Below are 85,950 nucleotides of genomic sequence, written 5' to 3'. Positions count from 1 at the left end.
CCGGTACTAATAAGCCGATATCTTGATAATCACCACTCCCATACATGTTGTAAGGCTGGTATGGGGGGAAACATGAATGCTTGCGTCCACTATGTGGTTCTCGATGTACGGTCGAGAATCCGAACAATACACGCTAACGCGTGACTGTTCGATTCACTTTTGATACACATCAACAAGTGTTTCGGCGGCCATAGCGAGAGGGAAACGCCCGGTCACATTCCGAACCCGGAAGCTAAGACTCTCAGCGCCGATGGTACTGCAGGGGAGACCCTGTGGGAGAGTAGGACACCGCCGGACTTAACTCAACGAAAAGGCCACCCACCACCGGTGGCCTTTTCGCATTTAACACCACTGACACGACCGCCCCACCGGGGCGGTCGTTCGTGTTTAACCGGCTGCCGCGATAGGCGGCTGCATCCGTTCGACGCGGTACCTTTGAGGGGTGGATGCCGACGAGAGACCGAACGACGATGGGCTGCTGCCGCGCCTGCGCGTGATCGAGGACCAGCCGCTCGACGAGCGTGCGACGGCCTATGCGCAGCTCCACGACCAGCTGCGCGACCGCCTCGAAGGCGGCGACGTGGCGCGTCCACGCGGTTGATGATGACGGACTCCCGCCTGGACGCCGCACTCGCGGCGCGCGGCCTCGCCCGCTCTCGCACCCACGCCGTCTCGCTCATCACGGCCGGCCTCGTGACCGTCGACGGCAAGCCCGTCGTGAAGGCCGCCGCAAAGGTGCGCGAGAACCAGCTGATCGAGGTCGCCGGCACCGACGACTACGTGAGCCGCGGCGCCCACAAGCTGAACGCGGCGCTGAACGCCTTCGGGATCGCAGTGGAGGGGCGCATCGCGCTCGACGCCGGCACCTCGACCGGTGGCTTCGCACAGGTGCTGCTCGAGCGCGGCGCTGCTCGGGTGATCGGCGTCGACGTCGGGCACGGTCAGCTCTCGCCCCTGCTCGCGACAGAGGAGCGCCTCACCCTCGTCGAGGGCTTCAACGTGCGCGACATGACTCCGTCGTCATTGGCAGGGGCATCCGGGATCTCCGATCGACCCGACCTGGTCGTGGCCGACCTCTCCTTCATCTCCCTGCCCCTGGTACTGTCGGCCCTCGTCGACACGGCCGTCGACGACGCCGATTTCGTGCTGCTGATCAAGCCGCAGTTCGAGGTGGGCAAGAGCGGCATCCGAGAGGGCATCGTCAAGGATGCCGGGCGACGTGCTGATGCCGTCTCGAACGTGCTCTGGGCCGGGTTCGACCTCGGTGTCGGCACGGCAGGGCTCACTCCTTCACCGATCGCCGGGGGAGCCGGAAACCACGAGTATCTGGTCTGGATGAGCAGGAGTCACGGCACCAATCCGACAGAATGGTTGAGTCTGGTTTCTTCGATGACGGGAGTGTGAGAGTCGTGGCTGATGCCCGCCCCATCCTCGTCGTCGCGCACACGGGTCGCGCGGAGTCGTTGTCGGCTGCGCTCGAGGCGTGCCACCAGCTGGTCGCCGCAGGCGCGTTGCCGGTCCTCCCCGGCGATCAGTGGGACGACCTGCACCAGCACGCCCCCGAGCTCGACGGGCAGACCGAACGACTCGGCTCCGGTGTGCGTGTTGAGGATCTGGAGCTCGTGATCGTGCTCGGCGGTGACGGCACGATCCTGCGCGCGGCGGAGCTCGTGCGTGATGCTGCGACGCCCATCCTCGGCGTGAACCTGGGTCACGTCGGCTTCCTCGCTGAAAGCGAGCGCGACGACCTGAGCGAGGCCATCGGCCGCGGACTCGCGCGCGACTACGTCGTCGAGGAACGCATGACGCTCTCGGTTCGGGTGAAGCAGGGCGACGAGATCGTGCACGAGGACTGGGCGCTGAACGAGGCCACTGTCGAGAAGGCCAGCCGCGAGCGCATGCTCGAGGTCGCCATCGAGGTCGACCGCCGTCCCCTCTCGACGTTCGGCTGCGACGGCGTCGTGCTGTCCACCCCGACGGGCTCGACGGCGTACGCGTTCTCCGGTGGCGGTCCTGTGGTGTGGCCGACCCTCGACGCCATGCTCATGGTGCCACTGAGCGCCCACGCCCTCTTCGCTCGCCCCATCGTGGTCGGGCCTGACTCCGCGATGGCCGTCGAGCTGCTGCGGCGAACGCAGGGCTCCGGGGTGCTCTGGTGCGACGGGCGACGGTCCTTCGAGCTGGAGCCGGGTGCCCGCGTCGTCGTGCGCCGCTCGCCCGTACCCGTTCGCCTGGCCCGGCTGCATCCCGGACCGTTCACCGACCGTCTCGTGAACAAGTTCCAATTGCCCGTCACCGGATGGCGAGGACCGGACACCAGTGATTGAGGAACTCGGCATCCGCGACCTCGGTGTCATCGCCGACGCTACCCTGCCCCTCGGGCCCGGCTTCACGGCCGTGACGGGTGAGACCGGCGCTGGAAAGACCATGGTCGTGACGGCGCTCGGGCTCCTGCTCGGCGCACGCTCCGACGCCGGTGCCGTTCGTGCCGGCCAGCGCGAGGCCCGCGTGGACGGCCGCTGGATCGTTCCTGAGGATGGACCCGTGGCAGAGCGCGTGCGTGACGCCGGGGGAGACCTCGACGGGCCGGAACTGCTGATTGGACGTTCGGTGTCGAGCGAGGGGCGTTCGCGCGCCGTCGTCGGAGGCCGGGCTGCGCCCGTCGGCGTGCTCGGCGACCTGGCCGACGAACTCGTCGTGGTGCACGGGCAGTCCGACCAGATCCGTCTGCGCTCCGGCGCCGCCCAGCGCGCCGCCCTCGACCGCTTCGCCGGCGCAGGACTGGCGACGGCTCTCGAGGAGTACACCGAGGTCTTCGCGCGCTGGCGGGCGAACGTCGAGGCGCTCGAGACCCTGCAGAATGATCGAGATCGCCGCGCACGCGAGGCCGAGGCGCTGCGCATCGACCTGGCCGAGATCGAGGAGGCCGACCCGCAGCCCGGGGAGGACGTCGAGCTCGGAGAGAGGGCGGAGCGGCTCGGCAACCTCGAAGAGCTGCGCCTGGCTGCAGCCGGTGCCCGCGAGCGTGTCTCGGCCGAGGAGTCCGACGACGTCGTCGACGCCGTCGGTGCCGTGGACTCCGCCCGACGCCAGCTCGAGCGGGTCGTGGAGCACGACGCCGGCCTCGCCCCCATCCTCGAGTCGCTGACCAACGTCAGCTTCCTCGTCGCCGACATCGCCGCCGAGCTCTCCAGCTATCTCGCCGGGCTCGACGCCGACGGCGCCCGTGAGCTGGAGATCGTTCAGGAGAGGCGGGCCGTGCTGGCCGGGCTGGTGCGCAAGCACGGAGCCGACCTCGATGCCGTGCTGCGGTTCGCGACCGAGGGCGGCATCCGGCTGCTCGACATCGACGAGGACGACGACCGCATCGTGGCACTGACCGACGCCATCGCCGCGGACGCCGCGGCCGTCGAGCAGCTGGCGACCAGGATCAGCGGCATTCGCACGGATGCGGCGGGCCGGCTCGCGGCATCCGTCACCGACGAACTCTCGGCCCTCGCCATGCCCGACGCCACACTCGTGGTCGAGGTGGAACAGCGCGAGGAGTTCACGGCGTCCGGTCGCGACGCCGTCTCGATCCTGCTCACGCCGCACAACGGCGCCGAACCGAGGCCGCTGGCACGCGGTGCCTCCGGCGGCGAGCTCTCGCGCGTGATGCTGGCGATCGAGGTCGTCATAGCGGCGACCGACCCTGTGCCCACCTTCGTGTTCGACGAGGTGGACGCGGGTGTCGGCGGTGCCGCCGCGATCGAGATCGGCCGCAGGCTCGCCCGCCTCGCAGAGTCGTCGCAGGTGATCGTGGTCACGCACCTCGCCCAGGTCGCGGCATTCGCCACCAACCACCTGCGCGTCGCCAAGGACAGCTCGGGTGCCGTCACGGCGTCGAGCGTCGAGAAGCTCTCGGGAGAGGGGCGCATCGCCGAGATGGCCCGGTTGCTCTCCGGCCTGGCCGACTCCGCCAGCGGTCTCGCCCACGCTCGCGAACTCGTGGAGCTCGCGGGCACCGGTGAAGTCTCGAAACGGGATGGTAGGGTAGAAGCCCGTGGCGGACATTAGCGCGGGAATCTCAGACGGCATCACCAAACACATCTTCGTGACCGGTGGTGTCGTTTCTTCATTGGGCAAGGGCCTCACCGCCGCGAGCCTGGGCAACCTTCTGACGGCGCGTGGTCTCCGCGTCGTGATGCAGAAGCTCGACCCCTATCTCAACGTCGATCCGGGAACGATGAACCCGTTCCAGCACGGCGAGGTCTTCGTGACCGACGACGGCGCGGAGACCGACCTCGACATCGGACACTACGAGCGATTCCTCGACATCAACCTGAGCCAGGCGGCGAACGTCACCACCGGCCAGATCTACTCGACGGTCATCGCCAAGGAGCGTCGCGGCGAGTACCTGGGCGACACCGTGCAGGTCATCCCGCACATCACCGACGAGATCAAGCGACGGATGCGCCTTCAGGCCTCCGAGACGCCCCAGCCCGACGTGATCATCACCGAGATCGGTGGAACCGTCGGCGACATCGAGTCGCAGCCGTTCATCGAGTCTGCGCGCCAGGTGCGCCATGAACTCGGTCGCAAGAACGTGTTCTTCGTGCACGTCTCCCTGGTGCCGTTCATGGGCGCATCCGGAGAGCAGAAGACCAAGCCGACGCAGCACTCCGTCGCGACCCTGCGTTCCATCGGAATCCAGCCCGACGCGCTCGTGCTCCGCAGCGATCGCCCCGTCACCGAGTCGAACAAGCGCAAGATCGCGCTCATGTGTGACGTCGACGAGCAGGCCGTCGTGAACGCGGTCGACGTTCCGTCGATCTACGACATCCCGACGATGCTGAACGACCAGGGCCTCGACAGCTACATCATCGACACCCTCGGTCTCACGGCGCACGACGTCGACTGGAGCGGCTGGGCTCCGCTGCTCGACGCCGTGCACGACCCGAAGCACGAGGTCAACATCGGCCTGGTCGGCAAGTACATCGACCTGCCCGACGCCTACCTCTCGGTGACCGAGGCGCTGCGCGCCGGCGGCTTCGCGCACCAGACCAAGGTGAAGATCCACTGGATCCAGTCCGACGAGTGCCAGACCGAGGAGGGTGCTGCGCGCCAGCTGTCGCACCTCGACGCCATCTGCGTTCCCGGCGGCTTCGGCGTGCGCGGCATCGAGGGCAAGCTCGGAGCGCTCAAGTTCGCCCGCGAGAACGGCCTGCCGGCTCTCGGGCTGTGCCTCGGACTGCAGTGCATGGTCATCGAGTACGCCCGCGACGTCGTCGGACTCAGCGACGCCTCGTCGAGCGAGTTCGACCCCGAGACGGCCTTCCCCGTCATCGCGACTATGGAGGAGCAGGTGGAGATCATCGCCGGCGGCGACATGGGCGGAACGATGCGCCTCGGTCTCTACCCCGCTGCTCTGGCCGAGGGTTCCCTCGTCGCCGAGCTGTACGGTGCTCCCGTGATCTCGGAGCGCCACCGTCACCGCTACGAGGTGAACAACGCCTACCGCGAGCAGATCGCCGACGCCGGCCTGTGGTTCTCGGGCACCTCGCCCGACCGTCACCTGGTCGAGTTCGTCGAGCTGCCGCGCGACCAGCACCCGTTCTACGTCGGCACGCAGGCCCACCCCGAGCTGCGGTCGCGTCCGAACGACGCGCACCCGCTGTTCCGCGGGCTCGTCGGCGCAGCCCTCGACCGCCAGCAGGCCAGCCGTCTGTTCGAGGATGCCTGAGCCCCTGTCCGGGTCTGAGGACGGGTCGTCCGCGCTGATCGCGGACGACCCGTTCCACCCCGAGGTCACGGCCACCAGCGCCGCGTTCAGCGGCATGGTGTGGGACGTGCGCCGTGACACCTTCGACTTCACCGGGCAGCAGATCACCCGGGAGTACGTCGATCACACGGGAGCCGTCGGCGTCCTGGCGATCGACGACGAGGACCGCGTGCTGCTGATCCGCCAGTACCGGCATCCGGTGCGTCAGCGTGAATGGGAGATCCCGGCCGGACTCCTCGACATCGACGACGAGGATCCGTTGGTCGGCGCCCAGCGCGAACTCGCCGAGGAGGTCGATCTCGCCGCCACGCAGTGGGCCGTGCTGAGCGACTACCAGACCTCACCGGGCGGCAGCACCGAGGCCATTCGCGTGTACCTCGCGCGCGGCCTCAGCATCGTCTCCCACGACTTCCAACGCGAGGCAGAGGAAGCAGACATGGAGCAGCGCTGGGTGGCGCTCGACGACCTCGTCGACGCCGTGCTGGCCCGGCGCGTGCAGAACTCGCTCCTCGTCGTCGCCGCCCTCACGGCGCACGCCGCCCGTGCCAGGGATTGGTCGACCCTCGCAGCCGCCGACGCACCGTGGCCTCGCCGTCCACGGAAGGGTTCATCCGTCTAGATGAAGCTGCAGCCGGCGATCGACTCCTACCTGCGGCATGTCTCGGTGGAGCGCGGGCTGGCGGCGAACACCATCGCCGCGTACAGGCGTGACCTGGCTCTGTACTCCGCATGGTGCGACGAGCAGGGCATCGAGGATCCGGCATCCGTCGACCAAGCCGCCCTCTCGGCCTTCGTGCAGCATCTGGGCACCCGCGAGGAGTCGGCGTTGACGGCGTCGTCGATCGCGCGCGTGCTCTCCTCGGTGCGCGGCTTCCACCGCTTCCTCGCCGAGGAGGGGGTGACGACGACGGATGTCGCCCGCGAGACCAAGCCGCCGAAACTCGGCACCAGGCTGCCGAAGGCGATCTCGATCGAGGACGTCGAGCGTCTTCTCGCGGCGACGGACGGCGAGAGCCTGCAGCAACTGCGCGACAAGGCGCTGCTGGAGCTGCTCTACGCGACGGGTGCGCGTGTGAGCGAGGCCGTGTCGCTGAACGTCGACGACGTGCTCGAGGACGGCGTCATCAGGCTGCTCGGCAAGGGCGGCAAGCAGCGGATCGTTCCGGTCGGCAGCTTCGCCCGGGCGGCCATCGACGCCTACCTCGTGCGAGCGCGTCCCACGTTGTCGGCACGGGGCGCGGCCACTCCGGCGCTGTTCCTCGGCCTGCGCGGCCAGCGCGTCTCGCGACAGAACGCGTGGCTCATCATCCGGGCGGCCGCAGAGCGTGCCGGCATCACCGCCGAGGTGTCTCCGCACACCCTGAGGCACTCGTTCGCGACCCACCTGCTGGCCGGTGGCGCCGACGTGCGGGTGGTGCAGGAGCTGCTCGGACACTCCTCCGTGGCGACCACGCAGATCTACACGATGGTCACAGCCGACACACTCCGGGATATGTACACCAGCGCCCACCCCCGCGCTCGGTAGAATCGTCACGGGCGCGCGGGATGTGCGGCCTAGTCGAGGAGAGATGCAGTGACCGGTAAGCAGGACGACTCGGTGACACTCACCTTCCCCGACGACGTGGTACTCGGCCCGACAGGCCGCCCCCAGCGCAAGTTCGCCCAGCCGAAGCCGTTGAAGTCGCACGGTCCGGCACGCGTCATCGCGCTCTGCAACCAGAAGGGCGGCGTGGGCAAGACCACGACCACCATCAGCCTGGGAGCGGCGCTCGCCGAAGACGGTCGCCGCGTGCTCGCCATCGACTTCGACCCTCAGGGTGCCCTCTCGGCAGGCCTCGGCGTTCCCACGCACGACGTCACCACCATCTACGACCTGCTGCTGTCGCGCTCGAAGGACCCGCTCGAGGCCATCCAGAAGACCGGCGTTCCCGGGCTCGACGTCATCCCGGCGAACATCGACCTCTCGGCCGCCGAGGTGCACCTCGTCAACGAGGTCGCCCGCGAGCAGATCCTCGCCGGCGTGCTGCGCCGCCTGTCGGCCGATTACGACGTGATCCTCATCGACTGCCAGCCCTCGCTCGGCCTGCTCACGGTGAACGCCCTGACGGCCGCTCACGGCGTGCTGATCCCGCTCGAGTGCGAGTTCTTCGCGCTGCGCGGCGTCGCCCTGCTCATCGAGACCATCGACAAGGTGCGCGACCGCCTGAACCCGGCGATCGAACTCGACGGCATCCTCGCCACAATGTACGACTCCCGCACCCTGCACTCCCGCGAGGTGCTCGAGCGGGTCGTCGACGCCTTCGGCGACAAGGTGCTCGAGACCGTCATCGGTCGCACCGTGAAGTTCCCCGACGCCTCGGTGGCCGGCAGCCCGATCACGCAGTTCGCGCCGGAGCACGCTGCGGCGCACGCCTACCGTCAGCTGGCCAGGGAGCTGGTCTTCCGTGGCGCAGTCGCCTGAGGCCGTCGGGCAGGCTGAGCCGGCCGGCGCACTGGGCGTCGTCGATCCCGCGGATGCCGAGGAGCCCGGCTTCAGGGTGAAGCTGGCGAACTTCGCAGGGCCGTTCGACCTGCTGCTCTCGCTCATCACCAAGCACGAGCTCGACATCACCGACATCGCCTTGAGCGCAGTGACCGACGAGTTCCTGTCGTACCTGCGCGGCCTCGACAGCGTCGAGGAGCTCGATCAGGCGACGGAGTTCCTCGTCGTCGCGGCGACCCTTCTCGACCTGAAGATCGCGGGCCTGCTGCCGCAGGGGGAGCTCGTCGACGCCGAGGACGTGGCCCTGCTCGAGGCCCGCGACCTGTTGTTCGCGCGCCTGCTGCAGTACCGGGCGTTCAAGCAGGCGTCGACCTGGTTCCAGCAGCACCTCGACGCTGAAGGTTCGCGGCACGCCCGCTCGGTGCGCCTCGAGGAGAAGTACCGCCAGCGCACGCCCGAGCTGGTGTGGACGTTGTCTGCCGACGACTTCGCGGCGATCGCGATGCTCGCGCTCGCACCGCGGGAGGTGCCCGTCGTGGGCCTCGACCACCTGCACGCGCCGCTGGTCAGCATCCGGGAGCAGGCGGCCCTGGTCGTGACGATGCTGCGCCGCGGCGAAGTGCTCTCGTTCCGCGAGCTCGTGGCCGACGCTCCGGTGAAGGGCGTCATCATCGCCCGCTTCCTCGCCGTGCTCGAGTTGTACCGCCACGGAGCGCTCTCCTTCGAGCAGCTCGAACCCCTCGGGGAGCTCACAGTGAAATGGACCAGCGAGCACTGGTCGGACGAAAACTTGGCCAACCTGGGAGCCGACTACGATGCGTGAGACCACTGAAGAGGATGTCATGACGGATGCCGTGACCGAGGCGGACACCGACGTCGCCGTGGCGCCGCCGTCGCCGGGTGAACTCGAGCGACGCCTCGAGGCGATCCTCATGGTGACCGACGAGCCGCAGGGCGTAATCCACCTGGCGACAGCCGTCGGCCGGCCCGTCGCCGAGGTGCAGGCCGCGATCGCCACCCTCGTCGCCGATTACGACGGCCTCGACGGGGACGGCGAGCCCACCGGCATCCGTCGCGGATTCGAGCTTCGCGAGGTCGGCGGCGGCTGGCGCATCTACGTGCGTCCAGAGCACGATGCGCTGGTGACGGACTTCGTGCTCACGCAGAACCCGACGCGACTCTCGCAGGCCGCGCTCGAGACGCTCGCCGTGATCGCCTACAAGCAGCCCATCACGCGAGGGGCCATCGCCTCCATCCGCGCCGTCAACGTGGACTCGGTCGTGCGCACGCTCCTCAGCCGCGGTCTGGTGACGGAGCTGTTCGCCGACGCCGAGACCGGCGCCATCAACTACGGAACGACCGAGCTCCTGCTCACCCAGCTCGGAGTGAACAGCCTCGACGAGCTTCCGCACATCTCCCCGCTCCTCGAGGGCGGAAACGAAGGGTTCGACGGTGACATCCGATAATGCAGCAGACGACGGCATCCGATTGCAGAAGGTGCTGGCAAGTGCCGGCGTCGCCTCGCGCCGGGTGTCGGAAGACCTCATCGTGGCGGGTCGGGTGCGGGTGAACGGCACCGTCGTCACCGAACTCGGCCGCCGCATCCACCCCGAGACCGACCTCGTGGCCGTCGACAACGTGGCCGTGCAGCTCGACAACACCAAGCTCTACCTCATGCTGAACAAGCCGGCCGGGGTGTACTCCTCGATGCGCGACGAGCGCGGCCGCACCGACCTCAGCTACTGGGCCGAGCAGTACGAGGAGCGCATCTTCAACGTCGGGCGTCTGGATGCCGAGACCACGGGACTGCTCATCATGACCAACGACGGCGACCTGGCGCACACGCTGGCGCATCCGTCGTTCGGGGTCGCGAAGACCTACATCGCGAAGGTCGAGGGACGCGTGAGCCCCCAGACCATCGCACAGCTCACCCGCGGCATCGACCTCGAGGACGGCCCGATCGCGGCCGACAAGGCACGACTGATGACGAGCGCATCGGACTCCACGTCGAGCCTCGTCGAGATCACCCTGCACTCCGGTCGCAACCGCATCGTGCGACGGATGCTGGACGCCGTCGGGCATCCCGTCATCGACCTCGTGCGCCGCCAGTTCGGGCCGCTGCACCTCGGAACGCTGCAGATCGGACAGATCCGTCCGCTCACCTCGGCCGAGCTCGGCCAGGTACTCACGCTGTCACGGGACGGCGCCGACAGGAACGCCGAGAACAGCGCCGACGAGGATTCCCGGACGGATCCCGCGACGGGCCCCGAGAAGAACGACGGAGGTCGCTGAGTGGTCGTGGAGTCCCGCCTCATCGGACCCGTGCGCGTCGTCGGCGCCGGTCTGCTCGGCACCAGCGTCGGCCTCGGCCTGACCGCACGGGGCATCGACGTGATCCTCGCCGACGCGTCGCCGACCCACGTGAGCATCGCCGTCGACCTCGGCGCGGGTCGCCGAGCCACCGCCGGAGACGCACCGCAGCTCATCGTCGTGGCGACGCCGCCCGACGTGACGGCATCCGTCGTCGCCGCAGAACTCGCCGCGTTCCCCGACGCGATCGTGACCGACGTCGCCAGCGTGAAGCTGGCCGTGCTGGCCGAGCTCGCCGATCTCGGCGCCGACCTCAGCCGCTACATCGGCTCGCACCCGATGGCCGGCCGCGAACGTGGCGGCCCGCTCGGTGGCCGCGCCGATCTCTTCGTGGGTCGCCCGTGGGTGGTCGCCGCTCACGACGCCATCAGCTACCAGCGTGCCGGAGCGATCGACGACCTCATCCTCGACCTCGGCGCGACCCTCGTGGAGATGACGCCCGAGCAGCACGATGCCGGTGTCGCCCTCATCTCGCACGTGCCGCAGGTGATCTCGAGCCTCATGGCGCGGCGATTCATCGACGCGCCGAGTGCGGCCGTCAACCTCGCCGGCCAAGGCGTGCGCGACGTCACCCGCGTGGCCGCGAGCGACCCCGACCTGTGGGTTCAGATCCTCGGGGCGAACGCCGCGCCGGTGCGTGACATCCTCGTGGCCTACCGCGACGACCTCGACCGCTTCATCGGAGCCCTCGACGACCCCGAGGCGCCAGGGGCCCGCCGCCGCGTGGCCGAGGAGCTCGCCGGCGGCAACGTCGGCGTGGCTCGTCTGCCCGGAAAGCACGGCACCGACAAGCGCTTCACCACCCTGACCGTCATGGTCGACGACAGGCCAGGGCAGCTGGCGCGCCTGCTCGCCGAGATCGGCGAGATCGGCGTGAACCTCGAGGACCTCCGCCTCGAGCACGCTCCGGGCATCCAGGTCGGCCTCGCTGAGATCGCCGTGCTGCCCGAGACCGTCGAACACCTCACCACCGAGCTGGCCGCCCGCGGCTGGCGGATTGCCGGATAGCCAGATGACTTCCACCCCCACCGTCTCTCCCGTCGTCGTCGCCATCGACGGACCCGCAGGCAGCGGCAAGTCCAGCGTGAGCAAGGCCGTCGCACGGCGCCTCGGCTACGGCTTCCTCGACACAGGGGCCGCGTACCGCGCCCTCGCGTGGCTCGCGCTCGAGCGCGGCAGCGACACCGAGAGTGCAGCATCCGTCGTCGCACTGCTCGACGACTTCGACTACGCGATCGGAACCGACCCCGACGGCTACAGCGTGCGGGTGGGGGAGAACGACGTCACCGAGGCCATCCGGGAGCCCCGCGTCGCGGCCGTCGTGAGCGCCGTCGCCCGGGTGCCCGAGGTTCGCTCGCACCTCGTGGCGATGTTCCGGAGCATCGCCGCAGCTGTGGATCGGCCCGGAATCGTGATCGAAGGCCGCGACATCACCACGATCGTGGCCCCTGACGCCCCCGTGCGCATTCTTCTCACAGCCGATGAGACCGTTAGAATGGCGAGAAGGTCGGCTGAGCTGACCGATCTCGCCGCGGATTCCGTCGGTCGAGCACTGGCGGAGCGTGACAGGGCGGATGCCCGAGTCGTCGACTTCCTGAACGCCGCTGACGGTGTGACCACCGTCGATTCCACCCATCTGGATTTCAATCGAACTGTCGATGCCGTGATCACGGTCATCGAGGAGGCATCATCATGAGCACCGACGAAAACGACGACTACGAAGACGTCGACGGCGCCCTCGCCTCGCGCCTGGCCGACGTCGACGAGGAGGCGGCAGCCCAGCGCGCCGCAGCCCTCCGTCGCGGGCTCGACGCCTACGACCTCGAGGACGACGACTTCGACGTCCTCGACACCGTCACCGAGGACCCCGACGCCATCCGCTACCTGCCGGCGCTGCCGGTCATCGCGATCGTCGGGCGACCGAACGTGGGCAAGTCCGCGCTCGTGAACCGCATCCTCGGCCGCCGCGAGGCCGTCGTCGAGGACACCCCCGGCGTCACCCGTGACCGCGTGAACTACAAGGGCGAGTGGAACGACCGTCGCTTCACCCTCGTCGACACCGGCGGCTGGGAGCCCGATGCCAAGGGCATCGACGCCTCCGTGGCAGCGCAGGCCGAGGTGGCCATCGACCTCTGCGACATCGTCATGTTCGTCGTCGACGCCACTGTCGGTGCCACCTCGACCGACGAGCAGGTCGTGCGCATGCTGCGCAAGGCCAAGAAGCCCGTCTTCCTCATCGCCAACAAGGTCGACGACGTTCGTCGCGAGCCGGATGCCGCAGCCCTGTGGAACCTCGGACTCGGCGAGCCCTACCCCGTCTCCGCCCTGCACGGCCGCGGCGTGGCCGACCTGCTCGACGAGATCCTCAAGGTGCTCCCGACGGTGTCGGCCGTCGCCAAGGACGAGGTGGGCGGGCCCCGCCGTGTGGCGATCCTCGGCCGCCCGAACGTCGGCAAGTCGAGCCTGCTGAACAAGTCGGCCGGTGAGGAGCGCGTCGTCGTCAACGACCTCGCCGGAACCACCCGCGACCCCGTCGACGAGCAGGTCGAGCTGGGCGGAAAGGTGTGGCGCTTCGTCGACACCGCCGGCATCCGTCGCCGAGTTCACCTCGCCCAGGGTGCCGACTTCTACGCATCGCTGCGCACCAGTGCAGCGCTCGAGAAGGCCGAGGTCGCCGTGGTCATGCTCGACGTCTCGCAGCCCATCAGCGAGCAGGACGTGCGGATCATCGACCTGGTGCTCGAGTCGGGTCGTGCGCTCGTGCTCGCGTTCAACAAGTGGGACCTCCTCGACGACGACCGTCGCCGCTACCTCGAGCGCGAGATCGAGCAGGACCTCGCGCACGTGGCGTGGGCCCCGCGCGTGAACATCTCCGCCCGCACCGGCCGTCACATCGAGAAGCTCGTTCCCGCCCTCGAGCTCGCGCTCGAGTCGTGGGACACCCGCATCCCGACGGGCAAGTTCAACGCCTTCCTCGCCGAGCTCACCGCGGCGCATCCGCACCCCGTGCGTGGTGGAAAGCAGCCGCGCATCCTGTTCGGAACTCAGGCCGCGAGCCGTCCGCCGACATTCGTCGTGTTCACGACCGGCTTCCTCGACCCGGGCTACCGTCGCTACATCCAGCGTCGTCTGCGCGAGATCTACGGCTTCGAGGGAACGCCGATCGTGCTCAACATGCGTGTGAGGGAGAAACGAACGCGTTAGCGTTCGCTTTTCCCGAACGCGAAAGGCGGCAGCCTGGACGCGCCAGCGTCCTACTCAGGAAATCTCGGGAACACGACTGCACCAGCTCAGGGGCCGGCGGTCTCCTCGGCCGGTGCCACGTACTCGAGGTCCTGGGCGCTGGCGCGTGGCATGGCCAGCGCGGCGATGACCGTGAGCACCGCGGCCACAGTGACCGCGAGGAAGACGGCGGTTGCGGCATCCGCCACCGCCGTCTTGTCGGCCTCGGCGTCGGGAGAGGCCGCGATGATGGTGTTCGCTATGGCGCCGAAGACGGCGACGCCGACGGCGCTGCCTGCGGAACGGGCGAACATGTTCGTGCCGGTGATGACGCCGCGCTCGCCCCACGCCACCGACGACTGCGCAGCGATGAGGCTGGGCGCCGCCACCCAGCCGAGCCCGAAGCCGATCACGAAGCATGACGCCGCGATGAGGATGGTGTTCGGATGCGGCGCCACGAGAGTGACGCCGATGGTGCCGACCACGGCGATGGCGATACCGATGAGCACTGTCGAGCGGAAGCCGATGCGCAGGTAGAGGCGCCCGGCGAGCGCCGCCGAGATGGGCCAGCCCAGGGTGAGTGCTGCGACAGCGAGGCCCGAGATGATGGGAACGACCCCGAGCGTGGTCTCGAGGTAGGTGGGCACGTAGGACGTGAGGCCGATGAGGATGGCGCCGACGCCGAGTGAGATGAAGGTCGTCGTGACGATCAGGCGGCGGGTGAAGATGCCGAGCGGGATGATCGGCTCGGCGGCGCGCTGCTCGATGAGGACGAAAGCGACGAGGGCGATCGCTCCGATGCCGAACGCGGCGAAGCTGGGCACCGAGTTCCAGGCCCAGGCCTGCCCGCCCTCGAGCAGGGCCATGATGATCGCCGTCAGGCCGATGGTGAGGGTGACGGCTCCCGCGTAGTCGATGCGGTGTCTGCGGGGCTCGATCTTCTCGTGGAAGGAGCGGATGAGGCGCCAGCCCGCGATGATGCACAGCGGGATGTTCACGAAGAAGATCCAGCGCCACGAGACGAACTGGCTGAACACGCCGCCGAGGGCAGGCCCGACCACGGAGGAGATCGCCCAGACGCTGGCGATGTAGCCCTGCACCTTGGCGCGCTCGGCGAGCGAGTACAGGTCGCCGACGATGGTGATCGAGGTGGGAAGCACCGCTCCGGCGCCGAGGCCCTGCACGGCCCGGAAGGCGATGAGGGCGGGCATGCTCCACGCGAAGCCGCAGAGGATGGAGCCGAGGAGGAAGAGGCCGATGCCGACGAGGATGATCGGCTTGCGGCCGACGGTGTCTGAGAGCTTGGAGTAGATCGGCACCGAGACGGCCTGGGCCAGCAGGTAGATCGAGAACAGCCACGGGAACTGGGTGAAGTCGCCGAGGTCGGCCACCACCGACGGGACGGCCGTGGCGAGGATGGTCGAATCGATCGCGATGAGGCCCGTCGCGAGCATGAGGGCGATGAGGATCGGCCCGCGCTCGGAGCGGAACCCCACCGACAGTGGTGCACTCGTCATTCTGAAGGCAACGTCATCTGCGCTGGATCATTCCCTGCTCATGGCTGAAATGTGGCACGGAAGACCTGGGCGAAGACGGTTCGGCGTCAGGCCACCGCGTCGACGAGGGCGACGTGGCTGGAGGCCACGCGCTGCGGCACGCCGTCGAATGCCGACTCGCGCTCGGGCGAGGCCATGTACGTCGCCTCTGCTGCTGCGAAGCCAGCGGCATCCGTCGGCAGGCTCACGGCCCAACTGAACTTCGACGCCTCACGATCGAGGTAGGCGAAGTCGACGACGAAGCCGTGGGCCGCGCGCGCAGGAACGAGCCGGGAGTTCCACCACTCGATGAAGGCATCGATCTCGGTCGGAACGAGGTCGTACAAGCGCAGTTGGGTCGTCGTCGTCATGGGCGCAATCCTATTGTTCGCTCGTGTCGGAGTTCACGCTGAGGGGCGTCGCGATGTCCTCCAGCGACCTGTTCTCGGCGTCGATGCCGAGGAACACCTCGACGAGTCCTGCGGCGATCATGAGCCCGGCCCCGATGAAGTAGCCGAACGCCACGGCGCCGATGCCGTCCTCGATGAACTGGCCGAACAGGATCGGTCCGATGATGCCACCGAGGCCGGTGCCGACGGCGTAGAAGAAGGCGATGGCCATGGCCCGGGTCTCCATCGGGAAGATCTCGCTCACGGTCAGGTAGGCGGCGCTGGCGCCTGCAGAGGCGAAGAAGAAGACGATCACCCAGCAGACGGTGAGGGTGACGGGATCCAGGATCCCGGCCTGGAACAGGACGCCGGTGACGATGAGCAGCACTCCCGACCCGATGTAGCAGCTCGAGATCATCACACGGCGACCGATGGTGTCGAAGAAGCGGCCGAGCAGCAGCGGGCCGAGGAAGTTGCCGATGGCTATGGGCACGAGCGACCACGGCGCCACCGCGACCGGAACGTCGAACAGTTCGGTGAGGACGAGGGCGTAGGTGAAGAACACCGCGTTGTAGAGGAAGGCCTGGCCGATGAAGAGCGAGAGGCCGAGAATGAAGCGCTTCGGATACTTCGTGACGCCGACGCGCACGATCTCACCGAAGCCCGTGCTCTTGCGCTGCTTGATCTGGAGGTATTCGTCGACCTCCTCGAGTTTCTCGCCCGTCGACTCCGTGACCTGCTTCTCGACATCGTCGACGATCGTCTCGGCGCTCTGGAGATCGCGGTGGATGAACAGCCAGCGCGGCGACTCGGGAACATTGCGACGCACGAACAGGATGCAGAGACCGAGCACGGCGCCCAGGCCGAAGGCGATGCGCCACCCGAGCTCGGGCGGGAAGATTGCCGTGTCGAGCAGGAAGACCGACAGGATGGCGCCGAACGCGGTGCCGAGCCAGTACGAGCCGTTGATGGCGAGGTCGATCTTGCCGCGGTGCCGGGCCGGGATCAGCTCGTCGATGGCGGAGTTGATGGCCGCATACTCGCCACCGATGCCGGCTCCGGTGAAGAAGCGGCAGATGAAGAAGAACAGCGGGTTGAAGGAGAACGCCGTGGCGACTGTAGCGGCCAGGTAGACGCCGAGGGTCATGATGAACAACTTCTTGCGGCCGAACCTGTCGGTGAGGTAGCCGAAGACCAGAGCACCTGTGCACGCGCCTGCCACGTAGATGGCCGCCGCCAGACCGATCTGCGCCGTCGTGAGGCCGAGGCCGCTGTCCTCCTCGGTGAGGCGGCCGGCGATCGAACCGACGATGGTCACCTCGAGGCCGTCGAGGATCCAGACCGTGCCGAGGCCGATGACGACCATCCAGTGCCACCGCGCCCACGGCAGCCGGTCCATGCGGCCGGGGATGTTCGTGCGGATGATCTTCCCGGTGTCGGTGGTCGTCATGGCGCTCTCCCTTGAACCCCTCAACGCTAGGCAGGCGCGGCGAGAGGGTCGACCCCTTGCGCTCCGGCCGGATCAGGAGGAGCATCCGCCCCCGGCATCCGTAGCCCTCCCGTCGCACATCGTCGCCCTGTCGCATCCGTCGCCCCTGCCGCATCGATCGCGGGAATAGGCTGGGGCCCATGATGAGAGACGCCGTCATCGTCGACGTCGTGCGGACTCCGAGCGGGCGTGGCAAGCCCGGCGGGATGCTGTCGCACGTGCACCCGGTCGACCTCCTCGCCGGAGTGCTGCGCGAGCTCGTCGACCGATCGGGGCTCGATCCTGTGCTGATCGACGACGTGATCGGCGGATGCGTCAGCCAGGTGGGGGAGCAGAGCTACAACGTCGTGCGGAACGCCGTGCTCTCGGCCGGGTTCCCGGTGAGCGTTCCCGGCACGACGGTCGACCGCCAGTGCGGCTCGAGCCAGCAGGCCGCCTCCTTCGCGGCGCAGGGCGTGATCGCCGGTGCCTACGACATCGTGATCGCGTGCGGTGTGGAGTCGATGAGCAGAGTCCCGCTCGGGTCGTCGTTGGGCGGCCAGTCCCCGTACGGCACGAGCATGGCCGCGCGCTTCCCCGACGGACTCGTCGGCCAGGGCGTCTCGGCCGAGCTGATCGCCGCCCGCCACGGCTTCGGGCGCGACGAGCTCGATGCGTTCTCGGCCGGGTCGCACGCCAGAGCCGCTGCGGCCGCGGCGCGTGGGGACTTCGAGCGCGAGCTCGTCGCAGTGGGAGGCGTGGAGTCGCTCGCCGATGAGACCGTGCGCGCGGGCACGACGGCATCCGGTCTCTCCGCCCTGAATCCAGCGTTCCGCACCGACGAGCTCGCAGCTCGGTTCCCCGAGATCGACTGGCGCATCACTCCCGGCAACTCGTCGCCGCTGACGGACGGCGCCTCGGCCGCGCTCATCATGAGCAGCGCGCGGGCAGCCGAGCTCGGGCTCACACCGCGCGCCAGGTTCCACGCCTTCGCGGTGACGGGCAGCGATCCGCTGCTGATGCTCACCGGCGTGGTTCCGGCCACGCGGAAGGTTCTCGACAGGGCAGGGCTCACCATCGGCGACATCGCCGTCTCCGAGGTGAACGAGGCGTTCGCACCCGTGCCGCTGCTCTGGCTGCAGGAGCTCTCCGCCGATCCGGCCACTCTCAACCCTCAGGGCGGGGCCATCGCCCTGGGTCATGCCCTCGGATCGTCGGGCACGAGGCTTCTCGCGACCCTCGTCACCTCCCTCGAGCGCGGCGGCGGCCGCTACGGCCTGCAGACAATGTGCGAGGGCGGCGGGATGGCCAACGCGACGATCATCGAGCGCCTGCGCTGACGGACCGACGCACGCAGGACCAGCTGACGGCCCGACGCACACAGGACCATCAGAACAACCAGAAGGATCAGAAGGAGAACAACGGATGCGGATCGACGGACTGTCGGCACTGGTGACCGGAGGGGCTTCCGGCCTCGGCAAGGCGACGGCGACGGCGCTCCACGCGGCTGGCGCGAGCGTGGTGCTCGTCGACCTGCCATCGTCGCCCGGGGCGGCGGTCGCGGCCGAGCTGGGCGAGCGGGCACGGTTCGTCGCAGCCGACGTGACGAACGAGGCCGAGGTGCAGGCTGCCATCGATGCCGCGCAGCAGCTGGCTCCGCTGCGCGTCGTCGTCAACTGCGCGGGCATCGCCACGGCAGGCCGCACCGTCGGACGCGAGGGGCCGCTCGATCTCGGCGTCTTCGAGCGCACCATCATGGTGAATCTCATCGGCACCTTCAACGTCGCGCGCCTGGCCGCCGCAGCCATGGCCGCGAACGAGCCCGTGGCGGCATCCGCTCTTCCGGGAGTGCCCGAGACGGCGGAGCGCGGGGTCATCATCAACACGGCATCCGTCGCAGCATTCGACGGGCAGATCGGTCAGGCCGCCTACTCGGCGTCGAAGGGCGGCGTGGCTGCGATGACGCTGCCGCTGGCGCGCGACCTGTCGAAGCTGCTCATCCGCGTGATGACCATCGCGCCGGGCATCTTCGAGACTCCGATGATGGCCGGGATGCCTGACGAGGTGCGGGCGTCGCTCGAGGCGCAGATCCCGCATCCGTCACGGATGGGGACGCCGGCCGAGTACGCCGCCCTCGCCCGCCATATCGTGGAGAACCCGATGCTGAACGGCGAGACCATCAGACTCGACGGCGCCATCCGGATGCAGCCGAAGTAGGGCGGCGCTCGCCGAGGTCCTTCCGCTCTCAGGACTTCGCAGACAGGCGGGGGTGATGAGCCCTGTAGGCGTTGTAGAACCCGTCGATGACATCCCAGGTCGCTATGAGGACGAGGCTGACCACGACGATGATGCTCGTGATGCGCCATGCCTCATCGAAGTTCTCGTCGGTGTGCCGGGCGACGGCGTCGAGGAACGCAGGGTTGAGAAGACTGCCCATCACCCCGAGACAGACCGCTGGAATGGCGAAGGCGAGGTTGAGCACCACGTTGACGCCGGCGAGCGGGTAGCTCCACCCGCGGAAGTACACGGCGAAGGCGAAGCCGATCTCGGCCACGGTCAGGGCGATGAACCACGGGATCCAGAACGTCCAGAGGTCCTGGTTCAGCACGGGGAGACTTTCGTCGGAGCCGGCCAGGTACGGGTTGAACTGCTGCCACACCAAGGCCACGAGGAAGAGCGCGAGGAACGCGACGCTCGCAATGAGCTGACCGAGTGCCGAGTGCTGCGTCGGTGACGGTACCTCCGGTAGCTGATCGGGAGACCACACCACCATCGGGGCGTCCTTGGTGCTGCGATCCATGATCACGAAGACCACCGTGGTCCAGAACCCGAGGTTGACTGTCACCTGGATCGCGCCGCCGATCATCGATCCGATGATGGCACCGACGGGGGCGCCGGCGACGAACTGCCCGATGCCGATGCCGACGGCGGCGATGGGCACCACGATCGCCAGGAGCAGCTTCAGCAGTCGCAGCCAGATCAGGTAGTACTCCGGGCCGATGAGGGTGAGCGGCCGGTCGGCGTAGCGCGCGGCGAGTGCCAACGGGTCGCCGAGCTCGACGAGGGCGTCGCGCTCCGCTGTCGGCGAGCCGGCCTCGAGACGAGCGTCGATGGCGTCTGCCACCAGCCCGCGCACCTCCTGCTCGAGTTCGGGGCGCTGCTTCTCGGGTGCTGTGCGCACGACGGCCCAGACGTAGCGGTCGGTGAGGGTGGTCATGAGTCTTCTCCTCGGATGAGACGGCGGAGGGAGTCGTCGATTCGACCCCAGTCATCGGTGAGGGCTGATGCCATCTGCTCGCCCTCGGGGCTCGTGCTGTAGAACTTGCGCGGGCGGGACTCGTCGGTGTTCCACTCGCTCGTGAGCAGGCCCTGCTTCTCGAGGCGACGGAGCAACGGGTACAGCGTGTTGGCGTCGACGCTGAAGCCCAGCGTGTCGAGAGTCTCGAGCAGCGCATAACCGTAGTCGGGTGTGCGCAGCCGCAGCAGGCAGGCGAGGACGACGGTTCCGCGGCGCAGCTCCTGGAGGTGTCCGGTGATCAGATCGTCTTCGCCCATGCGTCACACCATACTGTGTGACGCACACTATTGCAATGGGTCACGCCTAGCGGTCGGTCGCGGCGTGCGCCTCCAGGAAGGAGTAGACGGCGGCGTCGTCGACGCCCGGGAAGGTGCCCGACGGCAGGGGAGAGAGGATCTGCGCGTGCAGGCGGGCGCTCGGCCAGGCCTGTCCGGCCCAGCGGTCCGCCAGTTCAGAGGGTGCGCGCCGGCAGCACGACTCGTCGGGGCAGGTCGACACCGCGCGCACCGTCGTCTCGCGCCCGCGGAACCACTTCGCCTCGCTGAACGGGACCCCGAGCGTGATGGAGTACTCGCCGTCGTCCGATCGGCCGGTCTGGGTCGCGCACCAGTACGTACCGGCTGGGGTGTCGGTGTACTGGTAGAACTCCGTGGTGCGGTTCGTGTGGGTGAAGGCGTTGCGAGCGCTCCACTTCTTGCACACCCACTGGCCCTCGATGGAGCCGGTCACATCCGTCGGCAACGGGATGTCGTCGTTCTCGTAGCCCTTCAGCAGGGCGCCGTCGCCGTTCACTCTGAGGAAGTGCATGGTCATGTCGAGGTGAGCGGTGCCGAGGTTGGTGAAGCGCAGGGCCGCGGCCTCGTGGGTCACGCCGAAGGCGTCGCGGAAGTCCTCGATGGCGAGGCGCTTCTCCTTCTTCGCCGCCTGCAGGAAGGCGACGGATGCCTCCTGAGGCATCAGGCAGCAGGCTGCGAAGTAGTTGATCTCGAGGCGCTGCTGCAGGAACTCGGCGTAGCTGCCCGGGCGTTCGTGACCGAGGATGCGGTGGGCCATCGCCTGCAGCGCCATCGACCTCAGTCCATGACCGCCGGGGATGGACGCCGGCGGCAGGTAGATGCGGCCGTTCGCGATGTCCGTGATGGAGCGGGTGGAGTCGGGCAGGTCGTTCACGTAGATGAGCTGGAACCCGAGCTGTTCGGCCATCACGCTGACCTCGCGGTGGGTGAGGGCTCCCACCCTGTGCCCGGCCGCCTTCACGCGGTCCTCGGCGAGCTGCTCGATCTCGGGGAGGTGGTTCTGCCTCTCCCGCATCCGCTCGCGCAGCTCGGTGTTCGCCCGCCGCGCCTCCTCAGGCGTCGCTATGGCCTCCGAGGCCCGGCGTGCGAGCTCGCGGTGCAGGCCGAGCATCGCCTCCAGGGTCTCGTCGGTGGTGCCGCGCGTGGGCTTCACCGTCGGAAGTCCGAGCGACACGTACAGCGGATTGCGCTGAGCCCTGGCGAGCTCGATCTCGAGGGCAGCCCGCGTGTTCGGCGCCTCGGTCGCCAGCAGCGCCGTGAGATCGACGTCGAGTGCGCCCGCGATGGCCTGCAGCGTGCCGACCCTGGCCTCGCGCTTGCCGTTCTCGATGAGAGAGAGCTGGCTGCCGGCGATGCCGACAAGCTCGCCGAGTTGGTCGAGGGTGAGCCCGCGCTGGCCGCGGAAATGGCGGATTCGATGGCCGAGGGTGGTGAGGTCAGAGCCACGTTGCTTCATGACTTGAGAATAGCGAAACTTCCACGATTCTTAACAACAGATTTCTCGCAGCAGGAGGTCAGAAATGCGTGAACCTTAAGTAACCAGCGCCCCACCCTCGCAGGATCAACCGAAAGGCGAGTGCCATGACCATCTCCGACATCGCAACGGGAACGGCATCCGACGGACGCGAGCGAGACGACTCCACGCCCCGTGTCGGCACCACCGATCGGGCCCTGCGTACCTGGGTCGACGAGATCGCCGCGATCACCCTGCCCGATGCGATCGTGTGGTGCGATGGCTCGATGGCGGAGGCCGACAGGCTCACGAAGGAGCTCGTGGCGACTGGGCGACTGATCAGGCTGAACCCGGAATGGCGTCCGAACAGCTACCTGGCGCGTACCGATCCCGAGGACGTCGCCAGGGTCGAGGATCGCACCTTCATCTGCTCCACCTACGAGGAGGACGCAGGGCCGACGAACAACTGGCGCGACCCGCGTGAGATGCGGGAGGAGCTGCAGGGTGTGTTCGCCGGCTCGATGCGCGGCCGCACGATGTACGTCGTCCCGTTCTCGATGGGCCCTCTCGGCGGCCCCATCTCGCAGCTGGGTGTCGAGATCACCGACTCGCCCTACGTCGTGCTCAGCATGGGCATCATGACGCGCATGGGTGACAGGGTCTACCGCATGATCGAGGACGGCGAGCCCTGGGTGCACACCGTGCACAGCGTCGGCTACCCGCTGCGCGACGAGCGCGGCTTCAAGCGCACCGATGCCGACTGGCCGTGCAACCCCGAGAAGTACATCGTGCAGTTCCCCGACACCCGCGAGGTGTGGTCGTTCGGGTCGGGGTACGGCGGCAACGCCCTGCTCGCCAAGAAGTGCTTCGCGCTGCGCATCGCCTCGGTCATGGGCCGAGACGAGGGCTGGCTGGCCGAGCACATGCTGCTCATCAAGATCACCTCACCCGAGGGCAAGGCGTACCACGTGGCCGCTGCGTTCCCGTCAGCCTGCGGCAAGACGAACCTCGCGATGCTGCGTCCGTCGATCCCCGGCTGGACCGTCGAGACCCTCGGCGACGACATCGCGTGGATGCGTCCGGGGGAGGACGGCCGCCTCTGGGCGATCAACCCCGAGGCCGGCTTCTTCGGCGTCGCGCCCGGAACCGGCGAGACCACCAACCCGACGGCCGTGCAGACGCTCTGGGGCAACACGATCTTCACGAACGTCGCCCTCCGCCCCGATGGCGACGTGTGGTGGGAGGGCCTCACGGAGGCAGTTCCCGCTCAGCTCACCGACTGGACCGGGCAGCCGTGGACGCCGGATTCCGGCCGCCCCGCGGCGCATCCGAACTCCCGCTTCACCGTCGCGGCCGCCCAGTGCCCGACGATGGCCGACGACTGGGAGTCGTTCGCCGGGGTCCCCATCGATGCCATCCTGTTCGGCGGCCGCCGTGCGACGAACGTTCCGCTGGTGGCGCAGGCGCGCACCTGGAAGCACGGCGTGTTCATGGGGGCGACGATCTCCTCGGAGAAGACGGCTGCAGCCGAGGGCACAGTCGGCGAGCTCCGCCGCGATCCCTTCGCCATGCTCCCGTTCTGCGGCTACAACATGGCCGACTACTGGGGCCACTGGGTGAAGATGGGCCGCACCCTCGGCACCCGGGCTCCGGCGATCTTCCAGGTCAACTGGTTCCGCAAGGGCAACGACGGCTCGTTCCTCTGGCCCGGATTCGGCGAGAACGCGCGCGTGCTCGAGTGGATCATCCGTCGCCTCGAAGGCACGGCGGATGCCGTCTCGACACCGATCGGCCTGCTGCCTGCCGAGGGCTCCCTCGACGTTGACGGGCTCGACCTGTCGGCCGACGCCCTCGACGCCCTGTTCGACGTGGATGCCGCATCCTGGCTCGCCGAGTGCGACCTCACCGAGGAGTACTTCGACTTGTTCGGCAGTCGGGTGCCGGCGGCGCTGCGCGCCGAGCTGGCCAGCATCCGGTACCACCTGAAGCAGGAGGACTGACGCCCTGCTCGCTCGCTGCTCCGTACCTCGAGTCGCCCACGTTCGTGTCGCCATCCTGCCCGGTTCAGCGTGGCGATGCGACGAACGTGGGCGACTCGAGGTGGGCCGTCAGCGTCGCCAGCCGCGCAGGCTCAGCGCGCGCTCGACCTGCCACTGAACGGATGCCGCATTCATCTTCTCGACGCGGATGCAGATCCACCCCAAGTTCTGAAGCAGGTTGAACCGGTGGATGTCCTTGTTCCACTGCAGCGGGTCGCGGAGGTGGTGCTCGCCCTCGTACTCGACGAGGACCTTGTACTCGGGGAAGGCGAGGTCCACCCGGGCGACGAAGGCGCCATTCGCTGCGGAGATGACGTAGTTGAGTTCGGGTCGAGGCAGGCCGGCGTGATGGAGTCGGAGCCGCACGAGTGATTCGCGCGGCGACTGCGATCGATTCGTCAGCAGGGGGAGTGCGCCGCGTGCTGCTCGGACGCCCCGGGCTCGCGGGTGCGCGAGGACCTGGCCGGCCAGTTCCTCGAGAGAGCACAACGGCTCGGTCCAGCGGAGCAGGCGATCGCCCGCGATGACGAGATGGTCGATGGAGAGACCCGTCGACGCGAGGTCGAGCCAGGTTCGCGCCGCGCCGGTGATGCGCATGCCCTGGCAGTGGATGACCTCGAGGGGCGATGCCTCGATGCTGTGGCCGCGGAGTCCGCTGGCGTGGGGTGCACGAGCCGGCGCAATGACCGACAGGTGCGGCCGTTCGTCGCGCTCCGCTCGCCGGGGGAGGGGGATGCCGTAGGCGATCGCGGCCGTCGTATGGCTGAGGAAGGTGTGGTCCCCGATGCGCGCGCTGAGCAGGCGAGCGCGATCGAGATGGGCGAGCTCCGAGCCTGCCGGAACACGCGTGCCGGCATACGGAGCATCGAGGTCGGCTCTGCGAAGTCGCTCGCGAGAGACACCAGCATCGATGGCTCCACTGACGACGAACTGATGCTCGATCTGGGCGGGAAGCGGCTTCGGTGGTCGGGGCATCCCAGCAGCGTGCGCTCCCGGTCGACCGCGCGGCCGGGAATGTCACGACCAGTGGTTTTCCAACGCCACGATGCGGAGGTGGAGGACTCCCGCCAGCCCCCGAGTCGCCCATCTTCGTCGCCTCCCCCGCCGAATCGAGCAGCTGTGGCGACGAATGTGGGCGACTCGGCGGAGGGTCCGGCGCGGCGGCGCGGGGCGCTAGACCAGCAGCTGGTGCCTCGCCAGGTCGCGGTAGAGCGGCGTCGATGCGACCAGCTCCGAGTGCGTCCCGGTGCCGATGACCCGACCGTGCTCGAGCACCACGATCTGGTCGGAGTCGACCACCGTCGAGAGCCTGTGCGCGATCACGATGAGCGTGCGATCCTCGGCGACGGCGTCGATCGCGTCGCGCATCTTCTGCTCGTTGACGCCGTCGAGGCTCGAGGTCGACTCGTCGAGCAGCAGGATGGGCGACTCCGAGAGCAGGGCCCTGGCGATGGCGAGGCGCTGGCGCTCTCCGCCCGAGAGCATCACGCCGTTCTCGCCGACCTCGGCCGAGAGGCCGGCCGGGTCGCGGTCGAGCACCTCGGACAGGTTCACGGCTGCGAGCACCGAGATGCACTGCTCGTCCGTCGCATCCGGAGCCGACAGCACGAGGTTGTCGCGGATCGACCCCGCGAGCACCGGGGCGTCCTGCTCGACGTAGCCGATCTGGGCCCGCAGATCATGGCGATCGAGCGAACGGATGTCGAGACCACCCAGTCGCACCTCGCCGCCCGTGGGGTCGTAGAACCGCTCGATCAGGGCGAGGATCGTGCTCTTGCCGGCGCCCGACGGCCCGACGAGGGCCGTGCGCTTGCCGCGCGGGGCGGTGAACGAGACGCCGCCGAGTACGGCGGGTCGAGGAACAGCGGGGGCATCGGCTGCGGCATCCGTGGTCGAGGAATCCGTGGCGGCGTCCGGCGAACCCGTCTGCGAGAGTCCGTCGAGCTCGACGAGCGGGTTGAGGCTGGGAGCGGGAGTCTCCGACGGCTCGACGATGACGGATGTCGCCGGGTAGGAGAACCGCACTTCGCGGAATTCGATGGCTGGGGCATCGGGCAGCACGGCGTCGTTCGCGGCACCGATGATGACGGCGAGAGGGGCGAGGTCGCGATCGTTCTGGTCCTCGGTCGGCAGGTCGATGATCTCCTGGATGCGACCGAGGGCTCCGAGCGCCGAGTTCACCGAGGTGAGGGCGCCGAAGGCGGATCCGAGCGGGGCGATGAGCATGAACAGCAGCATGATGAACGCGACCAGGCTGCCGATCTCGATGTCGCCGGCCGCGACCCTGAAACCGCCGAGGCCCAGTACGACGAGGAGGGAGACCTGCAGGGCGATGCCGGCGACGGGAACGACCAGGGCCGAGATCCTGGCGACCTTCACGCCCGCCTCGTAGGCGCCCACGGCGTGATGCTCGACAGTGGCGATCTCGCGGTCGGTGGCGTTCGAAGCGCGCACAGTACGGACGGCGCTGATGGAGCGCTCGACGCCCGACGACAGCTCGCCCACCTTGGCCTGCGTGGCGTGGCTGGCCTCGCGGATGCGGCCGGAGAGCAGCGTCACGACCACGATCGAGACGGCGATCACGAGCGCCGTCGCCCCGAGAAGCACCGGGTCGATGACGAGCATCGCGATGAGAGCGCCGACGAAGAGCAGCACCCCGCCGACACTGTCGACGAGCCCCTGGGTGAGCACAGCGCGCAGCAGCGTGGTGTCGCTGCCGACGCGGGAGACGAGGTCTCCGGTGCGGCGACTGTCGAACTGGGCGATGGGCAGGTGCAGCATCCGTGCGATGAGGCGCTTGCGACTGGCGAGCACGACGGATTCACCCGTGCGCTGCAGCAGGTAGTGCTGGTAGCCGCTGATGAGCGCCGAGATGACGACGAGGGCGATGAGGATCGTCACCAGGTTGCCGAGGTCGTCACCGGCCTGCACCAGGGTGATGAGGTTGCTGACGAGCAGTGGCTGCGCGAGGCTCGCTGCGGCGCCGAGCACGCTCAACACGATGACGGCGACGATCACGCCCTTCTGCTCGAAGATGTAGGGCAGCAACTGGCTGAAGGTGGCGCGCGGGCCGTCCTTCGGGGTGGAACGGCGGCCGAGGCCGCGCGAGCGCGTGGATGTTTCGCTCATGACTTCTCTCTGATTGCTGCGGATGCCGTCTCACGCCTGGCGCGACTGCCGGCATCCACGGGGGAACGGATGCCTCAGCTGCGTCCGTACTTCTTGTGCACCGCCTGCTTGCTCACCTCGAGGGCGAGGGCGATGAGCTGCCAGCTGGCACCGCGGGCGCGGGCGCGCCTCACGGCGACGGTCTCGACCCTGTCGAGTTCGCGCTGCAGACGGTGGATCGCCCGGAGCGATTCGATCGGGTCGTCTCCGCCCGCGCTGGCGGCGAGGGTGTGAATCGTGGTGACGTCCATGTCGTCAACCGTAGTTGACGCACCCGGATTAGTCAATTCAGGTTGACGATTCGGATCGGTGGAGGTCATGCCTCCATTCTCACCCCGTTCACGGGGCGAGTGGTGCCAGGGGTGGTGTGCGCGGGCCGTGCAACGTCGGCGGTCTTCGCTAGGTTGGACGGGTGCCAGCCCCCGTCATCGTCGCCAGTGACCTCGTCAAGAAGTACCAGGACTTCGCCGCCGTCGACGGCATCTCGTTCGAGGTCGCTCCGGGGGAGTCGTTCGGGCTTCTCGGGCCGAACGGTGCGGGCAAGTCGACCACCATGCGCATGGTGGGTGCCGTCTCGACGCGCACGAGCGGCGAGCTGGGCATCCTCGGGCTCGATCCCGACGTGCACGGTCCCGAGATCCGGTCGCAGCTGGGCGTCGTTCCCCAGTCCGACAACCTCGACACCGAGCTGCGCGTGCGCGAGAACCTGCTGGTGTACGGGCGCTACTTCGGTCTTCCGCGCAAGCTCGTCGCACAGCGTGCCGATGAACTGCTGGCCTTCGCGCAGCTCGAGGGCAAGGAGAAGGCGCGCGTCGACGCGCTCTCCGGCGGTATGAAGCGTCGTCTCACCATCGCCCGTGCCCTCATCAACGATCCCCGCATCCTGCTGCTCGACGAACCCACCACAGGACTCGACCCGCAGGCGCGGCACATCCTCTGGGATCGCCTCTTCCGGCTGAAGGAGCAGGGCACGACCCTGCTGCTCACCACGCACTACATGGACGAGGCCGAGCAGCTCTGCGACCGCCTCGTCGTCGTCGACAAGGGCGCGATCATGGCCGAGGGCTCGCCTGCCCAGCTCATCCGCACCCATTCCACCCGGGAGGTGCTCGAGGTGCGGTTCGGCAGCGACCGGAACGCCGAGGTCGGAGCCCAGCTCGCGCGTGCGCAGGGCGTAGACGGCCACCGCGTCGAGGTGCTGCCCGACAGGGTGCTGATCTACAGCGACAACGGCGAGGCCGAGCTCGTGAAGATGACCGAGGCCGGGCTCCGCCCCGTCACGAGCCTGGTGCGCCGATCGAGCCTCGAAGACGTCTTCCTGAGGCTCACCGGGCGGAGTCTCGTCGAATGAGCGTGACCACCGAGCAGTCGACGGATGCCGCCCGCGCCGTGGCGGCCGGTCGACGTTCGCGCCGCTGGGGTGCCTGGTACGTGACCGAGCACAGGCTGCGCATGATGCGCACCTACACGGGCACGGTGGTGATCGCGGGCATCGGCAGCCCGCTGCTCTACCTCTACGCCCTCGGCGTCGGCCTCGCGACGATCGTCGATGCGAACATGGGGCCTGATGCGGTCGACGGCGTGAGCTATCTCGTCTTCGTCGCGCCGGCACTGCTGGCGACAGCCGGCATCACCGTCGCCAGCGAGGAGTTCACCTACCCGATCATGCTCGGGTACAAGTGGAATCCGACCTTCACCGGCGCCGCGGCCTCCCCGATCCGCCCCGTGCAGATCGTCGACGGCGTGGTCTACTCGGTCGTCATCCGCATGCTGGTGAACCTCGTGCTTTTCTATGTGCTGATGCTGGTGTTCGGGGCCTCGCCGTCGCCCGTCGGCTTCCTCGGCATCGTCGCCGGACTCCTCGGCGGGCTCGCCTTCGGCACGGTCATCATGGGCTACACCTCGACGCTGCAGGAGGACACCGGGCAGCTCGCCATGGTGCAGCGCTTCATCGTGCTTCCGATGACCCTGTTCTCCGGCACCTTCTTCCCGCTGGCGACGTTCCCGATCTACCTGCAGTGGATCGGGTGGATCAGCCCGCTCTGGCATGCCACGGAGCTGGCCAGGGTGTTCTCGTACGGCTACGCCGAGCCCATCTGGCTGACTGTCGTGCACCTCGCCTACCTCGTCGCTCTGATCGTGATCGGCTGGGCCTGGTCGCGACGCATCGCCGTGCGGAGGCTGAACTCGTGACCGGGGCGACGGAGCAGGACTTCGCACCGAGCAGCATCCGCCCCCGTCCGGTGCGGTCGCTGTATGCGGGGAACGCCCGCGCGGTGATGCTGCGTGGCTGGCGCGCGACGGCGAGCACGAACTGGCTGGTGGTCGTGAGCGGCCTGTTCGAGCCGATCTTCTACCTCCTCGCGATGGGCATCGGGCTCGGCAGCCTCGTCGGAGCCGTCACTCTGTCGAACGGGCAGGAGGTGAGCTACCCGGCCTACATCGCCCCCGCCCTGCTCGCCGTCGCCGCGATGAACGGCGCGATCTACGACTCCACCTGGAACGTCTTCTTCAAGATGCAGTTCGCGAAGCTCTACGAGGGCATGTTGTCGACCTCGCTCGGGCCGCTCGACGTTGCCCTCGGTGAGATCCTGCTCGCGCTGCTGCGCGGCGCGCTGTACGCCGTCGGCTTCCAGCTGGTGATGCAGGTGCTCGGCCTCAATCTGTCGTGGTGGGCGCTCCTCGCGCTGCCGGCGGTGCTGCTCATAGCGTTCGGCTTCGCGAGCGTGGGCATGGCCATCACGAGCTACATGAAGAGCTTCCAGCAGATGGACTGGATCAACTTCATCATGCTGCCGATGTTCCTGTTCTCGGCCACGTTCTACCCGTTGAGCGTCTACCCGCAGTGGCTGCAGTACGTGATCCAGGCGATGCCGTTGTGGCACGGCGTCGAGCTGGTGCGCGGACTGACCACGGGTGACGTGAACTGGGGACTGCTCTGGCACGTCCTCTACTACACCGTCATGATCGTGCTCGGCCTCGTGGTCACCACGAAGCGGCTGCGAGCGCTCTTCCTGGACTGAACGCGGCCCGCTCGCCGAGACCTGCGCCCAGCGGGCGGTCGAGCGCCGGCGGTGGCGCTTCGACCGCGGACTTCGTCCGGGCCTCAGCGAGCAGGGACCGCAGACTTCGTCCGGGCCACAGCGAGGGGGTACCGCGGCCCGCGCGTGGGTCTCAGCGAGCGGGAGCCTGCTCTACTTCACGTTGTCGGTGTACGCGACGTCGCCGGTGTCCTTGCTGATGATGAGGGCCACCAGCGTGATCGCACCGGCAAGGCTCAGGTAGACACCGACGAACACCGGGCTGCCGTTCGCGCTCTGCCACAGCGCTACGGCGATGAACGGGGCGAGCGCGGCTCCCAGGATCGACGCCACGTTGTAGCTGATCGCCGAGCCCGTGTAGCGCACGTTGGTCGGGAAGAGCTCGGGCAGAACGGCGCCCATCGGGCCGAAGGTGAGCCCCATGAGGGTGAAGCCGACGATGAGCAGCGTCATCACGCCGATGGTGCCACCGGCGAACAGAGGCACGAACAGCAGCCCGAAGACGATGATGCCGATCGTCGTGATGATGAGGGTGCGACGGCGGCCGAAGCGCTCGGCGAGAGGGCCGGACACGAGCGTGAAGATTCCGAAGAAGACCACACCGATGATCAGCATGATGAGGAACGACTCGCGGCTGTAGCCGAGACCGGAGACGGGGGCATCCGTCGCCGTCGTTCCATAGGTGAGGGTGAAGGTCGTCATCAGGTAGAACAACACGTAGGTTGCCAGCATGATGAACGTGCCCAGGATGAGCGGTCGCCAGCTGGTCTTGAAGACGCGCGCCAGCGGAAGCTTGGCGACCTCGCCCTGCTCGACGACCTTGGTGAAGGCCGGGGTCTCGATGAGCTTGAGACGTACGTAGAGGCCGATGATCACGAGCACGGCGCTGGCGATGAACGGAACGCGCCAGCCCCACGCGAGGAAGGCGTCGGCGTCGATCGTCGATGACAGGACGAGGAACACGCCGTTGGCGAGGATGAAGCCGATCGGGGCGCCGAGCTGCGGGAACGTTCCCCAGATGGCGCGCTTGCCGGCCGGGGCGTTCTCCGTGGCCAGGAGGGCCGCACCGCTCCACTCGCCGCCGAGGCCGAGGCCTTGACCGAAGCGCATGACGACGAGCAGGGCCGGTGCGAGGATCTCCCATCCCGGGGTGAGGGCCGTGGGCAGGATGCCGATGATGAAGGTCGCGATGCCCATGGTGAGCAGCGACGCCACGAGGGTTCCCTTGCGTCCGACGCGATCTCCGAAGTGGCCGAACACGATCGACCCGATGGGGCGGGCCACGAAGGCGACGCCGAACACGGCGAAGGACTGCAGCAGCGCGATCGTCGGGTCGGCGTTGACGAAGAACAGCGTCGGGAAGACGAGCACGGCGGCCGTCGCGTAGACGTAGAAGTCGTAGAACTCGATCGAGGTTCCGATGAGGCTGGCGAGGATCACACGGCTGCGCGTGTTCGCTGGGGCTGCGGGTGTCTCGGCGACTGGTGCTGACATGATGGAGCGCTTTCGGTGCAGGGGGCGTCTGCTGCGCCGCGCAGTGCGTCGGTCAGGCGCCATGGCGCGCAGCTGGGATTTCGAAAGTCGCTTGTGGCAACCCTCCAACGCTACGCCCTCGTCCCCCGAGATGCCCAATCGGGGTACGGATGCTGGCCCTCGGGTGACCACGCTTCTAGGCTGGCGACATGAACGAACTCTTCAATGTGCTGCACGTCGTCACGGCGGTGTTCATCGTGGGGCCGCTGGCGATCCTGCCCATGACGGCCCTCCGTGCCCTGCGCTCGGGCAACGGAGCCCAGGTCGCGACCCTCGCCACGTCGACATCGATCTTCGGACGACTGTCGATCCTCGTGGTCCTGCTCGGTTTCGCCGTGATGGGCACGAGCGACCCGAAGTACGGCCTGACGTTCCTCACGCCCTGGATCCTCTGGTCGCTCATCCTCTGGGTCGCCGCTGCCGTCGTGAGCGAGGCGCTCGTGGTGCCGTCGATGCGGAAGGCCGCGGCCGCGCTGGGCTCCACCGCCGGCGGCGCGACTGCATCCGGAGTCGCCGCATCGGACGGCGGAGCGGCGTCGCAGTACTACGGGCGGATCGCCGGAGGCAGCGGTGTGGTTGCGCTGCTGCTCCTCGCGGTCGTGGTGCTCATGGTCTGGAAGCCGTAGCGCGTCAGAGGCGCTTCGACCGCGGACTTCGTCCGGGCCTCAGCGAGCGGGTTTTGCTCGCTGAGGGCCGAGCGAAGCGACCGCCCGAAGCGTCGGGCACTACTCGATCAGCGGGGTCAGCGCTCTCAGCGGTTGGCGCGAAGCGCCTGCAGAACGCGCGCCGTCGAGATCGCCGCCTCGGCAGCCTCGGTCCCCTTGTCCTCCTTGGAGCCCGGGAGGCCGGCGCGGTCGATGCCCTGCTTCTCGTCGTCCAGGGTGAGCAGCCCGAAGCCCACGGGCTTGCCGGTGTCGAGGGCGACGCGGGTCAGCCCATCGGTCGCCGCAGCCGAGACGTACTCGAAGTGCGGGGTGCCGCCTCGGATGATGACTCCCAGTGCGACCACGGCATCGGCTCCGGCATCCAGGGCCGCCTTCGCGACGACCGGCAGCTCGAAGCTTCCGGGAACCCGCACGAGGGTGTGCGATGCTCCGGCGGCATCGAGGGTGCGCACAGCTCCGGCGATGAGGCCGTCGGTGATCTCGGTGTGCCAGTGGCCGGCGACGATGACGACGTTCAGTCCGGTGCCGTCGATGTCGAGGGTGGGGGAGCCTGCTCCGCTCATGATGCGTGTCCTTCCAGGAGGGGTTCTGTGCCGGCGGCGGTGAGTCGCACGCTCTCGGCGAGTTGCTGATCGGCGATGGCGTGACCCATGCGGTCGCGCTTGGTCTCGAGGTACGACTCGTTGAATGCGCCGACGCCGACGACGAGCGGAACCCGCTCGGTCACGGTCACGCCGCGTTCCTCGAGCTGGCGCACCTTCTCGGGGTTGTTGGTGAGGAGCCGCACCGAGGTGATGCCCATCTCGTCGAGGATGGCTGTGGCCGCCCCGTAGTCGCGGGCATCGGCCGGCAGACCGAGGGCGAGGTTGGCGTCGAGCGTGTCGAGGCCGTCCTCCTGGAGCCTGTAGGCGCGCAGCTTGTTGATGAGGCCGATGCCGCGCCCCTCGTGGCCGCGCAGGTAGATGACGATGCCGCCGTCGCGCTGGATGGTCTCGAGCGCCGCGTCGAGCTGCGGGCCGCACTCGCACTTGAGCGAACCGAAGGCCTCTCCGGTGAGGCACTCCGAGTGCACACGAACGAGGGCTCCGGATGCCGCAGGAGTGCCGGCGACGATGGCCACGTGGTCGGCGCCGGTCTGCCGGTCGCGGTAGGCGCGCACCTTGAACGGTCCGTGCGTGGTGGGCACCGTCGTCTCGACCTCGAAGTCGACGCGCGAGCTCTCGGGGATCGGCGTCGCGACGGGAACGTCGGTGTCGCAGTGCCATTCCTGGAGGTAGTCGATGATGGCTGCGACCGTCGTCACCGGAAGGTCCTCGCGGGCGCCGAGCTCGATGAGGCCGGGCAGTCGCATCATCTCGCCGTCATCGGCGACGATCTCACCGATAACGCCGACGGGGGAGAGCCCGGCGAGCTTCATGAGGTCGACGGCGGCCTCGGTGTGGCCGCCGCGCTCGCGCACTCCGCCCTCCTTGGCGCGTAGCGGCAGCACGTGGCCGGGGCGGATGAGGCTGTCGGGCTGCGAGTTCGGGTCGGCAAGCACCCGCAGGGTGTGGGCACGGTCGGCCGCGCTGATGCCCGTGCTGACACGGTCGGAGGCGTCGACGGTGATCGTGTACGCGGTGCCGCGGGCGTCCTGGCTCTGCGTCGTCATGAGCGGCAGCTCGAGACGGTCGGCGTACTCGTCGGGCATCGGGGCGCAGAGGAACCCGGAGGTGTTGCGCACCATCCAGGCGATCCACTCCTGGCTGGCGAGCTCGGCGGCCATGATGGCGTCGCCCTCGTTCTCACGGGCCTCGTCGTCGGCGACGATGACGGGCTTGCCGGCGCGCAGGGCGTCGAGTACTTCCGGGATGGTGGCGAGGCTCATCGTGAGCTCCCAACTGTCGTGGCGGATTCCGGAACCGATGCAGGCGAGGCGGCCGGCGCACTGCCGGGGCCGTCGGTGACCGAGGACGGGAGGGTGTGGTGCAGGCCGAGCGACAGCATCCGCTCGACGTGGCGGGCGAGGATGTCGGTCTCGATGTTCACGCTGTCGCCGACGGCGCGCTCGCCGAGGGTGGTGGCGGTGAGGGTCTCGGGGATGAGCGAGACCTCGAACCAGCCGTCGGTGAGGCCGCCGCCGACGGCGCTGACGGTGAGGGACGTGCCGTCGACCGCGATGGAGCCCTTGTCGACGACGAGCGGCGCGTGCTGCGGGTCGAGGCTGAATCGCACGACCCTCCAGGCGCTGCCGTCTGTGATCGAGAGCACCGTTGCAGTGCCGTCGATGTGGCCCTGCACGATGTGCCCGCCGAGCCTGTCCCCGACGGCGGCGGCGCGCTCGAGATTGACGGCGTGGCCCTCGGCGACCCCGGCGAGGGTCGACATGGCGAGAGTCTGGGCCATGACGTCGGCGGTGAAGGTCTCGGGGGTCGACGCGACGACGGTCAGGCACACGCCGCTCACCGAGATCGAGTCCCCGTGTCGCACATCCGAGACGACGAGGGGTCCGCGCACGGTGATGCGGGCGGCGTCGCCGGTCGTCTCGACGTGCTCGATGCGCCCGATCTCCTCGATGATTCCGGTGAACACTGCTGCCTCCTACGGCTTCTTCTTCAGGGTGGCGACGACCAGCAGGTCGTCGCCGAGTCTCTCGACGTTCTCGATGGAGAGCCTCAACGCATCGTCGATGGTCGTGATTCCGACGTCGCCGATGGCAGTACGCGGTCCACCGAGGATCGCCGGGGCGAGGTAGACGAGCACCTCGTCGGCGAGGCCGGCGGCGATGAAGGCGCTGGCGAGAGTCGGTCCGCCCTCGATGAACAGGGAACGGATGCCGCGGGCGTGGAGCGCGCGCAGCTCGGTCGCGAGATCGTCGCCTGCCGCGAAGAGCGGCTCGTGGGTGCCCCGTCTGACGGCGGCATCCGTCGGTGTCTCGCGCGTTCCGAAGACCACGGGTACGGGCTGTGCCTCATACATGCCACCGTCGGCATATCGCGCGGAGAGGGCGGGATCGTCGGCGAGCACTGTGCCGGTTCCCACTCCGATGGCGTCGGATGCCGCACGACGGGCATGCACGTCGGCCCTGGCCTCCGGCCCGGTGATCCACTGGCTGGTGCCATCGGCTGCTGCTGCTCGTCCGTCGAGGCTGGACGCCCACTTGACCGTGACGACAGGGCGCTTGAGCCTCGCTGCAGGGAGCCAGTCGCCGAGGCGGGCCGTCGTCTCGGCGATGAGAACGCCGCCGACGACGTCGACGCCGGCCTCATGCAGCCGCGCGGCTCCGCCGGAGGAGTGGTCGCCCGGATCACTCACGCCGTAGACGACGCGCGACACCCCGGCGGCGATCAACGCCTCGGAGCACGGTCCGGTGAGACCCGTGTGGTTGCACGGCTCCAGGGTGACGACGGCCGTTGCGCCGTTCGCTTGGCCGTCGGAGAGCTTGGAGAGGGCGTCGACCTCCGCGTGCGGAGTGCCGGCGCCGCGGTGCCAGCCCTCGGCGAGGATGCTGCCCTCGGCCGCCAGGATGACGCAGCCGACCTGCGGGTTGACCCCGCGGGCCGGGCCGTTCGCGGCGATCTCGATGGCGCGCAGCATCGCGCGCTCGATCTCGTCTGCGCTCAGCCGCTGGGCCGTCGTGCTGGTCATCCCGGTCTCAATCCTGTTGAGCTCCGGGGTCTCGGGCATAGCCCAATTCCGCCGTCCGGCGCGAACGCCGAACGACGCGTGCATCCTCCCATCCGGACTTTAACCGTCGGTCCCGGAATTCCACCAGGTCAACCGCCGGTGAGGGCGGGTCGCGGACTATCACCGCCGGTTCGGATTCTCACCGACCCCGGAGCACGTTCTTGTCTTCGATGATAGATCAACGCACAGACGCGCGTCCTATTCCCGTGTCGTCGTGCGACGCGACCAGGAGTCGCGCCGTGCCCTCGTCGACGTACAGGTCCGTGATGAGTCCTGCGGCGATGGCGCCGCGGATGCTCGCCAGACGGGCGGCCCCCGAGACGACGCAGATGCGCCGAGGAGTTCGCCTGAGCACCTCGAAGGCCGGGCCACTTCCCCTGTCGTTGAGGCTGATCCCGTCGGTCGAGCCGTCGATGCGGTAGAAGACCGTCGCGACGTCTCCGACCACGTTCTGCTCCTGCAGGCTCACGACGTCGTTGGGGTCGAGGAAGTTGCTCGAGTACACGTGGCTCGGAACCTCGGCGAACGGAGAGCCGACTCCGAAGAGCGCGACGTCGAGGTGCTCCTGCAGGGCCAGCACCCGCTGCATGCTGCGCTCGCGCCACAGCGCCTGCTTGGTGAGGGGATCATCGAAGAAGGCCGGCACGGGAAACTGCTGCACCTGGGCGTTGTAGGCCTCGCCGAACCTCCGCAGGATCTCGCTCGCGTAGACGATGCCGGTACTGGTGAGGTTGCCCGCCCCGTTCAGCTGCACGATCTGGGTGTCGTGCACGGCCCGGGGGATGAGATGCCGGGAGACCGCACTGACGGTGGCGCCCCAGGCCACGCCGAGAGTGGAGTTCGAGTCCACGTACTCACCGAGCATCCGTGCAGCGGAGAGGGCGACGCGCTCGAGGCGATCGACGTCGCTGGTGTGATCGGGTACCGGCACGACGTGCGCCGTCACGCCGAAGCTCTCGAGGATCTGGCGTTCGATGATGTTCGGCATCTCCCGGGGCGACCGCACCCTGATGTCGACCAGGCCGGTCTCGCGGGCATGGCTGAGCAGCCTGGAGACCGAGGAGCGCGAGGTGCCGAGTTCGTGGGCGATGGCCTCCATCGTGAGGTCCTGCAGGTAGTAGAGCTGCGAAGCCCGGAGTGCGTCGCGCGTCCGGGTCGTGAGGTCGGGGTGATCTGTCGCCATCCGTTCATCTTGCACGTATGTGCAGTTCACTTGCAACAAGGTGCGACCACGCTGAGACTTGACGTGTCGGGACGAATGCGTGCCGACCAGCGAAACAAAGGGATGCACCATGGCGACGTCGTCGACGACTTCCACTTCCTCCTCCGGAGCCGACTCGCTCCGCCCGGCCGTCGAGGCCCTGCGTGCGCGGCCTCACGCCGACGTGCTCGTGATCGGGGCCGGCATCAACGGCATCGCGACGTTCCGCGACCTCGCCCTGCAGGGCGTCGACGTCGTCATCATCGACCGTGACGACTTCGTCTCCGGCGCCTCGGCCGCGTCGTCCCACATGATCCACGGCGGAATCCGGTACCTGGAGAACGGCGAGTTCCGACTCGTGCGCGAGTCGGTCGAGGAGCGCAACGCCCTCGTCAGGATCGCCCCGCATTACGTGCGTCCGCTCAAGACCACTGTGCCGATCTTCTCCACCTTCAGCGGCATCCTCTCGGCACCGCTCCGCTTCCTGACGCACAAGGCCGGCAAGCCGACCGAGCGGGGTGCCGCCCTCATCAAGGTGGGCCTGACCGCCTACGACTCCTTCTCGCGTGACGGAGGAAGCGTTCCCCGCCACGAGTTCCACGGCCGCAAACGCTCCCTCGCCGAGCTCCCGGCGCTGAATCCCGGCATCAAGTACACGGCCACGTACTACGACGCCTCGATGCACGATCCGGAGCGCCTGGCACTCGACGTACTCAACGACGGCCTGGCCGCGGGCCCTCACGCCCGCGCCGCCAACTACGTCGAGGCTGCCGGTGCTGACGGCGATGGGGTCACCCTGCGCGACAGCGTGACCGGCGAGGAGTTCAGCTTCACCGCATCCGTCGTCGTCAACGCGTCGGGGCCGTGGACAGACCTCACCAACGAGGCACTGGGCGGCGCCACCCGATTCATGGGCGGCACCAAGGGTTCGCACATCGTGCTCGACCACCCCGAGCTGCTCGCGGCGACGGACGGACGCGAGATCTTCTTCGAGCACGAGGACGGCCGCATCGTGCTCATCTACCCGCTCAAGGGGCGCGTGCTCGTGGGCACGACCGACCTCGAGCACGACATGCGGAAGCCGATCCGCACCACCGAGGAGGAAGTCGACTACTTCTTCGACCTGATCTCGCACGTCTTCCCCGGCATCACGGTGAACCGCTCGCACATCGTCTACAGGTTCGCCGGAGTGCGCCCGCTTCCTCGGCACGACGAGACCCAGCCCGGCTTCGTCTCCCGCGACTACCGCATCGAGGAGGCCGCTGTGCCCGGCAGTGGCGGAGCGATCCCGTTGCTCAGCCTCGTCGGAGGCAAGTGGACGACCTTCCGCGCCCTCGCCGAACACCTGGGCGACGAGGTGCTCGCCAAGCTCGGTCGCGCTCGCACGACGAGCACGGAGGGCCTCGCCATCGGAGGTGGCCGCGGGTACCCGACGACGGATGCGGCTCGCACGGTGTGGCTCGCCAGCCACGGCGAAGTCCTCGGCCGCACCCGCGCCGCCGAACTGCTCGAGCGCTACGGCACTCGCGCCGAGTCGCTCATCGCCGACCTCGCGAAGAACGGCACCGATGTGCCGCTCGCCTCGGCCCCGACGTACAGCGTCGGAGAGCTCGCCGCGTTGGCCCGCGAGGAGCAGGTGGTGCACCTCATCGACGTGCTGAAGCGCCGCACCAGCCTGGCCTTCGTCGGAGCCGTGACCGCGGACGTGCTCGCCGAGGTCGCCGATGTGGTCGGTGATGCCCTCGACTGGTCCGCTGCCCGTCGGGTCGGCGAGATCGAGCATGCGCGTGCAGAACTGCACGACGTGCACGGCGTCACCATCGAAGAGCGCCGGATCGCTCACGCCTGAGAGGACATGAGCGGAGCGGCCGCGCTTCCGACGGTCGCTTCGCCCGGCGTTTCGGACGGTCGCTTCGCTCCGCGTTTCGGACGGTCGCTTCGCTCGGTCCTCAACGAGCGGGACTCCACATCACCGCGCCTCAGAGAGCTCCCAGCGCCCCCACCAGCTCGTCGAGGCCACTGATCTCAAGCACCCCGAGCTCGCGCGCCTCTGCGGCATCCGTCGCTTCGGGAACGACTCCGGAGCGATTCAGCCATACACCCGTCATACCGGCGGCCGCCGCCCCGATGGCGTCGGTGCGGAGCCTGTCGCCGACGTACACGGCATCGCCGGTCTCGACCCCGAGCTGAGCGCAGGCGTACTCGAAGATGCGCGGGTCGGGCTTGGTGATGCCGAGGGAGCCCGAGGCGACGATGGCGTCGACGAGGCCAGTGAGGCCGACCGTGTCGAGCTTGGACTGCTGGAAGACGGGGTCGCCGTTCGTGATCACGCCGATCCGGATATCGCTGCGGGCGGACCTGAGCGAGGCCAGGGCATCGAGCGCGTCGTCGTGCAGCATCCACGCGGCACGGTAATGCTCGAAGTAGTCGTCGAACCAGGCGCCGGCAGCCGCCTCGGCGAGCACGACGCCGTGAGCTTCGGCGAAGTCACGTGCTCGTGCTCGACGCTGGCCCTGGAAGTCGAGAGTGCCGGCCAGGTAGGAGTGGTAGTGCCGTTCCTCGAGGTCGTGCCACAGGGCGACGTCACCCGCGCGGTCGGGCGACGAGAACCCCACGGCATCCATCTGCACCACGATCGCGCGGGCCACGGCGCCCCGATGCGCGAACAGCGTGTCGTCGAGGTCGAACAGCACGGCGGCGGGGATGCCACTCACAGGCGGGTCTCCTCCGGCCAGCTGGCCCGCGCCTGTCGTGCGTCGTGCGAGCGCAACAGCACACCGTGCCAGCTCGGCACGTGCGAGCCGTCGCGCACGGGGTGTGACGACGGTGCCGTGCCGGTGAAGGCGAAGCCCACGGCGCGCGCGACGGCGGCGGAGTCCCTGTTGCCCGCCATGGCCTCCCACGTGACCGCGTCGGTCTGCGGCACGTCACCGCTCACGAACACCCACTGCACGACGGCCGCCAGGGCCTCGCGCATGTAGCCGTTCCCGCGCTGATCCGCTCCGAGCCAGAACCCGACGTCGCCCCGCAGCGTGCGGTAGCTGATGACGCCGATCAGTGGTCCGTCGTCACGAGTGCGCACGGCCCAGGTCGCCTCGGTGCCCGTCGTCCAGCCGAGAGGCACGAGCGTCGCGACGAAGCCCTCGGCGTGCCGCGGCTCGTACGGCCATGGCGTCGTCAACCAGCGCTCGAACAGCGGATCCCGGCAGTAGTCGACGATGCTCCGGGCATCGGCCTCCGTCGGCTGGTCGAGCACCAGCCGCTCGGTGCGGAGGACGACGGGCTCCATCAGCGGCGCCTGATGAAGCCGATGCGGTCGTAGACCGTGGCCAGGGTCTTCTCGGCCGTGGCCGTCGCCTTGTCGGCGCCGACGGCGAGCAGCCTGTCGAGCTCGGCCGGGTCCTCCAGGAGCTCCAGCGTGCGGGTGCGCACGGGGGAGAGGGTGTCGACGACCACCTCGGCGAGATCCTTCTTGAGGTCTCCGTAGCCGCGACCGTCGTACTCCTGCTCCAGTGCGGTGATCGTGCGACCGCTGAGCGAGGAGTAGATGGAGAGGAGGTTCGAGATGCCCGCCTTGTTCTCGGGATCGAAGCGCACCTCGCGGTCGGCATCCGTCACGGCGCTCTTGATCTTCTTCGCGGTCACCTTGGGGTCGTCCATGATGTTGACGAGTCCGGCTGGGCTGGCCGCCGACTTGCTCATCTTCGCCGTGGGGTTGGCCAGGTCGTAGATCTTGGCCGACTCCTTCGGGATGTGCGCCTCGGGAACGACGAAGGTGTCGCCGAAGCGGCTGTTGAACCGCTGCGCGAGGGTGCGGGTCAGCTCGAGGTGCTGGCGCTGGTCCTCTCCGACGGGCACCTGCTCCGTGCCGTACAGCAGGATGTCGGCCGCCATCAGCACGGGGTACGTGAACAGGCCGACGCTGGTCGCGTCTGAACCCTGCTTGGCCGACTTGTCCTTGAACTGGGTCATGCGCCCGGCCTCGCCGAAGCCGGTGATGCTGCCCAGCACCCACGCGAGCTCGGCGTGCGCCGGCACCTGCGACTGGATGAACAGGGTGCACTGCGACGGATCGATGCCTGCGGCGATGTACTGCGCGGCCGTCTGGCGGGTGTTTGCGCGCAGCTCCTTCGGGTCCTGCGCGACGGTGATCGAGTGCAGGTCGACGACGCAGTAGTAGGCGTCGAAATCGCGCTGCATGGCGACCCAGTTGAGCAGGGCGCCGATGTAGTTGCCCAGGTGCAGCGAGTCGCTCGACGGCTGCATTCCGGAGAACAGAAGGGGACGGGCGTCATTCATGTGTGGAGACCTTCGGGTGTGAAGAGAGAGGAGGGGTTCAGATCGAGTAGTCGACGACGACGGGGGCGTGATCCGACCATCGCTCGGCGTAGCTGGCGGCGCGGTCGACCGTGTACGAGGTGACGGATGCCGCGAGTGCCGGCGTCGCCAGCTGGTAGTCGATGCGCCAGCCGGTGTCGTTGTCGAACGCCTGGCCCCTGGCGGACCACCAGGTGTACGGGCCGTCGATCTCGCCCGCGGCGCGGCGGCCGAGGTCGACCCATCCGAGTCCGGCTCCGGCGTTGTAGTCTGCATCGCCCTCGGCTCCGAGGATCCTGTCGAAGTAGGCGCGCTCCTCGGGCAGGAAGCCTGCGCGCTTCACGTTGCCCTTCCAGTTCTTGATGTCGAGAGTGCGGTGCCCGACGTTGAGGTCGCCCATGACCACGCTCAGCTCGTTGTGCGCGGCCAGCTCGGGCAGGCGCGCCTGCATGGCGTCGAGGAACTTGTACTTCTCGACCTGCTTGGGGGTGCCGGCCTCGCCGGAGTGCACGTAGGCGCTCACCACCGTGACGACGCGCCCGCCCACCTCGAAGTCGGCTTCGAGCCACCGGCCGGCGCTGTCGAAATCAGGGGCTCCGAGCTCGACGCGGTGGATGGTGGCCGCTCCCCGGCTCGCGAGGGCGACGCCGGCGCGGCCCTTGGCCGTCGCGGCGTCGTGGAGCACGCTCCACTCGTCGCCGAGCAGGTCGGTGACGTGCTCGGTCTCGGCGCGCACCTCCTGCAGAGCGAGGATGTCCACGCCGCGCGCATCGAGCCACGCACCCATGCCGTTGCGGTAGGCGGCACGGATGCCGTTGACGTTGACGGATGCGATGCGCAGGGGTGTTGCCATGCCTTCGATCCTATGGGAGGCATCCGACGTCGTCGGGCGTGCAGCGGCCGTCAGCGCAGGGTCGGAGAGGCGGCAGGAGTCGTCGGAGGACGGCCCACGGAATCCTCCGTCGTCGACGCGGCCTGCAGGTCGTCGAGCTCAGCCTGCAGCCGCGCGATCCGGCGTCGGAGGGTGGCGCGGCGGACCCACCCGACCCGTGCGGCCTCCTCTCGGGCCTCCCGCAGCTCGACCTGGGTCGCGAGGATGAGCGCCTCGCGCTCCGCCTGCCGCCGCTCGGCCTCCAGTTGCGCCGGGGTGACCCTGCGCAGCGACTCACTGCGATCACTGGCGGCGACGTAGATCCAGGATGCGGCGACCAGCGTCACGATCGCCGTCAGCCGGAACCACAGGAGGAGTCCGATGAAGACTGTGAACGTCGCGAACAACGGATTGCTCGTGGCGCTGCCGACGAGGTAGCCGGCTCCGATCTGCAGCACGTACATCGCGACACCGCCGAGCACGGATCCGCTCCACAGGCGGCTCCATTTGACGCTGGCGCCGGACAGGAACCGGAACATCGCGAGGAGGACGGCCGTGTTGATCACCAGGACGACGAGGAAGCCGGCGCCTCCGATGGAGGCCTGCACCAGCCAGTTCGCCATGTCCAAGCCGAGCAGCGTGAAGACCCAGGTGGCGGCTGCCGTGCTCGCCACTGACAGCAGGGAACCGACGAGGAGCATGGCACCGAAGGCGAGGGCGGCCAGCAGGTCGCGCGCCTTCAGGAGCACGTACGAGCGCATGTCCTTCGGCAGGCCGAACAGGCTGCGTACGGCCGTTCGCGAGTACGTGATCCACCCGATCGCGGTCCAGATGAATCCCGCGAGGGCGACGGCACCGGTCCACCCGAACAGGCTCGTCGACGAGTCGGCGATGGCCGTCAGCTGGTCCGGCGTGATCGCTCCCCCCTCGGCGATGAGTCCGGGCACGTAGGTGTTGATCAGGTTGATGAGGGCGTCGAGGGTGGCCGGATCACCGCCGAGCCAGATGCCGGTGGCCGCGAAGACGACGTAGACGGCCGCGAACACCGCGAAGATCGCCTGGTAGCTCATGCCCGCCGAGAGCAGGAAGCCGTTCCGGAACAGGAACCAGCGCCAGACCCGCACGGGGAACAGCGCCATGGTCTTCTGCGTGATCGTGGTGACGGTCTGGATCGGCTCCTCGAAGCGCTCGCCGAGCGACTCGACGCGCTCGCGCATCTCGGCGCTCATGCGCTCGCCGCGGGTCGGAGGGTCGAGCGGATCCTCCGCCGGTGTCTCGGCCGGTGCCGTCACTCGAGAGCTCACCCTGCCAGCGTAGGGGAGGAGGTCGGTGTCGATCGGATGCTGAATCCGGACGATGTCCCCGAACATGAGGGAAGGGCCCGGATCGCGAGATCCGAGCCCTTCCCTGGCAGCGTTCGACCGAACCTACGCGTGTCCTCGCATGAGGGCCTGCTTGACCTCGGCGATCGCCTGGGTCACCTGGATGCCGCGGGGGCAGGCGTCGGTGCAGTTGAAGGTCGTGCGGCAGCGCCACACGCCCTCCTTGTCGTTGAGGATGTCGAGGCGCACCTGCGAGGCGTCATCGCGCGAGTCGAAGATGAATCGGTGGGCGTTGACGATGGCTGCGGGGCCGAAGTACTGGCCGTCGGTCCAGAACACGGGGCAGCTCGACGTGCATGCTGCGCACAGGATGCACTTCGTGGTGTCGTCGAAGCGGGCGCGCTCGGCGACGGACTGCACGCGCTCCTTGCCGGGCTCGGGCTTCGAACCGGGGATGAGGAACGGCTGCACTTCGCGGAAGGAAGCGAAGAAGGGGTCCATGTCGACGATGAGGTCCTTCTCCAGCGGCAGGCCCTTGATGGCCTCCACGTAGATGGGCTTCGAGATGTCGAGGTCCTTGATCAGGGTCTTGCAGGCCAGACGGTTGCGTCCGTTGATGCGCATGGCATCCGAGCCGCAGATGCCGTGGGCGCACGAGCGACGGAAGGTCAGTGATCCGTCCTGCTCCCATTTGATCTTGTGCAGTGCGTCGAGCACACGGTCGGTCGCGTACATCTCGACGTCGAAGTCCTGCCAGCGCGGCTCGGTGTCGGTGTCCGGGTCGAACCGTCGGATGATGAAGGTGACGGTGAACGGGATGACCGACGGGTCGGCGTTGCCGGGGCGGTCTGCGGCGATGGTGGCGGTGGTCACCGTCAGTACTTCCTCTCCATGGGCTGGTAACGGGTCATGACGACGGGTTTCCAGTCGAGTCGGATGTGATCTGCCGCGTCGGCGGAATCCGCGTCGCCCGACAGGTAGGCCATGGTGTGCTTCATGTAGTTCTCGTCGTCGCGCTTCGGGAAGTCGTCGCGCATGTGGCCGCCGCGGCTCTCCTTGCGGTTGCGGGCCGAATAGACGACGACCTCGGCGAGATCGAGCAGGAAGCCCAGCTCGACGGCCTCGAGCAGGTCGGTGTTGAACCGCTTGCCCTTGTCCTGCACGGCGACGTTCTTGTAGCGCTCGCGCAGGGTGTGGATGGTCTCGGTGACCTCGGCGAGGGACTCATCGGTGCGGAACACCTGGGCGTTCCGGTCCATGTGGTCCTGCAGCTCCTTGCGGAGCACGGCGACGCGCTCGGTGCCGGTGGAACCCTTGATGTGATCGAGCAGCTCGCGCACGGCCCTGGCCGGGTCGGCGGGCAGAGGCGTGAAGTCGACGTTCTGCACATAGGCGACGGCGTTGTTGCCCGCGCGCTTGCCGAAGACGTTGATGTCGAGCAGCGAGTTGGTGCCCAGACGGTTCGAGCCGTGCACCGACACGCAGGCGCACTCGCCGGCGGCGTAGAGGCCGGGGACGACGGTGTCGTTGTCGCGCAGCACCTCGGCCGACACGTTGGTCGGGATGCCGCCCATGGCGTAGTGCGCCGTCGGCATGACCGGCACCGGCTCCGTCACGGGATCGACGCCCAGGTACGTACGGGCGAACTCGGTGATGTCGGGCAGCTTGGTCTCGAGCACCTCGGCGCCGAGGTGGGTGCAGTCCAGGTAGACGTAGTCCTTGTTGGGCCCGGCTCCACGGCCCTCCGCCACCTCCTGCACCATGCAGCGGGCGACGATGTCGCGCGGGGCGAGGTCCTTGATGGTGGGGGCGTAGCGCTCCATGAAACGCTCGCCGCTGGCGTTACGGAGGATGGCGCCCTCACCGCGGGCACCCTCGGTGAGCAGGATGCCCAGCCCGGCAAGGCCGGTGGGGTGGAACTGGAAGAACTCCATGTCCTCCAGCGGCAGGCCCTTGCGCCAGATGATGCCGACGCCGTCGCCCGTGAGGGTGTGTGCGTTCGAGGTGGTCTTGTAGATCTTGCCGAAGCCGCCCGTGGCGAAGATGATCGCCTTGGCCTGGAAGACGTGCAGCTCGCCCGAAGAGAGGTCGATGGCGACGACGCCCGACGGCTGGTCGACGCCGTCGACGTTCGTCATCACGAGGTCGAGCACGTAGTACTCGTTGAAGAAGTTGATGCCGAGGCGCACGCAGTTCTGGAACAGCGTCTGCAGGATCATGTGGCCGGTGCGGTCGGCGGCGTAGCAGGCGCGACGCACCGGGGCCTTGCCGTGGTCGCGGGTGTGGCCACCGAAGCGACGCTGGTCGATCTTCCCCTCTGGGGTGCGGTTGAACGGCAGGCCCATGTTCTCGAGGTCGATGACAGCGTCGATGGCCTCCTTCGCGAGGATCTCCGCTGCATCCTGGTCGACGAGGTAGTCGCCGCCCTTGATGGTGTCGAAGGTGTGCCACTCCCAGCTGTCCTCCTCGACGTTCGCGAGGGCTGCAGCCATGCCACCCTGAGCTGCACCCGTGTGGGAGCGGGTCGGGTAGAGCTTCGAGATGACGGCGGTCTTCGCGCCGGGGCCGGCCTCGATGGCGGCGCGCATGCCGGCACCGCCGGCTCCCACGATCACGATGTCGAACTGGTGGTAGTGCACGCCGTCGACGACGGTGGACTCGGATTCAGGATTCACAGGTGCCGTACTCATATCTATTTCGTTTATCCGACCGGGCAGAAGGAGGGCAGCAGGTCGGCAGGGGATCCGGCCGGGCACGGCTCGAAGGTGAAGACCACGAGGGTTCCGAGCAGGATGAGTGCTGCGACGGCGACGAAGATGGCGCCCTTCAGGATGCGGCGGGTCGTCGGGAGCGTGGCGTAGTCGTTCACGATCGTGCGCATGCCGTTGCCGCCGTGGATGAGGGCGAGCCAGAGCATCAGCACGTCCCAGACCTGCCAGAACGGGGAGGCGTACTTCCCGCCGACGAAGCCGAAGTCGATGGCGTGCACTCCGTCGCCCACCATGAGGTTGACGAAGAGGTGTCCGAAGATGAGCACGAGCAGGAGCACGCCGGAGACGCGCATGTAGATCCAGCCCCACTTCTCCCAGTTCACGCCGCGCTTGCGGGCGGGACGGGAGGGGGAGCGAGGTGGCTCGATGGCCGGGGCATTGTCGATGGCGGTCACGTCAGTCCCTCCTAGTGTCCGAAGACGTTCATCAGGTGGCGGGGAGTGAAGCCCAGCATCGTGACGACCCACAGTCCGATCACGACGTAGAACATGACCTTCTGGTACCGCACGCCCTTCGACCAGAAGTCGATCAGGATGATGCGGATGCCGTTGAACGCGTGGAAGACGATCGCGCCGACCAGGGCCACCTCGCCGAGGCCCATGATGGGCGTCTGGTAGGTGCTGATGACGGCGTTGTACGCCTCGGGGCTGACGCGGATGAGTGCGGTGTCGAGGACATGCACCAGCAGGAAGAAGAAGATGGCGACGCCGGTGATGCGATGCAGAACCCATGACCACATGCCCTCGCGGCCCCTGTAGAGGGTTCCTCCCGGACGGGATGCGCGCTTGGTGTCTGCTGTCAGGGTTCCTGCCGTGACCTGAGGCATGAACAACCCTCCCTGGCTGTGTCTGACGGCCGAGAGAACCACCGGCCGGAACCGCTCGACGAGCGTGAGCCCAAGTCTATTCCCTTCATTTCGCCCAGTTCCCGTAAGGGGAACCTAAGTATCTCGACGTCGAGAGACCGCTTCCGGGACCGCGACGGATGCCCACCCGCGGCCGCACCGAGGCGGCAGATAGTCTGTGCTGCATGACTGCTATCGAGCGCTTCTACAGCGTCATCCCGGCCGGCGGCATCGGTTCCCGGCTCTGGCCCCTCTCCCGCGCCGATGCGCCCAAGTTCCTCCACGACCTCACCGGGTCCGGGCAGACGCTGCTCCGCGACACCTGGGACAGGCTCGCTCCCATCTCGGGCACCGAGCGCATCATGGTGGTCACCGGCCGTGCCCACCGCGCAGCGGTCGAGGCCCAGCTGCCGGAGCTGGCCGACCACAACGTCGTGCTCGAGAGCGAGCCCCGCGACTCGTCGGCGGCGATCGGCCTGGCCGCTGCGATCCTGGCGTTGCGAGAACCCGACGTCATCATCGGGTCGTTCGCGGCCGACCACGTCATCAAGGGCACGGTTCTGTTCCGGCACGCCGTCCAGGAGGCTGCGGCCCTGGCTGACGCTGGCTACATCGCGACCATCGGCATCCGTCCCACCGAGCCGGCCATCGGATTCGGCTACATCCATACCGGGGGATCCCTCGAGGTCGCCGGAGCACCGTCGGCGAGCATCGTCGACTCCTTCGTGGAGAAGCCCGACCTGGAGACGGCCCAGCGCTACGTCGCCGGCGGCAAGCACCTCTGGAACGCGGGCATGTTCATCGCGCGGGCCGATCGCCTGCTCGAGGAGATCGCCCGCAACAAGCCGGAGCTGCACGCCGGACTCATCGAGCTGGCAGCCGCCTGGGACGATCCGGCCACTCGCGGGCCGGCCGTCGATCGCATCTGGCCGAAGCTCGAGAAGATCGCCATCGACTACTCCGTGGCCGAGCCGGCAGCAGCCGCCGGGCGGCTCGCCGTGGTGCCCGCCCAGTTCGACTGGGACGACGTCGGCGACTTCGCCTCGATCGCCAAGATCCACTCCGGTGGTCGCAAGCGCGACCTCGCCATCCTCGGCGCGGACGCCAGGGTGCTCGCCGATTCGTCGAGCGGCATCGTCGTGAGCCAGGGCGGCCGCACAATCGCCCTCATCGGCGTCGAGGACATCGTGGTGGTCGACACCCCCGACGCCCTCCTCGTCACCACGAGCGCGAACGCCCAGAAGGTCAAGTCCGTCGTCGACGCGCTCCGGCTCTCCGGCCGTGGCGACGTGCTCTGACGCGATCCGTTCCCCCACAGCCCCGAGAGGATCCCCATCATGGGAAACCGACTGCTCACAGCATCCGTCGTCGCCGTCATCTCAGTCGCAGCCCTCGTCGGCTGCGCAGATGCCCCGAGCTCGAACGGCGCATCGAGCGATGCCGCCGGTGACTACTGCGCTCGGATGGTGACGAACTCCGGCGGCCTCGAGGACCGGTCGTTCAACCAGTCCAGCTGGGCGGGCCTGCAGAAGGCGGAGAAGGATGCCGGCATCGAGGTGCAGGCCCTGGTCTCGACCGGGGAGACCGACCTCGCGCCGAACGTGCAGCAGGCCGTCGACTCGGGCTGCCAGTTCGTGCTCACCGTCGGCTACGAGCTGGCGGATGCCACGACCTCGGCAGCCGCCGCGAACCCCGACGTGCACTTCTCCATCGTCGACGAGGTCGTCGACGCACCCAACGTGAAGCCGGTCATCTTCGACACCGCCCAGGCCAGCTACCTCGCCGGGTACCTCGCAGCCGGCGTCTCGAAGACGGGCAAGGTCGCGACATTCGGCGGCGGCAACCAGCCGCCGGTGACCCTGTTCATGGACGGTTTCGTCGACGGCGTCGCTGCCTACAATGCCGCTCACGGCACGCAGGTGGTCGCGCTCGGCTGGGACAAGGTCAAGCAGGACGGCACCTTCACCGGCGACTTCGAGGACATCAACAAGGGCAAGACCCTCACCGAGAGCCTCATCGACCAGGGTGCAGACGTGATCCTGCCCGTCGCCGGCCAGGTCGGAGAGGGGTCGGCAGCCGCCGCGCTGGAGAACCCCGGCGTCTCGGTCATCTGGGTGGACAACGACGGCTTCGACACCCTGCCGGCGAAGTACCACCCCGTGCTCCTGACCAGCGTCCTGAAGAACACCGAGGACGCCGTGGCGCAGATCGTCACCGATGACGCAGCGGGCACCTTCGACCCCGCCCCGTTCATCGGCACCCTCGAGAACGGGGGAGTGGGCCTCGCCCCCTTCCACGACCTCGCCTCCTCGGTTCCGCAGGAACTGTCGGATGAGCTCGACGCGCTGAAGGCGAAGATCGTCGACGGGTCCGTCGTCGTCACGTCGCCGAGCACGCCGGAATAGTACGCCGGAGCCCCGTCTTCACGCAGTTTTGTTGCGAGTTCGTTTCGTCGGATGCGCCCCGGGTCGCAGATTCATAACCATTCGCGCGCGCACCCCTTTTGCTCTTTTGAGCAAGGAAATATTCGGTAACGTGATTGCACATCCCGGCCCATCCATCCCTGTGGGCCTGCAATCTTGGAGGTCATCTTGACGATCACTACCCGCAAGGCCGCCATCGGCGGACTTGCCGCGCTCAGCGCAGCGCTCCTGCTGGCCGGCTGCGCCTCGGCGCCCGAAGAAGGCGGAGAGTCGTCTGGTGGCGCAGCAGCATCCGACTTCGTGCCCTGCATGGTCTCCGACTCCGGTGGATTCGACGACAAGTCGTTCAACCAGCTCGGATCCGAGGGTCTCGAGAAGGCAGCCAAGGAGCTCGGCGTCGAGCCGATCAAGGTGCAGTCCGACGCTGAGACCGACTTCGCTCCCAACCTGACGAACCTCGTCGACCAGGGCTGCAACGTCATCGTCACGGTCGGCTTCGCGCTCTCGGCTGCCACCATCGAGTCGGCCACGGCCAACCCCGAGGTCGACTACACGATCATCGACGACGCGGCTGACGCCGACTTCGACGGCAAGGCAGACGCCGACAACATCAAGCCGATCCTGTTCGACACCGCCCAGGCGGCATTCCTCGCCGGCTATGCAGCAGCCGACTACTCGAAGACCGGCGTCGTCGGCACCTTCGGTGGAATGAACTTCCCGACAGTCTCCATCTTCATGGACGGCTTCAAGCAGGGCGTCGAGTACCACAACACCGAGAAGGGAACCGCAGTCAAGGTTCTCGGCTGGGACGGCACCGACGGCCTCTTCACCGGTGGCTTCGAGGCCAACGACACCGCTCGCCAGACGGCTCAGGGCCTCATCGACCAGAACGTCGACGTGCTCCTGCCCGTCGGTGGACCGATCTACCAGAGCGCTGCGGCCGCCATCAAGGACGCCGGTCGTGACATCGCCATGATCGGTGTCGACGCAGACTTCACCGTCACCGCGCCCGACGTGGCCGACCTCATGCTGACCTCGATCCTCAAGGGCATCGACGTCGGAACGTACGACGCCGTCCTCGCGGCCGGCAACGGCGAGTTCGACCCGACCCCGTTCGTCGGAACACTCGAGAACGAGGGCGTCGGCATCGCGCCGTTCCACTCCTTCGAGGACAAGGTCGCACCGACCCTCCAGGGTGAGCTCGACACGATCAAGGCCGGCATCATCGACGGCTCGATCCCCGTCAAGTCCTACCTCGCAGGCTAAGACAGTCTCCGACGGAAGGGGAGGCCGGCGAGAGCCGACCTCCCCTTCTGCATGCCGCGCTTCTGCGCAGCATCTGCAACATCTGAGCATCCGCCCCGAAGGTCTGCCCACCTTTGCGCACGCAGGGGCGCGGAATCACGTGAATAACTAGGATCGGGAGCATGAAGCTCGAACTTCGCGGCATCACGAAGACATTCGGTGCCCTGGTCGCCAATGACCACATCGATCTCACCGTCGAACCCGGGGAGATCCACTGTCTCCTCGGTGAGAACGGTGCAGGCAAGTCCACCCTCATGAACGTGCTCTACGGCCTGTATCAGGCCGACGGCGGCGAGATCCTCCTCGACGACGCCGTGCAGCACTTCGCGGGTCCAGGCGACGCCATGGCGGCCGGAATCGGCATGGTGCACCAGCACTTCATGCTCATCCCGGTCTTCACGGTGGCTGAGAACGTCATGCTCGGGCACGAGCAGACCCGCGCCGGCGGCCTGCTCGACCTTCCCGCCGCACGCGCCAAGGTGAAGGAGATCTCCGAGCGCTTCGGGTTCGACGTCGATCCCGATGCCCTCGTCGATGAGCTCCCCGTCGGTGTGCAGCAGCGCGTCGAGATCATCAAGGCGCTCTCCCGCGACGCCCGCGTGCTCGTCTTCGACGAGCCGACGGCCGTGCTCACCCCGCAGGAGACCGATGAGCTGATGCAGATCATGCGGCAGCTCCGCGACGCCGGAACCGCCATCGTCTTCATCACCCACAAGCTGCGCGAGGTGCGCGAGGTCGCCGACCGCATCACGGTCATGCGGCTCGGCAAGGTCGTCGGCGAGGCCCAGCCCACGGCGACGAACGCCGAGCTCGCCTCGCTCATGGTCGGCCGCGCCGTCGAGCTGACGGTGCACAAGGAGGAGCCCACCCTCGGCGAGGAGGCCCTCGTCGTCGAGAACCTCACCGTCGTCGACCACATCGGCCAGCTGGTCGTGAACGACGTGAGCTTCTCGGTTCGCCGCGGCGAGATCCTCGCCATCGCCGGCGTGCAGGGCAACGGCCAGACCGAGCTCACGGAGGCTCTCGTCGGGCTGCAGCCGCGCGTCACCGGCCGCATCAGCCTCGACGGTCGAGAGCTGACGGGTGCGAGCGTCAGGAAGATCCTCGACGCCGGTGTCGGGTTCGTTCCCGAGGACCGCAACGAGGACGGCCTGGTCGGTGAGTTCACCATCGCCGAGAACCTCATGCTCGACAGGTCGACGGGTAAGCCCTTCGTCAGGGCCGCGACGTTGCAGCTCGGTTATCGCGCCGATTTCGCCAGGGAGAAGGTCGCCGAGTTCGATGTGCGCACGCCGAGCATCGAGACCAAGGTGGGCCGTCTCTCCGGTGGCAACCAGCAGAAGGTCGTGCTCGCCCGTGAGCTGAGTCGTGACCTCACGCTCTTCGTCGCAGCCCAGCCGACGCGTGGCGTCGACGTCGGATCGATCGAGTTCATCCACAAGCGCATCGTCGAGACGCGCGACTCCGGTGTTCCCGTGATCGTCGTGTCGACCGAGCTCGACGAGGTCGCAGCCCTCGCCGATCGCATCATGGTCATGTACCGCGGCCGCATCGTCGGCATCGTGCCGGGCAACACACCCCGCGATGTCCTCGGCCTCATGATGGCCGGAGAGGCCCCGACCTCAGAAGGAGTCGCCGCATGAGCGACGAGAACCCTCAGAAGCCCGCCGCGCCGGCTCCGGCATCCGTCGCCCCCGACAGGGCCACCACCGAGGCCATCGAGCCGCCGTCGCGCTGGACCGTGGCGCTGCGCGAGATCGCCACGGGCAACGCCATCATCTCGGTGCTCGCCGTGCTGCTCGCCCTGCTCGTGGGCGCCATCATGATCGCCTTCACCGACGAGAACGTGCAGAAGACGGCCGTCTACTTCTTCGCCCGTCCCGGTGACACCGTCGTGGCCGTCTGGCAGTCGGTGTCCGGAGCGTACTCCGCGCTGTTCCAGGGGTCGATCTACAACTTCCGCCGGCCCGGATTCGAGGCCGGCATCAAGCCGCTCACCGAGACGCTCACCTTCGCCACGCCGCTGATCGCAGCCGGCCTCGGCGTCGGTCTCGCGTTCCGGGTCGGCATGTTCAACATCGGCGGGCGTGGCCAGATGCTCATCGCGGCATCCGTCGCCGGCTGGGTCGGCTTCGGCTGGGACCTGCCGTGGGGCATCCACATGATCGTCGCGGTTCTCGCCGGCATGCTCGGCGGCGCCCTGTGGGCCGGTATCGCGGGTCTCCTGAAGGCACGCACCGGAGCCCACGAGGTGATCGTGACGATCATGCTCAACTACATCGCCTACTACCTGGTGTCGTGGATGCTGCGCACCCCCGGCCTGCTGCAGGCTCCGGGCTCGAGCAACCCGAAGACCCCGGCGATCAAGGAGACGGCCGTCTTCATCAAGATCCTCGGACCGCAGTACAACCTGCATTTCGGCTTCCTCCTCGCGATCGTCGCGACGATCATCGTCTGGTGGATCCTCAACCGCTCCAACCTCGGCTTCCAGTTCAAGGCCGTCGGTGAGAACCCGAACGCCGCCCGCGTCGCCGGCATCAACGTGAAGTCGATGTACGTCTACGCGATGCTCATCTCCGGTGCGCTCGTCGGTCTCGCGGGGGTCGCCCAGGTGCTCGGCACGGTCACGACGGGCTTCAGCTCGGGCATCGACGCCGGCATCGGCTTCGACGCGATCACCGTGGCCCTGCTCGGCCGCTCGACCCCGTGGGGCATCTTCGTCGCCGGCATCCTGTTCGGCGCATTCAAGGCCGGTGGATTCTCGATGCAGGCGGCGGAGGGCGTCCCCGTCGAGATCGTGCTCGTCGTGCAGTCGCTCATCGTGCTCTTCATCGCGGCACCGCCGCTGGTGCGTGCGATCTTCCGCCTGCCGTCGCCCGGTTCGCGACAGAAACGAACAGTTCCCAACGTCACGAAGGAGGTGGCGGCGAAGTGAGCACCACCACCGAGAACACCGCACCAGCACCGATGCCGGCTCCGGTCGTCGTGCTCGCCAAGACAGTCATCACCAGCTGGAAGGCGCCGGTCGCGTTCCTCGTCTTCACCCTGGCCATGTTCGCGCTGGCCATCTTCGGCGCCCGTCCCGGTGACACCACGTTCAGGCTGTCGAGCCCGGCGGATGCCATCCAGCTCCCCGAGGTCGTCGTGCCATCGGCTCCCACCGTGTGGGTCGTCGCCATCCTCCTCGCCGTGGTGACCATCGTGAGTGCCGCCATGGTGCGCGCGCAGAGAAGGGTCCCGCTCTGGCTCATCGTGATCTTCGCCGTGCTGTTCATGTTCGGCTTCCTCACCTGGGCCGCCACCGGTTCATCGCTGCCGATGATCGGGCTGCTGTTCGGCTCGCTCAGCCTCGCGGTTCCCCTCATCTACGGCTCCCTGGCCGGTGTCATCGGTGAGCGCGTCGGCGTCGTCAACATCGCCATCGAGAGCCAGCTCCTCGCCGGAGCCTTCACTGCCGCTGTCGTGGCGTCGGTCACCGGTAACCTCTGGCTGGGAGTCATCGCAGCGATGGTCGCCGGTGTGCTGGTGGCCATGGTGCTCGCCGTGTTCGCGATCAGGTACCTCGTCGACCAGGTCATCGTCGGTGTCGTGCTCAACGTGCTCGTCGTCGGCCTCACCAGCTTCTTCTACTCGCAGGTGCTGGTGCCGAACGCCGCCGTGCTGAACGCCCCGCCGCGCTTCGAGCGCCTGCCGATCCCGCTGCTCGGCGACATCCCGATCATCGGACCGGTGCTGTTCAAGCAGACGATCATCGTCTACATCATGTACGTGGCCGTCGCGGCCGTGTACGTCGGGCTGTTCCACACCAAGTGGGGCCTCCGCCTCCGCGCCGTGGGCGAGCACCCCCAGGCCGCAGACACCGTCGGCATCAAGGTCAACAAGACCCGGTTCTGGAACGTCGCGCTGGCCGGTGCCATCGCCGGCCTCGGCGGAACGTTCTTCACCATCGGAACCGGCATCGCCTTCAACAAGGAGATGACGGCCGGAGCCGGCTACATCGCCCTCGCCGCCGTGATCTTCGGCCAGTGGGACCCCATCAAGGCCACACTCGCCGCCCTGCTGTTCGGCTTCGCGTCGAACCTGCAGAACACCCTCAGCGTGATCGGATCGCCGGTTCCGAGCGAGTTCATGCTCATGCTTCCGTACGTCGTCACGATCTTCGCCGTGGCCGGCCTCGTCGGAAAAGTGAGACCGCCGGCGGCATCAGGAAAGCCATACGTGAAATCATGACCGAGCCAACAGCATCCGTTCCCGAGATCGACTGGGCAGCCCTGCGCACCGCCGCGATCGAGGCCATGGGCAAGGCCTACGTGCCCTACTCGGAGTTCCCCGTCGGCGCCGCCGCCCTCGTCGACGACGGCCGCATCGTGTCGGGCTGCAACGTGGAGAACGCCTCATACGGTGTCACGCTGTGCGCCGAGTGCACCCTGGTCTCCGGCCTGTTCATGTCGGGCGGCGGCAGGCTCGTCGCCTTCGCCTGCGTCGACGGCAACGGCGACACCCTCATGCCATGCGGCCGCTGCCGCCAGCTGCTCTACGAGCACTCCACCGAGGGCATGCTGCTCGAGACCGTCTCGGGCATCCGCACCATCGACGAGGTGCTGCCGGATGCCTTCGGCCCGCGCCAGCTCGCCGAGTACCGGGGCTGAGAGCCCCTCCGACGGGAGCCGCACGCCGACGACCGACCTGATGCCGAGCATCACGGCAGGGTGTGCAGCAGCGATTCCACGCAACTGAAAGAAGGACCCCATGGCCGTTGAAGCCTTCGACGTCGTCGACCTCATCCGCACCAAGCGCGACCACGGAACGCTGTCGACAGCTCAGATCGACTGGCTGATCGACGCGTACACCCGCGGCTACGTCGCCGACGAGCAGATGTCGGCCATGACCATGGCCATCTTCCTCAACGGCATGAGCCGCACCGAGATCCGCGACATGACCATGGCCATGATCGCCAGCGGCGAGCGGATGAGCTTCGACGCCCTTCCGATGCCGACGACGGACAAGCACTCCACCGGCGGCGTCGGCGACAAGATCACCCTGCCGCTCATGCCCCTCGTCGCCGTGTTCGGTGTCGCCGTGCCGCAGCTCTCCGGGCGCGGCCTCGGGCACACCGGCGGAACCCTCGACAAGCTCGAGTCGATCCCGGGCTGGCGCGCCAACCTCACCAACGAGGAGATGTTCATCCAGCTGCGCGACCACGGCGGCGTCATCTCCGCTGCCGGCAGCGGCCTCGCCCCTGCCGACGGCAAGCTCTACGCGCTACGCGACATCACCGGCACCGTCGAGGCCATCCCGCTCATCGCATCGTCGATCATGTCGAAGAAGATCGCCGAGGGCACCGGAGCGCTCGTGCTCGACGTGAAGTTCGGCTCAGGTGCGTTCCTCAAGGACATCGAGCGCTCTCGGGAGCTCGCCCGCACCATGGTGGAGCTGGGGGAGGATGCCGGAGTGGCGACATCCGCCCTGCTGACCAACATGAACGTGCCGCTCGGCCTCGCCATCGGCAACGCCAACGAGGTACGCGAGAGCGTCGAGGTGCTCGCCGGCGGCGGGCCGGCCGACATCGTCGAGCTGACAGTGGCCCTGGCCAGGGAGATGCTCGCCCTCGTCGGCCAGACCGACGTCGACGTCGAGGCCGCGCTGCACGACGGCAGGGCCATGGACAAGTGGCGCGACGTGATCCGTGCGCAGGGTGGGGATCCGGATGCCGCCCTGCCCGTCGCCAGAGAGACCCACACCGTCGTCGCCGACCGCGACGGCGTGCTCGTCGAGCAGCAGGCGCTGCCGTTCGGCATCGGCGCCTGGCGTCTGGGCGCCGGACGCGCCCGCAAGCAGGACCCCGTGCAGCACGCCGCCGGAATCGACCTGCACGCCAAGCCCGGCGACGTCGTGACCGCCGGCCAGCCGCTCTTCACGCTGTCGGCCGACGAGCCCGAGCGCTTCGCCCGTGCCCTCGAGGCCGTCGAGGGCGCCTGGCGCATCGGCGACGTCGGTGAGGCCGTGCAGGACGGCGGCCCGCTGATCGCCGAGCGCATCGGGCGCTGAGGCGCTCTCCCGCTCGCTGAGGCCCGCGCAGCGCGCTGTCGAAGCGGACCCGGCCGACGCGCAACAAATCAGCGCCCACGGCTGCCCGGTCGCACCGGTAGATTTGAGGACGTGAACACGATTCCGACGGACTACCTGTTGCCTGGCGGTGGCACGAGCATCAACTCGCTGCCCAAGGTCTCCCTGCACGACCACCTCGACGGCGGACTGCGCCCTCAGACGATCATCGAACTGGCCGATGCCATCGGCCTCGACGTGCCCGAGACCGATTCCGCGGCGCTGGCGACCTGGTTCGCCGACCAGGCCGACTCCGGGTCCCTCGTGGAGTACCTCAAGACATTCGACGTCACGACTGCCGTCATGCAGACCACTGAGGGCCTCGAGAGGGTCGCTCGCGAGTTCGTGCAGGACCTGGCTGCCGACGGCGTCATCTACGGCGAGATCCGCTGGGCTCCCGAGCAGCACCTCGCTCGCGGCCTCACCCTCGATCAGGCCGTCGAAGCCGTGCAGGCCGGCATCGAGGCAGGCATCGACGACGTGGCCTCGGGCACGGGCAACGGCATCCGCATCGGACAGCTCGTCACGGCCATGCGCCACGCGAACCGCGGCCTCGAGATCGCCGAGCTGGCCGTGCGCCACCGCGACCGCGGAGTCGCCGGGTTCGACATCGCCGGGGCGGAGCTGGGCTTCCCGGCCCGCAACCACCTCAGCGCCTTCGATTACCTCGCCAAGGAGTTCCTGCCCGTCACCGTGCACGCCGGCGAAGCCGACGGCATCGACAGCATCCGCGGGGCGCTCTTCGACGGACGAGCGCTGCGCCTCGGCCACGGCGTGCGTCTCGCCGAGGACATCTCGATCGAGCGCGAGGACGACGACAACACCTACGTGACCCTCGGCCCCGTCGCCCAGTGGGTGCGCGACCGTGAGATCGCCCTCGAGCTGTCGCCGTCCTCCAACCTGCAGACCGGCGCCATCGCGGTCTGGGGCGACGAGCTCGTCGACCACCCGTTCGACCTGCTCTACCAGCTCGACTTCCGGGTGACCGTCAACACCGACAACCGCCTCATGAGCAGCACCACCATCAGCCGCGAACTCGCGCTGCTGGCGGATGCATTCTCCTACGACCTCGACGACTTCGAGGTCTTCCAGCTCAATGCCGCCTCCGCCGCGTTCCTCCCCCTCGAGGACCGCGACGAGCTCATCGAGCAGATCAGTGCGGGATTCGACGCGGCCTGACCCGCGACCTCCGCAGTCCCCGAACGACAGAAGGCCCCACCGTGCTGCCCCCACTGCAAGAGAGTGCCATCAGGCTCGGTGCCGCCGCGACGGACTGGCAGGACGCCGTGCGCATCTGCGGCGCTGCGCTCCGTGACTCCGGGGCGACGACGGATGCCTACACCGAGCGCATGATCGGCGTCATCGAGGAGTTCGGCGCCTACGTCGTCATCGCGCCGGGCTTCGCCCTCGCCCATGCCCGACCGGGCAGCGACGTGATGACCGATGGTCTGGCCGTCGTCACCCTCGCCGAGCCCGTGCGCTTCGGGCACCCGCACAACGACCCCGTGAGCGTCATCATCGGGCTCGCGGTGACCACCACGGACGAGCACGTCGGGGCCGTCGCGACGCTGGCGAACGTCTTCAACGACGGCGCGGTCATCCCCGCGCTGGCCGCCGCCGGCGACGACGAGACCGTCCGGAGACTGCTGGGGTACACACCATGAAGATCGTCGCCATCTGCGGTGCCGGAATCGGCACCTCCGCCATCCTCAAGCTCAATGCCGAACGTGCGCTCGAACGGATTGGAGTCGAGGCACAGGTCTCGGCGACCGACGTCGCCAGCGTCGGAGTCGCCGCATCCGATGCCCAGGTGATCCTCACCTCACCCGAGCTCGTCAAGCACATCGGCGCGACCAACGCCGACATCGTGGTGATCGACAACTACTTCGATCTCGACGAGATCACGACGAAGCTCGAGATCGCGGTCGGGTAGCTGCCGCCCTCTAGCCGACCAGCTCCCGCATGCCGGCATCGAGGGCGGCGACCGATGCCGCGGCCGTGGCCGTGCGCTCGGCCACGCCGCCCTCGTCGCTCGAGGAGTCGATGTAGACCTTGAGCTTCGGCTCGGTGCCGCTCGGGCGCACCATGATGCGCGAGCCGTCCGTCAACTGGATGCGCAGCACGTCGCTCGGCGGCAGGCCGCCGAAGCCGTCGGCCAGGTCTTCGATCCGGTCGACACGGATGCCGCCGATCTGCGATGGCGGTTGGTCGCGGAGTCGCTGCATGGTGCTGGCGATGCGCGCGAGATCCGTCACGCGGATGGAGATCTGCGACGAGGCGAAGGCGCCGAAGGTCTCGGTGAATGCCGCGAGGTGGTCGGCGACGGTGCGACCATCGGCCTTCAGCTCGCTCGCGAGCGACAGGAACGCGACCGCTGCCGAGATGCCGTCCTTGTCGCGCACGTCGTCGGGGTTCACGAGGTAGCCGAGTGCCTCCTCGAAGCCGAACACGAGGCCGGGTGCACGGGAGATCCACTTGAAGCCGGTGAGCGTGTTCGAGAAGTGCAGGCCGTAGTGGCGGGCGATGGCGGCGAGTCCGGGGGAGGAGACGATCGAGCAGGCGAGGGTGCCGTCGCCGGGCGCACGGCCGGCAGCATTGCGTTCAGCGGCCCACCAGCCGAGCAGCAGCCCGACCTCGTTGCCGGAGAGACGCCGGTACCCGCCGTCGGCTGCGGCATCCGGGATCGCGATGGCGAGACGGTCGGCGTCGGGATCGTTGGCGATCACGAGCTCCGCCTGCTGTGCTCGGGCCTCGTCTGTCGCCAGGTCCATGGCGCCCGGCTCCTCGGGGTTGGGGAATGCGACCGTCGGGAAGGCGGCGTCTGGTTCGATCTGCGCACGCACGACATGCGGCTCGTCGAATCCGGCGGCCGAGACAGCGCGGGCGAAGGTCTCCCAGCCGACACCGTGCATGGCCGTGTAGACGACGTTCACCTGGGCACGGGGCGCTGGGGCGATCGCCGCTGTGGCGTCGACATAGGCGTCGATGACGGACTCGTCCGCGGTCTCGAACCCGGCGCGGGGCAACTCGAGCACACTCGAGCCGGCAGCGACCAGGAGGATCTCCTCGGCGATCTCGACATCGGCGGGCGAGACGATCTGCGAGCCCCTGTCGCGGCCGCCGAGGTAGACCTTGTAGCCGTTGTCGTTCGGCGGGTTGTGCGAGGCCGTGACCATGACGCCGGCGTCGGCGTGGAGGTGGCGCACGGCGTAGGCCAGCACGGGCGTGGGCAGCAGGCGGGGCAGCAGGATGGCCCGGATGCCGGCACCGGCCATGATCTCGGCGGTGTCGGTGGCGAACACCTGCGAGTTCCTGCGGCCGTCGTAGCCGATGACGACGCTCGGCGCCTCTCCGATGGTCGCGTGGTTCACCAGGAAGCGGGCGAGGCCGGCGGCGGCCTGCGACACCAGTACGCGGTTCATGCGGTTCGAACCGGCGGCGATCTCGCCGCGGAGGCCGGCAGTGCCGAAGGCGAGCCGCACGTCGAAGCGGGCATGGAGCTCGGTGACGGCATCCGTCGACCCGGCTTCCGCCTCGTCGATCAGGGTGCGAAGCTCGGCCCGGGTCTCGGCGTCGGGGTCCTGTGCGAGCCAGGCGCGGGCCTGGTCGAGAACGTGGGCTGCGGCATCCGTCGTCATGGCGTCGTTCACAGGGCGTTCGCGATGCGGGCGAGCAGGGCGCTGATGACGGCCTCGGCGTTCTGACCGGCCTCGATGACCTCGGCGTGACTGAGGGGTGTCTTCTGGATGCCTGCTGCGAGGTTGGTGATCAGGCTCATGCCGAGGATCTCCATGCCGGCCTGGCGGGCGGCGATGGCCTCGAGCGCGGTCGACATGCCCACGATGTGGCCGCCGATGGTCTTGGCCATCTGCACCTCGGCCGGCGTCTCGTAGTGCGGGCCGCGGAACTGGCAGTACACGCCCTCGTCGAGACCCGGGTCGATCGTGCGGGCGAGGTCGCGCAGGCGTCGCGAGTAGAGGTCGGTGAGGTCGATGAAGGTCGCGCCCTCGAGGGGCGAGTCCGCCGTCAGGTTGATGTGGTCGCTGATCAGAACGGGTGTGCCGGGCGTCCAGTGCTCGCGGATGCCGCCGGCACCGTTGGTGAGGATCATCGTGGAGGCGCCGGTCGCCGCAGCTGTGCGCACGCTGTGCACGACCCTGCGCACTCCGTGGCCCTCGTAGTAGTGGGTGCGCGCTCCGATCACGAGGGCGTGCTTGCCGTTCGGCAGCGCGATCGACCGCAGCATGCCGCCGTGGCCCTCGAGGGCCGGCTTGCTGAAGCCGCTGATCTCGTGCGCCGGGATCACGGCCGTGGTCTCGCCGATGAGATCGGCGGCCTTTCCCCATCCGCTGCCGAGGGTGAGGGCGATGTCGTGGCGTTCGACGCCTGTGCGCTCTGCGATCTGCTCCGCGGCCTGCCTGGCGACCTCGAACGGGTCGGTTCCGGGCTCGTCGAGGGGATTCGTCGTCGAAGTCGTCATCCGTCCACTCTAGAGCCGGTGCCCATGCGCGACCCACCCGGTTGACGGCGAGCGGATGCCGTCACTCAGGATGCGGGGAAGCGGCGGCATCCGCTGCTCATCCGCGCGAACGCTCAGCGGATCTTGAGGTTCTCGTGCATCTGCGAGAATGGAAGGCATGGCCCACGAGTTCGAGACCACCCAGCGGATCGCAATCCTCGGTGGAGGGCCCGGCGGTTACGACGCCGCCCTCGCTGCGGCCCAGCTGGGAGCCGAGGTCACCCTCGTCGAGCGCATGGGAGTCGGCGGATCGGCCGTGCTGACCGACGTCGTGCCGTCGAAGTCGCTCATCGCGACGGCGGAGGCGTCGAACGCCATCAAGGAGGCCGCCGATCTCGGCGTGCAGTTCTACGCTCGCGGTGAGTCCGGCAAGCCACTCCGCCCCGAGGTCGCCATCAACCTGGCCGCCGTCAACAAGCGCCTGCTGCGGCTCGCCCGACAGCAGTCGGAGGACATGACCGCCAACCTCGAGAAGGCCGGAGTGCGCCTGGTGCAGGGCGAGGGACGCCTCGACGGAGCCGGAGCCATCATCGTCTCGACGGCCCTCGGCGACGAGGGCACGGACTTCGATCGCATCGAGGCCGACACCATCATCATCTCGGTGGGAGCAACCCCTCGCATCCTCGACTCGGCCGTGCCCGACGGCGAGCGGATCTTCACCTGGACGCAGCTCTACAACCTGAAGAGCGTTCCGGAGCACCTCATCGTGGTCGGCTCCGGTGTCACCGGCGCCGAGTTCGCCTCGGCCTACCGCGCCCTCGGCAGCGAGGTCACGCTCATCTCGAGTCGCGACCAGGTGCTGCCGGGCGAGGACGCCGACGCCGCCCGCGTGCTCGAGAACGCCTTCCGCCGCAACGGCATGACGGTGCTCTCCAAGTCCCGCGCCGACAAGGTCGAGCGCACGGCGACGGGCGTGAAGGCGACGTTGTCCGACGGCCGGGTCGTCGAGGGCTCGCACGCCCTCATGGCCGTCGGCTCGATCCCGAACACGGCGGGCATCGGCCTCGAGGCCGCCGGCGTGCAGATGACGCCGAGCGGGCACATCCGGGTGAACCGGGTGGCGCGCACCTCGGTGCCGAACATCTACGCCGCCGGCGACTGCACCACGTTCACACCGCTCGCCTCCGTCGCCTCGATGCAGGGGCGAACCGCGGTGTTCCACGCCATGGGCGACATCGTCAACCCGCCCGAGGAACGCAACATCACCTCGAACATCTTCACCCAGCCGGAGATCGCCACCGTGGGGTGGACGCAGAAGCAGATCGAGGACGGCATCGCGCAGGGCGAGATCTACAAGCTGCCCCTCGCCACGAACCCCCGCGCCAAGATGATGGGCATCAAGGAGGGCTTCGTGAAGATCTTCGCGCGCACGGGCTCCGGCACCGTCATCGGCGGCGTGATCGTGGCGCCGAAGGCCAGCGAACTCATCCTCCCGGTGGCGCTCGCCGTCGTGCACAGGCTCACGGTCGACCAGGTCTCCGAGGCCTTCCCCGTGTACCCGTCGCTGTCGGGATCCATCTCGGATGCCGCACGCGCGATGCACATCGTCAACAGCTAGGGAGAGATCGCGGTCCGCCGATGCGCTTCGGGCGGTCGCTTCGCTCGGCCCTCGGCGAGCGAGGGTCGGGACGCAGTCCGCTGAGGGCGGGACGAATCCCGCGGTCGAAGCGCGCTGAATGCCGGAACTAGTCCGCGATGCTGAGCAACAGGTGGCCGGACGCGACCGTCGAACCGACGGCGGCGTTCAGGTTCTCGATGCGGCCGTCCTTGTGCGCCGTCAACGGCTGCTCCATCTTCATGGCCTCGAGCACGATGATGAGGTCTCCCTTGACGACCTGATCGCCTTCGGCGACGGCCAGCTTCACGATCGTCGCCTGCATGGGCGCCTTCACGGAGTCGCCTGTCGACGTGCTGACGGAGTGGTGCGTCGCACGGCGGCGCGGCGCGGGTCCACCGGTCTTCTCCGCCGAGGAGCTCGGCAGCAGCCGCACGGGGAGGCTCACCTCGATGCGGCGTCCATCGACCTCGAGGGTCACCGTGTTGCGCTGCTCCGGGGCGGCCGGAGTCTCGGCCTCTCCGCTCCACGCCTCGATGGTGTTCTCGAAATCGGTCTCGATCCAGCGCGTGTAGATGGAGAACGGCTCGCCGTTCTCGGGTGCGAAGGCCGGATCCCGCACGATCGCCCGGTGGAATGGCAGCACCGTCGGCAGGCCGGCGACCTCGAACTCGTCGAGCGCGCGGCGGGCGCGGTCGAGCGCCTCCTCGCGGTCGGAGCCTGTCACGATGAGCTTGGCGAGCAGGGAGTCGAACGATCCGCTGATCACGTCGCCCGCCTGGATTCCGGTGTCGACACGGATGCCGGGGCCGCTCGCGGGGCGGAACACGTGCACGGGTCCCGGAGCCGGCATGAACCCTCGACCGGCGTCCTCGCCGTTGATGCGGAACTCGAAGGAGTGGCCGCGCGGAGCCGGGTCGTCGTAATCGAGGATGCCGCCCTCGGCGATGCGGAACTGCTCGCGCACGAGGTCGATGCCCGTCACCTCTTCCGAGACGGGGTGCTCCACCTGCAGGCGGGTGTTCACCTCGAGGAAGGAGACAGTGCCGTCCTTGCCGATGAGGAACTCGCACGTGCCGGCGCCGAGGTAGCCGACCTCCTTGAGGATGGCCTTCGACGCGCGGTACAGCTCGGTGTTCTGCTCCTCGGTCAGGAACGGCGCCGGTGCCTCCTCGACGAGCTTCTGGTGGCGGCGCTGCAGCGAGCAGTCGCGGGTCGAGACGACGACGACGTTCCCCTCGGCATCCGCGAGGCACTGGGTCTCGACGTGACGGGGCTCGTCGAGGTACTTCTCCACGAAGCACTCTCCGCGACCGAAGGCCGTGATGGCCTCGCGGGTGGCGGAGTCGAAGAGCTCGGGGATCTCCTCGCGGGTGCGGGCGACCTTGAGGCCGCGGCCGCCGCCGCCGTAGGCCGCCTTGATGGCCACGGGCAGTCCGTGCACGTCGACGAAGTCGAGCACCTCGGAGGCGTCGGAGACGGGGTTGAGTGTGCCGGGGGCGAGCGGGGCGCCCACCTTCTCGGCCACGTGACGGGCAGACACCTTGTCGCCGAGACGCTCGATGGCGTCGGGCGACGGGCCGATCCAGACGAGGCCGGCGTCGATGACGGCGCGGGCGAAGTCGGCGTTCTCGGCGAGGAAGCCGTAGCCGGGGTGCACGGCGTCGGCTCCGGACCGGCGGGCGATCGAGAGCAGCTTGTCGATGACGAGGTAGGTGTCGGCGCTCGTGGTTCCGTCGAGCCCGTAGGACTCATCGGCGAGACGGGAGTGCAGGGCGTCGCGGTCCTGGTCGGCGTAGACGGCGACGGAGCTGATGCCGCTGTCGCGGGCAGCCCTGATGACGCGGACGGCGATTTCGCCCCGGTTGGCGATGAGGACCTTGGAGATGCGCGTCATGATTCACCAGCCTATTGCCGTGCCACGCATCCCTTTTAGGCGTCTCCTCCAAAAATGCGGTCCGACCGCTTCGGAAAGGTACAACACAAGGAACGGTCTGTCAGGAGCGGGGGCGGTTCCAGAGGGACGGCCAGCCGACGCCGAGTTCGCGCACGAGGTCGCGCAGAGTCGAGAGCGACAGGCCGATCACCGTGCTCGGGTCGCCATCGACGGAACGGATGAACGGACCCCCGAGGCTGTCGATCGTGAAGGCGCCGGCCACCTCGAGCGGCTCCCCGCTGGCGACGTACGCGTCGATCTCGTGCTCGTCGACCTCGGCGAAGGTGACTCGCGCCGATGCGACGGCGCCGACGGCGGCATCCGCTCGCCCACCGCGGTGGTCGATCAACCAGTGGCCGGAGAACAGCTCGCCGCCGCGCCCGCTCTGTCGCCGCCAGCGTTCCCGGGCGACGTCGGGGCGGTGAGGCTTTCCGTAGATGGATCCGTCGAAGAGGAAGGCGGAGTCGCCGCCGAGGATGAGACCGTCGATCGGCTCCCCGTCGACCAGCGCGCCGACGACGGCCTCGGCCTTCGCCCTGGCGAGGAGCTCGACCATCTCCGCCGCGGGAAGCGTCGCACCCTGCGCCTCCTCGACGGAGGCGACCAACGCCTCCTCGTCGACGTCGGGGGAGATGGTGACGGGCTCGATGCCCGCCGCGCGGAGGGTAGCGAGTCTGGCGGGGGAGGTGGAGGCGAGGTAGAGGCGCATGATGCTTTCGTGCAGAGTCGTGTGGAATGCTCGGACGATGGCCCAGAAGAGAAACCGCACCCCGTCCGCCGAGCTCTCCGGGCGCCGCGACGGGGTCCGGTCATCGGCGGGGCCGAAGGCGGGAACCGGGGCGGGAACCACCGTCGAGCTCGACGTCACCAACGTAGCCCACGGCGGTGTCTTCGTCGCCAGGCATGAGGGGCGCGTGGTCTTCGTGAGCGACACCCTGCCCGGTGAGCGCGTTCTCGCCCACGTGAGCGATGACGCACACGCGAGTTTCTGGCGTGCCGAGACCATCGGCGTCCTCACCGCAGCCCCCGAACGTCGTGACCACGTCTGGCCGGAGTCCTCCGTCGACAGGGCGCCAGGGGAGAGAGCTGGAGGCGCCGAGTTCGGTCACATCGATCAGAGCTTCCAGCGCGAGCTCAAGCGTCGCGTTCTCACGGATGCCTTCGCGCGGATGGCGAAGATCGACACCGACGTCGAGGTCGAGGCCATTCCCACTGCTCCGGATGCCGGCCCCGACGCCGCATCCACAGGAACGGGCTGGCGCACCCGGGTGCGCCTGCAGGTGGCGCCAGACGGCCGCGTCGGCCCGTTCGCCGCACGCTCCCACCACGTCGTGCCCGTGACGTCGCTGCCCCTCGCCACAGCTGCGGTCGAGGCCATCGCGCCGCTCACGCAGCGCTTCCCTGGTGCTGCCCACGTCGACCTCATCGCGCCCAGCGATGCCGTCGCCCGCATCGTGGTCTCCGAGAACGATCGCCGCGGCAGGCCGAAGGCGCCGCCGCACGCCGTCGTGCACGAGATCGTCGGGGAGCGTCGCTTCAGGCTCGAGGCCGGTGGATTCTGGCAGGTGCACGCCCGTGCGGCCGAGACGCTCAGCCGCGCTGTGCAGGAGACCATCGACGGTGACGAGTTCGACCCTCGGGCTGCGAACCTCGACCTCTACGGCGGGGTCGGCCTGCTCGCGGCAGCCGTCGGCGACCGCTTCGGCTCCACCGTGCGCATCACGACGGTCGAGAGCGACGCGCGCGCCACCGACCACGCCGCCGAGAACCTCTCAGAATGGCTGGGCGCCGCGGCCGTCACTTCCCGCGTCGACAGATTCCTGCGGGAGCTCGCCGAGGCTCCGGCAGCGGAGCGACGTCGGCTCGAGGGTGCGACAGTGGTGCTCGATCCTCCGCGGTCGGGTGCCGGGCGCGACGTCGTCGACTCGCTGGTCGACCTGCGGCCGCGTCAGCTCGTCTACGTCGCCTGCGATCCCGTCGCCCTCGCCCGAGATGCCGGCCTGCTCCGTGAGCGCGGCTACGAGCTGCAGGCTCTGCGCGCCTTCGACCTGTTCCCGAACACTCACCATGTCGAAGCCGTGGCGCGCTTCGTGCGCGCGTCCTGACGGCGGGCCGACGCCGTAGTCTGGGATGACGCGGCAGAGGTGTCGCGTCAATGGAGGGAACGCACGTGACGGAGTCGAATGCGGGTGCGGCAGGTGCCATCCAGGTGGCCATCGTCGATGACCACGAGTCGGTGGTCCTCGGACTGAAGGCGGCCTGCGAGGCTGCGGGCTACGACGTCATCTACACGACGGCGCGAGCCCAGGACCTCATCGACAACGTGCTGGGCCGGCCATGCGACGTTGTGGTGCTCGACCTCTCGCTCGGCGACGGGTCGAGCGTGACGGACAACGTGAAGGCCGCTCAGGCGACCGGGGCCGCCGTGCTGGTGCACTCCATCGCCGACCGCGTCGCCAGCGTTCGGGAGGCCCTCGCCGCCGGTGCGGCCGGAGTGATCCCCAAGTCGGCTCCGACGGCCATGGTGCTCGCAGCCATCGCCACGGTGGCGCGGGGCGAGGTGCTCAACAACCTCGAGTGGGCGTCGGCCATCGATGCCGACGCCGACTTCGGCAAGGCCCAGCTGGGACGCCGCGAACGCGACGTGCTGCACCTGTACGCGTCCGGCCTCCCGCTCAAGACCGTCGCCATGCAGCTGGGCATCGCCCACTCGACGGCCAGAGAGTACCTCGACCGCGTGCGGGTGAAGTACGTCGAGGTCGGGCGCCCTGCCCCGACCAAGGTGGACCTGCTGCGCCGGGCCGTCGAGGACGGCATCCTGCCGGGCCTCGAACAGGACTCGGCTGGATGACGACGGTCCCGTCACCTCGCACGACCGAGCGGGGTGAACGCCTGCGCAGTGCTCTGCCTACGACGTCGGAGCCACGTGCGGCGCTGAGCGCCCGCCGCATCAACGTCGCACTCGCGCGGGCGACGGCCTTCTTCGGCCTGGTCTTCGTCGTGCAGACGGTCCCGGTGATGCTGCAGCAGCTGCCCGAGCTCATCGCGCCCTGGTCGTACATCGTCGGTGCCACTGTGTTCGGCTCCCTGATCGCCGTCGCGGTCTCCGCGTGGGTGAACCGCGCCCACCGCCTGGTCTTCGGTCTCTTCGCGATCGTCTACCTGGTGGCCGTGCTGGTCTGGCCCCTCACCGTAGGAGACCCGGCCGACTTCGCCGAGAACACGCCGTGGATCTGGTACCTGGTGACAGTGGCGACGACCAACGCCGCCATAGCCTTCAGGCTGCCCGTCGCCATCCTCTACACGATCCTCACTCCGCTCGCCTACGGCATCATCAGGGTGTCGCCGGCCGGCGGTGACGTCGGATTCACTCGGGCCAGCCTCGACACGGTCTACGCCATCCTGCTCAGCTCGGCCGCCCTGATCATCTTCACCTCCTTGCGGCAGGCCGCAGAGGCCGTCGACGATGCTCAGGCCGGGGCGCTGGCCAAGTATGCGGAGGCCGTCCGCCAACACGCCACCGACGTCGAGCGGGTACAGGTCGATGCCATCGTGCACGACAGCGTGCTCACCACGCTGCTCTCGGCTGCCAACGCAGACAGGCCGGAGCAGAAGGTTCTCGCCGCCCGCATGGCGCGTACGGCGCTCAAGCATCTCGAGGTCGCAGCGGATCCGCCCGTCGACGACGAGCGCGACGTCCCCCTCGATCGGCTGGCCCGCCGCATCCGGTCATCGGCATCGGAGTTCTCGACACCGTTCGTCATCCGCGCGACGCATGTCGCCGGTCGCGGGGTGCCCGTCCAGGCGGCGGAGGCGTTGCACTCGGCATCGGTCCAGGCGATGGTGAACAGCATGCAGCACGCGGGCGGCGCGGCGAGTCTCGTGCGTCGCAGGCTCACCGTCACGGGTCTGACAGACGGATGCCGCATCACGGTCAGCGACACAGGCAGGGGCTTCGACGCCGCAGGCATTCCGCAGGAACGCCTGGGCATCAGGGTGTCGATCATCGAGCGGATGCTGAGCGTCGGCGGCACCGCCAGCATCGAGTCGTCTCCCGGCGCGGGCACCACCGTCACCCTGCAATGGCCGGCGGATGCGGAGACGGATGCGATCTCGGCCGGGACCGACCCTGATCGCGCCTCGGTCGAGCCGACCGGAGCCGGCGCATGATCACCATTCCGCGCGGGCTCATCGTCGGCCTCGCCGCCGTGTTCTCGGCGTACCACGTCGTCTTGGCCATCACCTCGCTCGGGGTGCCGGACTCCCCGGTCGCCCCGATCATCGCGATCTGCCTGTACGTGCTCGCGACGGTCTTCAGCCTGTGGCCGTCCCGTCCTGGTCGGATGCCGCTCTGGGTGGCCGCCTTCGATCTCGCCGCGAGCATCGCCATGCCGCTGCTCGTCTGCTCGACCCTCGATGCGACGGCCGACAACGGCTACGCCACCTGGTACGTCGCGGCCATCGGAACCCTCATGACGATCACGGCCGTGCGCGGCCGGTTGGTCGTCGCCTGGGCCGGCGTGGGCTTCCTCGTGCTCCAGACGCTCGCCTGGGCCGGCCCGGCCGCGCTCGGCTTCATCGGTGTCATCGGCAGCGTGGTCTGGGTGGGTGTCGCCCACTTCGGTGCCCGTGCGCTGTCGAGGGCATCTCGCGAGGCGCGCTCCTACAGCCTCGCCGAGCGGGAGGCCGCCGACTGGCAGGCGGCCCAGGACGCCCACCTGCATGAGCGGCAGGTGCGGCTGGCGACGACGGATCGGATGGCCGCCCCCATGCTGCGCCGCATCGTCGAGACCGACGGCGACCTGAGCGATGCCGAACGCCTCGAGTGCCGCCAGCTGGAGGCGGCCATCCGCGACGAGATCCGCGGGCGGATGCTGCTCGACGACGGAGTGCGCGCGGCGGTGCGCGACGCCAGGCAGCGCGGGGCGAGCGTGACCCTGCTCGACGAGGGCGGCATCGACGACCTCGACGACGACGACCGCAGGCGCACCCTGAGCACCCTCCGAGACGCCATCGTGGGAACCGACGCCGATCGCATCATCGTGCGGACGGTCTCGGATGATGAGGTCGCGGTGACCGTCGTCGGTCTTCGCGGTGGCGACCAGCGCACTGCAGCCCTCGGCGACGGCGGATCCGGTGTCGCTGTCGACGACGATGACGACGGCGAAGAGGTCGATCTCTGGCTCGAGATCCCGCGCTGAGCTCCCAGTCTGGTCGGCGTGCTGGGGGTCCCGGCCTGGCCGGTCTGCTGGGGGTATGACGATGGGGAGCCGGTCCTGTTGGTGACGGCGCATCCCGCTCCCGGCCTGGCCGGTCTGCTGGGGGTATGACGAAGGGGAGCCGGTCCTGTTGGTGACGGCGCATCCGGCTCCCGGCCTGGCCGGTCTGTCGGGGGTATGACGATGGGGAGCCGGTCCTGTTGGCGACGGCGCATCCCGCTCCCGGCCTGGCCGGTCTGCTGGGGGTCCCGGCCTGGCCGGTCTGCTGGGGGTATGACGAAGGGGAGCCGGTCTGAGACCCGCTCCCCTTCGTGTATCCGAGTCGCGGCGATAACCCGAATATCGCCCTGACTCGTCCCTACCGCGGCCTACTGAAACAGCTGGCCTGCGGTGGGCGGTGGCCCCTTGCGGGGCTACCTTCGAGATCTAGTGTGACTCACCGGCAACATCAATAACAGTCATCATTTCGGGGGACACGGATGAGGACCCTCGGTGAAAGCGTCTTCGTGCACGCCGCGAGGCAGCACCAGCCCCCAGAACGGGTGATGGAGGACTGCTGGACGGCAGGGGTACAGCGGCGCCTGTCGGGCTGCTCAGCCGCTGAAGCCGCGCCACTGGCCGGAGCCCGGCGTGAGCGGCTGGCGCAGCGCGCGCTGAGAGCGCTGCCAGGCGTTCTGACCGGCGGACGGAGCCGTCGTGGCCCCGGCCGACTCCTCGGCCAGCATCGCCGACAGCACGGCGGTGACGGCCGCGGCCTCCTCGTCGGTCACCCCCTGGGTGATGAAGGTGATGCCGGTCAGCGCCTGCGCGTCGTCCGGCCGATCGGTTGCAGCGTGCCTGCCCATCAGAGCGGGATGTTCCCGTGCTTCTTGGCCGGGAGACTGGCGCGCTTGGTGCGGAGGGCCCGCAGCGCCTTCGTGACGGAGACGCGGGTGGCAGCAGGCTCGATGATGCCGTCGAGCTCTCCGCGCTCGGCTGCCAGGAACGGGCTGGCCACGTTGTAGGTGTACTCGTTGGCGAGCTTGGTGCGCACGGCCGCCACGTCCTCTCCTGCCTCCTCCGCCCGCTTGATCTCACCTCGGTAGAGGATGTTGACCGCGCCCTGGCCTCCCATGACGGCGATCTCAGCCGTCGGCCACGCGAGGTTGATGTCGGCGCCGAGCTGCTTGGAGCCCATCACGATGTAGGCGCCGCCGTAGGCCTTCCGCAGGATCACCGTGACCAGGGGCACCGTCGCCTCGGCGTAGGCGTAGAGCAGCTTCGCTCCGCGGCGGATGACGCCGGTCCATTCCTGATCGGTTCCCGGCAGGTATCCGGGAACATCGACGAGGGTGACGATCGGGATGGAGAACGCGTCGCAGAACCTCACGAATCGGCTCGCCTTCTCCCCGGCGTCGATGTTGAGGGTTCCGGCCATGGCGTTGGGCTGGTTGGCGATGATGCCGACGGAGCGACCCTCGACCCGGCCGAAGCCGATGACGATGTTGGGCGCGAACAGCGGCTGCACCTCGAGGAAGTCGCCGTTGTCGACGACGCCCTCGATGACGCTCTGCACGTCGTACGGCTGGTTGGGGGAGTCCGGGATGACGGTGTTCAGGCGGCGGTCGGCATCCGTGATCTCCAACTCGGTGTCGCTGTCGTAGACGGGCAGCTCGGCGAGGTTGTTGTCGGGAAGGAAGCCGAGCAGGCTGCGGGCGTAGTCGAGGGCGTCGGACTCGTCGCTGGCCAGGTAGTGGGCGACGCCCGACACCTTGTTGTGGGTGAGCGCGCCGCCGAGCTCCTCCATGCCGACGTCCTCGCCGGTGACGGTCTTGATGACGTCGGGGCCGGTGACGAACATCTGGCTGGACTTGTCGACCATGATGACGAAGTCGGTGAGGGCGGGGGAGTAGACGGCACCGCCAGCAGCCGGGCCGCAGATGATCGAGATCTGCGGGATGACGCCGGAGGCGCGGGTGTTGAGGCGGAAGATCTCGCCGTACTTGCCGAGGGCGACGACGCCCTCCTGAATGCGGGCTCCGCCGGAGTCGAGGATGCCGATGATGGGCACGCCGGTCTTGAGGGCGAGTTCCATCACCTTGATGATCTTCTCGCCAGCCACCTCGCCGAGGGATCCGCCGAAGACTGTGAAGTCCTGCGAGTAGACGGCCACCTGGCGGCCGTGGATGGTGCCGACACCGGTGACCACTGAATCGCCGTACGGCTTCTTCGCGTCCATCCCGAATGCGTGGGTGCGGTGACGAACGTACTCGTCGAGCTCGACGAAGCTGCCGGCGTCGAGGAGCTCGTTGATGCGCTCGCGCGCCGTCATCTTGCCCTTCGCGTGCTGCTTGGCGATGGCGGCCTCGCCGCTCGCCGTCACGGCCTCGTGGAAGCGGTTCTTGAGGTCGGCGAGCTTGCCTGCCGTCGTCGTCATGTCGGGGGCCTGCGCAGCACTGTTCTCGGTCACGCGGTTCAGCCTATCCGGGGCACCTCCCCGCCGCCCGTTGACGGATGCCTACAAAGATGACCCCGAACCATCGTGATGAGCACCAACCGCTACTCTGAACGCGACGAAGGGACGCCCGTCATGGAATTTCCGCGGAGCACGGCGCTGGCCGCCAGGTTCGAGTACCTCGACGAGGCCGGTTCCACGAACGATGAGCTGGTCGACAGGGCCGTGGGCCCGGATGCCTCGGCGTGGCCGGACCTGTCTGTTCTGGTGACGGGCAGCCAGACCAGCGGACGCGGTCGTCTCGGACGGACGTGGACGGCTCCGGCCGGTCGGTCCCTCGCCATCTCCCTGCTCGTGAGGCCCCGCCTCGCCGACGGATCCGCGCTTCCGGCCGGCAGGCTCGGGTGGCTGCCGCTGCTCACTGGCGCAGCCATGACGCGCGCCGTGCGCGCCAGCGTGAGCGATCATGCCGAGAGGCTCGCGCAGACTCCCGACGACGACGGAGCGCCGGGCTCGATCGACGTCTCCCTCAAGTGGCCCAACGACGTTCTGGTCGACGGCTACAAGGTGAGCGGCATCCTGGCCGAACTGCTTCCGCCGGCACCAGGGGAGAACCCGGGCGGCGTCGTGATCGGTGCCGGCCTCAACCTCGCCCTCGACGAGCACGACCTGCCGACGCTCACCTCGACCTCGATCCTGCTCGTCACCGGCGTCGCCCCAGACCCCGACGAGGTGCTGGCGCTCTACCTCGAGGCATTCACTGAGCTGTACAGGGCTCTGCTCGCCGCCGGCGGCGACCCCGACGTCAGCGGGCTCCACGCCGAGGTCACAGGACTCTGCGGGACCCTCGGCCGCGAGGTGCGGGTGGAGCTCCCGGGTGGTGACGTCCTCATCGGAACGGCCGCCGCGATCGATGCCGACGGACGCCTGGTGGTCGATGACCGCGAGTCCGGCGAGAGCCGGGCCGTCTCCGCCGGTGACGTGACGCACCTGCGCTACTGACCATCGAATCCGGTGACCCGCGTCTGTCGCGCCGGGAACGGGCGCGGCTCTGGGGTATCAATGACCTATGAGCATCGCAGGCGAACCGCCGACCGGAACGACGGGCCCCACCGTCCCGGCCGAGCGTATTGTCGCGCGCCTGCGCAGGCACTCGCGGGCTCTGTTCTGGCCGTCGCTGCTCCTCATCGTCGCCTGCGGGGTGGCCGGCTACGGCCTGCCCCGGCTGACTGAGACCTGGGCTCAGATCGCAGCGTGGGGTGCGCTCGCCGTCGTCATCCTGTTCGGCTGGCTGTTCCCGGTGCTCTGGTGGCTCGGCCAGCGCACGACAGTGACGTCGCGTCGGGTCATCGTGCGGAGCGGCTTCTTCGTGCGCGTGCGCCAGGAGGTGCTGTACTCGCGCATCTATGACGTGAGCGTGCGCACCTCGTGGCTGCAGAGCGCCTTCCGCAGCGGCGACGTACTGATCAACACCGGCGCGGATCGTCCCGTGGTGCTGCGGGACGTGCCGGGAGCAGCGCTGGTCCAGCGCTCCCTTCACGATCTGACCGACACCGCCCACGGCAGCGGAACCCGCATGCGCTGGCAGGAGGAGCCGTCAGCGCTCCCCGACCAGTCCGTCGTCTGGGGCGGCCGGTAGCAGCGAGGCGGCCGTGGGCGACGTGCGGTGGGGTGCGAACACCCAGAGGCGATAGGCGACGAAGCGGAACGCGGCGCCGAGGGCGAGGCCGACGACGTTCGAGGAGATGTTGTCGGCGAGCACCGACGTGAAACCGAGTACGTAGTGCGAGAGCCAGAGGCACGCGAGGCCGATGACCATGCCGATGATGCTGACCACGAAGAACTCGACACCCTCACGAGCCGTACTCGTCGAACGCCGATCGGCGAAGGTCCAGTAACGGTTGCCCATCCAGTTCACGAATATGGCCAGCACCGTGGAGATGACCTTCGCGATGAGAGGTCCCGTGTGCACCTCCTCCGGGGAGAGCACCGTGGCACGCAGCAGGTTGAACACGCCGACATCCACGAGGAACCCGACGGCCCCAACGGCGCCGAAGCGGCCCAGCTGCGCAGCGAGCACGCGCCATCCGCCGGTCGTGGTCGTTGTCATGACTGCATCCAAGAGGAAAGGGGATGGGCGAAGATAGACGTGCGCAGGGAAGTCTAACCATCGCGCAGCAAGCCAATCTGAATGCCGGCTGCGGATGTACTCCGTGAGCTGAGAGCCTGGAGAGACGTGACGATGATCGTTGGTGTGATCGGTGCGGGGCAGCTCGCCCGCATGATGATTCCTGCTGCAGTGGAGCTCGGCATCGAGCTGCGCGTGCTCGCCGAGGCCGATGGGATGTCGGCCGGACTCGCCGCCGTCGGCGTCGGGGACTACCGCGACCGCGATGCCGTGCTGGCCTTCGCCGACACCGTCGACGTGCTCACCTTCGACCACGAGCACGTCCCGCAGGAGATCCTGCGGGAGCTCGTCGAACGCGGCGTCGCCGTGCACCCCGGCCCCGACGCCCTGCTCTACGCCCAGGACAAGCTGCTCATGCGCCAGAAGCTCGCGGAGCTCGGCCTGCCCGTCCCCGACTGGGCCCGAGTCGAGAACTCGGAGGAACTCGCGGCCTTCCTGGCCGACCACGGTGGACACGCTGTCGTCAAGACGCCGCGCGGCGGGTACGACGGCAAAGGTGTTCGCGTGGTGCGGGCGCCGCACGAGGCAGACGACTGGTTCGCCGAGCTGGGCGGCGAGGGCGGCGACGCACTGCTGGTCGAGGAACTCGTGGACTTCAGCCGGGAACTCGCCCAACAGGTCGCACGTCGCCCGTCGGGCGAGATCGTGGCGTGGCCGTTGGTCGAGACCGTCCAGACGGATGGTGTGTGCAGCGAGGTCATCGCGCCTGCGCCGCACTCGTCCGGTCGCCTGGCCGACCTGGCCAGGCAGATCGCCGTCACCGTCGCCGAGGGCATCGGCGTCACGGGAGCTCTCGCCGTCGAGCTCTTCCAGACCACCGATGGACGGCTGCTCGTGAACGAGCTCGCGATGCGCCCGCACAACAGCGGCCACTGGTCGATGGACGGTTCGACGACGGGCCAGTTCGAGCAGCACCTGCGCGCCGTGCTCGACCTTCCGCTCGGATCGACGGCGACCCACGAGGAGTGGTCCGTCATGGTGAACATCCTCGGGGGACCGGCGGCGGGCTCGCTCGCCGACCGGTACGCGACCGTGATGTCCCGGCATCCGTCGGTCAAGGTGCACAACTACGGCAAGGCCCCACGCCCCGGCCGCAAGGTCGGCCACGTGACGGCCGTCGGAGACGACCTCGACGACGCGAGCTACCAGGCTCGGGCCGCCGCGGCCTGCTTCCGCGACTGAGCCATGACGACGACTGACATCCCGAGCGCACGCATGCCCTCGGACGGGGCCCGCCCGGCGGCGCTCCGCTGGTACATGTACGTGATGCTCGCCTCCGTGCTCTTCGTCGTCGCTGCCGGAGTGGCGAAGGGGTTCGGATCACCACCGCTGGTGACGGCGGACGAAACGGGCCACCTCGACTACGCCTACCAGCTCTGGCACGGGCATCTTCCCGTCTTCGAGGACGGCGTCGTCATCGCGCCCCCATTCGGAGACAGTCCGCCAGTCCAGTGGGTGGCGCAGCATCCGCCGCTCTTCTACGCGATCATGGCGCCCATCGTCGGTCCGCTGATCGACGGTGGGCACTACTTCGCGGCCGTGATGGCCGGCCGATCCGTGAATGCCGTCATCGCGGGAGCGGTCGTCTTCTGCGTGTGGTGGGCGGCGCGTCGGATGTGGCCGCGGAACCCGGCCGTGGCGGCCGTCTCCTCCATCACCGCCGGAATGATGGGCATGATCGTCCTGGTCGGAGGCGCGATCTACAACGACCTGATCACCGTGGTCTTCGCCGCACTCGCGCTGGGGCTGGCGGCGACAGTGATCCGGGACGGGCTCCGGCCGTGGCTCGTCGCCGGCCTGGCCCTCGTGGCGGCCGGTGGCATGCTCAGTCGACTGTCGTTCGGCGTCTTCGTCGTGGCGATCGTCGCCGCGATCATCGTGGCGCCGTCCACGCATCGCTGGCCCCGGGCGTGGGCTGTCCGCATCGCATCGGCCGCGATCGTGGGCGGGGCGGCGGTGCTGGCCTCGGGGTGGTTCTACCTGAGGAACATCGCTTTGACCGGAAACGTGTCGGGGGGTCATCCCGAATGGTCCCAGGAGCACTTGGGCCGCCGAGTCCGGGCCGTCAGCGACGTCGTCCTCGACCCCGAGTTCTGGGGCGGCCTGTTCTCCCTGTACCGCTACAACCTGCCGCGCGGGTGGCTCGACCACTGGGTGCTTCTCCTCGTTCCGGTGCTGTTGGCGGCGACGGGCGCCGTCTGGGCGATCCGGCGGATGGTCCGTGCGCGCTCGGTCCACCGGGCGGAGGTCTGGATCGGTCTGATGCTGCTGGGTGTGTTCGCGGCCACCCTTCTGCTGCAGGTGCAGTACGTCGCCGGGGGCGGAGGGGCGAACACGCGCTACACGCTTCCGCTGGTTCCGATCATCGCCCCGATCGTGGCCTACGGGCTGACCACCTGGAGGCGGGGGGCGAGCGTGCTCACCGGGCTGTGGGTGAGCTTCGCGTTCCTCGTGTACCGGACGACCATCCACGTGGACTACGCGACGAGTTCGGCGTGGGCTTCGGGGTTCACCCGGGTCGCCTTCCTGGTCTCGGCTGTCGCGGCCGTCAGCGTGATCGCACTGTTCGCGGTCGGGCACCACGAGGAATGGCGAGATCGCGGCATCCGGGGCATCGGGACGGGCGTCGTGGGGAACGGAGATGAGCCCGAGACCGAGTCGAGCGTGCCTCGGCCCGAAACAACCGTCGACGGCGCGCGTGCCACTGCGGCGATCTCCCAGATCTGAGACCTAGCATGGAACCCATGCCCAATCCCGAAGCGCCCCCTGTCGTCGGCATCGTCATGGGATCAGACTCGGACTGGTCGGTGATGAGCGATGCCGCGCAGACACTGCGCGAGTTCGGCGTGCCCTTCGAGGTGCAGGTCGTCTCGGCGCACCGCACCCCGCGCAAGATGATCGACTACGGCACTGATGCTCACGCGCGCGGCCTCAAGGTCATCATTGCGGGTGCAGGCGGAGCCGCCCACCTGCCCGGCATGCTCGCCTCCGTCACGGTGCTCCCCGTCGTCGGGGTGCCCGTGCCGCTCAGCAGGCTGGACGGACTGGACTCCCTGCTCTCGATCGTGCAGATGCCGGCCGGTGTCCCTGTGGCGACGGTGTCCATCGGCGGGGCGAAGAACGCCGCGCTTCTCGCCGTGAAGATCCTCGCGACAGCCGATGATGCTCTCGCTGACAAGCTCGCCGCCTACGCTGACGACCTCGCCGCCCTCGTGGAGAAGAAGAACACGGACCTGCAGTCCCAGCTATGAGCACCATGACATCCGTGGCGAGTCCGATCCGCTACCCGAACACCACATCCTCCGAGGTGATGACTCGCCGCGCCTGGTGGCTGGTCGTGCTCAACTTCCTGCTCCCCGGATCGCCGCAGGTCCTCGCCGGCAGCCGACGCCTCGGGCGCTTCGGCCTCGTCACCACCTTCATCCTGTGGGGTATCGTCGCGCTGCTCGCCGTCGGGTGGTTCATCGCTCGCACGGCCGTGTACACGATGTTCAGCACATCGCTCACGCTCTGGGTCATCGCGATCGTCCTCGTGTTCTACGCGGTCGTGTGGGTGATCCTCGGCCTCGACACGCTGCGCCTCGTCCGCCTCGTCCGCACTGCGCCGTCGGCACGTGCCTGGATCGGAGGCCTGACGGCGGTCCTGATGCTCTTCCTGAGCGTGGGAGCCGGCTACGGCGCCTATCTCGCCACTTCGGCGAGCGGATTCCTCTCGACGGTGTTCCAGGCCGGTCCGAGCGTCCCGCCCATCGACGGCAAGTACAACATCCTGCTCCTGGGCGGCGACGCAGGACCTGACCGCGATGGTCTCAGGCCCGACAGCATCTCGGTCGTGAGCATCGACTCGACGACGGGCAAGGCCGTCATGGTCGGTCTTCCCCGCGACCTCCAGTACGCTCCGTTCTCGCCGGGACCGATGGCCGACAAGTACCCGGACGGATACGGCTACGACGATGTCTGCGACGTGGACGTCTGTCAGCTGAACTCGATCTACACCGAGGTGGAGCTCAAGAGTCCCGAGATGTACCCGGACGCCGCGGCCCTCGGCAGCGAGCCCGGCATCGAGGCCATGCGCGACGCGGCGGAGGGCATCACCGGCCTGCCGATCCAGTACTTCGTGCTGATCGACATGCAGGGCTTCTCGGACCTGATCGACGCCCTCGGGGGCGTCGACATCCAGGTGACCGATCGGGTTCCGCTGGGCGGTGACGAGGAGTTGAACGGTGTCGCCGAGTGGTTCGAGCCCGGGATGCAGCACATGGACGGCTACCACGCCACGTGGTACGCACGTTCGCGCCACGGCTCCAGCGATTACGACCGCATGCAGCGCCAGCGCCAACTTCAGGACGCCGTCCTGAAGCAGTTCAATCCTGCCAACGTGCTCGCCAAGTTCCAGGGCATCGCCTCGGCCGGGGCCCAGGTCGTGAAGACGGACATCCCGCAGAGCATGCTGGGGTACTTCGTCGACCTGGCGTCGAAGACCAAGGAACTGCCGGTGACCAACCTCGAGATGGTGCCGCCGGACGTAGACCCCACTGAGCCCGACTACGGCTGGATCCAGCAGACTGTGAAGACAGCGGTCTTCCCACCCAGCCCCGAGCCGACGGAGCAGCCCACCGGCTGATCGGTGGGATCGCACCGAAGGTCGACGATGACGAAAGAGGACACTCCCATGGAGAATCTCGAACGGCTCTGCCCATGACAGGCGACGTGGCGTGGATCACCTCTCGGATCGGGTACCCGATCGCGGTGGATCCGAGTGACGCGCGGGGACAGACGCTCGTGAAGACGGACGGTGCGTTCAACGTCGATTCCCACCGCCTCTGGGAGACCCTGGTCGGATTGCAGACCTGGGACATCGTGGTGGACGTGGGCTGCAACTACGGCGAGATGATCTCTTCGGTCGATCTCTCGTCCGTCGGTCGCGTGGTCGCCTTCGAACCGAACTCGCGGATCCTGCCCTTTCTGAGGCGCACCATCGACGAACTGCCGTGGGCGGTCGAGCTGGTGGAAGCGGCTGTCGCCGACCACGAGAGCGAGGCCGAGGACTTCGCCGACGACCTGTCGTGGTCGGGCTCTTCGCGACTGGGGGACGATCTGGAGGCGACGGCGGCATCGCACGACGTCGCCATCACGGAGGTGCGCGTCACGACCCTGTCTGCTGCGATCGGAGACTCGGCCGGCAAGTCGGCGTGCATCAAGATCGACGTCGAAGGCCGCGAACAGCTCGTCCTCGACGGGGGGATCGCGTTCTTCGACCGCCTCGCCCATGCCGTGGTCATGATCGAGATCCTCCACATGCCGAGGGAGACGCTCCTGGGCCTGCGCGACCGATGGACCATCCACGTCTTCGATCGGACGACGGGTGGGCTCCTCAGATTGCCCGACGAGGACGCCGTCGCCGAACGGATCCTCGATTCCCGGTGGATCTACCCGCAGGACGCCGTCCTCGTTCCCCGAGCGGAACGTCACTCGGCAGCGATCGACGCGTACGGAGAACCGACGGGCTCCGACGCGCTCCTGCTGATGGGGGTCCTCGAGGACCGCACACGTTCGCTCTCCGAGCGCGATGCCACGATCGAACGTCAGGCCGGTGCCCTCGGCAGCAGGGACCACCAGCTCGCCCAACTCCGCGCCCAAGTGGAGACACTGGCGGCCGAGTCGGACCGAGAACAGCTCGAGGCTGCTGCGGTCCGGGCCGAGCTCGAGGCGTTGCGTGGTGAACGTGCGGCCTGGCTCGGGAGCCGCTCCTACTGGTTGACGCGTCCGCTGCGCGCCCTTACTGCGACGATCGGGCGGGTATCCCCGCGAGGTCGCCGGTGAGACGGATCGTCTATCGCGTGCTCCTCGGCGGGTACGAGTCGCTGAACGAGCTCGACGACGTGGACCTCGGCGACGTCGAGGCCATCCTCCTGACCGACGATGCGCACCTGACCAGCCGCACCTGGACTGTTCACCAGGTCGCGCCGGAGTTCCCCGATGACCCAGTGCGGAGCCAGCGGCTGCTGAAGATCTGCGGGCATCCGGCGCTCGGAACGTTCGACGAGTCGCTCTACATCGACAACACCGTCGAGCTGCGAGTGGCGCCCGGCGCCCTGCTCGACGCATGGCTGAGCGAACCGGCGACCGACATCGCCCTCCCGCTCCACGACTATCGCGACTCGGTCGCCGACGAGTTCACCCAGGTGCTCGCGCTCGGACTGGATGATGCCGCCCCGGTGCGCGAGCAGCTCAGCGCCTATGGGCGGACGGCATCAGAGATCCTCCTGCAACGTCCGTACTGGACCGCGATCCTGGCTCGCCGCACTGGTGATGCCCTCGACTCGCGTATGCGCATCTGGGCCGATCACGTGCTCCGGTACTCGCGCCGGGACCAGCTCTCTGTCAATCTGGCATTGGACTCGACGGAGATCGCGGTCGCAGGGATCGACCTGACCGCCCACGAATCGCCCTGGCATCGCTGGCCGGTGGACTCCGGGCGGCCCGAGGGCGGCGGCCGCTTCGTGGGGCCGACGTCCGCCAGTCTCGTGCTCGAGATGAGACGCCTTCGGGAGCGCCTGGAGAAGGCCGGCGTCGCGGCGGCCGAGGGACTGCGAGTCCGGGAGGCGCTGGCCAGCGAGGTTGCGGGAGCGACGGCTCGGGCGGCCGAACGCGACCTCGAGATCCGCGGGCTCAGGGCGGAGCGGGCAGCCCTGGAGGGGGACCGCGATGCCGCGCTTCACCGGGCGCGATCCGCAGCGGAGGAGGCTGACGGATTGCGAGACCAGAACGCGGCATTGAAGGCGAGCACATCGTGGCGATTGACCGCACCCCTGAGACGTGTCTCGCGCTGGGTGCGACGCGGCTGACAGGAACGCGGGCGACTAGAGGTCGGCGTGCAACTGCCAGAGGCGCTCGCCGGTGTCACGCCAGGTGAAGAGGCGGGCGCGGTCGCTGCCGGTCAGCCCGAGCAGGCTCCGTCGCTCGTCGTCGGCGAGCAGGGACTCGATCGCCGACGCCAGGCGATCCGGGTAGATCTCGGGGTCCGAACGGTCCACGGAGACTCCGGCATCGCCCGCGAGCTCGATGAGCGCTGGAGCATCCGAATGGACCACGGGTATCCCGAGTCGGAGCGCATCGAGGAGCGGGGCTCCGAAGCCGTCGTCGATCGTCGGCAGTACGAACAGCTGCGAGCGGGAGAGCACGATGGCGCGGTCGGCGTCGTCGATGTCGCCCAGGAAGAGCACGTCGGGGGAGTGGAGCGCCTCCGGGGCGTCCTGTCGGGCCTCCGGCCCGCCGGCATCGAGCACGACGAGGGGGACCCCCAGGCCGCTGCGTGCCAGTCCGGTCGCGAGACTCTCGAGGCCCTCCCTGGGGTCGAGCGAACCCGACGCCACGATGTAGGACGACGGGAGCCCCAGCGAACGTGCGCGGGCGTCACCGTCTGAAGGGACGGACAGCATGGGTCGTCCGGCGCCGGGGATGACTCGGATGCGGTCACCCAGGTCGCTGATCTCGGCGAGTTGTTCTGCGACGGCGTGACTCGGTACCACGACGGCATCGGCGTGCTTGCGTGCACGCCGAAGCAGCGCCTTCGTCCCCGCGACGGATGTCGCGCCGATCGACTCCGGGCGGGTCCAGGCGAACACATCGTGCACCGTCACGGAGATCTGGTCGCCGTTGTCGCGGCGGTGACGGGTGAGCGGTGCCATCAGGCTGGGGGCGTGAACCAGACCGGACCCGGACGAGCCGACGACGCCGAGCTGCCACGCGATGGCGAGTTCGCGGCTGCCCAGTGTCGCGCTGTGGACCGCCGATATCCCGGGGAGCGCGCTCGTGAGCCGCGCCTCGACCTCATTCGTCGTCGACGACGTGATGCCCTCGACATCGCAGTCCTGGGGAGCGGTCGCGATGAGGGCCCGGGTGAGCTCGGTCGTATAGCGTGCGAGCGCATCGGACGGCGACGCCACGAGTGCGTCCATCACCACGCGCAATGTGGTCATGATGAGCTGAGCGCGCCCGACTCGACGGCGCCGTGAAGCGCTTCGCGCCAGTCGCGCATGGGGCTGATGCCGACACGAGCCCAGCCGTCGTGTCCGAGCACGGAGTATCCCGGGCGTGGAGCGGGGCGTACGAACTGAGAGCTGTCGGTCGGGGTGATCCTCTGCGGATCGAGTCCTGACTCCTCCAGCACGGCCTGGGCGAAGTCGAACCAGCTGGCGCTGCCGGAGTTCGTGCCGTGGTAGATGCCGGCCGGGGCGTCGGAGTCCAGGAGCAACACGATCTGGCGGGCGAGGTCTCCGGTCCACGTCGGCTGGCCGACCTGGTCGTCGACGACCGACCAGGTGTCGCGGCCTGCGGCGATGGCGAGCATCGTCTTGGCGAAGTTGGGCCCGCCGGCCCCGTAGAGCCAGGCCGTACGCACGATGTACGTGCCGTCGGGGTTCGCCTCCAGTGCCAGCCGCTCACCTGCGGCCTTGGTGCGCCCGTAGGCCGAGATGGGGTCGTGCGGCTCCCCTTCGGCGTAAGGCGAGGCGGCCGAGCCGTCGAAGACGTAGTCGGTCGAGACCTGAACCAGGCGGGCGCCCTGCTCTGCCGCCGCCATGGCGAGATTCGCAGCGCCTGTCGCATTCACGGCGTAGGCCGCCTCCTCGTCCGACTCGGCGTCGTCGACCTTGGTGTAGGCGGCCGCGTTGATCACGACGTCATGGCCTGTGACAGCACTGCGCACGGCGTCCAGATCGGTGACGTCGAGGTCGGCACGCCCGAGCGCCGTGACGTCGCGCCCTGCGAGAGCGTCCTGCAGGTCGAGTCCGAGCATCCCGGCTGCACCAGTGATCAGATAGCGCATCGGATCACTGACCCTGCGACTTGTAGCGAGCCTCGGTCGCGTCCTTCTGCGGGGCCCACCACGCCTCGTTGTCGCGGTACCACGCGATCGTCTCGGCGAGACCGGTCTCGAAATCGCCGAACCGCGGCGCCCATCCCAGCTCGGTGCGCAGCTTGCTCGAGTCGATCGCGTACCGCATGTCGTGGCCGGGACGGTCGATGACGTGATCGTAGGCGTCGGACGGCTGGCCCAGCTCGGTGAGGATGAGCTCGACGACGTCCTTGTTGTTCTTCTCCCCGTCGGCGCCGATGAGGTAGGTCTCGCCGATCTCGCCCTTCTCGAGGATGGTGAGCACGGCGGAGGAGTGGTCGTCGGCGTGGATCCAGTCGCGCACGTTCTCGCCGGCACCGTAGAGCTTGGGTCGCTCGCCGCGCAGCACGTTCGTGATCTGCCGGGGGATGAACTTCTCGACATGCTGGTAGGGGCCGTAGTTGTTCGAGCAGTTCGAGATCGTCGCCTGCACGCCGAATGAACGCACCCACGCACGCACGAGCAGGTCGCTGCCCGCCTTCGTCGAGGAGTACGGGCTCGACGGGTTGTACGGCGTGTTCTCGGTGAAGCGCGCGGGGTCGTCCAGCTCGAGGTCGCCGTAGACCTCGTCGGTCGAGATGTGGTGGAAACGGATTCCGTGCACGCGCGCAGCCTCGAGCAGCGTGTAGGTGCCGACGATGTTGGTGTCGAGGAACGGACGAGGGTCGTCGAGCGAATTGTCGTTGTGGCTCTCCGCGGCGTAATGAACGACGGCATCGTGTCGGCCGAACAGCTCGCCGACGACGGCGGCATCCGTGATGTCACCCTGGACGAACTCGAATCGGTCTTCAGGCAGGCCGTCGAGAGAGGCACGGTTACCGGCGTAGGTGAGCTTGTCGAGCACAGTCACTGTGTGATCGGTGTGCTCGAGCACGTGGTGGACGAAGTTGGAGCCGATGAACCCGGCTCCGCCGGTGACGAGGATTCTCACGTGTGTTTCCTTCACGCTCGTGACCCTGGGCCCAGACGGCCGTCCGGTCGAGTGGACCCACCAATCCTAGTCAATGGGCATCCACCCGGCCTCCAGGGTCGAGGCTACGGGCGCCGCCCGATCGCCACGAGTCCCGTGCCTCGCCCCTTCGCGAAGCGCTGCAGCAGCATGAAGGGAGAGGTGCCGATGAGGATGGCCGTGCCGAGCACGCGGCTGCGCGGCTGTCCTGTTCGCCCGCTGGCTGCAGTGAGCTCCGTGATGCTGTACTCCGTGTTCGCGAGCTTGCGCTCGTCCCGCCGATTGCGCACCGCCTCGAGTGCGTAGCCGAGGGGCCAGGCATAGACGATCACCTCGACGCCGACGAGCCCCTCCTCCTCCATGAGCGTGCGCAGCATCGGAGGGTCGTAACGGCGGAAGTGTCCGGAACGCACATCGGACGGGCCGAAGCGCTTCGCGAACGCAGGGACCGACAGCACCAGGTGCGCGCCCGACGGAAGGTGAGCGACCCAATCGGCGAGGGCTGCACGATGGTCGTCGATGTGCTCGAGCACCTCGAAGGCGCAGATGACGTCCGGGGCGGGTCCGGGATCGACGTCGTCGAGGAAGCCGTTCGCCACCCGGCCCCCGAGCGGCTCGATGACCTCACGCGCCCGAGCACAGGAGATCGGGTCGGGCTCGACGCCGCGATAGTCGGCGAGGGTGGCGAGGCGGGCACCCATGGCGC

81 protein-coding genes, 1 rRNA gene and 1 riboswitch (1 of these 83 running past the window's edge) are annotated in these 85,950 nt (G+C 68.5%); of the genes, 47 read left to right on the top strand and 35 right to left on the bottom strand.

Annotated features, from left to right (window positions below):
- The first annotated feature begins 180 nt into the window (after positions 1-180).
- From rrf to der, 15 genes are all read left to right on the top strand, one after another.
- Positions 181-297 (top strand): 5S ribosomal RNA (rrf, locus tag AADV74_RS08855).
- A 145-nt stretch (positions 298-442) separates the two neighbouring features.
- Positions 443-601, top strand: coding sequence for a hypothetical protein (locus tag AADV74_RS08850; RefSeq protein ID WP_342113075.1), 159 nt, complete (start codon positions 443-445; stop codon positions 599-601).
- Positions 602-603: 2 nt separating this feature from the next.
- Complete coding sequence (locus AADV74_RS08845) at positions 604-1,404, top strand: TlyA family RNA methyltransferase (RefSeq protein WP_342113074.1); 801 nt, start codon at positions 604-606, stop codon at positions 1,402-1,404.
- Positions 1,368-2,327 (top strand): NAD kinase, encoded by a 960-nt coding sequence (locus AADV74_RS08840; protein WP_342113073.1) that lies wholly within the window; start codon positions 1,368-1,370, stop codon positions 2,325-2,327. The genes AADV74_RS08845 and AADV74_RS08840 overlap by 37 nt, the downstream gene beginning before the upstream one ends.
- Complete coding sequence (gene recN / locus AADV74_RS08835) at positions 2,320-4,056, top strand: DNA repair protein RecN (RefSeq protein ID WP_342113072.1); 1,737 nt, start codon at positions 2,320-2,322, stop codon at positions 4,054-4,056. The genes AADV74_RS08840 and recN overlap by 8 nt, the downstream gene beginning before the upstream one ends.
- Complete coding sequence (locus AADV74_RS08830; RefSeq protein WP_342113071.1) at positions 4,043-5,722, top strand: CTP synthase; 1,680 nt, start codon at positions 4,043-4,045, stop codon at positions 5,720-5,722. The genes recN and AADV74_RS08830 overlap by 14 nt, the downstream gene beginning before the upstream one ends.
- The gene (locus AADV74_RS08825; protein WP_342113070.1) at positions 5,715-6,380 is read left to right on the top strand and encodes an NUDIX domain-containing protein; all 666 of its coding nucleotides are present in this window, start codon (positions 5,715-5,717) and stop codon (positions 6,378-6,380) included. Before AADV74_RS08830 ends, AADV74_RS08825 begins: the two co-directional genes overlap by 8 nt.
- On the top strand, positions 6,381-7,286 hold the full coding sequence (xerD, locus tag AADV74_RS08820) for a site-specific tyrosine recombinase XerD (RefSeq protein WP_342113069.1): 906 nt from the start codon (positions 6,381-6,383) through the stop codon (positions 7,284-7,286).
- A 48-nt stretch (positions 7,287-7,334) separates the two neighbouring features.
- Positions 7,335-8,222, top strand: coding sequence for a ParA family protein (locus tag AADV74_RS08815; protein ID WP_342113068.1), 888 nt, complete (start codon positions 7,335-7,337; stop codon positions 8,220-8,222).
- Between the two features lie 31 nt (positions 8,223-8,253).
- Entirely contained in the window at positions 8,254-9,066 is an 813-nt protein-coding gene (locus AADV74_RS08810; RefSeq protein ID WP_342113127.1) for a segregation and condensation protein A, read from the top strand.
- A complete protein-coding gene (gene scpB / locus AADV74_RS08805) occupies positions 9,059-9,709 on the top strand; it encodes an SMC-Scp complex subunit ScpB (protein ID WP_425287270.1) in 651 nt (216 codons plus the stop codon). Before AADV74_RS08810 ends, scpB begins: the two co-directional genes overlap by 8 nt.
- A complete protein-coding gene (locus AADV74_RS08800; protein WP_342113067.1) occupies positions 9,696-10,535 on the top strand; it encodes a pseudouridine synthase in 840 nt (279 codons plus the stop codon). The genes scpB and AADV74_RS08800 overlap by 14 nt, the downstream gene beginning before the upstream one ends.
- Positions 10,536-11,621, top strand: a complete 1,086-nt coding sequence (locus AADV74_RS08795; RefSeq protein ID WP_342113066.1) for a prephenate dehydrogenase — start codon at positions 10,536-10,538, stop codon at positions 11,619-11,621.
- 4 nt (positions 11,622-11,625) lie between these two features.
- On the top strand, positions 11,626-12,309 hold the full coding sequence (gene cmk / locus AADV74_RS08790) for a (d)CMP kinase (protein WP_342113065.1): 684 nt from the start codon (positions 11,626-11,628) through the stop codon (positions 12,307-12,309).
- Positions 12,306-13,817 (top strand): ribosome biogenesis GTPase Der, encoded by a 1,512-nt coding sequence (gene der, locus AADV74_RS08785; RefSeq protein ID WP_342113064.1) that lies wholly within the window; start codon positions 12,306-12,308, stop codon positions 13,815-13,817. Before cmk ends, der begins: the two co-directional genes overlap by 4 nt.
- An 86-nt stretch (positions 13,818-13,903) precedes the next feature.
- Here der and AADV74_RS08780 read toward each other — a convergent pair whose 3' ends face one another.
- The 3 genes from AADV74_RS08780 to AADV74_RS08770 form a co-directional block, all read right to left on the bottom strand.
- Positions 13,904-15,352: an MDR family MFS transporter gene (locus AADV74_RS08780; protein WP_342113063.1), complete on the bottom strand. Its 1,449-nt coding sequence runs from the start codon at positions 15,350-15,352 to the stop codon at positions 13,904-13,906.
- Positions 15,353-15,438: 86 nt separating this feature from the next.
- Complete coding sequence (locus AADV74_RS08775) at positions 15,439-15,741, bottom strand: hypothetical protein (protein WP_342113062.1); 303 nt, start codon at positions 15,739-15,741, stop codon at positions 15,439-15,441.
- A 10-nt stretch (positions 15,742-15,751) separates the two neighbouring features.
- The gene (locus AADV74_RS08770; protein ID WP_425287268.1) at positions 15,752-17,209 is read right to left on the bottom strand and encodes an MFS transporter; all 1,458 of its coding nucleotides are present in this window, start codon (positions 17,207-17,209) and stop codon (positions 15,752-15,754) included.
- Positions 17,210-17,391: 182 nt separating this feature from the next.
- Between AADV74_RS08770 and AADV74_RS08765 the strand changes: the two genes are divergently transcribed.
- Both AADV74_RS08765 and AADV74_RS08760 read left to right on the top strand, forming a co-directional pair.
- Entirely contained in the window at positions 17,392-18,567 is a 1,176-nt protein-coding gene (locus tag AADV74_RS08765; protein WP_342113124.1) for a thiolase family protein, read from the top strand.
- Positions 18,568-18,652: 85 nt separating this feature from the next.
- Positions 18,653-19,444, top strand: coding sequence for an SDR family NAD(P)-dependent oxidoreductase (locus AADV74_RS08760; protein ID WP_342113061.1), 792 nt, complete (start codon positions 18,653-18,655; stop codon positions 19,442-19,444).
- A gap of 28 nt (positions 19,445-19,472) precedes the next feature.
- Here AADV74_RS08760 and AADV74_RS08755 read toward each other — a convergent pair whose 3' ends face one another.
- Genes AADV74_RS08755 through AADV74_RS08745 form a run of 3 tightly spaced genes read right to left on the bottom strand, consistent with a single transcriptional unit; the run spans position 19,473 to position 22,277 of the window.
- The gene (locus AADV74_RS08755) at positions 19,473-20,444 is read right to left on the bottom strand and encodes a hypothetical protein (protein WP_342113060.1); all 972 of its coding nucleotides are present in this window, start codon (positions 20,442-20,444) and stop codon (positions 19,473-19,475) included.
- The gene (locus AADV74_RS08750) at positions 20,441-20,782 is read right to left on the bottom strand and encodes a PadR family transcriptional regulator (RefSeq protein WP_342113059.1); all 342 of its coding nucleotides are present in this window, start codon (positions 20,780-20,782) and stop codon (positions 20,441-20,443) included. The genes AADV74_RS08755 and AADV74_RS08750 overlap by 4 nt, the downstream gene beginning before the upstream one ends.
- Positions 20,783-20,828: 46 nt before the next feature.
- Complete coding sequence (locus AADV74_RS08745; RefSeq protein WP_342113058.1) at positions 20,829-22,277, bottom strand: helix-turn-helix domain-containing protein; 1,449 nt, start codon at positions 22,275-22,277, stop codon at positions 20,829-20,831.
- Between the two features lie 125 nt (positions 22,278-22,402).
- On the opposite strand from AADV74_RS08745, the gene AADV74_RS08740 reads away from it, so the two are divergent.
- Complete coding sequence (locus AADV74_RS08740; RefSeq protein ID WP_342113057.1) at positions 22,403-24,274, top strand: phosphoenolpyruvate carboxykinase (GTP); 1,872 nt, start codon at positions 22,403-22,405, stop codon at positions 24,272-24,274.
- Positions 24,275-24,382: 108 nt separating this feature from the next.
- Here AADV74_RS08740 and AADV74_RS08735 read toward each other — a convergent pair whose 3' ends face one another.
- The 3 genes from AADV74_RS08735 to AADV74_RS08725 all read right to left on the bottom strand — a co-directional run bounded on the left by AADV74_RS08735 (position 24,383) and on the right by AADV74_RS08725 (position 27,732).
- Positions 24,383-25,288, bottom strand: coding sequence for a hypothetical protein (locus AADV74_RS08735; protein ID WP_342113056.1), 906 nt, complete (start codon positions 25,286-25,288; stop codon positions 24,383-24,385).
- Between the two features lie 198 nt (positions 25,289-25,486).
- Positions 25,487-27,442 carry an ABC transporter ATP-binding protein gene (locus tag AADV74_RS08730; RefSeq protein ID WP_342113055.1) on the bottom strand — a complete coding sequence of 652 codons (1,956 nt, stop codon included), beginning with the start codon at positions 27,440-27,442 and terminating at the stop codon, positions 25,487-25,489.
- 74 nt (positions 27,443-27,516) lie between these two features.
- Positions 27,517-27,732, bottom strand: a complete 216-nt coding sequence (locus AADV74_RS08725) for a hypothetical protein (RefSeq protein WP_056164738.1) — start codon at positions 27,730-27,732, stop codon at positions 27,517-27,519.
- 161 nt (positions 27,733-27,893) lie between these two features.
- On the opposite strand from AADV74_RS08725, the gene AADV74_RS08720 reads away from it, so the two are divergent.
- Genes AADV74_RS08720 through AADV74_RS08710 form a run of 3 tightly spaced genes read left to right on the top strand, consistent with a single transcriptional unit; the run spans position 27,894 to position 30,504 of the window.
- Complete coding sequence (locus AADV74_RS08720) at positions 27,894-28,832, top strand: ABC transporter ATP-binding protein (RefSeq protein ID WP_342113054.1); 939 nt, start codon at positions 27,894-27,896, stop codon at positions 28,830-28,832.
- Positions 28,829-29,674, top strand: coding sequence for an ABC transporter permease (locus AADV74_RS08715; RefSeq protein WP_342113053.1), 846 nt, complete (start codon positions 28,829-28,831; stop codon positions 29,672-29,674). The genes AADV74_RS08720 and AADV74_RS08715 overlap by 4 nt, the downstream gene beginning before the upstream one ends.
- Entirely contained in the window at positions 29,671-30,504 is an 834-nt protein-coding gene (locus AADV74_RS08710; protein ID WP_342113052.1) for an ABC transporter permease, read from the top strand. The genes AADV74_RS08715 and AADV74_RS08710 overlap by 4 nt, the downstream gene beginning before the upstream one ends.
- A gap of 171 nt (positions 30,505-30,675) precedes the next feature.
- Here the strand turns inward: AADV74_RS08710 and AADV74_RS08705 are convergent, their stop codons facing one another.
- Positions 30,676-32,016 carry an MFS transporter gene (locus AADV74_RS08705; protein WP_342113051.1) on the bottom strand — a complete coding sequence of 447 codons (1,341 nt, stop codon included), beginning with the start codon at positions 32,014-32,016 and terminating at the stop codon, positions 30,676-30,678.
- A gap of 188 nt (positions 32,017-32,204) precedes the next feature.
- On the opposite strand from AADV74_RS08705, the gene AADV74_RS08700 reads away from it, so the two are divergent.
- Positions 32,205-32,681 (top strand): DUF2269 family protein, encoded by a 477-nt coding sequence (locus tag AADV74_RS08700; protein ID WP_342113050.1) that lies wholly within the window; start codon positions 32,205-32,207, stop codon positions 32,679-32,681.
- 125 nt (positions 32,682-32,806) lie between these two features.
- On the opposite strand, the gene ribH is transcribed toward AADV74_RS08700, so the two are convergent.
- The 5 genes from ribH to AADV74_RS08675 form a co-directional block, all read right to left on the bottom strand.
- Complete coding sequence (gene ribH / locus AADV74_RS08695) at positions 32,807-33,283, bottom strand: 6,7-dimethyl-8-ribityllumazine synthase (RefSeq protein ID WP_342113049.1); 477 nt, start codon at positions 33,281-33,283, stop codon at positions 32,807-32,809.
- On the bottom strand, positions 33,280-34,587 hold the full coding sequence (gene ribA / locus AADV74_RS08690; protein WP_342113048.1) for a GTP cyclohydrolase II: 1,308 nt from the start codon (positions 34,585-34,587) through the stop codon (positions 33,280-33,282). Before ribA ends, ribH begins: the two co-directional genes overlap by 4 nt.
- Positions 34,584-35,291, bottom strand: coding sequence for a riboflavin synthase (locus AADV74_RS08685; RefSeq protein ID WP_342113047.1), 708 nt, complete (start codon positions 35,289-35,291; stop codon positions 34,584-34,586). Before AADV74_RS08685 ends, ribA begins: the two co-directional genes overlap by 4 nt.
- A gap of 9 nt (positions 35,292-35,300) precedes the next feature.
- Positions 35,301-36,347, bottom strand: coding sequence for a bifunctional diaminohydroxyphosphoribosylaminopyrimidine deaminase/5-amino-6-(5-phosphoribosylamino)uracil reductase RibD (gene ribD, locus AADV74_RS08680; protein ID WP_342113046.1), 1,047 nt, complete (start codon positions 36,345-36,347; stop codon positions 35,301-35,303).
- A gap of 75 nt (positions 36,348-36,422) precedes the next feature.
- Positions 36,423-36,546: riboswitch (FMN riboswitch) on the bottom strand.
- A gap of 18 nt (positions 36,547-36,564) precedes the next feature.
- Positions 36,565-37,569 (bottom strand): sugar-binding transcriptional regulator, encoded by a 1,005-nt coding sequence (locus AADV74_RS08675; RefSeq protein ID WP_342113045.1) that lies wholly within the window; start codon positions 37,567-37,569, stop codon positions 36,565-36,567.
- Positions 37,570-37,678: 109 nt separating this feature from the next.
- On the opposite strand from AADV74_RS08675, the gene AADV74_RS08670 reads away from it, so the two are divergent.
- Complete coding sequence (locus AADV74_RS08670) at positions 37,679-39,436, top strand: glycerol-3-phosphate dehydrogenase/oxidase (protein ID WP_342113044.1); 1,758 nt, start codon at positions 37,679-37,681, stop codon at positions 39,434-39,436.
- A 130-nt stretch (positions 39,437-39,566) separates the two neighbouring features.
- Here the strand turns inward: AADV74_RS08670 and AADV74_RS08665 are convergent, their stop codons facing one another.
- The 9 genes from AADV74_RS08665 to sdhC form a co-directional block, all read right to left on the bottom strand.
- Positions 39,567-40,301 (bottom strand): HAD family hydrolase, encoded by a 735-nt coding sequence (locus AADV74_RS08665; protein ID WP_342113043.1) that lies wholly within the window; start codon positions 40,299-40,301, stop codon positions 39,567-39,569.
- Positions 40,298-40,876 (bottom strand): GNAT family N-acetyltransferase, encoded by a 579-nt coding sequence (locus AADV74_RS08660; RefSeq protein WP_342113042.1) that lies wholly within the window; start codon positions 40,874-40,876, stop codon positions 40,298-40,300. Before AADV74_RS08660 ends, AADV74_RS08665 begins: the two co-directional genes overlap by 4 nt.
- Positions 40,876-41,886, bottom strand: a complete 1,011-nt coding sequence (gene trpS / locus AADV74_RS08655) for a tryptophan--tRNA ligase (protein WP_342113041.1) — start codon at positions 41,884-41,886, stop codon at positions 40,876-40,878. The genes AADV74_RS08660 and trpS overlap by 1 nt, the downstream gene beginning before the upstream one ends.
- 37 nt (positions 41,887-41,923) lie before the next feature.
- Positions 41,924-42,757 carry an exodeoxyribonuclease III gene (locus AADV74_RS08650; protein WP_342113040.1) on the bottom strand — a complete coding sequence of 278 codons (834 nt, stop codon included), beginning with the start codon at positions 42,755-42,757 and terminating at the stop codon, positions 41,924-41,926.
- Between the two features lie 50 nt (positions 42,758-42,807).
- Positions 42,808-44,079 carry a YihY/virulence factor BrkB family protein gene (locus tag AADV74_RS08645; RefSeq protein ID WP_342113039.1) on the bottom strand — a complete coding sequence of 424 codons (1,272 nt, stop codon included), beginning with the start codon at positions 44,077-44,079 and terminating at the stop codon, positions 42,808-42,810.
- A 123-nt stretch (positions 44,080-44,202) separates the two neighbouring features.
- Complete coding sequence (locus AADV74_RS08640) at positions 44,203-44,970, bottom strand: succinate dehydrogenase iron-sulfur subunit (RefSeq protein WP_055902843.1); 768 nt, start codon at positions 44,968-44,970, stop codon at positions 44,203-44,205.
- A 2-nt stretch (positions 44,971-44,972) separates the two neighbouring features.
- Positions 44,973-46,787, bottom strand: a complete 1,815-nt coding sequence (sdhA, locus tag AADV74_RS08635) for a succinate dehydrogenase flavoprotein subunit (protein WP_342113038.1) — start codon at positions 46,785-46,787, stop codon at positions 44,973-44,975.
- Positions 46,788-46,798: 11 nt separating this feature from the next.
- Positions 46,799-47,263: a succinate dehydrogenase hydrophobic membrane anchor subunit gene (locus AADV74_RS08630; protein ID WP_056164712.1), complete on the bottom strand. Its 465-nt coding sequence runs from the start codon at positions 47,261-47,263 to the stop codon at positions 46,799-46,801.
- A gap of 11 nt (positions 47,264-47,274) precedes the next feature.
- A complete protein-coding gene (gene sdhC / locus AADV74_RS08625) occupies positions 47,275-47,694 on the bottom strand; it encodes a succinate dehydrogenase, cytochrome b556 subunit (RefSeq protein ID WP_342113037.1) in 420 nt (139 codons plus the stop codon).
- A gap of 203 nt (positions 47,695-47,897) precedes the next feature.
- Between sdhC and AADV74_RS08620 the strand changes: the two genes are divergently transcribed.
- The 11 genes from AADV74_RS08620 to AADV74_RS08570 all read left to right on the top strand — a co-directional run bounded on the left by AADV74_RS08620 (position 47,898) and on the right by AADV74_RS08570 (position 59,478).
- Positions 47,898-49,010: a mannose-1-phosphate guanylyltransferase gene (locus tag AADV74_RS08620; RefSeq protein WP_342113036.1), complete on the top strand. Its 1,113-nt coding sequence runs from the start codon at positions 47,898-47,900 to the stop codon at positions 49,008-49,010.
- 39 nt (positions 49,011-49,049) lie between these two features.
- The gene (locus tag AADV74_RS08615) at positions 49,050-50,117 is read left to right on the top strand and encodes a BMP family lipoprotein (protein WP_342113035.1); all 1,068 of its coding nucleotides are present in this window, start codon (positions 49,050-49,052) and stop codon (positions 50,115-50,117) included.
- Between the two features lie 186 nt (positions 50,118-50,303).
- Positions 50,304-51,401 carry a BMP family lipoprotein gene (locus tag AADV74_RS08610; protein WP_135121578.1) on the top strand — a complete coding sequence of 366 codons (1,098 nt, stop codon included), beginning with the start codon at positions 50,304-50,306 and terminating at the stop codon, positions 51,399-51,401.
- 161 nt (positions 51,402-51,562) lie between these two features.
- Positions 51,563-53,083, top strand: a complete 1,521-nt coding sequence (locus AADV74_RS08605) for an ABC transporter ATP-binding protein (protein ID WP_342113034.1) — start codon at positions 51,563-51,565, stop codon at positions 53,081-53,083.
- Positions 53,080-54,375 carry an ABC transporter permease gene (locus tag AADV74_RS08600; RefSeq protein ID WP_342113033.1) on the top strand — a complete coding sequence of 432 codons (1,296 nt, stop codon included), beginning with the start codon at positions 53,080-53,082 and terminating at the stop codon, positions 54,373-54,375. Before AADV74_RS08605 ends, AADV74_RS08600 begins: the two co-directional genes overlap by 4 nt.
- Positions 54,376-54,407: 32 nt before the next feature.
- Positions 54,408-55,670: an ABC transporter permease gene (locus tag AADV74_RS08595; protein ID WP_342113123.1), complete on the top strand. Its 1,263-nt coding sequence runs from the start codon at positions 54,408-54,410 to the stop codon at positions 55,668-55,670.
- Positions 55,667-56,089, top strand: coding sequence for a cytidine deaminase (locus AADV74_RS08590; protein WP_342113032.1), 423 nt, complete (start codon positions 55,667-55,669; stop codon positions 56,087-56,089). The genes AADV74_RS08595 and AADV74_RS08590 overlap by 4 nt, the downstream gene beginning before the upstream one ends.
- A 100-nt stretch (positions 56,090-56,189) precedes the next feature.
- Complete coding sequence (locus tag AADV74_RS08585; RefSeq protein ID WP_342113031.1) at positions 56,190-57,488, top strand: thymidine phosphorylase; 1,299 nt, start codon at positions 56,190-56,192, stop codon at positions 57,486-57,488.
- A gap of 120 nt (positions 57,489-57,608) precedes the next feature.
- Positions 57,609-58,724 (top strand): adenosine deaminase, encoded by a 1,116-nt coding sequence (locus AADV74_RS08580; protein WP_342113122.1) that lies wholly within the window; start codon positions 57,609-57,611, stop codon positions 58,722-58,724.
- A 41-nt stretch (positions 58,725-58,765) separates the two neighbouring features.
- Positions 58,766-59,209, top strand: a complete 444-nt coding sequence (locus AADV74_RS08575) for a PTS sugar transporter subunit IIA (protein ID WP_342113030.1) — start codon at positions 58,766-58,768, stop codon at positions 59,207-59,209.
- Complete coding sequence (locus AADV74_RS08570) at positions 59,206-59,478, top strand: PTS sugar transporter subunit IIB (protein WP_342113029.1); 273 nt, start codon at positions 59,206-59,208, stop codon at positions 59,476-59,478. The genes AADV74_RS08575 and AADV74_RS08570 overlap by 4 nt, the downstream gene beginning before the upstream one ends.
- Before the next feature lie 10 nt (positions 59,479-59,488).
- On the opposite strand, the gene AADV74_RS08565 is transcribed toward AADV74_RS08570, so the two are convergent.
- Complete coding sequence (locus AADV74_RS08565) at positions 59,489-61,183, bottom strand: phospho-sugar mutase (RefSeq protein ID WP_342113121.1); 1,695 nt, start codon at positions 61,181-61,183, stop codon at positions 59,489-59,491.
- 8 nt (positions 61,184-61,191) lie between these two features.
- Complete coding sequence (locus AADV74_RS08560; RefSeq protein ID WP_342113028.1) at positions 61,192-62,025, bottom strand: purine-nucleoside phosphorylase; 834 nt, start codon at positions 62,023-62,025, stop codon at positions 61,192-61,194.
- 157 nt (positions 62,026-62,182) lie between these two features.
- Between AADV74_RS08560 and AADV74_RS08555 the strand changes: the two genes are divergently transcribed.
- Positions 62,183-63,622, top strand: a complete 1,440-nt coding sequence (locus AADV74_RS08555; RefSeq protein ID WP_342113027.1) for an NAD(P)H-quinone dehydrogenase — start codon at positions 62,183-62,185, stop codon at positions 63,620-63,622.
- Between the two features lie 127 nt (positions 63,623-63,749).
- On the opposite strand, the gene AADV74_RS08550 is transcribed toward AADV74_RS08555, so the two are convergent.
- Both AADV74_RS08550 and AADV74_RS08545 read right to left on the bottom strand, forming a co-directional pair.
- Complete coding sequence (locus AADV74_RS08550; RefSeq protein WP_342113026.1) at positions 63,750-65,516, bottom strand: acetyl/propionyl/methylcrotonyl-CoA carboxylase subunit alpha; 1,767 nt, start codon at positions 65,514-65,516, stop codon at positions 63,750-63,752.
- A gap of 100 nt (positions 65,517-65,616) precedes the next feature.
- On the bottom strand, positions 65,617-66,264 hold the full coding sequence (locus tag AADV74_RS08545) for a Maf family protein (protein WP_342113025.1): 648 nt from the start codon (positions 66,262-66,264) through the stop codon (positions 65,617-65,619).
- 37 nt (positions 66,265-66,301) lie between these two features.
- Here AADV74_RS08545 and AADV74_RS08540 point away from each other — a divergent pair, with 37 nt between their 5' ends.
- The 4 genes from AADV74_RS08540 to AADV74_RS08525 are packed head-to-tail and all read left to right on the top strand — an operon-like array spanning position 66,302 to position 70,756.
- The gene (locus AADV74_RS08540) at positions 66,302-67,660 is read left to right on the top strand and encodes a class I SAM-dependent RNA methyltransferase (RefSeq protein ID WP_342113024.1); all 1,359 of its coding nucleotides are present in this window, start codon (positions 66,302-66,304) and stop codon (positions 67,658-67,660) included.
- 50 nt (positions 67,661-67,710) lie between these two features.
- Entirely contained in the window at positions 67,711-68,406 is a 696-nt protein-coding gene (locus AADV74_RS08535) for a response regulator transcription factor (protein WP_425287267.1), read from the top strand.
- Positions 68,403-69,725, top strand: coding sequence for a sensor histidine kinase (locus AADV74_RS08530; protein WP_342113022.1), 1,323 nt, complete (start codon positions 68,403-68,405; stop codon positions 69,723-69,725). The genes AADV74_RS08535 and AADV74_RS08530 overlap by 4 nt, the downstream gene beginning before the upstream one ends.
- Positions 69,722-70,756 (top strand): hypothetical protein, encoded by a 1,035-nt coding sequence (locus AADV74_RS08525; protein ID WP_342113021.1) that lies wholly within the window; start codon positions 69,722-69,724, stop codon positions 70,754-70,756. The genes AADV74_RS08530 and AADV74_RS08525 overlap by 4 nt, the downstream gene beginning before the upstream one ends.
- A 611-nt stretch (positions 70,757-71,367) precedes the next feature.
- Here the strand turns inward: AADV74_RS08525 and AADV74_RS08520 are convergent.
- Together AADV74_RS08520 and AADV74_RS08515 are read right to left on the bottom strand one after the other, a co-directional pair.
- Entirely contained in the window at positions 71,368-71,619 is a 252-nt protein-coding gene (locus AADV74_RS08520; protein WP_342113020.1) for an acyl-CoA carboxylase subunit epsilon, read from the bottom strand.
- On the bottom strand, positions 71,619-73,190 hold the full coding sequence (locus tag AADV74_RS08515; protein WP_342113120.1) for an acyl-CoA carboxylase subunit beta: 1,572 nt from the start codon (positions 73,188-73,190) through the stop codon (positions 71,619-71,621). The genes AADV74_RS08520 and AADV74_RS08515 overlap by 1 nt, the downstream gene beginning before the upstream one ends.
- A 153-nt stretch (positions 73,191-73,343) precedes the next feature.
- On the opposite strand from AADV74_RS08515, the gene AADV74_RS08510 reads away from it, so the two are divergent.
- Both AADV74_RS08510 and AADV74_RS08505 read left to right on the top strand, forming a co-directional pair.
- On the top strand, positions 73,344-74,210 hold the full coding sequence (locus AADV74_RS08510) for a biotin--[acetyl-CoA-carboxylase] ligase (RefSeq protein ID WP_342113019.1): 867 nt from the start codon (positions 73,344-73,346) through the stop codon (positions 74,208-74,210).
- A gap of 67 nt (positions 74,211-74,277) precedes the next feature.
- A complete protein-coding gene (locus AADV74_RS08505) occupies positions 74,278-74,847 on the top strand; it encodes a PH domain-containing protein (RefSeq protein WP_342113018.1) in 570 nt (189 codons plus the stop codon).
- Here AADV74_RS08505 and AADV74_RS08500 read toward each other — a convergent pair.
- Complete coding sequence (locus AADV74_RS08500; protein WP_342113017.1) at positions 74,806-75,318, bottom strand: GtrA family protein; 513 nt, start codon at positions 75,316-75,318, stop codon at positions 74,806-74,808. The two genes, AADV74_RS08505 and AADV74_RS08500, sit on opposite strands and share 42 nt — an antisense overlap.
- A gap of 126 nt (positions 75,319-75,444) precedes the next feature.
- Between AADV74_RS08500 and AADV74_RS08495 the strand changes: the two genes are divergently transcribed.
- From AADV74_RS08495 to AADV74_RS08470, 6 genes are all read left to right on the top strand, one after another.
- Positions 75,445-76,578, top strand: a complete 1,134-nt coding sequence (locus AADV74_RS08495; protein ID WP_342113016.1) for a 5-(carboxyamino)imidazole ribonucleotide synthase — start codon at positions 75,445-75,447, stop codon at positions 76,576-76,578.
- 3 nt (positions 76,579-76,581) lie between these two features.
- Complete coding sequence (locus AADV74_RS08490) at positions 76,582-78,123, top strand: hypothetical protein (RefSeq protein ID WP_342113015.1); 1,542 nt, start codon at positions 76,582-76,584, stop codon at positions 78,121-78,123.
- Between the two features lie 8 nt (positions 78,124-78,131).
- Complete coding sequence (gene purE / locus AADV74_RS08485) at positions 78,132-78,647, top strand: 5-(carboxyamino)imidazole ribonucleotide mutase (RefSeq protein ID WP_342113014.1); 516 nt, start codon at positions 78,132-78,134, stop codon at positions 78,645-78,647.
- A 5-nt stretch (positions 78,648-78,652) separates the two neighbouring features.
- Positions 78,653-80,020 carry an LCP family glycopolymer transferase gene (locus tag AADV74_RS08480; protein ID WP_342113119.1) on the top strand — a complete coding sequence of 456 codons (1,368 nt, stop codon included), beginning with the start codon at positions 78,653-78,655 and terminating at the stop codon, positions 80,018-80,020.
- A 74-nt stretch (positions 80,021-80,094) separates the two neighbouring features.
- On the top strand, positions 80,095-81,219 hold the full coding sequence (locus AADV74_RS08475) for an FkbM family methyltransferase (protein WP_342113013.1): 1,125 nt from the start codon (positions 80,095-80,097) through the stop codon (positions 81,217-81,219).
- On the top strand, positions 81,216-82,244 hold the full coding sequence (locus AADV74_RS08470) for a glycosyltransferase domain-containing protein (RefSeq protein ID WP_342113012.1): 1,029 nt from the start codon (positions 81,216-81,218) through the stop codon (positions 82,242-82,244). The genes AADV74_RS08475 and AADV74_RS08470 overlap by 4 nt, the downstream gene beginning before the upstream one ends.
- 15 nt (positions 82,245-82,259) lie before the next feature.
- Here the strand turns inward: AADV74_RS08470 and AADV74_RS08465 are convergent, their stop codons facing one another.
- From AADV74_RS08465 to AADV74_RS08450, 4 genes are all read right to left on the bottom strand, one after another.
- Positions 82,260-83,378, bottom strand: coding sequence for a glycosyltransferase family 4 protein (locus AADV74_RS08465; protein ID WP_342113011.1), 1,119 nt, complete (start codon positions 83,376-83,378; stop codon positions 82,260-82,262).
- A complete protein-coding gene (gene rfbD, locus AADV74_RS08460; RefSeq protein WP_342113010.1) occupies positions 83,375-84,226 on the bottom strand; it encodes a dTDP-4-dehydrorhamnose reductase in 852 nt (283 codons plus the stop codon). Before rfbD ends, AADV74_RS08465 begins: the two co-directional genes overlap by 4 nt.
- Before the next feature lie 4 nt (positions 84,227-84,230).
- Complete coding sequence (gene rfbB, locus AADV74_RS08455; protein ID WP_342113009.1) at positions 84,231-85,226, bottom strand: dTDP-glucose 4,6-dehydratase; 996 nt, start codon at positions 85,224-85,226, stop codon at positions 84,231-84,233.
- 104 nt (positions 85,227-85,330) lie between these two features.
- Positions 85,331-85,950, bottom strand: partial view of a class I SAM-dependent methyltransferase gene (locus AADV74_RS08450; protein ID WP_342113008.1) — the 3' portion only. 142 nt of this gene lie beyond the right edge of the window; 620 of the gene's 762 nt are visible here — the last part of the coding sequence; its start codon lies beyond the right edge, outside the window; its stop codon occupies positions 85,331-85,333.

Origin of the sequence: Leifsonia stereocauli (genome assembly GCF_038432415.1) — a bacterium.
In the GTDB taxonomy this organism is placed as follows: Bacteria; Actinomycetota; Actinomycetes; order Actinomycetales; family Microbacteriaceae; genus Orlajensenia; species Orlajensenia stereocauli.
The sequence above is the reverse complement of the archived record's forward strand: the minus strand, read 5'-3'. Positions and strand labels throughout refer to the sequence as shown.

What these genes read in the sequence shown, in the direction of transcription:
- AADV74_RS08730 (WP_342113055.1), bottom strand. Translation starts at nt 27,442, where the DNA reads ATGAGCGAAACATCCACGCGCTCGCGCGGCCTCGGCCGCCGTTCCACC.
- AADV74_RS08755 (WP_342113060.1), bottom strand. Translation starts at nt 20,444, where the DNA reads ATGACCACCCTCACCGACCGCTACGTCTGGGCCGTCGTGCGCACAGCA.
- AADV74_RS08700 (WP_342113050.1), top strand. Translation starts at nt 32,205, where the DNA reads ATGAACGAACTCTTCAATGTGCTGCACGTCGTCACGGCGGTGTTCATC.
- AADV74_RS08475 (WP_342113013.1), top strand. Translation starts at nt 80,095, where the DNA reads ATGACAGGCGACGTGGCGTGGATCACCTCTCGGATCGGGTACCCGATC.
- AADV74_RS08505 (WP_342113018.1), top strand. Translation starts at nt 74,278, where the DNA reads ATGAGCATCGCAGGCGAACCGCCGACCGGAACGACGGGCCCCACCGTC.
- AADV74_RS08660 (WP_342113042.1), bottom strand. Translation starts at nt 40,876, where the DNA reads ATGGAGCCCGTCGTCCTCCGCACCGAGCGGCTGGTGCTCGACCAGCCG.
- sdhA (WP_342113038.1), bottom strand. Translation starts at nt 46,787, where the DNA reads ATGAGTACGGCACCTGTGAATCCTGAATCCGAGTCCACCGTCGTCGAC.
- cmk (WP_342113065.1), top strand. Translation starts at nt 11,626, where the DNA reads ATGACTTCCACCCCCACCGTCTCTCCCGTCGTCGTCGCCATCGACGGA.
- AADV74_RS08670 (WP_342113044.1), top strand. Translation starts at nt 37,679, where the DNA reads ATGGCGACGTCGTCGACGACTTCCACTTCCTCCTCCGGAGCCGACTCG.
- AADV74_RS08825 (WP_342113070.1), top strand. Translation starts at nt 5,715, where the DNA reads ATGCCTGAGCCCCTGTCCGGGTCTGAGGACGGGTCGTCCGCGCTGATC.
- AADV74_RS08540 (WP_342113024.1), top strand. Translation starts at nt 66,302, where the DNA reads ATGGCCCAGAAGAGAAACCGCACCCCGTCCGCCGAGCTCTCCGGGCGC.
- AADV74_RS08780 (WP_342113063.1), bottom strand. Translation starts at nt 15,352, where the DNA reads ATGACGAGTGCACCACTGTCGGTGGGGTTCCGCTCCGAGCGCGGGCCG.
- ribH (WP_342113049.1), bottom strand. Translation starts at nt 33,283, where the DNA reads ATGAGCGGAGCAGGCTCCCCCACCCTCGACATCGACGGCACCGGACTG.
- AADV74_RS08545 (WP_342113025.1), bottom strand. Translation starts at nt 66,264, where the DNA reads ATGCGCCTCTACCTCGCCTCCACCTCCCCCGCCAGACTCGCTACCCTC.
- xerD (WP_342113069.1), top strand. Translation starts at nt 6,381, where the DNA reads ATGAAGCTGCAGCCGGCGATCGACTCCTACCTGCGGCATGTCTCGGTG.
- purE (WP_342113014.1), top strand. Translation starts at nt 78,132, where the DNA reads ATGGAACCCATGCCCAATCCCGAAGCGCCCCCTGTCGTCGGCATCGTC.
- AADV74_RS08765 (WP_342113124.1), top strand. Translation starts at nt 17,392, where the DNA reads ATGAGAGACGCCGTCATCGTCGACGTCGTGCGGACTCCGAGCGGGCGT.
- der (WP_342113064.1), top strand. Translation starts at nt 12,306, where the DNA reads ATGAGCACCGACGAAAACGACGACTACGAAGACGTCGACGGCGCCCTC.
- AADV74_RS08570 (WP_342113029.1), top strand. Translation starts at nt 59,206, where the DNA reads ATGAAGATCGTCGCCATCTGCGGTGCCGGAATCGGCACCTCCGCCATC.
- AADV74_RS08675 (WP_342113045.1), bottom strand. Translation starts at nt 37,569, where the DNA reads ATGGCGACAGATCACCCCGACCTCACGACCCGGACGCGCGACGCACTC.
- AADV74_RS08770 (WP_425287268.1), bottom strand. Translation starts at nt 17,209, where the DNA reads ATGACGACCACCGACACCGGGAAGATCATCCGCACGAACATCCCCGGC.
- AADV74_RS08465 (WP_342113011.1), bottom strand. Translation starts at nt 83,378, where the DNA reads ATGACCACATTGCGCGTGGTGATGGACGCACTCGTGGCGTCGCCGTCC.
- AADV74_RS08515 (WP_342113120.1), bottom strand. Translation starts at nt 73,190, where the DNA reads ATGACGACGACGGCAGGCAAGCTCGCCGACCTCAAGAACCGCTTCCAC.
- AADV74_RS08620 (WP_342113036.1), top strand. Translation starts at nt 47,898, where the DNA reads ATGACTGCTATCGAGCGCTTCTACAGCGTCATCCCGGCCGGCGGCATC.
- AADV74_RS08650 (WP_342113040.1), bottom strand. Translation starts at nt 42,757, where the DNA reads ATGGCAACACCCCTGCGCATCGCATCCGTCAACGTCAACGGCATCCGT.
- AADV74_RS08735 (WP_342113056.1), bottom strand. Translation starts at nt 25,288, where the DNA reads ATGCCCCGACCACCGAAGCCGCTTCCCGCCCAGATCGAGCATCAGTTC.
- trpS (WP_342113041.1), bottom strand. Translation starts at nt 41,886, where the DNA reads ATGAATGACGCCCGTCCCCTTCTGTTCTCCGGAATGCAGCCGTCGAGC.
- AADV74_RS08550 (WP_342113026.1), bottom strand. Translation starts at nt 65,516, where the DNA reads ATGACGCGCATCTCCAAGGTCCTCATCGCCAACCGGGGCGAAATCGCC.
- AADV74_RS08760 (WP_342113061.1), top strand. Translation starts at nt 18,653, where the DNA reads ATGCGGATCGACGGACTGTCGGCACTGGTGACCGGAGGGGCTTCCGGC.
- AADV74_RS08520 (WP_342113020.1), bottom strand. Translation starts at nt 71,619, where the DNA reads ATGGGCAGGCACGCTGCAACCGATCGGCCGGACGACGCGCAGGCGCTG.
- AADV74_RS08555 (WP_342113027.1), top strand. Translation starts at nt 62,183, where the DNA reads ATGGCCCACGAGTTCGAGACCACCCAGCGGATCGCAATCCTCGGTGGA.
- AADV74_RS08845 (WP_342113074.1), top strand. Translation starts at nt 604, where the DNA reads ATGACGGACTCCCGCCTGGACGCCGCACTCGCGGCGCGCGGCCTCGCC.
- sdhC (WP_342113037.1), bottom strand. Translation starts at nt 47,694, where the DNA reads ATGCCTCAGGTCACGGCAGGAACCCTGACAGCAGACACCAAGCGCGCA.
- AADV74_RS08535 (WP_425287267.1), top strand. Translation starts at nt 67,711, where the DNA reads ATGGAGGGAACGCACGTGACGGAGTCGAATGCGGGTGCGGCAGGTGCC.
- AADV74_RS08530 (WP_342113022.1), top strand. Translation starts at nt 68,403, where the DNA reads ATGACGACGGTCCCGTCACCTCGCACGACCGAGCGGGGTGAACGCCTG.
- AADV74_RS08595 (WP_342113123.1), top strand. Translation starts at nt 54,408, where the DNA reads ATGCCGGCTCCGGTCGTCGTGCTCGCCAAGACAGTCATCACCAGCTGG.
- AADV74_RS08480 (WP_342113119.1), top strand. Translation starts at nt 78,653, where the DNA reads ATGACATCCGTGGCGAGTCCGATCCGCTACCCGAACACCACATCCTCC.
- AADV74_RS08750 (WP_342113059.1), bottom strand. Translation starts at nt 20,782, where the DNA reads ATGGGCGAAGACGATCTGATCACCGGACACCTCCAGGAGCTGCGCCGC.
- AADV74_RS08500 (WP_342113017.1), bottom strand. Translation starts at nt 75,318, where the DNA reads ATGACAACGACCACGACCGGCGGATGGCGCGTGCTCGCTGCGCAGCTG.
- AADV74_RS08585 (WP_342113031.1), top strand. Translation starts at nt 56,190, where the DNA reads ATGGCCGTTGAAGCCTTCGACGTCGTCGACCTCATCCGCACCAAGCGC.
- AADV74_RS08490 (WP_342113015.1), top strand. Translation starts at nt 76,582, where the DNA reads ATGACGACGACTGACATCCCGAGCGCACGCATGCCCTCGGACGGGGCC.
- AADV74_RS08715 (WP_342113053.1), top strand. Translation starts at nt 28,829, where the DNA reads ATGAGCGTGACCACCGAGCAGTCGACGGATGCCGCCCGCGCCGTGGCG.
- AADV74_RS08725 (WP_056164738.1), bottom strand. Translation starts at nt 27,732, where the DNA reads ATGGACGTCACCACGATTCACACCCTCGCCGCCAGCGCGGGCGGAGAC.
- AADV74_RS08705 (WP_342113051.1), bottom strand. Translation starts at nt 32,016, where the DNA reads ATGTCAGCACCAGTCGCCGAGACACCCGCAGCCCCAGCGAACACGCGC.
- AADV74_RS08740 (WP_342113057.1), top strand. Translation starts at nt 22,403, where the DNA reads ATGACCATCTCCGACATCGCAACGGGAACGGCATCCGACGGACGCGAG.
- AADV74_RS08840 (WP_342113073.1), top strand. Translation starts at nt 1,368, where the DNA reads ATGGTTGAGTCTGGTTTCTTCGATGACGGGAGTGTGAGAGTCGTGGCT.
- AADV74_RS08560 (WP_342113028.1), bottom strand. Translation starts at nt 62,025, where the DNA reads ATGACGACTTCGACGACGAATCCCCTCGACGAGCCCGGAACCGACCCG.
- rfbD (WP_342113010.1), bottom strand. Translation starts at nt 84,226, where the DNA reads ATGCGCTATCTGATCACTGGTGCAGCCGGGATGCTCGGACTCGACCTG.
- AADV74_RS08565 (WP_342113121.1), bottom strand. Translation starts at nt 61,183, where the DNA reads ATGACGACGGATGCCGCAGCCCACGTTCTCGACCAGGCCCGCGCCTGG.
- AADV74_RS08615 (WP_342113035.1), top strand. Translation starts at nt 49,050, where the DNA reads ATGGGAAACCGACTGCTCACAGCATCCGTCGTCGCCGTCATCTCAGTC.
- AADV74_RS08745 (WP_342113058.1), bottom strand. Translation starts at nt 22,277, where the DNA reads ATGAAGCAACGTGGCTCTGACCTCACCACCCTCGGCCATCGAATCCGC.
- AADV74_RS08605 (WP_342113034.1), top strand. Translation starts at nt 51,563, where the DNA reads ATGAAGCTCGAACTTCGCGGCATCACGAAGACATTCGGTGCCCTGGTC.
- ribD (WP_342113046.1), bottom strand. Translation starts at nt 36,347, where the DNA reads ATGACCAGCACGACGGCCCAGCGGCTGAGCGCAGACGAGATCGAGCGC.
- AADV74_RS08525 (WP_342113021.1), top strand. Translation starts at nt 69,722, where the DNA reads ATGATCACCATTCCGCGCGGGCTCATCGTCGGCCTCGCCGCCGTGTTC.
- AADV74_RS08600 (WP_342113033.1), top strand. Translation starts at nt 53,080, where the DNA reads ATGAGCGACGAGAACCCTCAGAAGCCCGCCGCGCCGGCTCCGGCATCC.
- AADV74_RS08510 (WP_342113019.1), top strand. Translation starts at nt 73,344, where the DNA reads ATGGAATTTCCGCGGAGCACGGCGCTGGCCGCCAGGTTCGAGTACCTC.
- AADV74_RS08775 (WP_342113062.1), bottom strand. Translation starts at nt 15,741, where the DNA reads ATGACGACGACGACCCAACTGCGCTTGTACGACCTCGTTCCGACCGAG.
- scpB (WP_425287270.1), top strand. Translation starts at nt 9,059, where the DNA reads ATGCGTGAGACCACTGAAGAGGATGTCATGACGGATGCCGTGACCGAG.
- ribA (WP_342113048.1), bottom strand. Translation starts at nt 34,587, where the DNA reads ATGAGCCTCGCCACCATCCCGGAAGTACTCGACGCCCTGCGCGCCGGC.
- AADV74_RS08590 (WP_342113032.1), top strand. Translation starts at nt 55,667, where the DNA reads ATGACCGAGCCAACAGCATCCGTTCCCGAGATCGACTGGGCAGCCCTG.